Annotated in this window: 114 protein-coding genes and 3 tRNA genes (2 of these 117 running past the window's edge); 69 read left to right on the top strand and 48 right to left on the bottom strand. The window is 30.9% G+C overall.

Going from position 1 to position 115,343, the window contains the following annotated elements; all coding sequences use genetic code 11:
• A protein-coding gene (locus LCI24_RS08265) for a YdeI/OmpD-associated family protein (RefSeq protein ID WP_274639953.1) crosses the window boundary here: on the top strand, positions 1-333 show its 3' portion. It extends 261 nt beyond the left edge of the window; 333 of the gene's 594 nt are visible here — the last part of the coding sequence; the start codon falls outside the window, past its left edge; it ends in the stop codon at positions 331-333.
• Here the strand turns inward: LCI24_RS08265 and LCI24_RS08260 are convergent.
• The 5 genes from LCI24_RS08260 to porX are packed head-to-tail and all read right to left on the bottom strand — an operon-like array spanning position 330 to position 4,565.
• Entirely contained in the window at positions 330-701 is a 372-nt protein-coding gene (locus tag LCI24_RS08260; RefSeq protein WP_274639952.1) for a DUF4258 domain-containing protein, read from the bottom strand. The two genes, LCI24_RS08265 and LCI24_RS08260, sit on opposite strands and share 4 nt — an antisense overlap.
• 38 nt (positions 702-739) lie before the next feature.
• Entirely contained in the window at positions 740-1,936 is a 1,197-nt protein-coding gene (locus LCI24_RS08255) for an alanine dehydrogenase (RefSeq protein ID WP_274639951.1), read from the bottom strand.
• Between the two features lie 7 nt (positions 1,937-1,943).
• The gene (gene tsaE, locus LCI24_RS08250; RefSeq protein ID WP_274639950.1) at positions 1,944-2,357 is read right to left on the bottom strand and encodes a tRNA (adenosine(37)-N6)-threonylcarbamoyltransferase complex ATPase subunit type 1 TsaE; all 414 of its coding nucleotides are present in this window, start codon (positions 2,355-2,357) and stop codon (positions 1,944-1,946) included.
• Between the two features lie 41 nt (positions 2,358-2,398).
• A complete protein-coding gene (locus LCI24_RS08245; RefSeq protein WP_274639949.1) occupies positions 2,399-2,986 on the bottom strand; it encodes a DUF1287 domain-containing protein in 588 nt (195 codons plus the stop codon).
• A 31-nt stretch (positions 2,987-3,017) separates the two neighbouring features.
• Complete coding sequence (gene porX, locus LCI24_RS08240) at positions 3,018-4,565, bottom strand: T9SS response regulator signal transducer PorX (protein ID WP_274640043.1); 1,548 nt, start codon at positions 4,563-4,565, stop codon at positions 3,018-3,020.
• Between the two features lie 152 nt (positions 4,566-4,717).
• Between porX and LCI24_RS08235 the strand changes: the two genes are divergently transcribed.
• From LCI24_RS08235 to fabG, 9 genes are all read left to right on the top strand, one after another.
• Positions 4,718-5,950 (top strand): HD domain-containing protein, encoded by a 1,233-nt coding sequence (locus LCI24_RS08235; protein WP_274639948.1) that lies wholly within the window; start codon positions 4,718-4,720, stop codon positions 5,948-5,950.
• Between the two features lie 65 nt (positions 5,951-6,015).
• Positions 6,016-7,056, top strand: a complete 1,041-nt coding sequence (lpxD, locus tag LCI24_RS08230; RefSeq protein ID WP_274639947.1) for a UDP-3-O-(3-hydroxymyristoyl)glucosamine N-acyltransferase — start codon at positions 6,016-6,018, stop codon at positions 7,054-7,056.
• The gene (locus tag LCI24_RS08225; RefSeq protein WP_274639946.1) at positions 7,049-8,440 is read left to right on the top strand and encodes a bifunctional UDP-3-O-[3-hydroxymyristoyl] N-acetylglucosamine deacetylase/3-hydroxyacyl-ACP dehydratase; all 1,392 of its coding nucleotides are present in this window, start codon (positions 7,049-7,051) and stop codon (positions 8,438-8,440) included. The genes lpxD and LCI24_RS08225 overlap by 8 nt, the downstream gene beginning before the upstream one ends.
• A gap of 1 nt (position 8,441) precedes the next feature.
• Complete coding sequence (lpxA, locus tag LCI24_RS08220) at positions 8,442-9,227, top strand: acyl-ACP--UDP-N-acetylglucosamine O-acyltransferase (protein WP_274639945.1); 786 nt, start codon at positions 8,442-8,444, stop codon at positions 9,225-9,227.
• Positions 9,228-9,271: 44 nt separating this feature from the next.
• A complete protein-coding gene (gene efp / locus LCI24_RS08215) occupies positions 9,272-9,838 on the top strand; it encodes an elongation factor P (RefSeq protein WP_047788759.1) in 567 nt (188 codons plus the stop codon).
• A gap of 39 nt (positions 9,839-9,877) precedes the next feature.
• The gene (locus tag LCI24_RS08210; RefSeq protein ID WP_274639944.1) at positions 9,878-10,798 is read left to right on the top strand and encodes a UDP-3-O-(3-hydroxymyristoyl)glucosamine N-acyltransferase; all 921 of its coding nucleotides are present in this window, start codon (positions 9,878-9,880) and stop codon (positions 10,796-10,798) included.
• Positions 10,799-10,873: 75 nt separating this feature from the next.
• The gene (sucD, locus tag LCI24_RS08205; protein WP_099214339.1) at positions 10,874-11,746 is read left to right on the top strand and encodes a succinate--CoA ligase subunit alpha; all 873 of its coding nucleotides are present in this window, start codon (positions 10,874-10,876) and stop codon (positions 11,744-11,746) included.
• Between the two features lie 108 nt (positions 11,747-11,854).
• Entirely contained in the window at positions 11,855-14,824 is a 2,970-nt protein-coding gene (locus LCI24_RS08200; RefSeq protein ID WP_274639943.1) for a M16 family metallopeptidase, read from the top strand.
• A 94-nt stretch (positions 14,825-14,918) separates the two neighbouring features.
• Positions 14,919-15,665, top strand: coding sequence for a 3-oxoacyl-[acyl-carrier-protein] reductase (gene fabG, locus LCI24_RS08195; RefSeq protein WP_121146887.1), 747 nt, complete (start codon positions 14,919-14,921; stop codon positions 15,663-15,665).
• A 284-nt stretch (positions 15,666-15,949) separates the two neighbouring features.
• Here the strand turns inward: fabG and LCI24_RS08190 are convergent, their stop codons facing one another.
• From LCI24_RS08190 to LCI24_RS08175, 4 genes are all read right to left on the bottom strand, one after another.
• Positions 15,950-16,375, bottom strand: coding sequence for a helix-turn-helix domain-containing protein (locus tag LCI24_RS08190; protein ID WP_274639942.1), 426 nt, complete (start codon positions 16,373-16,375; stop codon positions 15,950-15,952).
• A 652-nt stretch (positions 16,376-17,027) separates the two neighbouring features.
• The gene (gene purL / locus LCI24_RS08185) at positions 17,028-20,696 is read right to left on the bottom strand and encodes a phosphoribosylformylglycinamidine synthase (RefSeq protein ID WP_274639941.1); all 3,669 of its coding nucleotides are present in this window, start codon (positions 20,694-20,696) and stop codon (positions 17,028-17,030) included.
• Positions 20,697-20,807: 111 nt separating this feature from the next.
• Entirely contained in the window at positions 20,808-22,259 is a 1,452-nt protein-coding gene (locus tag LCI24_RS08180; RefSeq protein ID WP_274639940.1) for a S41 family peptidase, read from the bottom strand.
• A 79-nt stretch (positions 22,260-22,338) separates the two neighbouring features.
• Positions 22,339-23,121, bottom strand: coding sequence for a carboxypeptidase-like regulatory domain-containing protein (locus tag LCI24_RS08175; protein ID WP_274639939.1), 783 nt, complete (start codon positions 23,119-23,121; stop codon positions 22,339-22,341).
• Positions 23,122-23,344: 223 nt separating this feature from the next.
• Here LCI24_RS08175 and LCI24_RS08170 point away from each other — a divergent pair, with 223 nt between their 5' ends.
• Positions 23,345-25,063: a thiol-activated cytolysin family protein gene (locus LCI24_RS08170; RefSeq protein ID WP_274639938.1), complete on the top strand. Its 1,719-nt coding sequence runs from the start codon at positions 23,345-23,347 to the stop codon at positions 25,061-25,063.
• An 88-nt stretch (positions 25,064-25,151) separates the two neighbouring features.
• Here LCI24_RS08170 and LCI24_RS08165 read toward each other — a convergent pair.
• Positions 25,152-25,234, bottom strand: a tRNA-Leu gene (locus tag LCI24_RS08165).
• Between the two features lie 38 nt (positions 25,235-25,272).
• Positions 25,273-25,345 (bottom strand) — tRNA-Lys (locus LCI24_RS08160).
• Positions 25,346-25,452: 107 nt separating this feature from the next.
• Between LCI24_RS08160 and LCI24_RS08155 the strand changes: the two genes are divergently transcribed.
• Positions 25,453-25,974 (top strand): shikimate kinase, encoded by a 522-nt coding sequence (locus LCI24_RS08155; RefSeq protein WP_274639937.1) that lies wholly within the window; start codon positions 25,453-25,455, stop codon positions 25,972-25,974.
• On the opposite strand, the gene LCI24_RS08150 is transcribed toward LCI24_RS08155, so the two are convergent.
• Positions 25,966-26,469 (bottom strand): phosphoribosyltransferase family protein, encoded by a 504-nt coding sequence (locus LCI24_RS08150; RefSeq protein WP_274639936.1) that lies wholly within the window; start codon positions 26,467-26,469, stop codon positions 25,966-25,968. The genes LCI24_RS08155 and LCI24_RS08150 overlap by 9 nt on opposite strands.
• 30 nt (positions 26,470-26,499) lie before the next feature.
• Positions 26,500-26,889, bottom strand: coding sequence for an RNA-binding S4 domain-containing protein (locus tag LCI24_RS08145; protein WP_274639935.1), 390 nt, complete (start codon positions 26,887-26,889; stop codon positions 26,500-26,502).
• A 79-nt stretch (positions 26,890-26,968) separates the two neighbouring features.
• Here LCI24_RS08145 and LCI24_RS08140 point away from each other — a divergent pair, with 79 nt between their 5' ends.
• Entirely contained in the window at positions 26,969-27,838 is an 870-nt protein-coding gene (locus LCI24_RS08140) for an FKBP-type peptidyl-prolyl cis-trans isomerase (protein ID WP_274639934.1), read from the top strand.
• Positions 27,839-27,907: 69 nt separating this feature from the next.
• Here LCI24_RS08140 and LCI24_RS08135 read toward each other — a convergent pair whose 3' ends face one another.
• The 5 genes from LCI24_RS08135 to smpB all read right to left on the bottom strand — a co-directional run bounded on the left by LCI24_RS08135 (position 27,908) and on the right by smpB (position 31,557).
• Positions 27,908-28,519: a porin family protein gene (locus LCI24_RS08135; RefSeq protein ID WP_274639933.1), complete on the bottom strand. Its 612-nt coding sequence runs from the start codon at positions 28,517-28,519 to the stop codon at positions 27,908-27,910.
• Between the two features lie 110 nt (positions 28,520-28,629).
• A complete protein-coding gene (locus LCI24_RS08130; protein ID WP_274639932.1) occupies positions 28,630-29,580 on the bottom strand; it encodes a transketolase family protein in 951 nt (316 codons plus the stop codon).
• Positions 29,581-29,634: 54 nt separating this feature from the next.
• A complete protein-coding gene (locus LCI24_RS08125) occupies positions 29,635-30,216 on the bottom strand; it encodes a Maf-like protein (protein ID WP_274639931.1) in 582 nt (193 codons plus the stop codon).
• Complete coding sequence (locus LCI24_RS08120; protein WP_274639930.1) at positions 30,203-31,099, bottom strand: UbiA prenyltransferase family protein; 897 nt, start codon at positions 31,097-31,099, stop codon at positions 30,203-30,205. Before LCI24_RS08120 ends, LCI24_RS08125 begins: the two co-directional genes overlap by 14 nt.
• Positions 31,099-31,557: an SsrA-binding protein SmpB gene (gene smpB, locus LCI24_RS08115; RefSeq protein ID WP_099214355.1), complete on the bottom strand. Its 459-nt coding sequence runs from the start codon at positions 31,555-31,557 to the stop codon at positions 31,099-31,101. Before smpB ends, LCI24_RS08120 begins: the two co-directional genes overlap by 1 nt.
• 121 nt (positions 31,558-31,678) lie before the next feature.
• Between smpB and LCI24_RS08110 the strand changes: the two genes are divergently transcribed.
• The gene (locus tag LCI24_RS08110) at positions 31,679-32,314 is read left to right on the top strand and encodes an OmpW/AlkL family protein (protein WP_274639929.1); all 636 of its coding nucleotides are present in this window, start codon (positions 31,679-31,681) and stop codon (positions 32,312-32,314) included.
• Positions 32,315-32,447: 133 nt separating this feature from the next.
• Entirely contained in the window at positions 32,448-33,176 is a 729-nt protein-coding gene (locus LCI24_RS08105) for a DUF6503 family protein (RefSeq protein WP_274639928.1), read from the top strand.
• 90 nt (positions 33,177-33,266) lie between these two features.
• On the opposite strand, the gene LCI24_RS08100 is transcribed toward LCI24_RS08105, so the two are convergent.
• Together LCI24_RS08100 and clpB are read right to left on the bottom strand one after the other, a co-directional pair.
• Positions 33,267-33,695 carry an Hsp20/alpha crystallin family protein gene (locus tag LCI24_RS08100; protein WP_274639927.1) on the bottom strand — a complete coding sequence of 143 codons (429 nt, stop codon included), beginning with the start codon at positions 33,693-33,695 and terminating at the stop codon, positions 33,267-33,269.
• A gap of 141 nt (positions 33,696-33,836) precedes the next feature.
• The gene (gene clpB / locus LCI24_RS08095) at positions 33,837-36,440 is read right to left on the bottom strand and encodes an ATP-dependent chaperone ClpB (RefSeq protein ID WP_274639926.1); all 2,604 of its coding nucleotides are present in this window, start codon (positions 36,438-36,440) and stop codon (positions 33,837-33,839) included.
• 84 nt (positions 36,441-36,524) lie between these two features.
• Here clpB and ytxJ point away from each other — a divergent pair, with 84 nt between their 5' ends.
• Together ytxJ and LCI24_RS08085 are read left to right on the top strand one after the other, a co-directional pair.
• On the top strand, positions 36,525-36,989 hold the full coding sequence (ytxJ, locus tag LCI24_RS08090; protein WP_313813506.1) for a bacillithiol system redox-active protein YtxJ: 465 nt from the start codon (positions 36,525-36,527) through the stop codon (positions 36,987-36,989).
• 70 nt (positions 36,990-37,059) lie between these two features.
• Positions 37,060-38,616: a DEAD/DEAH box helicase gene (locus tag LCI24_RS08085; protein ID WP_274639925.1), complete on the top strand. Its 1,557-nt coding sequence runs from the start codon at positions 37,060-37,062 to the stop codon at positions 38,614-38,616.
• 71 nt (positions 38,617-38,687) lie between these two features.
• Here LCI24_RS08085 and fahA read toward each other — a convergent pair whose 3' ends face one another.
• Positions 38,688-39,965 (bottom strand): fumarylacetoacetase, encoded by a 1,278-nt coding sequence (fahA, locus tag LCI24_RS08080; RefSeq protein WP_274639924.1) that lies wholly within the window; start codon positions 39,963-39,965, stop codon positions 38,688-38,690.
• 168 nt (positions 39,966-40,133) lie between these two features.
• Here fahA and glyA point away from each other — a divergent pair, with 168 nt between their 5' ends.
• Positions 40,134-41,408, top strand: coding sequence for a serine hydroxymethyltransferase (gene glyA / locus LCI24_RS08075; RefSeq protein ID WP_274639923.1), 1,275 nt, complete (start codon positions 40,134-40,136; stop codon positions 41,406-41,408).
• A 63-nt stretch (positions 41,409-41,471) separates the two neighbouring features.
• On the opposite strand, the gene LCI24_RS08070 is transcribed toward glyA, so the two are convergent.
• Positions 41,472-42,851, bottom strand: a complete 1,380-nt coding sequence (locus tag LCI24_RS08070; RefSeq protein WP_274639922.1) for a DNA recombination protein RmuC — start codon at positions 42,849-42,851, stop codon at positions 41,472-41,474.
• 105 nt (positions 42,852-42,956) lie between these two features.
• Here LCI24_RS08070 and LCI24_RS08065 point away from each other — a divergent pair, with 105 nt between their 5' ends.
• The 8 genes from LCI24_RS08065 (at position 42,957) to LCI24_RS08030 (ending at position 48,009) form a co-directional block, all read left to right on the top strand.
• The gene (locus LCI24_RS08065; protein ID WP_124588739.1) at positions 42,957-43,508 is read left to right on the top strand and encodes a 1-acyl-sn-glycerol-3-phosphate acyltransferase; all 552 of its coding nucleotides are present in this window, start codon (positions 42,957-42,959) and stop codon (positions 43,506-43,508) included.
• Between the two features lie 80 nt (positions 43,509-43,588).
• Complete coding sequence (locus tag LCI24_RS08060; protein WP_274639921.1) at positions 43,589-44,143, top strand: DUF4251 domain-containing protein; 555 nt, start codon at positions 43,589-43,591, stop codon at positions 44,141-44,143.
• Positions 44,144-44,190: 47 nt separating this feature from the next.
• On the top strand, positions 44,191-44,790 hold the full coding sequence (locus LCI24_RS08055; RefSeq protein ID WP_274639920.1) for a Crp/Fnr family transcriptional regulator: 600 nt from the start codon (positions 44,191-44,193) through the stop codon (positions 44,788-44,790).
• A 120-nt stretch (positions 44,791-44,910) separates the two neighbouring features.
• Entirely contained in the window at positions 44,911-45,252 is a 342-nt protein-coding gene (locus LCI24_RS08050; protein ID WP_274639919.1) for a hypothetical protein, read from the top strand.
• 23 nt (positions 45,253-45,275) lie between these two features.
• Positions 45,276-46,148, top strand: a complete 873-nt coding sequence (locus LCI24_RS08045) for a pirin family protein (protein WP_274639918.1) — start codon at positions 45,276-45,278, stop codon at positions 46,146-46,148.
• A gap of 70 nt (positions 46,149-46,218) precedes the next feature.
• Positions 46,219-47,106 (top strand): pirin family protein, encoded by an 888-nt coding sequence (locus LCI24_RS08040; RefSeq protein ID WP_274639917.1) that lies wholly within the window; start codon positions 46,219-46,221, stop codon positions 47,104-47,106.
• 26 nt (positions 47,107-47,132) lie between these two features.
• A complete protein-coding gene (locus LCI24_RS08035; protein WP_274639916.1) occupies positions 47,133-47,717 on the top strand; it encodes a TMEM175 family protein in 585 nt (194 codons plus the stop codon).
• A 109-nt stretch (positions 47,718-47,826) separates the two neighbouring features.
• Positions 47,827-48,009, top strand: coding sequence for a hypothetical protein (locus LCI24_RS08030; protein ID WP_274639915.1), 183 nt, complete (start codon positions 47,827-47,829; stop codon positions 48,007-48,009).
• Positions 48,010-48,065: 56 nt separating this feature from the next.
• On the opposite strand, the gene LCI24_RS08025 is transcribed toward LCI24_RS08030, so the two are convergent.
• The 5 genes from LCI24_RS08025 to LCI24_RS08005 all read right to left on the bottom strand — a co-directional run bounded on the left by LCI24_RS08025 (position 48,066) and on the right by LCI24_RS08005 (position 52,413).
• Entirely contained in the window at positions 48,066-48,983 is a 918-nt protein-coding gene (locus tag LCI24_RS08025; protein WP_274639914.1) for a polysaccharide deacetylase family protein, read from the bottom strand.
• Between the two features lie 86 nt (positions 48,984-49,069).
• Positions 49,070-50,407, bottom strand: coding sequence for a peptidoglycan DD-metalloendopeptidase family protein (locus tag LCI24_RS08020; protein ID WP_274639913.1), 1,338 nt, complete (start codon positions 50,405-50,407; stop codon positions 49,070-49,072).
• On the bottom strand, positions 50,400-50,783 hold the full coding sequence (locus LCI24_RS08015; protein WP_274639912.1) for a BlaI/MecI/CopY family transcriptional regulator: 384 nt from the start codon (positions 50,781-50,783) through the stop codon (positions 50,400-50,402). Before LCI24_RS08015 ends, LCI24_RS08020 begins: the two co-directional genes overlap by 8 nt.
• Positions 50,784-50,920: 137 nt before the next feature.
• Positions 50,921-51,622 carry a LytR/AlgR family response regulator transcription factor gene (locus LCI24_RS08010; RefSeq protein WP_274639911.1) on the bottom strand — a complete coding sequence of 234 codons (702 nt, stop codon included), beginning with the start codon at positions 51,620-51,622 and terminating at the stop codon, positions 50,921-50,923.
• Entirely contained in the window at positions 51,619-52,413 is a 795-nt protein-coding gene (locus LCI24_RS08005) for a sensor histidine kinase (protein WP_274639910.1), read from the bottom strand. The genes LCI24_RS08010 and LCI24_RS08005 overlap by 4 nt, the downstream gene beginning before the upstream one ends.
• A gap of 211 nt (positions 52,414-52,624) precedes the next feature.
• Between LCI24_RS08005 and LCI24_RS08000 the strand changes: the two genes are divergently transcribed.
• The 4 genes from LCI24_RS08000 to LCI24_RS07985 all read left to right on the top strand — a co-directional run bounded on the left by LCI24_RS08000 (position 52,625) and on the right by LCI24_RS07985 (position 60,717).
• On the top strand, positions 52,625-53,497 hold the full coding sequence (locus tag LCI24_RS08000) for an ABC transporter ATP-binding protein (RefSeq protein WP_274639909.1): 873 nt from the start codon (positions 52,625-52,627) through the stop codon (positions 53,495-53,497).
• A gap of 13 nt (positions 53,498-53,510) precedes the next feature.
• On the top strand, positions 53,511-56,798 hold the full coding sequence (locus LCI24_RS07995; RefSeq protein WP_274639908.1) for a M1 family aminopeptidase: 3,288 nt from the start codon (positions 53,511-53,513) through the stop codon (positions 56,796-56,798).
• Positions 56,799-57,055: 257 nt separating this feature from the next.
• The gene (locus tag LCI24_RS07990; protein WP_274639907.1) at positions 57,056-59,062 is read left to right on the top strand and encodes an ATP-dependent nuclease; all 2,007 of its coding nucleotides are present in this window, start codon (positions 57,056-57,058) and stop codon (positions 59,060-59,062) included.
• Positions 59,062-60,717: a UvrD-helicase domain-containing protein gene (locus tag LCI24_RS07985; RefSeq protein WP_274639906.1), complete on the top strand. Its 1,656-nt coding sequence runs from the start codon at positions 59,062-59,064 to the stop codon at positions 60,715-60,717. Before LCI24_RS07990 ends, LCI24_RS07985 begins: the two co-directional genes overlap by 1 nt.
• A gap of 68 nt (positions 60,718-60,785) precedes the next feature.
• Here the strand turns inward: LCI24_RS07985 and LCI24_RS07980 are convergent, their stop codons facing one another.
• Positions 60,786-61,529, bottom strand: a complete 744-nt coding sequence (locus LCI24_RS07980; RefSeq protein ID WP_274639905.1) for a slipin family protein — start codon at positions 61,527-61,529, stop codon at positions 60,786-60,788.
• 313 nt (positions 61,530-61,842) lie between these two features.
• On the opposite strand from LCI24_RS07980, the gene LCI24_RS07975 reads away from it, so the two are divergent.
• Complete coding sequence (locus tag LCI24_RS07975) at positions 61,843-61,998, top strand: hypothetical protein (protein ID WP_274639904.1); 156 nt, start codon at positions 61,843-61,845, stop codon at positions 61,996-61,998.
• A gap of 66 nt (positions 61,999-62,064) precedes the next feature.
• On the opposite strand, the gene LCI24_RS07970 is transcribed toward LCI24_RS07975, so the two are convergent.
• A complete protein-coding gene (locus tag LCI24_RS07970) occupies positions 62,065-63,078 on the bottom strand; it encodes a helix-turn-helix transcriptional regulator (RefSeq protein WP_274639903.1) in 1,014 nt (337 codons plus the stop codon).
• 150 nt (positions 63,079-63,228) lie between these two features.
• On the opposite strand from LCI24_RS07970, the gene LCI24_RS07965 reads away from it, so the two are divergent.
• From LCI24_RS07965 to LCI24_RS07935, 7 genes are all read left to right on the top strand, one after another.
• Positions 63,229-63,684: a phosphatase domain-containing protein gene (locus LCI24_RS07965; RefSeq protein ID WP_274639902.1), complete on the top strand. Its 456-nt coding sequence runs from the start codon at positions 63,229-63,231 to the stop codon at positions 63,682-63,684.
• Between the two features lie 145 nt (positions 63,685-63,829).
• Positions 63,830-64,126, top strand: coding sequence for a S26 family signal peptidase (locus tag LCI24_RS07960; protein ID WP_274639901.1), 297 nt, complete (start codon positions 63,830-63,832; stop codon positions 64,124-64,126).
• Between the two features lie 709 nt (positions 64,127-64,835).
• Positions 64,836-66,227, top strand: coding sequence for an RtcB family protein (locus LCI24_RS07955; protein ID WP_274639900.1), 1,392 nt, complete (start codon positions 64,836-64,838; stop codon positions 66,225-66,227).
• Positions 66,228-66,338: 111 nt separating this feature from the next.
• On the top strand, positions 66,339-67,031 hold the full coding sequence (prfH, locus tag LCI24_RS07950) for a peptide chain release factor H (protein WP_274639899.1): 693 nt from the start codon (positions 66,339-66,341) through the stop codon (positions 67,029-67,031).
• Between the two features lies 1 nt (position 67,032).
• Positions 67,033-67,548, top strand: coding sequence for a tetratricopeptide repeat protein (locus LCI24_RS07945; protein WP_274639898.1), 516 nt, complete (start codon positions 67,033-67,035; stop codon positions 67,546-67,548).
• A gap of 388 nt (positions 67,549-67,936) precedes the next feature.
• Positions 67,937-68,033 (top strand) — tRNA-Arg (locus tag LCI24_RS07940).
• A 318-nt stretch (positions 68,034-68,351) separates the two neighbouring features.
• Positions 68,352-69,449: a slipin family protein gene (locus LCI24_RS07935; RefSeq protein WP_274639897.1), complete on the top strand. Its 1,098-nt coding sequence runs from the start codon at positions 68,352-68,354 to the stop codon at positions 69,447-69,449.
• An 82-nt stretch (positions 69,450-69,531) separates the two neighbouring features.
• On the opposite strand, the gene LCI24_RS07930 is transcribed toward LCI24_RS07935, so the two are convergent.
• Together LCI24_RS07930 and LCI24_RS07925 are read right to left on the bottom strand one after the other, a co-directional pair.
• Positions 69,532-70,230 carry a LytR/AlgR family response regulator transcription factor gene (locus LCI24_RS07930; RefSeq protein WP_274639896.1) on the bottom strand — a complete coding sequence of 233 codons (699 nt, stop codon included), beginning with the start codon at positions 70,228-70,230 and terminating at the stop codon, positions 69,532-69,534.
• Positions 70,231-70,234: 4 nt separating this feature from the next.
• On the bottom strand, positions 70,235-71,917 hold the full coding sequence (locus LCI24_RS07925) for a histidine kinase (RefSeq protein ID WP_274639895.1): 1,683 nt from the start codon (positions 71,915-71,917) through the stop codon (positions 70,235-70,237).
• Between the two features lie 121 nt (positions 71,918-72,038).
• Between LCI24_RS07925 and LCI24_RS07920 the strand changes: the two genes are divergently transcribed.
• The 12 genes from LCI24_RS07920 (at position 72,039) to LCI24_RS07865 (ending at position 83,001) form a co-directional block, all read left to right on the top strand.
• A complete protein-coding gene (locus LCI24_RS07920; RefSeq protein ID WP_274639894.1) occupies positions 72,039-73,823 on the top strand; it encodes a DUF5050 domain-containing protein in 1,785 nt (594 codons plus the stop codon).
• Between the two features lie 18 nt (positions 73,824-73,841).
• The gene (locus LCI24_RS07915; RefSeq protein ID WP_274639893.1) at positions 73,842-74,117 is read left to right on the top strand and encodes a hypothetical protein; all 276 of its coding nucleotides are present in this window, start codon (positions 73,842-73,844) and stop codon (positions 74,115-74,117) included.
• Positions 74,118-74,222: 105 nt separating this feature from the next.
• Entirely contained in the window at positions 74,223-74,825 is a 603-nt protein-coding gene (locus LCI24_RS07910; RefSeq protein WP_274639892.1) for a TolB-like translocation protein, read from the top strand.
• 39 nt (positions 74,826-74,864) lie between these two features.
• Complete coding sequence (locus LCI24_RS07905) at positions 74,865-75,647, top strand: hypothetical protein (RefSeq protein ID WP_274639891.1); 783 nt, start codon at positions 74,865-74,867, stop codon at positions 75,645-75,647.
• A 391-nt stretch (positions 75,648-76,038) separates the two neighbouring features.
• Positions 76,039-77,673, top strand: coding sequence for a hypothetical protein (locus LCI24_RS07900; protein ID WP_274639890.1), 1,635 nt, complete (start codon positions 76,039-76,041; stop codon positions 77,671-77,673).
• Between the two features lie 153 nt (positions 77,674-77,826).
• The gene (locus tag LCI24_RS07895) at positions 77,827-78,033 is read left to right on the top strand and encodes a helix-turn-helix transcriptional regulator (RefSeq protein WP_274639889.1); all 207 of its coding nucleotides are present in this window, start codon (positions 77,827-77,829) and stop codon (positions 78,031-78,033) included.
• Positions 78,030-78,428 carry a hypothetical protein gene (locus LCI24_RS07890; protein ID WP_274639888.1) on the top strand — a complete coding sequence of 133 codons (399 nt, stop codon included), beginning with the start codon at positions 78,030-78,032 and terminating at the stop codon, positions 78,426-78,428. The genes LCI24_RS07895 and LCI24_RS07890 overlap by 4 nt, the downstream gene beginning before the upstream one ends.
• A 762-nt stretch (positions 78,429-79,190) precedes the next feature.
• Complete coding sequence (locus LCI24_RS07885) at positions 79,191-79,355, top strand: hypothetical protein (protein WP_274639887.1); 165 nt, start codon at positions 79,191-79,193, stop codon at positions 79,353-79,355.
• A gap of 167 nt (positions 79,356-79,522) precedes the next feature.
• On the top strand, positions 79,523-79,798 hold the full coding sequence (locus LCI24_RS07880) for a DUF6438 domain-containing protein (protein WP_274639886.1): 276 nt from the start codon (positions 79,523-79,525) through the stop codon (positions 79,796-79,798).
• A 267-nt stretch (positions 79,799-80,065) separates the two neighbouring features.
• Positions 80,066-81,268 carry a multidrug effflux MFS transporter gene (locus LCI24_RS07875; RefSeq protein ID WP_274639885.1) on the top strand — a complete coding sequence of 401 codons (1,203 nt, stop codon included), beginning with the start codon at positions 80,066-80,068 and terminating at the stop codon, positions 81,266-81,268.
• Positions 81,261-81,968 carry a pseudouridine synthase gene (locus LCI24_RS07870; RefSeq protein ID WP_313813478.1) on the top strand — a complete coding sequence of 236 codons (708 nt, stop codon included), beginning with the start codon at positions 81,261-81,263 and terminating at the stop codon, positions 81,966-81,968. Before LCI24_RS07875 ends, LCI24_RS07870 begins: the two co-directional genes overlap by 8 nt.
• Before the next feature lie 172 nt (positions 81,969-82,140).
• Positions 82,141-83,001, top strand: a complete 861-nt coding sequence (locus tag LCI24_RS07865; RefSeq protein WP_274639884.1) for a neutral zinc metallopeptidase — start codon at positions 82,141-82,143, stop codon at positions 82,999-83,001.
• 97 nt (positions 83,002-83,098) lie between these two features.
• Here LCI24_RS07865 and LCI24_RS07860 read toward each other — a convergent pair whose 3' ends face one another.
• The 13 genes from LCI24_RS07860 to LCI24_RS07800 all read right to left on the bottom strand — a co-directional run bounded on the left by LCI24_RS07860 (position 83,099) and on the right by LCI24_RS07800 (position 95,532).
• On the bottom strand, positions 83,099-83,578 hold the full coding sequence (locus LCI24_RS07860; RefSeq protein WP_099214393.1) for an Lrp/AsnC family transcriptional regulator: 480 nt from the start codon (positions 83,576-83,578) through the stop codon (positions 83,099-83,101).
• A gap of 82 nt (positions 83,579-83,660) precedes the next feature.
• On the bottom strand, positions 83,661-84,716 hold the full coding sequence (locus LCI24_RS07855) for a M14 family zinc carboxypeptidase (RefSeq protein ID WP_274639883.1): 1,056 nt from the start codon (positions 84,714-84,716) through the stop codon (positions 83,661-83,663).
• Between the two features lie 6 nt (positions 84,717-84,722).
• Positions 84,723-86,189 carry an aminotransferase class V-fold PLP-dependent enzyme gene (locus LCI24_RS07850; protein ID WP_274639882.1) on the bottom strand — a complete coding sequence of 489 codons (1,467 nt, stop codon included), beginning with the start codon at positions 86,187-86,189 and terminating at the stop codon, positions 84,723-84,725.
• A 102-nt stretch (positions 86,190-86,291) separates the two neighbouring features.
• Positions 86,292-87,110 carry a hypothetical protein gene (locus LCI24_RS07845; RefSeq protein WP_274639881.1) on the bottom strand — a complete coding sequence of 273 codons (819 nt, stop codon included), beginning with the start codon at positions 87,108-87,110 and terminating at the stop codon, positions 86,292-86,294.
• 31 nt (positions 87,111-87,141) lie between these two features.
• A complete protein-coding gene (gene glmM, locus LCI24_RS07840) occupies positions 87,142-88,536 on the bottom strand; it encodes a phosphoglucosamine mutase (protein ID WP_274639880.1) in 1,395 nt (464 codons plus the stop codon).
• A gap of 155 nt (positions 88,537-88,691) precedes the next feature.
• Complete coding sequence (gene rpsA / locus LCI24_RS07835; RefSeq protein WP_274639879.1) at positions 88,692-90,461, bottom strand: 30S ribosomal protein S1; 1,770 nt, start codon at positions 90,459-90,461, stop codon at positions 88,692-88,694.
• A gap of 320 nt (positions 90,462-90,781) precedes the next feature.
• Positions 90,782-91,246, bottom strand: a complete 465-nt coding sequence (locus LCI24_RS07830; protein ID WP_274639878.1) for an XRE family transcriptional regulator — start codon at positions 91,244-91,246, stop codon at positions 90,782-90,784.
• A 196-nt stretch (positions 91,247-91,442) separates the two neighbouring features.
• Positions 91,443-91,799: a hypothetical protein gene (locus LCI24_RS07825; RefSeq protein ID WP_274639877.1), complete on the bottom strand. Its 357-nt coding sequence runs from the start codon at positions 91,797-91,799 to the stop codon at positions 91,443-91,445.
• Positions 91,800-91,920: 121 nt separating this feature from the next.
• The gene (locus tag LCI24_RS07820) at positions 91,921-92,538 is read right to left on the bottom strand and encodes an IMPACT family protein (RefSeq protein ID WP_274639876.1); all 618 of its coding nucleotides are present in this window, start codon (positions 92,536-92,538) and stop codon (positions 91,921-91,923) included.
• Entirely contained in the window at positions 92,538-93,401 is an 864-nt protein-coding gene (locus tag LCI24_RS07815; RefSeq protein WP_274639875.1) for an EamA family transporter, read from the bottom strand. The genes LCI24_RS07820 and LCI24_RS07815 overlap by 1 nt, the downstream gene beginning before the upstream one ends.
• A complete protein-coding gene (locus LCI24_RS07810; RefSeq protein ID WP_274639874.1) occupies positions 93,398-94,009 on the bottom strand; it encodes an HAD-IA family hydrolase in 612 nt (203 codons plus the stop codon). Before LCI24_RS07810 ends, LCI24_RS07815 begins: the two co-directional genes overlap by 4 nt.
• A complete protein-coding gene (gene ribD, locus LCI24_RS07805; protein WP_274639873.1) occupies positions 94,002-95,063 on the bottom strand; it encodes a bifunctional diaminohydroxyphosphoribosylaminopyrimidine deaminase/5-amino-6-(5-phosphoribosylamino)uracil reductase RibD in 1,062 nt (353 codons plus the stop codon). The genes LCI24_RS07810 and ribD overlap by 8 nt, the downstream gene beginning before the upstream one ends.
• Positions 95,064-95,067: 4 nt before the next feature.
• Complete coding sequence (locus tag LCI24_RS07800) at positions 95,068-95,532, bottom strand: LEA type 2 family protein (RefSeq protein WP_274639872.1); 465 nt, start codon at positions 95,530-95,532, stop codon at positions 95,068-95,070.
• A gap of 52 nt (positions 95,533-95,584) precedes the next feature.
• Here LCI24_RS07800 and LCI24_RS07795 point away from each other — a divergent pair, with 52 nt between their 5' ends.
• Both LCI24_RS07795 and prmC read left to right on the top strand, forming a co-directional pair.
• The gene (locus tag LCI24_RS07795; RefSeq protein WP_274640040.1) at positions 95,585-96,076 is read left to right on the top strand and encodes a GNAT family N-acetyltransferase; all 492 of its coding nucleotides are present in this window, start codon (positions 95,585-95,587) and stop codon (positions 96,074-96,076) included.
• An 11-nt stretch (positions 96,077-96,087) separates the two neighbouring features.
• The gene (gene prmC / locus LCI24_RS07790; protein WP_274639871.1) at positions 96,088-96,936 is read left to right on the top strand and encodes a peptide chain release factor N(5)-glutamine methyltransferase; all 849 of its coding nucleotides are present in this window, start codon (positions 96,088-96,090) and stop codon (positions 96,934-96,936) included.
• A gap of 16 nt (positions 96,937-96,952) precedes the next feature.
• Here prmC and LCI24_RS07785 read toward each other — a convergent pair whose 3' ends face one another.
• Entirely contained in the window at positions 96,953-97,609 is a 657-nt protein-coding gene (locus LCI24_RS07785) for a PAS domain-containing protein (protein ID WP_274639870.1), read from the bottom strand.
• 490 nt (positions 97,610-98,099) lie between these two features.
• On the opposite strand from LCI24_RS07785, the gene LCI24_RS07780 reads away from it, so the two are divergent.
• From LCI24_RS07780 to LCI24_RS07755, 6 genes are all read left to right on the top strand, one after another.
• Positions 98,100-98,438 carry a roadblock/LC7 domain-containing protein gene (locus tag LCI24_RS07780; protein WP_099214406.1) on the top strand — a complete coding sequence of 113 codons (339 nt, stop codon included), beginning with the start codon at positions 98,100-98,102 and terminating at the stop codon, positions 98,436-98,438.
• Between the two features lie 32 nt (positions 98,439-98,470).
• Positions 98,471-98,845 (top strand): hypothetical protein, encoded by a 375-nt coding sequence (locus tag LCI24_RS07775; protein ID WP_274639869.1) that lies wholly within the window; start codon positions 98,471-98,473, stop codon positions 98,843-98,845.
• On the top strand, positions 98,832-99,086 hold the full coding sequence (locus LCI24_RS07770; RefSeq protein ID WP_274639868.1) for a hypothetical protein: 255 nt from the start codon (positions 98,832-98,834) through the stop codon (positions 99,084-99,086). Before LCI24_RS07775 ends, LCI24_RS07770 begins: the two co-directional genes overlap by 14 nt.
• 246 nt (positions 99,087-99,332) lie before the next feature.
• Positions 99,333-99,662, top strand: coding sequence for a hypothetical protein (locus LCI24_RS07765; protein ID WP_274639867.1), 330 nt, complete (start codon positions 99,333-99,335; stop codon positions 99,660-99,662).
• Between the two features lie 41 nt (positions 99,663-99,703).
• Entirely contained in the window at positions 99,704-100,078 is a 375-nt protein-coding gene (locus LCI24_RS07760) for a hypothetical protein (RefSeq protein ID WP_274639866.1), read from the top strand.
• A gap of 11 nt (positions 100,079-100,089) precedes the next feature.
• Positions 100,090-100,281 (top strand): hypothetical protein, encoded by a 192-nt coding sequence (locus tag LCI24_RS07755; RefSeq protein ID WP_099214411.1) that lies wholly within the window; start codon positions 100,090-100,092, stop codon positions 100,279-100,281.
• Here LCI24_RS07755 and pdxR read toward each other — a convergent pair.
• Positions 100,278-101,774: a MocR-like pyridoxine biosynthesis transcription factor PdxR gene (gene pdxR, locus LCI24_RS07750; protein WP_274639865.1), complete on the bottom strand. Its 1,497-nt coding sequence runs from the start codon at positions 101,772-101,774 to the stop codon at positions 100,278-100,280. The genes LCI24_RS07755 and pdxR overlap by 4 nt on opposite strands.
• A gap of 81 nt (positions 101,775-101,855) precedes the next feature.
• On the opposite strand from pdxR, the gene LCI24_RS07745 reads away from it, so the two are divergent.
• From LCI24_RS07745 to LCI24_RS07725, 5 genes are read left to right on the top strand one after another with little or no spacing between them, the layout of a single operon-like run.
• Positions 101,856-102,374, top strand: a complete 519-nt coding sequence (locus LCI24_RS07745) for a DinB family protein (protein WP_274639864.1) — start codon at positions 101,856-101,858, stop codon at positions 102,372-102,374.
• 36 nt (positions 102,375-102,410) lie between these two features.
• Positions 102,411-102,701: a DUF1272 domain-containing protein gene (locus tag LCI24_RS07740; RefSeq protein WP_274639863.1), complete on the top strand. Its 291-nt coding sequence runs from the start codon at positions 102,411-102,413 to the stop codon at positions 102,699-102,701.
• A 3-nt stretch (positions 102,702-102,704) separates the two neighbouring features.
• Complete coding sequence (locus LCI24_RS07735) at positions 102,705-103,364, top strand: pyridoxamine 5'-phosphate oxidase family protein (protein ID WP_274639862.1); 660 nt, start codon at positions 102,705-102,707, stop codon at positions 103,362-103,364.
• Between the two features lie 38 nt (positions 103,365-103,402).
• Positions 103,403-104,320 (top strand): ATP-grasp domain-containing protein, encoded by a 918-nt coding sequence (locus LCI24_RS07730; RefSeq protein WP_274639861.1) that lies wholly within the window; start codon positions 103,403-103,405, stop codon positions 104,318-104,320.
• Complete coding sequence (locus LCI24_RS07725; RefSeq protein ID WP_274639860.1) at positions 104,304-104,990, top strand: hypothetical protein; 687 nt, start codon at positions 104,304-104,306, stop codon at positions 104,988-104,990. The genes LCI24_RS07730 and LCI24_RS07725 overlap by 17 nt, the downstream gene beginning before the upstream one ends.
• Positions 104,991-105,065: 75 nt before the next feature.
• Here LCI24_RS07725 and LCI24_RS07720 read toward each other — a convergent pair whose 3' ends face one another.
• Complete coding sequence (locus LCI24_RS07720) at positions 105,066-105,929, bottom strand: outer membrane beta-barrel protein (RefSeq protein WP_274639859.1); 864 nt, start codon at positions 105,927-105,929, stop codon at positions 105,066-105,068.
• A 133-nt stretch (positions 105,930-106,062) separates the two neighbouring features.
• Here LCI24_RS07720 and LCI24_RS07715 point away from each other — a divergent pair, with 133 nt between their 5' ends.
• The 5 genes from LCI24_RS07715 to nhaA all read left to right on the top strand — a co-directional run bounded on the left by LCI24_RS07715 (position 106,063) and on the right by nhaA (position 111,917).
• Positions 106,063-107,244: a class I SAM-dependent methyltransferase gene (locus tag LCI24_RS07715; RefSeq protein WP_274639858.1), complete on the top strand. Its 1,182-nt coding sequence runs from the start codon at positions 106,063-106,065 to the stop codon at positions 107,242-107,244.
• A 150-nt stretch (positions 107,245-107,394) separates the two neighbouring features.
• Entirely contained in the window at positions 107,395-108,204 is an 810-nt protein-coding gene (fdhD, locus tag LCI24_RS07710; protein WP_274639857.1) for a formate dehydrogenase accessory sulfurtransferase FdhD, read from the top strand.
• Positions 108,205-108,299: 95 nt separating this feature from the next.
• Entirely contained in the window at positions 108,300-108,941 is a 642-nt protein-coding gene (locus tag LCI24_RS07705; protein ID WP_274639856.1) for a hypothetical protein, read from the top strand.
• Between the two features lie 55 nt (positions 108,942-108,996).
• A complete protein-coding gene (locus LCI24_RS07700) occupies positions 108,997-110,475 on the top strand; it encodes a hypothetical protein (protein WP_274639855.1) in 1,479 nt (492 codons plus the stop codon).
• Positions 110,476-110,588: 113 nt separating this feature from the next.
• Complete coding sequence (gene nhaA / locus LCI24_RS07695; RefSeq protein WP_274639854.1) at positions 110,589-111,917, top strand: Na+/H+ antiporter NhaA; 1,329 nt, start codon at positions 110,589-110,591, stop codon at positions 111,915-111,917.
• A gap of 9 nt (positions 111,918-111,926) precedes the next feature.
• Here nhaA and LCI24_RS07690 read toward each other — a convergent pair whose 3' ends face one another.
• A complete protein-coding gene (locus tag LCI24_RS07690; protein ID WP_274639853.1) occupies positions 111,927-114,461 on the bottom strand; it encodes a DUF559 domain-containing protein in 2,535 nt (844 codons plus the stop codon).
• 61 nt (positions 114,462-114,522) lie between these two features.
• Between LCI24_RS07690 and LCI24_RS07685 the strand changes: the two genes are divergently transcribed.
• Positions 114,523-115,343, top strand: the 5' portion of a protein-coding gene (locus LCI24_RS07685) for an RsmB/NOP family class I SAM-dependent RNA methyltransferase (protein WP_274639852.1). Its footprint extends 391 nt past the window's final position; only the first 821 of its 1,212 coding nucleotides appear in the window; it begins with the start codon at positions 114,523-114,525; its stop codon lies beyond the right edge, outside the window.

Below are 115,343 nucleotides of genomic sequence, written 5' to 3'. Positions count from 1 at the left end.
CGTCAATGGAGATTTAATCAATTGGATGAGATTAATATAGTATTGATAAAACAATATGTATTAGAGGCTATTAAAAACTCAGAAGAAGGAAAAGAGTTAAAACCTAAAAAGAATATCAAACCTATAGTTATTCCAGAAAAATTACAGTTAGAGCTAGATAGAAATGATAGACTAAAAGAAGCTTTCAGTCGACTTATTTTAAGTAAACAAAGGGAGTTTACCGATTATATATCCGAGGCTAAGAGAGAAGCTACGAAAGAAAAAAGACTTGAAAAAATAATTCCAATGATATTAAACGGAATAGGCTTGTATGATAAGTATAAAAACTGCTAGTTAATAGTAATTTTATCAATTGTAGCGGTTGAATCACAACGTATAACATACAAATCGATATGATTTAAACTATCTTTCCCAGTAATAAAATACTCCGCACAAGGTTTTAAACGAGGTTTGCTTTTTCCAAAATTTACATCTCCATGATTTAAAATAGTAGAAATAGTAGCAGTATCAATTTTAGAAGTTGCTAATATTTGCTGAGCATTATCAGAAAACAAACGCTTTTTAATTCTAATTGTTTTTAAAGTACGAGCGTCCATTCCATAGTCAAAAGAAACATCTTTACCTTTCCAAATAAAAAGAACAACTAAACTACCTAGGGCAATTCCTATTAAATAATAACCAACACGTTTTAACCACTGCATAATTTAAAAATTGAAGTGCAAAAGTAAGTAAAATAGAACTATAAAATCAATAAATTAATATCTCTGTAAGGAAGGTCAAACCAGTCTGCTACAGTTTTATTGGTTAAAATTCCATGATAAAAATACATTCCATTACGTAAACTTTTATCAAAACGAGCAGCATTTTCAAAACCTCCTTCTTCAGCAATTTCTAATAAATAAGGTGTAAATATATTACTGATAGATACAGAAGCGGTTCTAGAATACCTTGAAGGAATATTAGGAACACAATAATGAATTACTCCATGGTTAGCGAATGTAGGCTTACTATGTGTAGTAACTTGAGAGGTTTCAAAACAACCACCTCTATCAATACTTACATCAACAATAACAGCTCCATCTTTCATTTGTTCAATCATTTCTTCGGTAACAACTACAGGAGAGCGATCTTTTCCTCTAATAGCCCCAATAGCAACATCACATCGCATTAAAGCTTTTTGTAAGGTTTTAGGTTGGATAGTTGAAGTGTAAATAGGTGCTTGTACACACGACTGTAAGTTACGGAGCTTAGTTATTGAGTTATCAAAAACTTTTACTCGCGCTCCTAAACCTATGGCTGTTTTAGCAGCAAATTCTCCAACAGTTCCTGCTCCTAGAATTACTACATCAGTAGGAGGAACACCTCCTATATTACCTAGCAGTAAGCCATTTCCTCCATTAGAAGCTGTCATAAGCTCTGCAGCAATGTGCATAGAAGCGATTCCTGCAATTTCACTTAATGATTTTACAATAGGAAATACGCCATGCTCATCTTTAATATAGTCAAAAGCAATTGCTGTTACTCTTTTTTTAGCAAGTGCTTCAAAATATTTTTTGTCTTGTGTTTTTAATTGTAGAGCAGAAATTAAAACCGTTTGTGGGTTTAACATTTTAATTTCTTCTAAAGATGGTGGCTCTACCTTTAATACAATATTACAAGCAAAAGCTTCTTTAACATCGTACGATATCTTAGCTCCAGCATCTGAATATTCTTGATCACTGTAATTAGCTCCATCACCAGCACCAGTCTCAATCACAATCCTATGTCCGTGAGCGACTAATGCAGCAACTGCATCGGGAGACAAACTAATTCGTTTTTCTTCAAAATGAGTTTCTTTTGGTAAACCTATAAATAAATCTCCTTTTTGCTTTTTAATTTCAAGCATTTCGGTTTGTGGCATTAACTGCTCTTTGGTAAAAGGTGAAATAGAACCCATCTAAAATTTAGTTAGTTTTTAATTGAATGTTTCGTTGCCCGTTTTCTAGCAAACTAATTGATATTGAAACAGTATCTAAAGGTAGTAAATTTTTAACATTTTCAGGCCACTCAACTAAACACCAATTATTACTATATAAATAATCTTCAACACCCATGTCATACGCTTCTTCTTCTTTTTCAATACGGTAAAAATCAAAATGATATACTGTTTCGTTAGAGGAAGTCTTATACTCATTAACTAGTGAAAAAGTAGGAGAGTGGGCAATATCTTCTACACCCAAAACTTTACATATTTCTTTTATTAAAGTTGTTTTACCAACGCCCATTTCTCCATAAAAAAGTAGAATTTTATGTTGGGTAGTAGCTATGATTTCTTCAGCTACAGCTGTTAATTCGTTTAGTGAATAATCTCTGTTCATAAGTAGCAAAAATAAAGAAGTAGATGGTAAATTACTATAGTTTATTTGTTCTTATAGCTATAATGACCAATAATTTTAAAATTGAATAAACAATCTTCTAAAACTTGACCAGCTCCAATGTTATGTACTATCAAGTATTGTTGATTATTGGTTGGTGATTTTTTAGATGAAACTATCCCAATATGAGTTAACCCTCCTCCTAAACTCCAACAAACAATATCCCCAGGTAAATAATTATTAGGATTTATAGTAGTCTTCTTAATAGTTCCTTTTCTTTTAAAAAAGGTCATTAAATTAGGTACTCTTCTGTGGTCTATATTAGTGTCAGTATTTTTAAGTCCCCATATTTTAGGATACAATGAAAAGTTAGCTTTCATATCTTCATGAACTTCTTGCTGTAAATCTACTCCTAATTTACGATAGGCGCGAATAATAACATCAGTACAAACTCCTTTGTCTTTTGGAACATCTCCTTTAGGGTAAGGTATAGAGAAGTAACTAGGATCGTAAGTAACTTTATTTTTTGTCAGCTCTAAAGCAGCAGTAGAAAGTTTATTTTCTTGAGCTATTAAAGAGTAGGAGCAAGCAAAAAAAGATAAAAATAATAGAAACTGAAACTTAATTTTCATGTCAACACTAATTTTAAAAAAAGCTAAAAAGCTATTTTGGATTATAAACAGCACAAGGAATAATCATCTCTTCCAGTGAAATTCCTCCATGTTGATAAGTGTTTTTATAATACTTTACAAAATGATTATAATTGTTTGGGTAAGCAAAAAACAGATCTTCTTTTGTAAATATAAAAGGACTGTTAATAGCTACTGAGGGCAAGAAAATATCTTTTGGGTTTTTAACCGCGTATACATCTTTGTCTTCATAACTCAAACTTCTACCAGTTTTATATCGTAAGTTAGAACTAATGTTCTTATCACCAATAACTTTAGTAGGGTGCTTACAGTTTATAGTACCATGATCGGTTGTAATGATTAACTTTTGTCCTAATTTTTGAGCCTTTTGAATAATATCATAAAGAGGAGAGTTTTTGAACCAGCTTACAGTTAAAGATCGATAGGCTTTATCGTCACCAGCCAGCTCCTTGATAACTTCCATTTCAGTCTTAGCATGTGAAAGCATATCAACAAAGTTGTATACTACAGCTGTAAGGTCATTTTGTCGCGTTCCGTTATAATTATCAGCTAAATCTTTTCCACTTTTTAAAGAAACTATTTTGTAATATTCATGTGTAATATTCAGTCCTAAACGTTTGATTTGCTCTTCTAAAAAATCAGCTTCAAATAAGTTTTTACCACCTTCATCAATATCATTTTTCCAATAATTTGGATGTCTTTTTTCCATTTCAGAGGGCATTAAGCCAGAGAATATAGCATTACGAGCATATTGAGTAGCTGTAGGTAAAATACTGTAGTATGAATATTCCTCTTCCTTTTTAAAATAATTATTGATAAAAGGTTCTAAAACCCTGTATTGGTCATAACGAAGGTTGTCAATTACTACCCATAAAACACCTTGGTTTTTTGATAAGTTTGGTACTATGTAATCTTTAAAAAGTGTGTGCGAAAATGTAGGTTTATCATCTCCAGTTAACCAGTGTTGGTAATTCTTTTTAATGAATTTAAAAAATTGTGAGTTAGCTTCAGATTTTTGAGACTCTAAAATCTCTAACATTCCAGTGTCATTAATATTTTCTAATTCAAGCTCCCAATGAACTAGTTTTTTATATAGTTCAGCCCATTCCTCATAAGAATTTACCATAGCTAAATCCATAGAGATTTTTCTGAATTCTTGTTGGTAACTTGATGTAGTTTTTTCAGAAATTAAACGAGAGTGGTCTAAATTCTTTTTTAAACTCAATAATATTTGATTAGGATTCACTGGCTTAATTAAGTAGTCTGCAATCTTAGAACCAATAGCTTCCTCCATAAGATACTCTTCCTCACTTTTGGTAATCATAACCACAGGGAGGTTTGTGTTTTTTTGTTTGATATCAGAAAGTGTTTCCAAGCCTGTAATACCAGGCATGTTTTCATCTAAAAAAACAATATCAAAATTATTTTCACTAACCAAGTCAATAGCATCAGTACCATTGGTGCAGGTTGTAACTTTATAATCTTTTTTTTCTAAAAATAATATATGTGGTTTTAATAAATCTATTTCGTCATCTACCCAAAGAATATGTATGTTTCTCATCATAATTTTCAACTTGTTTTCTACCTAAATAACGGTTAAAAGTAGTTTTGTTGTGTTTATAAAAGCTAAAAATACGTTAATTAAACGCTGGTTAATTTGGTTTTGTAGATAAATTATGATTTTTTTGTTTAAAATTCAAGGATTTATACATTTTGAAGAAATCAAAAACCAACAAATTAAAGATAATTAATGATCCTATTTATGGATTTATCTCGATTCCAAACTCCCTAATTTTTGATATTATTGAGCATCCTTATTTTCAAAGGTTACGTAGAGTAACACAGATGGGGCTATCAAATTTAGTATATCCTGGAGCTAATCATACTCGTTTTCATCATGCAATAGGTTGTATGCATTTAATGCAAAAAGCTGTACATGTGTTACGAATGAAAAATGTTGAAATTTCAGAAGAAGAAGCGAATGCTTTGTATATAGCTATTTTATTACATGACATAGGTCATGGGGCATATTCACATGCATTAGAACATAGTATTGTAAATGAAATTACTCATGAAGAAATTTCATTAAAATTTATGAAAGCCTTGAATGATGAATTTGAAGGAAAGTTAAGTTTAGCCATTCAAGTATTCGAAGGGAAGCATCCACGTAAGTTTTTATACCAACTAATATCAAGTCAGTTAGATATTGACAGGTTAGACTATTTAAAAAGAGATAGTTTTTTTACTGGAGTAGCGGAAGGAAACATTTCATCAGATCGTTTAATAGCAATGATGAATGTAGTGGATAATGAATTAGTTATTGAACAAAAAGGAATTTATTCAGTAGAAAAATTTGTTATCGCGCGACGCCTAATGTATTGGCAAGTTTATTTACATAAAACTGGCTTAGTAGCAGAAAACCTTCTGGTTAGTATATTAAAAAGAGCAAAGGAGCTAGCTACAAAAGGAGTGGAGCTTCCTTCTAGCAGAGCTCTTAAGTATTTTTTATATAATCCGATAAATAAAGAGAATTTTTCAAATAAAACATTAGAAATATTCTCTGAGCTAGACGACTATGATGTTTTATCAGCAATAAAAGAATGGAAGAATCATGAGGATTTTATTTTGTCTACTCTAGCTACAAAAATCATTGATAGAAGTTTGTTAAAGATTGAAATTCAGGAAAAACCATTTACTGAGGAGTATATTGAAAAGAGGCGTAAAAAATTAAGAAAGCTTGTAGATTTAAGTGAAAAAGAACTTGAATATTTTGTTTTTTCAAATGAAATAAAGCACCAAGCATATAATACCAAAAAGCCAATTAAAATTTACACAAAAAAAGGTAAGCTTAAAGACATAGCAAAAGCTTCTGATCAGTTAAACCTTAAAGCATTAACAAAACCTGTAGTGAAGTATTACCTTTGTTATCCTAAGAAAATAAACTAGACGAATACTTAGAAACAAATTCTAATCGAGAGGTATTTGAACAAAAATAATTACTTTTGCAGATAATGAAATTTACAGCAAAACAAATAGCCGATATTTTAGAAGGAGAGATTGAAGGGAATCCGGAAGCTGAAGTATCTACACTTTCTAAGATAGAAGAAGGCAAAGAAGGTTCATTAACCTTTTTATCAAATCCAAAGTATAACTCGTATATATATACAACTCAAGCATCAGTAGCTATTGTAAATAAGAGTTTTGTTCCTGAGAGGGAAATTGAAACTACTTTAATTAAGGTTGAAGATGCTTATAAAGCATTTTCAAAACTTTTGGAGTTTTACAATGAAGTGAAAAATAATAAGAAAGGAAGAGAAAATCCTCATTTTATAGCTAATTCAGCTACTATTGGAGATAATGAGTATATAGGAGCTTATGCTTATGTTGGTGAAAATGTAGTTTTAGGCAATAATGTTAAAATTTATCCTAATTCTTATATAGGAGATAATGTAACAATTGGTGATAATACAGTTGTTTTTGCAGGAGTAAAAATATATTCTGAAACTGTAGTAGGTAAAAACTGTAAAATTCATTCAGGAACAGTAATTGGAGCAGACGGTTTTGGATTTGCACCAGATGAAAATGGTGAGTATAAAGCAATACCACAAATAGGAAACGTTATTATAGAAGATAACGTAGATGTGGGGTCTAATTCAACTATTGATAGAGCTACTCTTGGATCAACAATAATTCGAAAAGGAGTAAAACTAGACAACCAAATCCAAATAGCTCATAATGTTGAGATAGGTAAAAACACTGTAATAGCTTCTCAAACAGGGATTGCAGGATCTACTAAAATAGGAGAGAACTGTATGATTGGAGGTCAAGTAGGGATTGTTGGACATATAACCATTGGAAACAATGTAAAAATCCAAGCTCAATCAGGAATAGGAAAAAGTTTAAAAGATGAAGAGGTAGTACAAGGGTCTCCAGCATTTGGATATTCAGACTATAGTAAGTCTTACGTACACTTTAAAAACTTACCAAAATTAGCAACTACAATACATAAAATAGAAAAAGAGTTGAATGCTCAAAAAGTAAAAAATGAGTAAGAAACAAAAAACAATACAAAACGAAGTTACATTATCAGGTGTTGGATTACACACTGGTAATGAAGTTACAATGGTTTTTAAACCAGCTCCAGAAAATCATGGATTTGCTTTTAAGCGAGTGGATTTAGAAGGGGAGCCAGTAATAGAAGCAAAAGCTGATTATGTAACAAACACACAAAGAGGAACAAACCTTGAAAAAAATGGAGTTCAGATACAAACATCTGAACACGTTTTAGCTGCAGCAGTTGGATTAGATATTGATAACTTATTGATAGAAATTAATGCTTCTGAACCTCCAATTATGGATGGGTCTTCTAAGTTTTTTATTGAAGCTCTAGAAAAAGCAGGAATTGTTGAACAAGAAGCTGAGATAGAAGAGTATGTAGTAAAAGAAATTATTTCATACAAAGATGAAGTAACTGGAAGTGAAATTATTTTAATGCCTTCAGATGAGTACCAAGTAACTACTATGGTAGATTTTGGAACTAAAATATTAGGAACTCAAAATGCAACATTAAATACGATTTCAGACTTTAAAGAAGAAATTTCAGCAGCAAGAACATTTAGTTTCTTACATGAAATTGAAATGTTGTTAGAACATGACTTAATTAAAGGTGGAGACTTGAATAATGCTATTGTTTATGTCGACAAGGAATTGTCTGATGGCACAATGGAAAAGTTAAAAAAAGCCTTTAATAAAGATAATATTACTGTAAAGCCTAACGGAGTTTTAGATAACTTAACATTACATTGGGCTAATGAAGCTGCGCGTCATAAGTTGTTAGATGTTATTGGTGATTTGGCTTTAACAGGTATTAGAATCAAAGGAAAAGTAATAGCTAATAAGCCAGGACATTCTGTAAATACTACTTTTGCTAAGAAATTAGCTAAAATCATAAAAAAGGAAAAAAGAAATAATGTTCCTTCTTATGATTTAAACCAACCACCATTAATGGATATCCATAAAATAATGGATATTTTACCTCACAGACCTCCATTCTTATTAATTGACAGAATTATAGAGTTGTCTGATAAACATGTGGTAGGGATGAAGAATGTTACTATGAATGAAGATTTCTTTGTAGGACATTTCCCTGGAGCTCCAGTAATGCCTGGGGTTCTTCAAGTAGAGGCTATGGCACAGTGTGGTGGTGTTTTAGTATTAAATACAGTTCCAGACCCTGAAAACTACTTAACATATTTCATGAAAATGGATAATGTTAAGTTCAAACAGAAAGTATTACCAGGAGATACATTAATATTTAAAAGTGAATTAATCACACCTATAAGAAGAGGTATTGCTCATATGCAAGCTTATGCATACGCTAATGGAAAGCTAGTGTGTGAGGCAGAACTTATGGCACAAATTTCAAAAGTAAAATAATATGAATCAACCACTTGCGTACGTACACCCTCAAGCAAAAATAGCTAGAAATGTAGTTATTGAACCTTTTACCACCATTCATGCAAATGTAGAAATAGGTTCAGGAACATGGATAGGTTCCAATGTAACTATTATGGAAGGTGCGCGCATCGGTAAAAACTGTCGAATTTTTCCAGGTGCTGTTATTTCAGCTATTCCTCAAGATTTAAAATATAATGATGAGGATACGACCGTAGAAATAGGAGACAACGTTACTATAAGAGAGTGTGTAACCATTAACAGAGGAACTTCAGATAGAATGAAAACAGTTATTGGAGATAACTGTTTAATTATGGCGTATTGTCATATTGCGCACGATTGTAAAGTGGGAGATAACTGTATTTTTTCAAATAATTCAACTTTAGCAGGTCACGTAACAGTGGGTGATAATGTGGTACTTGCAGGCATGGTGGCAGTACATCAATTTGCTTCAGTAGGAAATCATGCTTTTGTAACAGGTGGGTCGTTAGTTCGTAAAGATGTTCCTCCTTATGTAAAAGCAGCAAGAGAGCCTTTGTCATATGTAGGAATTAACTCAGTAGGGTTGAGAAGAAGAGGTTTTACAACTGAAAAGATTAGAGAAATTCAGGACGTTTATCGTATTTTATTTCAGAAGAACTATAATAACTCTCAAGCGATTGATATTATAGAAGCTGAAATGGAAGCAACCTCAGAGAGAGATGAAATTATTCAATTTATAAAAGATTCGCATCGCGGAATCATGAAAGGATATTTTAAAGCAAATTAATTATTAAAATTGCACTTATAAGAGCAACTATAAAGATCAAATAAATGGCATCAACATCAGATATTAAAAAAGGATTATGTATAAAGTATAATCACGACATATTTAAAATCATTGAGTTTTTACATGTAAAACCAGGTAAAGGACCTGCTTTTGTTCGTACAAAACTTAAAAGTGTTACATCTGGAAAAGTGATAGATAATACTTTTTCTGCTGGGCATAAGATTGATGACGTTCGTGTAGAAACGCATAAATTTCAGTATTTATATCCTGAAGGAGATTTATACCACTTCATGAATACGGAAGATTATAACCAAATTACACTTCAAAAATCAGTATTAGATGCACCAGATTTAATGAAAGAAGGTGAAGTAGTTACTGTTTTAATAAATACAGAAGATGGTATGCCATTATCAGTAGAAATGCCATCACACGTAATTTTAGAAGTAACACATACTGAGCCAGGAGTAAAAGGAAATACAGCAACAAATGCTACTAAACCAGCAACTGTTGAAACTGGTGCTAGAATTAATGTACCTTTATTTATTAATGAAGGAGACAAAATAAAGATCGATACTGAAAAAGGCGCATATACGGAGCGTATTAAAGAATAAATTTAATATTCCCGCTTTAGCGGGAATTTCTTTTTAAAGATGAAATTTAAACAATCTCAAACTCTAGAGCAAATAGCAGGGTTATTAAATGTTGAATTTGTTGGAGAAAGTAATTTTCCTATAACAGGAATTAATGAAATTCATGTAGTAGAAAAGGGAGATATAGTTTTTGTAGATCATCCAAAATACTATGATAAAGCATTAAACTCAGCTGCTACTACAATACTAATAAACAAAAAAGTAGATTGTCCAGAAGGAAAATCATTATTAATTTCTAATGATCCATTTAGAGATTTTAATAAAATAACCAAACACTTTAACCCTTTTATAGCATCAAAAAGTAGTATTGCTGAATCTGCTATTATAGGAGAAAATACTATTATACAACCAAATGTTTTCATTGGAGAGAATGTAAGAATTGGTAAAAATTGTTTAATTCATGCTAATGTGTCAATTAACAATAATTGTATAATAGGAGATAATGTAACAATTCACGCAAATACCGTTTTAGGAGCAGATGCTTTCTATTATAAAAATAGACCAGAAGGCTTTGATAAATTAATATCTGGAGGTAGAGTAGTACTTGAAGATAATGTAGATTTAGGAGCTTCATGTACTATTGATAGAGGTGTAACTGGAGATACATTAATAGGAAAAGGAACTAAAATCGATAACCAAGTGCATATAGGTCACGATACTGTGATAGGTAAAAAATGTTTAATAGCTGCACAAACAGGTATTGCAGGGTGTACTGTCATTGAAGATGAAGTTACAATTTGGGGACAAGTAGGTATTATTAGTGGTTTAACAATTGAAAAGGGTACTGTTTTGATGGCACAGACAGGGGTCTCGAAATCTCTTAAAAAAGGAGTGTATTATGGAACTCCACAACGTGAGTATCGTCAAACACTAAGGGAAGTCATCTATTTAAAAAATGCAACAAATAAAGAAAAAAAGTAACCTAAAATTAATTGTGAAAACACAATTAAAAAGTTATTTTTGTCTGTCTTAAAAAAAATAATAAAAAGCAAACCAATGAGTGTTTTAGTAAATAAAGATTCAAAAATTATAGTTCAAGGTTTTACAGGAAGCGAAGGTACTTTCCACGCTGGCCAAATGATCGATTACGGAACAAACGTAGTTGGAGGTGTAACACCAGGTAAAGGAGGTCAAGAGCATTTAGGTAAACCAGTTTTTAATACAGTTGACGAAGCTGTGCAAAAAGCAGGAGCAGATACTTCAATTATTTTTGTGCCACCAGCATTTGCTGCTGACGCTATTATGGAAGCTGCTGAAGCTGGGATTAAAGTAATCATTTGTATTACTGAAGGAATTCCTACTGCTGATATGGTAAAAGTAAAAGCTTATATTGACCAATTAGATTGTACTTTAGTGGGGCCTAACTGTCCAGGTGTAATTACTCCTGAAGAGGCAAAAGTAGGAATTATGCCAGGGTTTATCTTTAAGAAAGGTAAAGTAGGTATTGTTTCTAAATCGGGAACTTTAACTTATGAAGCTGCTGATCAAGTTGTAAAACAAGGTTACGGAATTACTACAGCTATTGGTATTGGTGGAGATCCAATTATAGGAACTACTACAAAAGAAGCTGTTGAGTTATTAATGAATGATGACGAAACTGAAGCAATCGTAATGATTGGTGAAATTGGAGGTAACTTAGAAGCTGAAGCTGCTCGTTGGATTAAAGCTGATGGTAACCGTAAGCCTGTTGTTGGTTTTATCGCAGGGCAAACTGCACCAGCAGGTAGAACAATGGGGCATGCAGGTGCTATCGTCGGTGGTGCTGATGATACAGCTCAAGCAAAAATGAAAATTTTAGCGGAAAATGGAGTACACGTTGTAGAATCTCCTGCTAAAATTGGAGAAATGGTAGCTAAAGTTTTAGCATAAAGAAAAATATTTTAGCATTAACTGTTAAAATTACATATTATTTTATTGTAAAATCCATCGAATTTGTAAATTCGATGGATTTTTATTTTAATCAAAACTAAATTATTTATGAAAACAATTAAATTGCTATGTATTAGCATGTTGCTTATAACTCATATAAGTTGTAAGCAAACAACAACTTCGGAAAAAGAGGTAAAGACAGAACAACACAAAGATGTGAATGGTTTCAGTTATGAAACCGTAACCAACGACCCAGCAGGTTTACGCTTATATACATTAGAAAATGGACTTAAAGTGTATTTAAGTAAGAATACAGATGAACCTAAAATTCAAACATATATAGCGGTTAGAGCTGGTTCAAATTATGATCCAAAAGAATCAACAGGTTTGGCTCACTATCTAGAACACATGGTGTTTAAAGGAACTCATAAAATAGGGACAGTTGATTGGGGAAAAGAAAAAGAATACTTAACAAAGATTTCCGATTTATACGAACAACATAGAACAGAGGAAGATCCAGCTAAAAAATTATCTATTTATAAAGAAATAGATAAAGTTTCCTTAGAAGCATCTAACTATTCTGTAGCTAATGAATATGATAAAATGACTGCTTCATTAGGAGCTACTGGTACTAATGCTCACACGTGGTTTGAAGAGACTGTTTATAAAAACAAAATTCCTGCAAATGAGTTAAATAAATGGTTAGATTTAGAAGCAGAACGTTTTAGTACATTAGTACTTCGTTTATTTCACACGGAATTAGAGGCTGTTTTTGAAGAGTTTAATAGAGGACAAGATGATGATTGGGATAAGCGTTACTTAGCAATGTTAGAAGGATTATTTCCTAATCATCCTTACGGGCAACAAACTACTATTGGAACTGCAGAACATCTAAAAAATCCTTCAATGGTTGATATTCATAACTATTTTGATAAGTATTACGTACCAAATAATATGGCTGTAGTATTAGTTGGAGATCTAGACTTTGAAGCTACCATTAAAAAAGTGGATGAAACTTTTGGAAAATTTGAAAAGAAAGAATTAGCACACCCAATTTTACCAGAAGAAGAGTCAATTTCGCAACCAATTATTAAAGAAGTTTTTGGTCCAACTTCTGAATCAATTTCTATAGCTTATAGATCTAAAGGTGTAAATACTGAAGAAGAAAAGTTTGTTACACTTTGTGATATGATTATGGCTAATGGTAATGCTGGTTTATTAGATTTAAATTTAAATCAAAAGCAAGCAGTTCAAAGAGCTAGTTGTTCTCCGACATTTTTAAATGATTATGGTTACCATTCTTTTACAGGAAACCCTAAATCAGGTCAAACTTTGGATGAAGTTAAAGACTTAATATTAGAGCAAATTGAAAAATTAAAGAAAGGAGAGTTTGAAGATTGGATGATTGACGCTGTTGTAAATGATTTAAAATTAAGTCAAACTCGTCAATATGAAAATAATACAGCTTTAGCTAGCGCTTATTTTAATGCATTTATTCATCATGAAGATTGGTCTGATAAGGTGAAGTTTTTAGATGATTTAAAAAAGATTTCAAAGCAAGAATTAGTAGATTTTGCTAACAAATTTTATCAGAATAACTATGTTGTAACTTATAAACGTAAAGGAGAAGATAAAAATATTGTAAAAGTTCAAAATCCAGGAATTACTCCAGTAAACTTGAACAGGAATAAAAGTTCAGAGTTTTTAAAGGAGTTCAATAAAATTGAATCAGCTCCATTACAACCAAAGTTTATCGATTATAAAACAGCTATAAAAGAAACTAAAATGGTAAATGATATTAAAGTTTCTTATGTTTTAAACGAAAAGAATGACTTATTCGACTTGAACATCATTTTCGATATGGGTAAAGACAATGATAAAAAATTAAGTCTTGCTGCTGGATACCTAGAATATATAGGTACAGATAAATATTCTGCTGAAGAAATTAAAAAAGAGTTTTACAAGTTAGGAGTAGATTATTATGTAAGCGCTCAAGATGATAAAACTTACGTTGGTTTACGTGGATTGAAAGAAAATTTACCTAAAGGTTTAGAATTGTTAGAACATTTGTGGGAAAACGCTAAAGCAGATCAAGAAGCTTATGATAAGTATGTAGAAAAAATCTACAAAGGTCGTCAAGACGGAAAAACTCAAAAAGGTAATATTCTATGGAATGGTTTATATAGCTATGGAAAATATGGAGAAAACTCTCGTTTAAGAGATATTATGCAAATTGATGAGTTAAAAGCCATCAATCCAGAAGAGCTTGTAAACATTGTAAAAGGAATGAAAAATTATAAGCAACGCATTTTCTATTATGGTAAAGATATAGATGCTGTAGTTGTTGCGTTAAACAATCATCATAAAATTTTAGGAGAGTTAAAAGACTACCCCGCTGCAAAAGAATATGCTGAAACTGAAACTGGTGGAAATGTTTTTTATACTGATTATGATATGGTACAAACTGAAATGTTGTTTTTAGCTAAAGGAGAACCATTTAAACCAGAAAACTTAGCAGCTTCAACATTATTTAACACATACTTCGGAAGTGGGTTATCATCAATCGTTTTCCAAGAAATTAGAGAATCTAAATCGTTGGCTTATTCTGCATTTGCAGCTTATAGAAACGCCAGAAAAAAAGAAGATCCTAACTATGTAATGGCTTATGTTGGTACGCAAGCAAATAAGTTAGAACAAGCGGTAGATGCTATGATGGATTTAATGAATAACATGCCAGAAGCAGAAAAGCAATTTAATGCAGCTAAAGAAGCTACATTAAAGAAAATAGCCGCTCAAAGAATTACAAAGTCTAACGTCTTTTGGTCGTATGAAAGGTTAAAAAAGTTAGGAATTGATAATGATAATAGAGAGGAAATGTACAATACTATTAAAGGTATGACTATAGAAGATTTAAAAGCATTTTTTGATAAAAATGTAAAAGGAGAGTCTTACAACGTAATGGTGATTGGTAATAAAAAAGATTTAGATGTTAAGTCATTACAAAAATTAGGTAAAATAAAAGAACTAGATGTTGATTATTTATTTAATTATGTAAACGAAAAGAAGATGAAATCTTAATCTATTAAAGTTTATATCAATATAAAATCCTGCTAAAAAATAATCTTTAGCAGGATTTTCTTTTTATATTTGACCCTATTAAAACAACTAATAAATGAAACTTTTAGAAAATAAAACAGCAATTATTACAGGAGCTACCAGAGGAATTGGTAGAGGAATTGCATTAGAGTTTGCAAACCAAGGATGTAATGTTGCATTTACGTATAACTCTTCTGTTGAGGCAGCAACTGCTTTAGAAAATGAATTGAAAGAATTAGGAGTAAACGCTAAAGGATATCAATCTAATGCAGCAGAGTTTGATGCAGCTCAAGAGTTAGCAAAAAATGTTTTAGCAGAATTCGGAACTATTGATGTGTTGGTAAACAATGCAGGTATTACAAAAGATAATTTGTTAATGCGTATTTCTGAAGATGATTTTGATAAAGTAATTGAAGTAAATTTAAAATCGGTTTTCAATTTAACAAAAGCAGTAATTCGTCCAATGATGAAGCAACGTGCAGGATCAATTATTAATATGAGTTCTGTTGTTGGATTAAAAGGAAATGCTGGTCAAGCAAATTATGCAGCTTCAAAAGCAGGAATTTTAGGATTCTCTAAATCAGTAGCTTTAGAATTAGGTTCTCGTAATATTCGTAGTAATGTTGTTGCTCCAGGTTTTATTGAAACAGAGATGACTGCAAAATTAGATGAAAAAGTTGTTGAAGGTTGGAGAAACGAAATTCCTTTAAAAAGAGGAGGCACCCCACAAGATATTGCTAATGCTTGTGTTTTCTTAGCATCAGATATGAGTTCTTACATTACAGGACAAACCTTATCTGTTGATGGAGGAATGTTAACATAGAATTTATTTAAAAAAATAAAATCAAAAAAGCCTGTATTATTTTTATAATACAGGCTTCTTCTATTTTAAGGGGTTGATTTGCTTGTAAGGGGGCAAGCACGAGGGGTTGCCTTGGGGGACAATTTCTAAACTCAACTCAAAGGGGAAATAAGTCTTAGGGGAGTTTAGTTATTAATGATTTATAAAATCCAAACGGTTTGTAAGGGGAAACAAATACCGAGGGGTTATTTGAATTTTATAGCACATTAAATTCTTAGGGGATTGTTAGGGAATCATTTATACTATTATCTTTTTTTGTAATCTTCAAAGGTTCCATCGTCATATAAAACCAAAATGTTTTTAATTTCTCTAAAAGCGGCAGATTCTTTTTGTTTTGAAGGGTTCTCTGAGAATTGCGTATTTGATTTTTTTTCGGGTTCTTGGTCAAATACAGGATTTTCATTAAACAGAGAAGGAGCTTCACTTTTCTCTATTTTTATCTCTTTTTTGTGATTTTCTGTATTTTTTGGAAAATAGCCTTTACCATATACTAACCAATTAAGGTCAACTTCATCAAAAGCCGTTTCAACTTTTATAATAAAATCTAGACTCGGTTTATTTCTTCCTGATAATAGGTGAGAAATGCTAGACCTTGGTACATCAATTTTATCTGCAAAACTTGACGCCGATAAATTGTAATAATCTAATATCTGTTTTAGTCTTTCTATCATTTGTTTACTTATGTAAACATTAGGGGTTGTTTACAGTTGTAAATATAAACTGTTTTATAATTGTAAACAAGAAAAAGAGTGATTTTTTTAAGATTTACCATACATGTATTCATGTAAAACTTTAGCATAAAGCAAATAATCAACTGAAAAATAATAAGTTACGATAGGTTTATAAGAAAAAGTTATATTGCAAATAAAAAGACATGATTACAATTGTAATATGTAAAATACCAGTATTTCTGTTGTTTACCTATGTTAACACACTAAAAAACTAACAGTTAAAGCTTCATTTTACAGTTATTGATGCCTATTTAATAGGTTGTAAACAACAGAATAGAGCCAGAATATCAGGAATAATAGTTTCTTTTTAAAATAAACTTCAGAATCTTAAAAATCAGCATATAAAAATTATAAAGCTTATATAAATACTTTAAACTGCTGATATTTATAAGTACTGATAATCATAAAGAGGTAGCTATGTTTATATAGATGTAGAATACTTTACTTATAAATATAATTGTGGAAGATAATTACAATTGTAACGACTGTTTTGTAGTTAACAAATGTAAATTATCGATCTTTATGTTTACTTTTGTAAAAAAAAGAAGCACCCTATTTACAGAGTGCTTTTTGTAGTTGAGAATGTAGTATTCTACTTATTTTTTATCCATTTTCTTGCATTCACAAAAGCTTCTAACCAAGGAGAAACTTCATCTTGTCTGTCTTGTGGATAGTTAGCCCAGTTCCATTGGAAAGTAGAACGCTCAATATGTGGCATAGTTACTAAATGACGACCAGTCTTATCACATAGCATTGCTGTGTTATAATCTGATCCATTTGGATTATTAGGATATCCTTCATAACCATACTTCGCAACAATATTATAATTGTTTTCAGTTTCTGGTAAATTGAATTTTCCTTCTCCATGAGAAATCCAAACCCCTAATTCAGTTCCCGCTAAACTAGATAACATTACTGAATTATTTTCTTGAACTTTTACAGATGTAAACGAACTTTCGTGTTTTTTAGATTCATTGTGAAGCATTTTACCATGTTCATTATGTTCAGGATTAATAAGTTCTAATTCCATAAACAACTGACATCCGTTACAAATACCAACTGAAAGCGTATCTTCTCTTTTAAAGAAATTTTTCAAAGCAGTATTTGCTTTTTCATTATATAAGAATGCTCCAGCCCATCCTTTAGCAGAACCTAACACATCTGAATTAGAAAAACCTCCAACAGCACCAATGAATTGAATATCTTCTAAAGTTTCACGACCAGAAATTAAATCTGTCATGTGAACATCTTTCACATCAAAACCAGCCAAATACATAGCGTTTGCCATTTCACGTTCAGAGTTAGAACCTTTTTCACGAATAATTGCAGCTTTTGGTCTACTAGTTGTTACAGTACCAACTGTATCAGCTAATTCTCCTGTAAAATTAGTTGGGAATGTGTATTTTAATGGTTGGTTTTTATAATTATCAAAACGATCTTTAGCTAAACCGTTTGCTGTTTGTTTTTGATCTAATAAATAAGAAGTCTTATACCAAGTATCTCTTAGCTCAGCAACAGATAAAGCAAAAATATCAGTTCCGTTTTTAATATTTAATCTGTCAGATTCAGTTACTGAACCTATTTTGAAGAATTCAATATTATTATCTGCTAAAATTTGCTCTACAGAAGAATCTACTGATTGGAAAACAATTCCTGAGTTTTCAGCAAATAATAATTTAATACTGTCAGTTTCCTTTAAAGTAGATAAATCTAAATTAGCACCTACATTCACATCTGCAAAACACAATTCTAATAAAGTAGTAATTAATCCTCCAGATGCAACATCATGTCCTGCAACGATTTTTCCTTCTTTTATTAAACTCTGTAAAACATTAAATGCTGATTTAAAGAATTCATTATTAGCAATAGTAGGAGCAGAGTTACCTAATTTGTTTACTATTTGCGCAAACGAACTTCCTCCTAATTTAAATTCATCTTGTGATAAATTGATATAATAAATATCTCCTTTGTTTGGTTGTAAAACAGGTTCTACAACTTTATTGATATCGTTACAGTTAGCTGCAGCAGAAATAACTACAGTACCTGGAGAAATTACTTCTTCATTAGGGTATTTCTGTTTCATTGATAAAGAATCTTTTCCTGTAGGAACATTGATTCCTAAATCAATAGAAAACTCAGAAACAGCCTTTACCGCTTTGTATAAACGAGCATCTTCTCCTTCATTTTTACAAGGCCACATCCAGTTTGCTGATAATGAAACCGATTGTAATCCGTCTTTTAAAGGGGCCCATACAATATTAGTTAATGCTTCAGCAATTGAGTTTTTACTTCCTGCTTCTGGATCAATCAATCCTGAAATAGGAGAGTGTCCAATTGTAGTAGCAATACCTTCTTTACCTTTATAGTCTAACGCCATCACACCTACATTGTTCAATGGAATTTGTAAGGAACCAACACATTGTTGCTTAGCTACTTTTCCTCCAACACAACGGTCAACTTTATTTGTTAACCAATCTTTACAGGCAACAGCTTCTAATTGTAAAACTTGTTCTAAGTAGTTAGTGAAATTTTCTTTAGAATACTCAACTTCAGCGTAATTACGATCTACGGTATTATCAGTCATAATCGTTTTAGGAGAACTACCAAACATATCTTCTAAAGCTAAATCCATCGGTTTATTACCGTTGGTTTTAGATTCAAAAGTAAAACGGTGGTCACCAGTAACATCACCAACAGTGTACATTGGTGAACGTTCACGCTCAGCAATTTTGTTAAGAGTATCAATATGCTTTTCAGCAATCACTAATCCCATACGCTCTTGAGATTCATTACCAATAATCTCTTTATCAGATAGAGTAGGGTCACCTACTGGTAATTTATCTAAATCGATGTTTCCACCAGTATCTTCCACTAATTCAGATAAACAGTTTAAGTGTCCACCAGCTCCGTGATCGTGAATAGATACAATAAAGTTCTCATCACTTTCTACCATACCACGAACGGCATTGGCAGCACGTTTTTGCATCTCTGGGTTTGAACGCTGAACAGCGTTTAATTCTATTCCTGAAGAAAATTCTCCAGTATCAGCAGAAGAAACCGCAGCTCCTCCCATACCAATACGGTAGTTCTCACCTCCAAGAATAACTATTTTATCTCCTTCTTGTGGAGTATCTTTCAATGCTTGCTCTTTTTTACCATATCCAATACCACCCGCTTGCATGATTACTTTGTCGAAACCAAGTTTGCGAGCATCTTCTTCATGTTCAAAAGTTAAGACAGAACCACAGATTAATGGTTGACCGAATTTATTACCAAAATCAGAAGCTCCATTAGATGCTTTGATTAAGATATCCATTGGAGTTTGGTATAACCATTTACGTTCATCCATTCCTTTTTCCCAAGGACGATTCTCTTCTAAACGAGAATAAGAAGTCATATAAACAGCAGTTCCAGCCAATGGTAAAGATCCTTTTCCACCAGCTAATCTATCGCGAATTTCTCCACCTGACCCTGTAGCTGCACCATTAAAAGGTTCTACAGTAGTAGGGAAGTTGTGTGTTTCAGCTTTTAATGAAATAACAGATTCAAACTCTTTTGTTTCGTAAAAATCTGGTTTATCTGCACTCTTCGGAGCAAATTGTTCCACTTTTGGTCCTTTTACAAAAGCAACATTGTCCTTATAAGCAGATACAATATCGTTTGGATTTTGCTTTGATGTTTCTTTAATTAACTTGAATAAAGAAGTAGGCATTTCTTCTCCATCAATAACAAAAGTTCCATTGAAAATTTTATGACGACAGTGTTCTGAATTTACTTGAGAGAATCCAAATACTTCAGAATCTGTTAATTTTCTACCAATTTTAGCAGCTACTTCTTCTAGATAAGCTATTTCTTCATCACTTAAAGCCAACCCTTCTTGCTCATTATAAGCAGCAATGTCATCAATCTCTAGAATTGGTTCAGGTTGAATATTGATAGTAAAAGTTTCTTGGTTTAATCCACTAAACTTTTGAGAAATCATTGGGTCAAAATCAGAAAAATCGTCAGTAACTGCTTCGAATTCTTCAATTCTGATGATTCCAGAAATACCCATGTTTTGGGTAATTTCAACAGCATTTGTACTCCAAGGAGTAATCATAGCTGCTCTAGGCCCAACAAAAAAGGCGTCAAGAGACGCCGCGTTTATTTTCGGTTGGTTGCCAAATAACCAAGTTAACTTCGAAATTGTTTCAGATGTTAATTCTTCTGTTGTTTGAACAGCAAATATTTTACTGTTTACGTTTCCAAAGAAATGAATCATTATGTTATAGTTGTGTTTGTGTGTTGTTTTAAAGGCGTAAATTTAATTCTTTTGGATGAAATAGAAGCATAAAAAAAGCAGCAAAATTTTGCTGCTTTTTCTTACATTATATTACTTGTTAAAATAATGACTATCAACATACATTTCTTGTTCGAACTTATTGGTTGATATATTTGTTTTAATATGTTCAAAACTTTTTATTTCGTACAATGACTTAGCAGAAACCCCTCTTATATCATCTAAAGCTGTTTTTAAGACTATTTCATTTTCGTCTCCAAAAGGTAAAATATTATCCCAGTACTTCCATTCTTCAATTAAAATATTAGGTTCAAATCCATCGCCATAATCGTTTTGCCCAAGTTTATTGTATATTTGAAAAACAATAGGTTGCATAGCCATTTTATGAGTTGAGTTGGCTGCGTTTACATTAGTATAATCACTAGTAGGTGAGTCATATAATGTTATTGACCCTTCATTTTTACCTACTGTTTTAGTTCCTATTAACTTAACTTCAATAAAAGGACGTAATCCATTTATAATCATTTCACTTGCTGATGCAGTACTGCCAGAAGTTAAAACATATAATTTGTTTATACCTGATAACCTATTTATAGCTTCTTCACTAGTCTTTTTTCCATCAGTTCCATAAACATTTAAAGTATTATTAAAATAATAAGGCTCATTGTATTGAGCGTGTTTCTTGTTAAATTTCAATTCAGCAAATTTATCTTTACCTGCTTCTTCATGTATCATACTAGCTAAATAAGCAGATGTTTCCACAGATCCTCCTCCATTAATTCTTAAGTCCAGTACGAGTTCTTGAATGCCTGCAGACTTTAATTCAGCAAAAGCGGCATTTAATTCATCATTATATGATGACCTAAAACCGTTGTAAAGTAAGTAACCAACCTTTTTACCATTAATATTATCAAAAACTTTAGTCAAATGTACTGGGTTATCAGATACGACAGCTTGTGTTATAGTTTTCTTTTCTTTTAGAATTGTACCATCTTTTTCTGTAAAAGAAAATTCAGAGGTTTCTTGGTAATATCCGTTAAGTACGGTTTTATAATTACTAACGGTCATTACAGTCCCATTAATAGCATTGATTATATCTCCTCTTTTAAATCCTGCCAAATCTGCAGGAGAACCTTTTGATACATGTTCTATATATATCACAACATAATCAGTAGTACCAACTTTAACAAGACTAGGTCTAAAACCAAAAGTTTTTGAAGTTCCTTGAAATTGTTGTTGTTGTGCAACATAGTCTTCTATAAACCATGAAAAATCATCATCAGCATGTTTTAAACTTTCAAATAAAGAACTAGGAGTACTATGGGAGTTTAAGTAAGTGTAATAATCATTAATGTTATCATCTTTACTATCTGATAAATTAGGAACTTCCTCTTGCCAATTATACCACGAATTCATTGCTTTCCATACAAAGTTGTTTACTTTGTTGTTTAGTGTGACATTTTCTGCAGGTTCAGCTATTTCATCATCCTTGCTACAATTTAAAAAAAGCGTAAAAGCAAAAGATAGTAATATAATTTTTCTCATTATTTAATGTAATTATTTGTTAATCTATAAACAATATAACAGATAAAATATGAGTTACCCTACTTTTTTAACATAAAAATCAATTTTTATCAGGTATTCTATTCCTCTCTATTTTTCCTTTTTTTGTTGTTTTATAATTTTCATAACAGTTCAAGACAGCTTCTATTAATTGCAAGTCACTAGCTTTTTTTATAAAATATTCAGAGTAGTTGCAATCAGACAGTAGTTTATTTAATTCAGCCCTATCCATTTCTAGGTATTCCATCATAACCTCGCGATCAAACTTACCTGCTAGCATTTTTCGTAAATCATCTTCCTTTTTAAGTTTTTTAAGTTTTTTTAGCTGTTTAGGCTTTTTACCAAAGAGGTTATATACTAAGTCAACTGGGTTTAATAACTTAGCAATAGGAGAGGAGATTTTTTGAGGTCTTCCAACTTCATAAGTTTGAGGAAGTCCATTAATATGTATTCTTGTAAAACGGTCTTTTGGAACTTGTTTAATATCTACTTCTAGTACTCCGATAAGTTCAGTAGATTTAATAACTACTTCCTTTACTTCTTCTGGTTTTTCTTCTAAAGAGATTACAACTTCATTCCCTTTTAAAAGATCATTTGTAATTTTTAGTTTTATTGAGGAGTACCCTAAATAAGAAACCAATACAGTATCATTTGCTTGTGCAACAAGGTCAAAAAGGCCTTTTTCATTTGTTATAGTACCTACAACACTGTTAAGGTTTAAGATATGAGCCGCACTCAAAGGCTTTTTAGACTCGGAGTCTATTATTTGTCCTTTTAGTTTGTCTTGTGCTTGAATAGATATACTAAATACTATTGCTACTAAGAATAATAATTGTTTTTGCATAAAGCGAAAATAAGAATAATAGGCTTTGTACTCGTTAATAATTTGTGAAATTAATTATTGTTTTGTTGTGTGTGTTTTTTTAATGATAATTAATAAATAAAAACATAAATAAGTAGAGATAATTTAAAAAAATAAATAAAAAAGTAGGGGAAACGTATTTGAGATTGTTTAATTACTCCTCGAGGTCTTAATTAGTACAATATTAAATTTAAAAAATAAATAAATGAAAAATCTAAAAATACTTGGATTAACCCTCTTTTCAATTATTTCATGTCAAAACGACGATCTATTACATAATTCTGAAATAAATTCTAGTAAAGAGCAAGTAGCTCAATTTATAACACCGGATACACCAGATGGTATTCATAATTTAAATATTAATGAACTATATGATAACACTTTTTCCAGAGCTAAAGGAGTAGCTGTAGAAGAGAATTGTGTAGATAAAGAAGTGTCATTTACTCAAACAGATTCAGATTTCTTTATTTTGGATGCAAATAGTTCTTTACTATGGCCTGGTAATTTGGTAGCTGCGAGATCTATACAAGAAGGAGCCCCAGTGTCTATACCTATTTTTGGAGAAGATAGGAATCCTTTAGAGGTAAGAGTAAATGTGTTGTCAGGAACATCTGCTTCTACATCAAGAACAATTGAAGAACCAACACCAGGAAAAGTTCAAGATAATTTAAACTCTATTTTAAATGCTTACTATAAGAGTGAAGCTAATTTTCCTGCTAGTTTTGATATTAGTATTCAAAGAATTCATGATGAAAAACAATTTCAATTATCTTTAAATGCAGGATATTCTGGACCTAGTGTAAATGTGTCAGGTAGTTTTGGGTTAGACTTCTCTACCCAGAAAACTAGATATGCAGTTACTTTGAAACAACGTTTTTTTACAGCTTCAGTATCTCCTAAAGAAGGAATTATAGGAAAGAATGGTTGGTTAAATAATAATGTTTCCCCAGAGAGGTTAAAACCTTATGTTACTGATTATTTAGAGGTAAGTGAAGATCAACAAAACCCATCTTCGTATATAGAATCAGTAACTTATGGTAAACTGTATACGTTAATTTATGAATCTAGTAGTAGTGCTAAAGAAGTTGAAGCAGCTCTGAATTTTGCTTATAAATCAGTAGGAACAGAAGTGAATGCAGAATTAGAAGCTAGGTATAAATCAATTTTTAGTGAATCTACTGTTAAAGTTAAGCAATTGGGAGGAAATGCTACTTCTGGAATAGCATCATCTTTAGCAGCTATGGCTAATAATTTAGATAGGGTTGTTGATTTTCTGAAAGAAGGAGCGGAGGTATCAGTTGATAATCCAGGGTATCCGATTTCTTATAAAGTAAATTACACTTACGATAACAGACCTTTTAAAGTAAGTTCAAATTTAGAGTATATTATCAAAGAATGTGATTTAGTATATTATGATAAAATAAGAGTAGACCCAACTAATGTAGCTCTATATGGAAGTGATCATGGAACTAGTGGAGCTGAGCTTTTCGGTAGATTTTATGTAGAAAAGTATGACCAAGAACTAGGATCTTGGTATTTAACAGGAAAGAAAATTTATTGGGGGTACGGAATTGAAGAGCATGTAGGTTTAGACTATTATAGATTTGGCGAAAAAAGAAGTGTAGCTGATGGAAAAGTAATTGACTTTATGGTAAAGGCTAAAGCAGGTGAACGTTTTAGAATAGTTTCTGTAATAGGAGAATGTGATTCTGGATGTTATGTTTATAGAGATGGAGCAAAGGCTTATAATGAGTATGAGTATAATCTTAGTTCAAAAAAATGGGAAGATTATACAAGACACAATCCGTATGTAGATAATTATACAGTAGGAGATGGTTTTCATAATCAAACATGGAATGGAGTAAGGACTATAGTTCAAGATGATACTTGTTATTTAGACTATAACACATATATATTAAATTAAATAACTTAAACACAAGGAGGTTTTTTTTAGTCTCCTTGTCTTATATAAATAAAAAAAGCACAATACAAAAATGTATTGTGCTTTTTTGTGCACGTAACAGGAGTCGAACCTGCACTTCCGTTGGAAACAAGCCCCTCAAGCCTGCGCGTCTACCAATTCCGCCATACGTGCATAAACTAAAAAAGTTAAGCGGAATGCTTAACTTTTTGTGACCGGGCTGGGGCTCGAACCCAGGACCCTCTCCTTAAAAGGGAGATGCTCTACCAACTGAGCTACCCGGTCATTGCTTCTTTGTGAAAGCGGTTGCAAATATACAACTGTTCTTTAAATCAAAAAAGCTTTTTTGTAATATTTTTTACTCATATTTGTAACTGCTTAATTACTAGTTTATGAAAATTGTATTATTAGGATATATGGCGAGTGGAAAATCGACAATTGGACGAAATTTAGCCGAAAAAATGGAAATTCCGTTTGTTGATTTAGATGAGTATATCGAAAAAAAAGAAGAAAAAACAGTTTCTGAGATTTTTGAACAGAAAGGAGAGATTTATTTTAGAAAGCAAGAACATATATATTTAAAAGAGCTTTTGGAGCAAGAAAAGAGCTTTATATTGTCTTTAGGAGGAGGTACACCTTGTTATGCAGGAAATATGGATGTGTTATTAAGTTTTAACGACGTGAGGTCGGTGTATTTAAAGACGAGTATAAATACTATTGTAGACAGGCTAACAAAGGAAAAAAGTAAACGTCCATTAGTTGCTCGCTTAAATAATAAAGAAGAGTTGGCAGAATTCGTTGCAAAACACTTATTTGAACGAAGCTATTTTTATAATCAAGCTAAATATAAGATAGCCGTAGATGATAAAAGTATTGACGAAATTATGGATAGTTTACAATCAATTTTAAGTTAAATAAGCAATTGTTTCATTAGCTTTGAATTCAACAACTACATGTTCCTTAATAGATGTAGATAAAGATAGACCTTTAAAGTCAGCCTTAACAGGATATTTTTTGTGGTTTCTATTTACTAACACAGCAGTCTTAAATCGTTTTAAAGGGACTTCTAAAAAATGCTTAACACCATATATAAGGGTGGTACCTGAGTTTAAAACATCATCGACTAAAACTAATGCTTTATTTTGGTACTCTTTACTACTTATAGAGGTAGTGATTGGACTGATTGGTTTTTTCTTATCAATAAAAACTTTACATAATGTTACTTTTATAGGAGAAACCTGACTTAAAACAGTTGAAATTTTTTCTGCTAAAAAATATCCATTATCAGCAATACCAGCAATAATAATTTCCGTTTCGTTACTATTACTTTCATAGATTTGAAAGGCTATTCGACGAATTTTTTGTTCAACCTGAGTATTGTTTAAGATGATATTATTTACTTCAGTCATTCTATTAGCTAATTTTAACTTAATTTGGAATTACAAATTAACATCATTTTTATTAGAATCGTCATAATAATCGTCAATATCACGACGATCTTTTTTTGTAGGACGTCCAGTTCCTTTTTTACGATAATAGTCCTTAGCGTATTTTAATAACTCAGTTTTTTCAAACTCTTCTTTAGGGGTTAAATCTTTTCTGTATAAATCAACCAATTTAGCCCCAACGCGGTTAGGAGGGATGTCTATAACTTTAATTTTGTAATTTATTTGGTTTTTACGGATGGTAATTTCTTCATTACCAAATATTTCTTTTGAAGGTTTAAGGTTAGTACCCTCTATTTTAACATGCCCTTTTTTACAAGCATCTGTGGCAATACTACGGGTTTTAAATAAGCGAATACACCACAAATATTTGTCAATTCTCATATAAAAAGTTAATTTTTATCGTTTCGTTTTTTACAAAGGTATAAAAATGGTAAATTGCGCGTTAAAATTTCAGAATTAAATGATAAAATTTAAACATTTACTTTGTACTGCCATTGTAGGTACTCTTTTATACGCTTGTGGAAGTGATAGCAATTCACCCGTTGATAATTTTGACCATGAGGCACAAGCTATAATTGATAATGACTCTTTGGTTACATTTTTGAAGAATAACTATTATAATGAGGTTTTAGATTCAGTTAAACCTATTACCAATAATGAAACATCATTATTTGATGATGATAAGTTGGTGACTAAAGAAGTAACTGAAAATGATATTAATTATAAACTTTATTATTATGTAAATAGAGTAGGTACTCCAGATGAGGACAAAGGGTTTCCAACGGTAATGGACTCTGTTTATGCTAAATATAGGGGACAAAGAATCGTTAGAAAAGACAGTTTAAGTCCAGATTTTGATAAAAACACTGCATGGTTTTCTTTAAACAATGTTATTAGAGGTTGGACTTATAGTTTTATTCATTTTAAAGGAGGAAACAATGTAACAAATGATGGACCTATTAATTATGAGAATGGAGGAAAAGGAATTTTGTTTATACCTTCTGGATTAGCTTATGCAAATAGAGGAACAACTACTATAGCCCCAAATTCTTTATTGATGTTTTATATCGAGTTGTGGGATTTGGTTCCAGATACTGATGAGGATCAAGATGGGGTAGCTTCCATCAACGAAGATCCAGATGGAGATGGAAATCCCAGAAATGATGATACAGACGGAGACGGTGTGCCTAATTATTTAGATACTGATGATGATGGTGACGGTGTTTTATCAAAAGATGAGGACAAAAATGGAGACGGAAATCCAGCAAACGATTTTAGTGACCCAAATAAACCTAATGTACCTGATTATTTAAATAGAGACATTTTTTAGATATAAAAAGTTATAAAAAAAACCGAAGTTTTAACTTCGGTTTTTTTTTGTATTTAACTTTAAAATGTTTTAGAATCTATATGATAAACCAACAATAATTTGATTTACACGAGTATCAAAATTTACGTTTCCAACATTAGAGTCTACAAATTCGGCTTCAGTATCTGACAAAGCTCTTTCCCAACGTACATCTAATCCTAATTTACCAAGCTCAACACCAACACCTAATTGTAATCCAACAGAAAAACCATCAGAATCTACTTGTTTAAGATCTTCAATATTAAAATCAGAATCTAAAATATACTGAAAAGAAGGTCCAGCAAAAACATGTCCTACCTTTAAAAAGTTGAATCCTAATAAAACAGGAATATCTATTTTTTGAATTTCATAGGTGGTAGTTTTGGCAGTAAAACCAGAAGGCTCATAAGAAACTTCGTTGCTTAATTGCGTATATACCAATTCAGGTCTAATATATAAACCTGTAGCAGGTAATTTTATACGTAACCAACCACCGGCATGAAAACCTGTTTTACTTTTAGCTCCATTAAAGACGTCGTCTTTTACATCAGAAAAAGAATCAGAGTTGTAGTTGATACCACCTTTTATACCTCCTTGGATTTGGCTTTGCACTAATTGAGAGCCTCCTATTAGAAGGCATAAAATAAAAATTGCTTTTTTCATTGTTATTAATTTACACTGTTAAATTGGGTTAAATATTTACTTTTTTATAAAAAAAATACATCACTTTAAACTTAAAAAGTGATGTATTTATTGTTTGAGTGCTTATATTCTTATTTTCTAGAAATAACTTTTTCAACTGCTTTTACTATGGCTTCATCATTTAAGCCATATTTTTTCATTAGTTCATCTGGAGTAGCAGATTCTCCAAAACTATCATTTACAGCAACAAATTCTTGTGGAGTAGGTACATTAGTAGCTAAACAGCGAGCAACACTTTCTCCTAAGCCTCCATATTTATTATGTTCTTCAGCAGTAACTATACATCCTGTTTTGGCAACAGATTTTAAAATAGCTTCTTCATCTAATGGCTTGATTGTATGAATATTTATTACTTCTGCAGAAATACCTTTGGCTTCTAATTGCTCAGCAGCTTGTAAGGCTTCCCAAACTAAATGACCAGTAGCAACAATAGTAACATCGTTACCTTCGGTAAGTTGAATAGCTTTTCCTATTTCAAAAGGTTGTTCGGTCATAAATACCGGTACTTTTGGACGCCCAAAACGTAAATATACAGGACCTTCATGTTCTGCTATTGCTAAAGTTGCAGCTTTAGTTTGGCTATAATCACAAGTGTTTATTACAGTCATTCCTGGCAACATTTTCATTAATCCAATATCTTCTAAAATTTGGTGTGTTGCTCCGTCTTCACCTAAAGTTAATCCAGCGTGAGAAGCACAAATTTTTACGTTTTTATCAGAATAAGCAACTGATTGACGAATTTGGTCATAAACTCTACCAGTAGAAAAGTTAGCGAATGTACCAGTAAAAGGAATTTTTCCTCCAATTGTTAATCCAGCTGCAATTCCTATCATGTTTGCTTCAGCAATTCCTACTTGATAAAAACGTTCTGGATGATTTTCAGCAAACTCATTCATTTTCAATGAACCTGTTAAATCTGCACATAAGGCTACAACATTAGGATTTTTTTGTCCTAATTCAGTTAAACCATCACCAAACCCAGAACGGGTATCTTTTTTTTCAGTATAAGTATATTTTTTCATCAGTTTGTGTTGTGTAAATACGCGTCAAAAATAATCTTTTATATAGATGTAAAGCTACAATTTTGATAATTCTTTGTAAAGTTTATGAATAGGAAATCCCATAACGTTAAAATAGCTTCCTTTAATTTTAGTAATTCCTATTTTACCAATCCATTCTTGAATACCATAAGCTCCAGCTTTATCAAAAGGTTTATAAGTGTTTATGTAGTAGTTAATTTCTTCGTCCGATAGTTCCCTAAAATTAACAATAGTGGTATCATTCACCGTTTTTTGAAATGATTTACCAGTAATACATATAGAAGTGATAACTTCATGTTTGTTATTAGATATCTCTTTAAGCATTTGAAATGCTTCATCATAATTTTTAGGTTTTCCTAAAGCTCTTTTGTTTATCCATACTATAGTGTCAGACGTTATTAACAACTCGTTTTCTTTTAACTCTTTTTTGAAAGGAGTAGCTTTCAAATCAGCTAAAAAATCAGTTATTTCTGAATGTTTTAGCTCTTTAGGATAGATTTCTTCAACTTCCTTTGTTTTAATAGAAAAAGGAATGTCTAAACTTTTTATTAATTCTTGTCTTCTAGGTGAATTTGAAGCAAGAATAATGGAGTATTTTGATAGTTTAGTTGATAACATATTTTATATAATAACCTATGGTAGGAACACTTAAGAGGGCTAAAAGGAAATTAACGTAACTAATTTTATGCAAAGCCTTATAGTCCTTAGCTTCAGAAGCTAGCATTAATCGGTAAATAAAGTATAGCTCAGGAATTGTTCCTAGTAACATAATTGTTGAGAAAATGAACTTGTTTTTAATAAAAGAAATTGCTATTGAAAATACAAATAAGCAACCTATTATAGAGAGCATTAAAGCAATGTTTTTTGCCCTTTTTCGTCCTAATAAAACAGGAAGGGTATTTTGTTTGTTTAAATTATCTTGATTTACGTTAATAATATCAATAATTATTTCAACAACGATATTACTCAAAAAAGAGATGGTTACATAAGCAATAGTTATTAGTTGAAGGTCGTAAAACAACTCCCATTGCTCTATCGATAAATTAAGAGGAAAATCAAACCACCAAAGAGTAAGTAGTGCAAAAGGTTTTAGAAAAGACGTAACAATGTTGCTAAAAAAAGTTTTTTGAGTGTTGTTTTTAGAGTAAAGGTATACAATAATAGGGCAGGCTATAAATATAAGTCCATACCAAGCTTTGTTTACTTTTATAGATAAATATAACCCTACAATAATGCCTATTAGCATTAAGTAAATGGATAGATTTTTTACTTTTTGTAAAGGGAGTCTAGTTTTTTTTTGTGTGTTTCTAAAGAAAAAACTGGTCAAGTAACCAGAAGCTAGTAAAAAAGCACTAGAGATAGATAACAAACCTAAATCAAGGAAAGAAAGAGTTGTTTTAAAACCATAACCATGTAAAAAAGAAAACTTAAATAAGAATAGGATAAAAATAAAGTATATAATTTTTTTCCATTGTATGATATTTAAAAAAGTATCATTCATTAATTATAAGCCTTTTTAATTCGGGCTAAATCACGCTTATTATCACGATCTTTAATACTTTGTCTTTTATCATGAGTTTTCTTTCCTTTTGCAAGAGCAATATCTAGTTTTGCCCAACCATTTTCATTAATAAATAAACGTAATGGAACAATTGTACTACCTTTAGCTTCAACTTCTTTTTCTAGTTTTTTCAATTCACGTTTATTTAACAATAAACGACGCTCACTTTTAGGTTTGTGATTATAATGGTTTCCAAAAGCATATTCTTCAATATACATGTTTACCACAAAAAGCTCTCCTTTGTCATTAAATTCACAAAAGCTTTCCGTAATTCGAGCCTTACTTTGTCTTATAGATTTAATTTCAGTACCAGTGAGTTGAATTCCTGCTGTGTATTTATCTATTATCTCGTATTCGAAACGAGCTTTTTTATTCTGTATGTTGATCTTTTTTTGCATAAATAGAACACAAATATAACTATAATTTTAAGTTGTTAAATAAAATTATTAAGCTATGATTTAAGTCATGTTTTATGGAGTGAGCGGAATGTAATTTTGCTTAAAATTTAAACTTATAATCATGAAAAAAATAATATTAAGTATTGTATTAGGAACATTATTTTTTAGTAATGTAAATGCTCAGGAAACTACTAAGACAAATGATTTTAAAAAATGGCAAGCGCGCTTTAGATGGGTAAGTGTTTTACCTAACGAATCAGCAACAATTGGTACTATTGGAGGAGATGTTGAAATAGGTAAAAGTTTTATCCCTGAACTTGACTTTACGTACTATTTTACTGAAAATATAGCAGTTGAATTAATTTTAGGTACAGCAAACCATGATGTAAAAGCAGTAAATACAGCTTTAGGAAACGTTAATTTAGGAGATGTATGGTTGTTACCTCCAACACTAACATTACAATATCATTTTAATATAAGTGATTTTAAGCCTTATGTAGGAGCGGGTGTTAATTATACTATTTTTTACAATGCTGATCCAGGAGCTGTAGTAGATGTAGATTATGAAAATGGTTTTGGGTATGCACTACAATTAGGTTTTGACTATGATTTAGATGATACTTGGTTTTTAAACGTAGATGCTAAGTATATAGGATTAAGTACAGATGTTTCTGTTAATGCAGGTGTAGCAACAGTACCAGCAGAAGTAGATATTAACCCTTTACTTATTGGTTTTGGCGTAGGCATGAGGTTTTAACCGATAAATTATAATCCCCTTTTTTAGAGCTACAATTACGTAGCTCTATTTTTTTGTGTAAAACTTAACAATTAAAATTAATGAATACGTGTAAATTTGTTAGCTAATAAACGACGAACACAAACAAAATTATATGCGACATTTATACATTTTTCTATTATTATTAATAGTTTCGTGTAAACCAAAATTTACCGCCCAAGAAGTAATTGATAAGTCAATAGAGCACTCTAAGTTGAATGAAATAGAGAACGCTACTATATCTTTTAATTTTAGAAAAAACCACTACGAAGCGACTAGAGATAAAGGAACATTTAAACTAGTTAGAGTTATAAAAAATGATTCTGTAACAATAAAGGATATATTGTCAAATGATGCTTTTGAACGATTTGTGAACGATAGTTTAATAGAATTATCTAAAAAAGATGAAAATCGTTATAGTAACTCCGTAAATTCAGTTCATTATTTTTCAGTATTACCCATTGGGTTAAATGATAAGGCTGTTCAAAAAAAGTTACTTGAAGATGTTACTATTAAAGGAAAACAATATTATAAGGTTAGAGTTACTTTTACTGAAGAGGGGGGGGGAGAAGATTTTGATGATGTATTTATTTATTGGTTTGCTAAAGATAACTTTCAATTAAATTACTTAGCGTACAAATACCATACAAATGGAGGAGGAGTACGTTTTAGAGATGTAAAAGAAGAAAAAATAGTGAAAGGAATTCGTTTTGTTGACTATAATAATTACAAGCCTACAGATAAAGATATTGATTTTTTTACTATTGATAAATTATACGAAGAAGGTAAATTGAAGAAATTATCTGAAATCGTTTTAGAAGATATACAAGTAGATACTTTTTAAAATTTTTAGTAACTAAAAGCTATAGAAAACCGAGTGACTTTTTAAGAACACTCGGTTTTTTAAATTAAAAAAAGATATTACAAAATTAACTTATTCAACTGTAATTAGTTTCGCAGGTTTAGGTTTTGCGGCTTCTAATTTTGGAATATTAATTTTTAGCTCGCCATTTTTATAGGTAGCTTTAATCTTTTCACTATCAACAATACCTTTAGGTAGTGTAAAGCTTCTTTTAAACGACATATAACTATATTCTTTTCGTGTATAGTTGTCGTTCGTGTCTTCTTTATTCTCTTTTCTTTCTGATGAAATAGTTAGAATATCATTTTCAAGGTTTACTTGAAAATCTTCCTTATTCATACCAGGAGCAGCTACATCAACTGTAAACTCATTTTCATTTTCTTTAATGTTTACAGCTGGTAATGTAGTATTTGTATCCGAGAAATTTGAAGTAGACCAGTCTCTAAAAAAATCATTAAAGACATTTGGTAATGCTGGAAAATCAGTGCTCTTTAATAACATAACTTTACATTTTTTAGTTAAACATTAATTTTAATAATTATAACTCAAAAAAAATACCAATTAAAAAAAGTGACATTTTTTCATTATTTAAAACGAAAAAAATGTCACTTTTTGAATTGATTTATAGATATTTATATAGAATTATTTTTCTACTAAATCAGATTGATTTCTAAAGACTAATTTATCATCAAAAGCATCTAGTAAAATAATACTATCTGTAGTTATTCTTCCTGATAATATTTCTTTAGATAATTGATTTAAAACCTCTTTTTGAATTACACGTTTTACAGGACGTGCACCAAATTCTGGTTGATATCCTTTTACGGCTAAGTAAGCAATAGCTTCATCAGTAGCATCAAATGTTATATTTTGTTGTGCAATCATCTTTTTAACACTATTCAATTGTAGTTTTACAATTTCTTTAATGTTACCTTCAGATAATGGAGTGAACATAATGATATCATCAATCCTATTCAGAAATTCAGGTCTTACGGATTGTTTTAACAACCCTAAAACTTCTGTTTTTGCTAAGTCCATAGTTGTATGGATGTCTCCCTTCATATTATCAAATTTCTCTTGAATAATATGGCTTCCCATATTAGAGGTCATAATAATGATAGTGTTTTTAAAATCAGCAACACGCCCTTTATTGTCAGTCAATCTACCTTCATCTAGTACTTGTAATAAGATGTTAAAGGTGTCTGGGTGCGCTTTTTCAATCTCATCTAACAATACAACCGAATACGGCTTTCTTCTAACAGCTTCAGTTAATTGTCCACCTTCATCATAACCAACATATCCAGGAGGTGCACCAACTAATCTACTTACTGAATGACGTTCTTGATATTCACTCATGTCAATACGAGTCATAGCATTTTCATCATCAAATAAATATTGAGCAAGTGCTTTTGCTAACTCTGTTTTACCAACTCCTGTTGTACCTAGGAATAAAAAAGAGCCGATAGGTTTATTAGGATTCTGTAAACCAGATCTAGAACGGCGTACAGCATCAGAAACGGCTTCGATGGCTTCTTCTTGACCAACTACTCGTTTGTGTAACTCATCTTCTAAAAGTAATAACTTTTCACGTTCAGACTGTAACATTTTAGTTACGGGAACCCCCGTCCATTTAGCTACAACTTCAGCAATGTCATCATAGGTAACTTCTTCTTTAATTAAAGAGTTTTCTTGTTGATTAGCTAAAACTTCTTGTTGTTTATCAAGCTCTTCTTGTGCGTCTTTAATCTTACCATAACGCAATTCAGCTACCTTACCATAATCACCATTACGCTCAGCTTTTTCAGCTTCAAGTTTATAGTTTTCAATATCAGTCTTTAAGTTCTGAATGGTATCTACAACACTTTTTTCTGATTGCCATTTTGCATTAATCTCATTACGTTCTTCTTTTAAATTAGCTAAATCGGCATTTAAAGATTTTAGTTTAGTTTCATCATTTTCACGTTTAATTGCCTCTATTTCGATTTCTAACTGCATTATTTTACGATCTAGCACATCTAACTCCTCTGGTTTAGAATTAATTTCCATACGTAATTTAGAAGCTGCTTCGTCCATTAAATCAATCGCTTTATCTGGTAAAAAACGATTTGTAATATAGCGTTGAGATAATTCTACAGCACCAATAATGGCCTCATCTTTAACACGAACCTTATGATGTGCTTCATATTTATCTTTAATACCACGTAAAATAGAAATAGCACTCTCAGTATCAGGTTCATCTACCATTACTTTCTGAAAACGACGCTCTAAAGCCTTATCTTTTTCAAAATATTTTTGATACTCGTCCAAAGTTGTAGCTCCAATAGCTCTCAATTCTCCACGAGCTAAAGCAGGTTTTAAAATATTAGCAGCATCCATTGCACCTTGACCACCACCTGCACCAACTAAAGTGTGGATTTCGTCAATAAATAACACGATGTCTCCTTCAGACTTTGTAACTTCTTTTACTACAGATTTTAAACGCTCTTCAAATTCACCTTTATACTTAGCTCCAGCAATTAACGCTCCCATATCTAAGGAGAAAATTTGTTTTTCTTTTAGATTTTCAGGAACATCACCTCTAATAATTCTATGTGCTAACCCTTCTGCTATTGCAGTTTTACCTGTACCAGGTTCACCAACCAGAATTGGGTTGTTTTTAGTTCTACGCGATAAAATTTGTAGTAATCGTCTAATTTCTTCATCACGACCAATTACAGGATCTAATTTTCCATCTTGTGCTAACTGGTTTAAGTTTTTAGCATATTTATTTAAAGAGTTGTATGTCTCTTCGGCACTTTGTGATGTTACACGATTTCCTTTACGTAACTCCTCAATGGCTGCTTTTAAACTTTTTTCAGTAACACCTTGGTCTTTTAATACTTGTGCTATTTGACTTTTAGATTTAAAAATAGCTAAGATTAAATGTTCAATAGATACATATTCATCGTTCATTTTTTTAGCGATGATAGATGCTTCATTTAATGTTTTATTAGCTTCACGAGAAAGCATTAAATCAGCACCAGTAACTTTAGAAAAACTTTCTAATTGCTTATCTAATACTTGCTGTATAACATCGACATTTATATTAAGTTTCTTTAAAATGAAAGGAAGTACATTTTCATCGACTAAAAATAAAGCTTTGAAAATGTGCTCATTTTCTATAAGGTTGTTACCATAACTTTGCGCTAATTGTTGCGCTTGCTGTATGGTTTCTTGTGATTTTATTGTATAATTGTTAAAATTCATATCGTTTTATTTTTTTCTCTGTAAAAGTCAAAATCAGTACCAATTGATTTTTAAAATAAAAAAGAGACATTTTGTCTTTAAAAAATGGGTTTTTATGACTTTTTGACTGATGTAGTGGTAGTTAAGAATAATTATGTTAATAAAAATAAGAATTTTATGGGAGTATTAAACACTCTTTTTGGAAGAAAAGATAAAAATAAAGAGGGAGAAGAAGCGTTTATCAATTGGATTCCTTTAACCTCCTTAGATCAAATAAAGGAGATAAAAGAACGATCTAAAAATGAACCTGTAGCTATTTTTAAACATTCAACAAGATGTGGCATAAGTAGCATGGTTATTAAACGTTTTGTAAACAGTTTTGATGAGGATTTAAAAGATTTTAAAGTGTATTATCTAGACTTACTTAGTTATAGGGAAATTTCTAATGAAATAGGGTACACTTTTCAGGTTTTACATCAATCACCTCAGTTGTTGGTAGTTAAAAATGAAGAAGTAATTTCACATGCTTCTCATTATGATATTGCTCGTATTGATTTGAAGAAATTTTAAAAAAGATGCCATTTTTAATGGGATTTCCTTAAATACCTCGTATTTTTGCATATTTCAAAATTATAGAGATTTGAGTAACGAAACAGCAACTTCACAACCAAAGAAAGGAAAAAATCTATACGATTATCAAAAAGAAGCATTGCACAAAATTTTCAAAAGTTTTGAGAATGCCCCCGAAAATTACCATTTACTTTATCAACTACCTACAGGAGGAGGAAAAACAGTTATTTTCTCTGAAATTACACGTCAATACTTAAAACATTATCAAAAGAAAGTATTGATAATGACGCACCGAATAGAATTGTGTAAGCAAACAGCAAAAATGCTTAAAGAGTTTGGTGTAGTAAACAAAATTATAGACAGTAAAGCAAGTTTAGATGACCAAGATGAGTTTGATTGCTTTGTAGCTATGGTAGAGACTTTAAACAATCGTTTGAATGACGATATGTTAGATATTTCGGATGTTGGTTTAGTAATTATTGATGAGGCACACTATAACTCATTTACTAAGCTATTCAAGTTTTTTGATAAGTCTTTTATATTAGGTGTAACAGCCACTCCTTTAAGTTCAAATATAAAACTTCCTATGAAGGATAATTATGATGAGCTTATAGACGGAGAAAGTATTGGTGCTTTAATTCAGAATGAATACTTAGCAAAAGCTAACATCTATTCTTATAATGTAGGGTTAACTTCATTAGAAGTAGGGGCTAATGGTGATTATACCGTAAAATCATCTGAAGATTTATATACGAATACAGATATGCTTTCTAAGCTTTTACAAGCTTATGAAGAACGAGCAAAAGGAACAAAAACCTTGATTTTTAACAATGGTATAAATACATCACTGCATGTGTATGATACTTTTAAAAGAGCAGGTTATCCAATTGCACATTTAGATAATACGAATACAAAGAAAGAACGTGATTTTATCCTAAAGTGGTTCCACAAAACTCCTAATGCAATTATTACTTCGGTAAGTATCTTAACAACAGGATTTGATGAACCATCAGTACAGTCAATTATTTTAAATAGAGCAACAAAATCGTTAACATTATACTACCAAATGATTGGTCGAGGTTCTCGTATTTTACCAGGGAAATCAGAGTTTAATGTAATTGATTTAGGTAATAACTTCCATCGTTTTGGACCTTGGGGAGCAGATTTAGATTGGCAAAAAATGTTTAGAGCACCAAATTTCTATTTAGATAACTTATTATCTGATGAAGAAATAGAAAGTGACTTTAGATATGAGCTACCTGCAGATGTAAAAGCAGAGTTTGCAAATTCTGAAGATTTATACTTTGATGTTAAAAAAGTATACAGAGATACCATACAAGGAGGAGAGTCTTCAAAACGAGTGTTAGAAAAATCAATAGAACATCATGCAAAAATGTGTGTTGAAAATAGTGAAGATGTTTTTGATGCGTTAATCTTAGCTAAAAAGTTAGGAGGCGATATAGATGATAGAATTTTTAGATACTCTAAATGTATTTCAAAAAGCACACATAATTTTATCGACTGGTTGCAAGATGACTATCGTAAAAAGCTAAATAGTTATTTACGCAGTAATTTTGATGAAGTGTATGAGGAAATTTATGGATATCCACCACCAGAAGAAGAATAAAAAAATAAAAGAAAATAAAAATCCAGTTCGAAAGAACTGGATTTTTTTATAATTATACTTAGGTTAAAGTATTATTTGGCTGGTAATACTTTACCAGAACATTCACCAAAACCAATACGTATTTTTTCATTTTTACAGTAACCGCGCATAATAACTGTATCGTTATCATTTATAAATTTACGCTCGCTTCCGTCGTTCATTTTTATTGGATTTTGACCTCTCCAAGTTAACTCTAACATAGATCCAAAGCTATCTTGAGTTGGTCCAGAAATAGTACCACTTCCCATCATATCTCCAGCATTTACAGGACATCCGTTAACAGTATGGTGTGTTAATTGTTGTACCATTGTCCAGTACATATACTTAAAATTAGAATTACATACAACTGTTTCTTCCTTACCTTCTGGTTGAATAGCCATTTGTAAGTTAATGTCATAACTGTCTTTTCCTTCTTTCTTTAAATAAGGTAAAGGCTCATAAACTTGCTCTGGGTTATCTACTCTAAAAGGCTCTAAGGCATCTAAAGTAACAATCCAAGGAGAAATAGTTGAAGCAAAACTTTTTCCTAAGAAAGGGCCTAAAGGAACATATTCCCAAGCTTGGATATCACGAGCAGACCAGTCATTAAATAATACTAATCCGAAGATATATTCTTCTGCTTCTTCAATAGGGATTCTTTCTCCTAAATCATTTGCTACTGTAGTAATAAATGCCATTTCTAATTCAAAATCTAATAATTTTGAAGGTCCGAAATTAGGTTTAGTTTCACCTTCACTTGGACGTTGTTGTCCTATAGGGCGACGGATAGGAGTTCCTGATGGTACAATTGAAGAACTTCTTCCATGGTAACCAATAGGAATTTGTAACCAGTTTGGTAATAAAGCATTTTCAGGATCTCTAAATAAGCTTCCTACATTGGTAGCATGTTCCTTACTTGCATAAAAATCGGTATAATCTCCTACAGAAACAGGAAGTTGCATTTCAACTTCGTCCATTCTAAAGATTATCTTGTCTTTGTGTTCAGCGTTATCTCGTAGCTTACTATTTTTTACATCAAAAATATCCGCAATTCTATTACGAACTAAACGCCAAGTTTTACGTCCATCAGCAATAAAATCATTTAAGGTATCTTGTAAGAAGATATCGTCTGTTAACGGAATTCCATCAAAATATCCTAATTGGTGTAAGGCACCTAAATCAATTGCATAGTCACCAATTCTTGTACCAATCGTTATAATATCATCTTTTGTAAGAAAAACCCCAAAAGGTATATTTTGAATAGGAAAATCTGAGTCTTCAGCTACAGTTAACCAAGATTTTCTATTCGGGTTATTAGCAGTTATTTCCATTTATCGTTTTGTTATATTTTTCATCAAACCTACATATTTTTTTCAATTTACCCCAAAAAGATGAGTAAAAAAAATGCTAAAGTATTTTTGTAGATACTTCTTGTAAAATCCATATAATTTGAATAATAAAATTAGTACTTTTGGCTACTTTATGTAACAACACACAACATGCAAAAAGATCATCAAATATTTGATTTAATTCAAGAAGAAAAAGAACGTCAACTAAACGGTTTAGAGTTGATTGCTTCTGAAAATTTTGTAAGCGACCAAGTAATGGAAGCTCAAGGATCAGTTTTAACAAATAAATATGCTGAAGGATACCCAGGTAAACGTTATTATGGTGGGTGTGAAGTAGTAGATATCGTTGAGCAAATTGCGATTGATAGAGCTAAAGAATTATTTGGAGCTGAGTATGTAAACGTACAACCACACTCTGGAAGTCAGGCAAACACAGCTGTTTTTGCAGCATGTTTACAACCAGGTGACACTATTTTAGGATTCGATTTATCTCATGGAGGTCACTTAACACACGGTTCGCCAGTAAACTTTTCAGGAAAATTATATAATCCAGTATTTTATGGTGTAGATAAAGAAACTGGATATATAGATTATAATCACTTAGAGCAACAAGCTAAGGAGCATAAACCTAAATTAATTATTGCAGGTGCTTCAGCGTATTCTCGTGATATGGACTTTAAGAAGTTTAGAGAGATTGCAGATAGTGTTGGTGCTATTTTAATGGCTGATATTTCTCATCCAGCAGGATTAATAGCAAAGGGAATTTTATCTGATCCGTTACCACACTGTCATATTGTTACTACAACAACCCACAAAACATTACGTGGACCTCGTGGAGGAATGATTATGATTGGGAAAGATTTTGAAAATCCATTCGGATTAAAATTAAAATCAGGAAAATTAAAGAAAATGTCTACGTTGATTAACTCTGCGGTTTTCCCAGGAAATCAAGGTGGACCATTAGAGCATGTTATAGCTGCAAAAGCAGTTGCTTTTGGAGAAGCATTAACAGATGAGTTCTTAGAATATCAAATTCAAGTTAAAGAAAATGCACAAGCAATGGCGAAAGCATTTGTGGGGAAAGGATATGAAATTATTTCTGGAGGTACAGATAACCATTGTATGTTAATTGATTTACGTAACAAAAAGATTACAGGTAAAGCTGCTGAAGATGCTTTAGGAAAAGCAGAAATTACAGTAAACAAAAACATGGTTCCTTTTGATACTGAATCACCATTTGTTACTTCTGGTATCCGTGTAGGTACTGCTGCAGTTACTACTCGTGGCTTAAAAGAAGAAGATATGGAAGTTATCGTTGATTTAGTTGATGAAGCATTAATGAATGCTGAGAACGAAGAAGTATTAGAGGCAGTAGGAGAGAAGGTATATGACTTGATGCATAATAGACGTTTGTTTATTATGTAGAAGAAGTCTCTTCTAATAGTATAAATAAAAAGGTCGTTCTAAAACATTTTAGAGCGACCTTTTTTATTCGTCATTATCTTGAGCTCGCTCAAGAATTTTTTCAGGTAGCGCTTTTTTAGCTTTAGCTCCCATTTTCTTTAATTTTTCTACACTCGTAATTAAGTTTCCACGACCTTCAACTAATTTATTCATGGCAGCAGCATAATCGGCTTTAGTTCCATCTATTTTTTTACCAATATTAACCAAGTCAGCCAATAATCCGTTAAACTTATCATACAAAGCACCTGCTTGTCGTGCAATCTCTAAAGCATTGCGTTGTTGCTTTTCGTTATTCCACATGGTATCAATAGTACGTAATGTAGCTAATAAAGTAGTAGGGGTAACGATAACGATATTTCTTTCAAAAGCTTTATTATAAAGGGTGTTGTCTTCGTTTAAAGCTACTGCAAAAGCAGGTTCAATAGGTACAAATAACAATACAAAATCAGGAGATTCTATCTTATAAATATCTTCATATTTTTTTTCTGAAAGCTGCTCAACATGTCGCTTTAATGAGTTTACATGCTCTTTTGCAAAACGCTCTTTTATAATATCGTCTTCACTATTTACATATTGTTCATAAGCAGTTAAAGATACTTTTGAATCGACTACCATTTTTTTGTTGTCAGGTAGGTGAATTACTACATCGGGCATGATACGTTTACCTTCATCATTGGTAAAAGATTGTTGAACAAAGTATTCTCTGTCTTTTTCTAAACCAGATTTTTCTAAAACACGTTCTAAGACTAGTTCTCCCCAGTTTCCTTGGGTTTTACTATCACCTTTTAAAGCTTTGGTTAGGTTTAATGTTTCCTTACTCATTTGAGCATTTAATTCTTTTAATCCTAATAATTGCTCCTTTAAAGCAGAATGCATTGAAATGCTTTCTTTTTGAGTATCTTCAACCTTCTTTTCAAAAGTTTGAATTTTTTCCTGTAGCGGATTTAAAATATCCTTTATGTTTTTCTTATTTTGCTCAGTAAACTTGTTCGATTTTTCATCCAGAATTTTGTTTGCTAAATTTTCAAACTCTTTGGTAAACTTATCTTGTAGTTTTTCTACTTCTTCTTTATTTTCTTGAAGTTTTAACTGAACGTTTTTTAATTCTTCATTCTTTCTAGCTAATTCAAGAGCAGTAAACTCTTTTTCACGACGCAACTCACTATTCTCTTTAGTTTTTTCGTCTAACCTATTTAAAAAGTCTTCCTTTTGTTGAGAAAATGACTCTTCCTTTTCTTTTTTCTGAATTTCAAAATTAGCTTGATGGTTTTGTAGGGTTACAATCTCTTTTTCTAAATCAGAAGTTTGTTGTTTAAACTTTAGTTTAGAGAGTAAGTTTCCAATAACAAACCCAATTAGCAAGGTACTAATAGCAATTAAAATAAGTAAAAGAGTGGTATTCATTAGAATAAATAAAAGTTAATTAAGTGAACAAATATAGGACAAGATAGGTTAAAATTATTTGATTTTTGTAGGGAAAACCGTATCATTGACCTTTATACCTAGTAAATGATATCTAAATTTATATTTCACAAAGTTTTAGGCTGGAAGGTAGTTGGAGATTTTCCAAGAGACTTAAAAAAATATGTTGTTATTGGAGCTCCACATACGAGCTGGAAAGACTTTCCGATTGCTATTTTAGCAAGAAATACCATTGGTGTGAGAGTCAACTTTATAGGTAAAGCATCGTTATTCAAACCTCCTTTTGGGTTTATTTTTAGAGCTTTAGGGGGTGCTCCTGTTGATAGAAGCAAAAGCACGAATAAGGTTGATGCTATTGTGGCTGTTTTTAATCAGCACGAAGAATTCCGTTTGGCATTGTCTCCAGAAGGAACTCGTGCTAAAGTAACCTCATGGAAAACAGGATTTTATTATATTGCTAAAGGAGCTAATATTCCTGTGGTTATGTTTGCTTTCGATTTTGAGAACAAGCAAATTATTATAGCGCCTCCTTATTACTTAACAGATGATATGAACGCTGATATGAATCATTTTTATGATTTTTATAGAGATATCAAAGGAGCAAAGCCAGAGCTCTTCTCAGTACCTGATAAAGAGTAAAACAAACGTTAAATACTCTTATTTACTTGAAAATTTTACGATATTTAAGTATCTTGTAGAAGGTTTAAAAACAGTAAGATATGAAAAGGTTTGTTTTTTTAATTAGTATGACTTTTATACTGCTTAGTTGTGCTTCTTCCAAAAATGCAACTCAAGCAGAAATAGATAACTTAAACGCTCTTATAGAAAGTAAAACTTTTGAAATAGAAGCAGAATGGGCAGAACCCATGGTTACAAATGCAATGGCACAAATAGCTAATGCAGGTTTGTTACCTATAGGAAGTAACGCAGGAAACATTAACTTAGTAGGGAATAGTAATTTTTTCAGAATGAAAAAAGATACTGTTGCAGCCTATTTACCATATTTTGGTGAGCGACAAGCAGGTGGTTCTTATGGAGGTACAGATATTGGTATTGAGTTTGAAGGAGTTCCTAAAGATTTAGTTGTGTCTGAGGATAAAGAGAATAGCTACAAAATAAGTTTTAAGATAAAAGATAAAAATACAACAACTGAAAACTACAATGTTATAGTTAGAGTATATCCTAGTTTATCGAGTACCATTTATGTAAATAGTACGCAGAAAAATTCAATTAGATATAGAGGTAAGGTATTTAAAACTTCAGAAGAAAAGTAAAATATTGTATATAATACTGTATTTTTAGTAGCTCATTACAATAATGTATGGAGCTACCTAACTTTAAAAAGTATCTTATTGAAAAAGGAGGATTATCAAAAGATGATTACCTTCAAATACAACCGTTTATTTCTCTTAAAAACGTTTCTAAAAGTGATTTTTTATTAAAAGAAGGAGATGTGTGTTCTCATTTCTTTTTTGTAGAAAAAGGTTTGTTACGTTTATATGCCTTAAATGAAGAAGGGAAAGAAAATATTTTACAGTTTGCTACTGAAAATTGGATTGTGAGTGATAGAGGAAGTGTTTATTTTCAACAACCATCGACATATTATATTGACGCTGTAGAAGATACACTAGTGATAATGTTAGACGAGGACTTTATTAATAAAGTATCAAAAATAAATACTGATTTTAGAAGAAAAAATGAGCATTTGTTACAAAAACATATACGTCAATTATACAAACGTATTAGTCAACTACTAGGAGCATCAGCAAAAAGACGTTATTTAGATTTTGTAAACATGTATCCAGATATTATGTTACGAGTTCCTCAATGGATGATTGCTTCTTACTTAGGGATTACCCCTGAAAGCCTTAGTCGCGTTCGCAAAGCACTAGCTGAGGAAAACTTCAAACCAAATAATTGAGGTACGAGTTATAATTGTTGATTTACGGTTGTTAGATAATCGTAATTCGTTCTTACCATAGGTCAATGCATACCTTTTTTTGTTGCCGTAATTTTACAGTGAAATAAAAAAGGATTTATTATGAGACATTTAAATGCATTAGTTGTAACCCAAAATACAACAATGGCCAAAATTTTGAATTGGCAAGTTTCAACTGTTACAAATGTCGAAACAGCCATTGAAAAATTACATCAACAAGCATACAAGGTTTTGGCTGTTTCAAAAGATACTAATGAAATAGATAAAAATAAACTACAAAAGATTATAACTGTGTTATTTCCTAGTGCAATTTTAGTTGAGTTTAGCAATGAGTCTACACTTTCTGAAAGTGTTAAGAATGGATATTGGTCTAAAAACAAACCTCAATTACAACGTAGTTATTTAGACAATTCATTTGATATTGAATTAGCCAGTAGTTTATAGTAATTAAAAGAAAGGAATTTAAAATGAAAACAAGAAGTATAGAAAAAATAGTAAAACCAGGAACTCCACATTTTGTAGGTGATGGATTTAGAGTTCATAATTTTATACCAGGAACTTCAACAATGCAACGAATGGATCCGTTTATTATGTTGGATTATAATTCTAAATATAATTTTCCTCCAACAGATAAACCAAAAGGCGTAGGAGTTCATCCACATAGAGGTTTTGAAACTGTAACAATAGCTTATAAAGGGCGTGTTGAACATGGAGATAGTGCTGGAGGTGGAGGAATTATTGGTGAAGGTGATGTACAGTGGATGACGGCAGCTTCAGGAGTTTTGCACAAAGAATTTCACGAAACTGAATGGAGTAAAAAAGGAGGAGAGTTTCAAATGGTACAATTATGGGTAAACCTTCCTGCTAAAGATAAAATGAGTCCGCCAAAATATCAAGCAATAGCTAATACAGAAATGGCTAAAATACCATTAGCAGATGGAGGAGGAGAAGTAGAGGTAATTGCAGGAGAATATAAAGGAAACAAAGGGCCTGCATCTACATTTTCGCCAGTTAATATGTTTAATGTAAAGTTGAAGAAAGGAGTAAAAACACAGTTAACCTTTCCTAAAAACTATACTACTGCTATTTTATCAGTTGAAGGTAGTGTTAAAGTGAATGAATCAAATAATGTTTTAGAAGATCACTTTGCATTATTTAAAAATGATGGAGATACATTTACTTTAGAAGCCTTAGAAGATGCGGTAATTTTAGTATTAAGCGGAGAGCCTTTAAACGAACCTATTGCAGCACATGGACCTTTTGTAATGAATACTCAAGAGGAGCTTGTGAAGGCTTTTCAGGACTTTAATACAGGAAAATTTGGGTATTTAGAAGATTAACAATAACTTTAAAAGGCAACTCTTTGGTTTAGAGTTGCTTTTTTTGATTAAATCCTTAATAGGTATAAAAATGTCTAACACAAAACTAATAATTGAAGAGCGAGCAGCAAATATTGGAAATTTTCTAGTAGGACGCTTGTTACCTTTTAGACAAAAACGAATGGTAGGCCCTTTTATCTTTATCGATCATATAGGGCCCGTGTATATGAATGATAAAGAAAATTTAGATGTAGCTATGCATCCACATATAGGCTTATCAACACTCACTTTTTTGTTTGAAGGTGCCATAGTACACCGTGATAGTATAGGTACTGAAATAGAAATAACTCCAGGAGCTGTGAATTGGATGACAGCAGGAAAAGGAGTAGTACATACTGAAAGAACTCCCGAACGGTTAAGGAATTCAACCAAAAAGCTTCATGGATTACAAATATGGGTGGCTTTACCTTTAAGTGAAGAGCAATGTGAACCTTCTTTTGCACACGTTTCTGCGGATGAGATTCCTAGTTGGGAAGACGATGGAGTACAGTTTAAGCTCATTGCAGGAAAAGCCTTTGGTAAACAATCGCCTGTTCCAGTATATAGTCCATTATTTTTTATTGAAATTAAGTCGATTAAAACACAAACAATCACTATTGGAGATCATTTGTTTGGTGAGAGTGCTTTGTATATTCTAGAAGGAAGTATTACTAGTGATGGACATACTTATGGAGAAAAGCAGTTATTAGTAGCAAAAGATAGTACTTTATGCGCCTTTGAAATAGCTGCCAATTCTACCGTGTATATTTTTGGAGGAAACCCTTTTCCTGAAGAACGTTTTATCGAGTGGAACTTCGTAGCTTCTAATAAAGAATTGATAGAAAAAGCGAAAGAAAATTGGAAGGGTAATAAATTTCCTTCTGTACCAAACGAGACAGAGCGAATCTCCTTACCAGAACAGCGACGTTTTGGAGGGTAATGAATAATGTAATTAATAACAATTATATGAAAACAGGTAGATTAGAAGCATTTAGCGATGGTGTTTTAGCCATTGTAATTACCATTATGGTATTAGAAATGAAAGCTCCAGAAGATACTACATTTAAAGGACTATTATCTGTAGCTCCCGTATTTATAAGTTACTTACTAAGTTTCATTTATTTAGGAATATATTGGAATAACCATCATCATTTAATGCAGGTAACGCAAAAAGTAAATGGTACAATTTTATGGGCAAACTTACACTTACTCTTTTGGTTGTCTTTAATTCCATTTACTACTAGTTGGGTAGGAGAGCATGGTAATTATAATGAAGCCTTACCTGTAGCTATATACGGATTTGTTTTGTTCATGAGTGCAATAGCTTATTTTATACTGGAAAGAGTTTTAATTAAATACCATGATGATAACTATGCATTATCTAAACTATGTGCTAATGGATTCAAAGAGTATGCTTCTTTAATTTTATACCTTTTAGCTATACCATTAGCTTATTCATATACATGGATTGCTATACTGTTTTATGTAGTAGTAGCATTTTTTTGGTTAATTCCTGAAAGAAGGTTAGAAAGTTTTGTTGAGGATAATTAAAAGTAAGGTTTTTCCATACTAAAATTATGGTTTTTTAACTGGGAAGCTTTTTTTTAAAAGTTAATTTAGGAACGTGAAATAAATATTTATAACCCCAAAAAACTTTATAATGAAAAAAGTGATTTTAAACGTAGAAGGATCTCAAGAGTTAACAAAAACAACATTAAAAAATATTAAAGGAGGAGGACCTTTTCCTTTCCCTAAAGAATGTGGAGGAGATGGCTCTTATATCTACCAAGATGGAGTAAAAGTATGTTGTTATCAACCTACAACTATGGATTATATTTGTTAATACTTTTTTTAAGAAGTATTTAAAACTGCTTAAGGAACCCCTTAAGCAGTTTTTTATTATAAGCCTAACTTATTCATTTTTTCTTTTTCATACCTACTATCTTCGGCAGGGTAGCGTAAAATGGCCTCATATTTTTTAGAATCCTTAGCTAAAGCATAAATTAAACTTTCGCCAGCATAGTTAGGAGTTTGATTGTAGATAGGATCGGTATAAGCTTCTTTGGTAGAAACGATAGTCCAACCTTTTTCTTTAAATAACTGTATTAAATCATCTATAAATAATGCAGCAGCAAGGTTATGGTGCAGTAATACGTTATGCTTAATATGTCGCCCGGTAAGTTCAAAAGAGATTTTTTCATAAAACTGAGCACGATTCCAGATATGTTCCAAGTAAAATTTTCTAAACTTATTGATGTCAAAAGAAGAATCTGTACGTAGTTTTTTAATCAAACGACTATCTATATACCAATCAGAAGCATCAATAGTTACATATCCATTTTTATAGTTTTGCTCTTTTAAAAAGTTACGAAAAGATTCAATTTTTTCTTTCGAGTTTCCTTCTTTAAGGTATGGAAACCTAAAGTATTTTTGATAATTAGAATACTGTTTAATGAGGCTGTCATTTTTCAGTAATTCATTTTTAAACTGCTCAAAAGTTACCTTAGAACTGTTGTAATTAGGGTGTGTATAGGTATGATTTGCAATACTGTGTCCGTCATTATTCCAAGACTCTAATAAATGTTTCCCTCGTTTACTATCTTTACCTTTTCCTGTAACAAACAAAGTAGCTTTTACATTGTTATCTCGTAACTTTTTAAGTAACATAGCATTCCATTTTTCAAAAGAATATCCAGGTCTGTCACCTAAAGTACCATCATCAAAAGTAAAACTGATAGATTGTGCATATATAGAACTATATAATACAGAACAAAATGTAATCAATAGGAGGTTAAGTAGGAATATGTTTTTTTTCATGTTTTAATCTTTCTTAGTAATGTTATTAAACAGAATTCTCCCACAAATTTTATGGGAGAACTGCTTTTTGTTTTAATAAAAGATAATTATTCTTTAAAGAAATTTATAGGATTTACTTGTGCTTCTTTATAGTGTACTTCATAATGTAAGTGCGATCCTAATGATGCACCAGTGTTACCTACATACCCTATAACATCTCCTTTTTTAACCGATTGATTTTCTGTAACATTAAACTTTTGTAAGTGTGCATACCATGTTTGGTACCCATCACTATGTTCAATTACAATTAAATTTCCCCATTTGTTTTGGTCAGCAGCTTTGGCAACAACACCATCAGCAGTAGCAATAACAGGTGTTCCTATAGGTGCTTTAATATCAATACCTTTGTGCATCATTTTTTTACCTTTTTTTAACGGATTTCTTCGCTTTCCGTAGGAGCTACTGATGTCATTTTTACTTTTTCCTTGCACAGGAAAAAGAGTAGGAGGGTCAAGAACAAACTCCTTAGCTAACTGGGGAGTTGTACTTGGTAAGAGTTTTTCAGTTGTGTTTGGCTTGGTAAACGCCAAACAAAGACTTGCAGCACCCATAATGAATACTGAGTAGGTGAGTTTGTACACCTTAGCCGTAGGCTTCTTTGTGATCATATCTATTCGCTTTTTGATTACTGATTGATTAAAATAACTATACAAGTTATTAGCATGTGCTGTTTCTTTTTCAATGTTTTGTAAAAGAGCCTGTAGGTAATTGGATGTTTTAATTGGTCCGTTTAATACCCAGCTATCTGCTTGATATTCGTGTATCGCTTTTAACGATTTTCGATAAGTATATACTAACGGATTGAACCAAAATAAGACAATATAGGCTTCAGCAAATAACACATCTATAGAGTGTTTTAGCTGCACATGTGCTTTTTCGTGTGCTATTATCAGTGTACTTTCTGTAGGATTCAAATGTTTAGAAATGAATATCCAATTAAAAAATGAAAAAGTACTGGCATGATTGGTTTGTATGAGTTGATAATTGTTTTCAAACGTAACTTCTGATCGCTTCTTTAGTTGAAATAATAACCAAAGGGAATGTAACAGTCGCAAGAATACTAACAAGCTTCCTAATATATACAAACCAAAAAGGATGGTTTTAAAATTATAGGTTTGTGTACTTGTTTTTTCAATAGTATCAACTAATACCGTTTCGCCGTTTGTAACAAATTCGCTGAACTGTGGAATTTGAATTATGGTTGAAGAGGTTTCAAAAGTTAACAAATAAGATAAAGGAGTTAATAAAGCTACTACAGGTATTAAAAGCAATATAAATCGGTTTACTTTATGAAATGTTACTCGACTACCTACAATGATATAAAGTAGGTACAGGCAAGAAAATACCAGACTGCTTTGAATGAGATAAATTAAAAAACTAGTCATTTTTTTCTTTTAACGTTTCTATTTTATCTTCAATAAGATTCTTAATTTCTTCTAATTCAGTTAGGTTAAAGTCTTCATTTTCTGTAAAAAACAAAGCAAACTTACTTTTAGAACCGCTAAAAAAACTTCCAATCACATTTTTAAAATGTTTTTTAAAATATTGTTCTTTAGTAATGGTAGGAGCGTACTGTCGTACTTTACCAAAGGTTTCAAAATTTAGAAAACCCTTTTTTACCAAAACACGTACTACGGTTGATATAGTTGTATAGGCAGGTTTAGGTTCTGGGTATTGTTCTACAATATCTTTTAAGAAAGCTTTGTTAAGCTTCCATACATATTGCATTACTTGTTCTTCGGCTTTTGTAAGTTCATTCATACAGCAAATATAGAACTATTTTGTAACTATAACTATAATTATAGTAATGAAACTATTTTTATAGTCGTTAAAGTTTTGTTAAGTGATTATAAGACTAGTAAACTAAGAGGATGGGTGAAATATAAAAGTAGTAAAGTTTAGTTCAATAATTTATCGATATTCATTTTATACATTTTTCCAATAGGTATACTATGATCTCCTATCAGAATTCTATTACCCTCTATACTACTAATATGCCTTTTGGTTACTGCAAATGATTTATGCACTTGTAAAAAATCATTCTCTGTAAGTAATAGTAATACATCGGATATTTTTTCTCTTACAGTAACAGTAGTATCAGTGGTCACTATTTTTGTGTAGTTTCCAGCAGCTTCTATAAACTGAATTGTATGAAGTGTAACTTGAATGTATTTTTTATTGCTACGAAGAAAAATACTGTTGGTATTCTCAGTATTATTTTTAGAAACGTTTTGTACTTGAGTTTTTTGAGAAGTACCAATAACTTTATTTACAGCTTTTAAAAAGCGTTCAAAACCAAAGGGTTTAAGTAAATAATCAACTATGTTAAGCTCATAACCTTCAAGGGCAAACTCTTTATACGCTGTAGTAACAATTACTTTAGGAGGAGAAGCTAAGGTCTTTAAAAACTCAAATCCTTTAAGTTTAGGCATGTTTAAATCAAGAAAAATTAAATCTACCTGATGTTTATTTAAATACTCTAAAGCTTCAATAGCATCATAGCAATGCTTTTGAAGTTCCATTGTTGGTAATAAATCGCAATAACCCTTAATAATATCGTGAGCAATATGCTCATCGTCTACAATTATATATTTAATCATAAGTTCTTAATATTTAGGTTAGCGTAATAGACGTCTCCAGTTTTAGAAGTAGTTAAAGTATGATTTTTAGGATATACTAACTCTAATCTTCGTTTTAAGTTTTGTAAACCAATACCTTCATCTTGATTTTCTTCCGAAGCATCAAAATTATTCTCAATTTCAAAATGTATAGCATTTTGGTGAGCCTTTAAAGTTAAATGTACGTAGGCGTTATTTCTTAAATTTTCGACACCATGCTTAAAAGCATTTTCCAAAAGAATAATAAAAAGTAAAGGCATTACTTTATAATCGTTATCTGTTATATCAATCTTGAATTGTATATCAATAGCTTTATGATAACGCATTTTATGAAGTTCGATGTAATTTTGTAGATAGGTTACTTCTTCAGAAAGTAAAACGGTGTCTTTTTCACCATCATAAACACTATAACGCATCATATCAGAAAGCTTTAAAATAAGCTCTTGCGCTTTTTTAGCATCTTTACCTACCAGACCATAAAGGTTGTTAAGTGTATTAAAAAAGAAATGAGGATTTACCTGACTTTTTAGATGCATTAATTCAGTTTTTGTTTTTTCATTTTTCAATCGAATAATCGATTTTATTTGCTTAAACAACCAATAAAAGAAAGTAGAAAATGCCACTAAAAAATAGAGAGTTATAAACTCTACAAAGCCTTCTAGCTTGCCAAAAGTATCATTAAAAGCGACAATAATTATACCTATTAAAACAAGAGATATTCTATAAATACGCTTAAAAACAGTCTTCTTTCTATCCGTAATATTAAAATTCATAAGTCAATATTAGTCAAATAAAATACGCCTCACAAATTAGTTGACAAACATCTCTTTTGTAGGGATAAGCGTATGGTTAACTGTGATAAAATACTTTTATAGCCTTAAGGTACTGTTTGTATCACACAATACTGTTGGTTTATCACATAACTTTTAATAGTAGAAAGGGTAAGGCTAGGTTTGTTCAATATCAATTAAACACTCAAAAAAAATGAACAGTTTAACCATTAATAATTTAAGTAAAACCTATGCAAATGGTGTAAAAGCACTGCAAAATGTGTCGTTAGAAATACCTAAAGGAATGTTTGGTTTATTAGGTCCTAACGGAGCAGGAAAATCAACCTTAATGCGAACTATTGCCACTTTACAAGATGCTGATGAAGGTTCTGTAATGCTTGATGACCTAAATGTAGCGAATGATAAGAATTCCGTGAGAAAAGTACTCGGATATTTACCACAACAGTTTGGTGTATACCCAAAAGTATCTGCTGAAGCTTTATTAAATCATTTGGCAGTATTAAAAGGAATTACCAATAAAAAGGAACGAGATGAACTGGTAAAAGCATTATTACATAAAACAAATTTGTATGAAGCTAGAAAACGAAATTTATATGGTTACTCAGGAGGAATGAAGCAACGTTTTGGTATTGCCCAGGCATTACTAAATAGCCCTAAATTACTTATTGTTGATGAACCTACTGCGGGATTAGATCCTGCCGAACGCAATAGGTTTTACAACTTATTAAGTGAAGTTGGTGAAAACACCATTGTCATTCTATCAACACATATTGTAGAGGATGTTAAAGAACTATGCACTAATATGGCCATCATCAATCAAGGGCAAGTAGTATTAAAAGGAAGTCCTTTAAAACTTATAGAAAACTTAGAAGGCAAAGTATATCAAAAAACAATTAAAAAACAAGAATTAGAGCAGTATAAACAAGAGTATAGGGTTATTAATGAAAAGTTATTCCTAGGAAAACCAATCATAAATATTTTGAGCGAATCTGACCCCAAAAATGGGTTTACCTCTGTATCTGCCGGATTAGAAGATGTGTATTTCTCACAAATAAATAATTATTAATACAGGTAAAATTATGTGGTACGAAATATTCAAATTTGAACTAAAATATAGAGCTAAACGTCCTGAAACGTATGTATTTTTTGTGTTTCTCTTTTTGTTTTCAATCGTAGGTGTCGATTTTGTTTTTCAAGGAGTAGAAATAGGGATGATGAAAAAAAACAGTCCATTAATCATAGCGAAAACCATGGGAGCCATTACAGGGATTTTTATGATTATGGTATCTATGATTATGGGAGTTCCCATACTTCGCGATTATCAGTACAATATAGAAGCATTGCTGTTTACAAATCCCATTAAAAAACGCGATTATTTAGTAGGACGATTTTTAGGTTCTTTTACGGTATTGCTAATCATCTTTAGTGGAATACTATTTGGAATGATGGTGGGTGAGTATATGCCTTGGCATAAAGATATGCTACCCTTTAACGCTACTAGTTATATACAATCGTTTATAATCATTGTTTTACCCATACTATTCTTCGGAGCTTGTCTATTTTTTGTATCAGGAATGTTGAGTAGAAAATTGTTAGTTGTTTATACACAAGGTATCATATTATTTGTGGTCTTTTTACTAACTAAAGCGATAACAAATGAGTTTTTACAAGCAATTTTAGATCCTTTTTCTTTAACTACCTTAACACAGGTAGCTAAGGATTTATCAGCTGTAGAAAGTAGTGTGCTTGAGATACCATTTAGCGGAGTGTTATTTTACAATAAGTTGTTTTGGAGCTTATTAGGAATAGTTGTCTTACTTGTTGGTTATCGTAAATTTTCGTTTAGTTTATTAACTAAAACACCAAAACGAAAAAGAGTAGAGTTAGAGAAAAAGTCAAAGAATTTTACAAAAACAAATTATCCAATTCCTAGCATAAATATCAATTATAGTTTTAAAACACAGTGCTTACAGTTACTAAAGCTTTCTCAATTTTATGTCAAATCACTATTAAAGGAAACATCATTTTGGGCAATTGCTATTTGTGGAATTATCATTATTCTTATTAACTCTGTGAATTTAGGAACTGTTTACGATGTAGATAGTTATCCAGCAACCTATTTTATAGTAGAAGAATTACAAGAAATGTCGATGTATTTCTTTATCATCATTCTTATATTTTATTCAGGAGAACTTATTTGGAAAGAACGTACAGTCAAACTGAGTTTGATATACGATGCTACCTCTATTTCCGATACAATTGCTTTAACCAGTAAGTTTATTGCTCTTATAGCTATTTACATAGTATTGATGTTGAGTTTGATTGCTACAGGAATTCTATTTCAGGTAGCTAATGGCTACTATCAATTTGAGTTTGATGTATATTTTTTCGGATTCTTTGTAGAAATATTACCTTTCTTGATACTATATACTTTTGTAGCCTTTTTCTTCCAAGCAATTAGTAATAACAAATTTGTTGGTATTTTTTTAGTGCTCCTTTTTTTCATTGCAAATATTGCTTCAGAATATTTAGGGTTTCAGCATAGTTTATACAAGTTTGGAGGTAAAACACTAGGAACCTATTCTGAAATGAATGGTTATGGTCATTTTTTACAACCTTATTTGTGGATTAAAGCCTATTGGTTAGTGTTTGGGGTTATATTGTTAATCATTAGTGCGTTATTAATAACAAGAGGTATTGAAACTCGTCTTATAAAACGCTTAAAATCTTTAAAATACCGAATAACAAAGCCTCTAGCAAAGTATTTAATTGTAGCAAGTATATTCTTTGTGTGTGTTGGAGGTTATATATTTTACAATACCAATATTCTTAATGATTATTGGACAAATACTGAAGAAACAGCCTTTAGAGTTAACTACGAAAAAACATTAAAACCTTTTGAATACCTTCCACAACCAAAAATTACAGCGGTAAACCTAAAAGTAGAACTGTATCCTAAAACAAGAGGTTATGAAGTTGAAGGTTATTATATGCTGAAAAACACGTTTGATAAACCTATCAATGAAATTCATATTCAAAAACTAATCGCATCTCATGTACAGTTAGATTCTCTAAGCTTTGAAGACGTTAAGACAGAAAAGAAAGAGTACAATCCATTTGAATATACCGTTTACACCTTATCTAAAGAGCTATCACCTAACGATTCTATAAAGATGAGCTTCAAACAAACCTATAAACCAAAAGGATTTACCGATGAAAACATAAAAACTCATATTGTACAGAACGGAACGTTTTTTAATAATGAGGAATTTCCCACAATCGGTTACAATAGAAAATATGAGCTTCGAGATACAGACGAACGAGCAAAATTTCAGCTAAAACCAAGACTGAATAAGGTTAGGAGGGAAGACACTCATGAGCTTGTAAATGCACGTTCAGGGAGTGATTCTGACGGAATATATTTCGAAATGATTATAGGTACAGCTTCAGATCAAACTGCGGTGGTTCCAGGGAATTTAATTAAACAATGGAAACAAGAGAATCACAACTATTTTTACTATAAAATGAATCAACCGATGATTAATTTTTATAGTGTTGTTTCCGCGAGATATGCTACTTTAAAGGATAAGTGGATTTCTAAAGACAAAACAGTCGATTTGGAAATTTACTATCACAAAAAACACGATTATAATCTAGATAGAATGATACATTCTATGAAAAAATCGCTTGATTATTTTAGTACTCATTTCAGTCCGTATCAGTATAAGCAATTACGTATTATGGAGTTTCCTAGGTATGCAGAATTTGCACAATCTTTTCCAGGTACGATTCCGTTTTCTGAAGCAATTGGTTTTGTGTTGGATATTGACGACAAAAAAGATGTAGACATGGCTTTTTATGTAACAGCGCATGAAGTAGCGCATCAATGGTGGGGAATGCAAGTAGAAGCAGCCAATGTACAAGGAAAGCATATGATTTTAGAAACCTTAGCACAATATGCAGCCTTAATGGTTTTAAAAAATAATTATCCGAAGGAAAAAGTAACACAGTTTTTAGCATATCAAAAAGAAACCTATGATAGAGAGCGAAAGAAAACTAAAATGCCAGAACCTTCTTTAGCATTGGTAGGAAATCAAGACTATGTGTATTACAACAAAGGTGCTTTAGCAATGTACATACTGCAAGATAAGATTGGAGAGGATAAGGTGAATTTGGCGTTACAACGATTTATTGAAGATTGGAATACCTACAACGGAAAAATAAAAACAACGACGAACAGATATGCTACAACTAAGGATTTATTACACTACTTAAAAGAAGTAACTCCTAGCTCGTTACAGTACCTTCTTCATGATTTATTTGAAACCGTAGATAGCAAAGAAATTGTTTTAAATAAAAAGAACTGATAACTAAAAACAATAGTTTTTGTTGACTTTTTTTAAACATGTTCCATTAAAGTTTTAGAAATTTTAGTGGAACATTTTTTTGCGATAAAGTTGGTTAGCAGTAAAAGTCGTACATAATTCATTGATAACTATGGAAATCCGTAATACAATCCTTGTAAAGTTTTATTATATTTAAACTCTCCTTAATTAATTGCTTAAACGATATTTCTAAATACTTCTTCATACAACACTTGAAGGAAAATTATATACCATAAAGAATGAAAATAAAAAATGTAGAGATAAAAAATTTTAGATTACTTGAAGATATTAAAATTTCACTTGATGATAAAATATCTTTAATTGTTGGAAGGAATAATAGTGGTAAAACTTCTGTTATAGAGGTTTTTAACAATTTCTTTAACTATGAGAATTCTACATTTATTTTTGAAGATTTTTCAATTAGTTCACATATAAAATTTAATGAGGCAATTAAGAAATACAATGAATATCTAATCTTAGATGAGGGTGAAGAAAAAGATAAATTAGAAAAGTTATATAAGAATTTATTACCTTCTATTGAATTAGGAATTTATATTGTTTATGATGAAAAAGATGATGGTAAATTAGGTTCATTATCTGAATTCATAATGGATTTAGATGAAGAAAGAAAGGATGCCTATATAAAATGTCTCTTTAGTATAAATGAAAAAGAAGCTTTTATAGAACAATTTATAAAGAATAGTGCAGATTTTAATAATGATTTTTTAGAGTATGTAAAGCAAAATATAAAGAATTATTATACTATCAAATTTTATTCAATAGACAAAGATGATATAGATAATTACAGAGAAATTGAACGGAAATCCCTTATAGAAAATGTGTTTATAACTCAATTTATATATGCCCAAAGAAACCTTGATGACCAAACTAAAGATAAAAATAAGAGATTATCAAAAGGGTTTGAAAATTATTATAGATTAAATAAAGAGCAGTTTAAAGAAGATGTTAAAACTATTGAAGGTTTATTAAATAAATTTTCAAATGAATTAGATAAAAACTATAAAAAGCTGTTTAAAGGAGTCTTTAAAGACTTAGAGAAGTTTGGAATTGAAGACGGAGTAACACTTCAAAAACTAATTATAAAATCATTATTTAATGCTGAAAGTATTCTAAAAGGTAATACTCAATTATTTTATAATCAAGATGCAAGTATTTTGCCAGAATCATATAATGGCTTAGGTTATAGTAATTTGATATATATGATTCTTCAATTTATAAGTTTTTATGAAGCTTATGATAAAAGAGAACCTAGACCCAATTTTCAATTGATTTTTATTGAAGAACCAGAAGCACATCTTCACCCTCAAATGCAACAAGTTTTTATAAAAAATATAAATGATTTTATTAAAGAAAAACATGACTGGAATGTGCAAGTTATTATAACAACCCACTCTTCTCATGTAGTAGAAAAAGGTTCATTCGAAGGGATAAGGTATTTTGACAACACTTCTAATGGGTTGAAAATTAAAAATTTATCTGATTTTAAAAATGAAATAAAAGATGAAAAACCAGAAACTATTAAGTTTTTAAAACAGTATTTAGTTTTGAAAAATTGTGATATGTTTTTTGCAGATAAGGTAATTATGGTAGAAGGTACAGTTGAAAGATTATTGTTATCTGAAATCATAAGCGAAAAGTTTAAAAAATTAAATTCACAATATCTTTCAGTAATTGAAGTAGGTGGAGCTTATGCACATAGATTTAAAGAATTTTTGGAGTTCTTAAATATAAAAACGTTAATAATAACAGACATTGATTCTATTAATAGTAAAAAGAAAAAAGGTAAAAAGGCATGTAAAGTAAATGAAGGAGATAAAACGAGTAATGCTATTCTAAAGAAATGGCTTCCAAAAAAAGAGCTGCTTGATGAATTGATAAGTTTGAAAGAAGAACATAAATATACTAATAATAAAAGAATAAGAGTCACATATCAAATACCTGAAAAAGGTAATAAAAAGGAAGAGTGTGGTAGAAGTTTTGAAGATGCTTTTATACTTGCAAATGCTAAAGAATTAACTAATGCTTCTGGAGAAATAATAGGCAAAAGATTTAAAGGCAAGAGTAAAGAAGAAATTTATAAAAATGCATACGAGATTGCTAAAAAAATATCTAAAAATAAAACAGACTTTGCTTTTGATATAATGATGATGGAAAACTGGAATGTTCCCAAATATATTAACCAAGGGCTTACATGGTTAGAAAAAGATGAAATTTTAGCAAAATAATGGAAGTATTAGGACAAATCAAACAATTATTAGATAATAAAAAAAGCTTTCTATTAGAAGCTGGTGCTGGTTCTGGTAAGACAAGAACATTGATAGAAAGCATAAAGTATCTAATTGACACACAGTCAAAATCTTTATTTGAAACAAACAAGGGCATAGCTTGCATAACCTACACAAATGTAGCAGTAGATGAGATTAATGAGCGAATTGATAATCATCCTTTAGTTTTAGCATCAACAATCCATGAATTTTTATGGCATGTTATCAAAAGTTATCAAAAAGAGTTAAAAATAGAGGTTTTGAAGTATAATGATGAAGAAAGCAGAAATCCAATTGACGACCTCAAAAATTTATTAAAAACAAAGACTATTGAATATAGTCAATACGGTAGAAAATTTGAAGAAGGAAGAATCACACATGAAGATGTTATAAAATTCTCATCTAGAATATTTAATAAATATCCAAAGATAGGAAAAATAGTAACAAATAAATTCCCTTATATATTCATTGATGAGTATCAAGATACTGAAGAAAAAACGGTAAAATTATTAGTTGATGATTTATTAACTAAGAATATAGGAAACATTACTTTAGGATTTTTTGGAGATTCAATGCAAAAAATTTATAACCAAGGAATAGGTAAAATTGAAGACAAAAAAATAATAAATGTTACAAAGAAAGATAATTATAGGTGTTCTCAAAAAGTAATTGATTTGCTAAATGCTATTAGACCAGAATTAATTCAAAATGCTGCTGGTAATAACAAAAAAGGAAGTGTTTCCTTTCTAAGTTGTAATAACGACCTAAATAACCCTAAAAATTATGAAAAAACAATTAGTTTTTTAAAAAATAAGGGGTGGGAATTTGAAAGAGGTAAAGATGGTGTTTTAAAAACTAAAATATTGATGCTAACCCATCGTGGAATAGCTAATAAGTTAGAATATGAAAGTCTTTTATCTACATACCAAATATTAGGGAGATGGGGAAGAGATAGACTTTTAAATAAAGAAGATATTTTTGCAAGTTTTATTTTGAATAAAATAGAAAAGCTAATAGAGTTTTTTGAAAATAAAAAATATGGAGAGTTTATTAAACTTCTCGGTATTTCAGGTTACAAAATTAATAAACATGATGACAAAAAAATCATAAATGATTTAGTTAAAAATTTAATTGAGTTGAGAAAAAATAAATCAATTGAAGAAGTTTTTAATTTCGTCTTTGATAATAATTTATTAGTTAAACCAATTAAAATGATAGAGTTTATAGATAAATTAGAGGATGAAGGAAATGAAGTTAAAAAGAATTTTTATGAATCTTTAATGAAATTGAAATATAATGAGTTTATTCCATTCTATAATTACATAGAAGAATTAACTCCTTTTTCAACAAAGCATAGTGTTAAAGGTACCGAATTTGAAAATGTACTTGTTGTAATTGATGATAGTTCATGGAATCAGTATAAATTTAATGATGTATTTTCAAATAGTACAGTAAATAAAAACAGATTTAACCGAAGTAAAAATCTATTATATGTTTGTTGTTCAAGAGCGAAAGATAATTTAGTTATTTTATCACTTTCTAATATGGATGGTACAGCTATGACAACCATAAAGAAGTGGTTTAATGGAAATATATCTTATATTGAAACTATATGATGACTAGTACCTATTTAAATATCAAGACGGGTGGGTATAGGCGTTTATTTTATTAGTTATTAAGAATTCTATTTAGACTTCTTTTTTTGATTGGGCATCATTTCTTCTGGGAACGGGAATAGTATTGTAGAGTTTTTCTCCGCTGCTATATTAGATAATGTTTGATATAAACGTAGTTTAATAGCCGAAGGTGATTGATCTATAAGTTTACCCGCTTCCAAAAGTTTAGAAGCAGCCTGTTCTTCAGCCAACGCAAGAATAATACGTGCCCTTCTAGAGCGTTCTGCTTCAGCTTGGTTAGCCATCATACGACGCATGTTTTCAGGTAGTTGTATATCTTTTATTTTAACATCGTTTATTTCAATTCCCCATTCTTTAGTTTCCAACTCTACAATCTCCTTAATATTTTTTCCCATCTCTTCTCGTTTAGAAAGTATGGTGTCTAATTCAACTTTACCGCAAACATCTCTAAGTGCAGCTTGTGCTAATTGGGTAATGGCAAATTTGTATTCTTCCACCTCTAAAACAGCACGTTCTGGATCGTTAATCTTAAAAAAGACAACACCATCAATACTACAGGGTACATTATCTTCGGTCATTACTTCCTGTGAATCTATATTAAAAGTAATCACACGAATATCAACAATCTGAATGGTTTCAATAAATGGAATAATCCATCTAAAACCAGGATTTAAGGTTTTAATGTATTTACCAAACCTAAATTTAATAGCTCGTTTATACTCAAAAATTATACGGATTCCGGCAAGTAAAAATATAGCTAAAATGCCGAAAAGGATTGTAAATCTATTCATGGCTATAGTATTATAAATGTTACGATGTGCTTAAAGAAAAAGTCAATAAAACAAAGAGGGCAGAGTTATTACTTTATTATTTCAAATTACACTAACTTAATAAGTGCAATAACATGATCCTTATAAATTTACGAATTTTTAAGAGTAAATAAAAGCACAACAACTTTTATGTTTTGTAAATCAACATATTAACTAAGTAGTATTATAAGCTCTATAAATGAAGAATTATGGTTTTACCGTAACTTTATTATGGTTTTTAACTCTTCTTATTATTTGTAGTTATTTAAATTTGAAGAACTTAAAACTTTATATGATGTTAAAAAAGATTACAAATTTAGGTACTTCCCTAAACAAAACAGAACAAAAAGCTATTAACGGAGGTGGTGGAATAAGAGAATGTGAGTTCAGTGCGGATCCTAGTACCGATTGGTGCTGTCATTTACCAGATGGTTGTCCTTCTGATAATTAACAATACAAAATAATATAAGCGGATTAAAAGTCCGCTTTTTTGTTGTGTTAAAGAATAAAGCTACAGTTATGCTTGCTTTTTAATAACGTATCTGTTTAGAGAGTCTTCAAGTTTCTGAATCATTCTTTTTCTAAGTTTTTCAGGTTTCAAAACTTCTATGCTATTACCAAAGCCCAAAATTAAACGTTCCAATTCATAATTAGGAATTACTAAAATATTAAAGATAGCCCCGTCATCTGTATATTTTATTAACCTTTGAGATTTATGAAAAGGCTTCGTGAGTACATAAGGAGTATTTAATTTATCTACCCAAAAAGCAATACGTTGTGGTCTAGTGTTTGAAACTGTTACACCAACAACATCTTTATAATAAACATCACCATTAATAGCTTTATCTATGTATGTTGTGTTTTCAACTTCCTCTACAGAATTTATACGATCTAAAGCTAAAGTTGTTTCTTTACCTTTTACGAGTGCCAATAAAAACCATCTATTATTAAATTCCTTTAATAATTGTGGATGCAAAGTTATTGTACTAGCTTTTTCTGCTTTAAAAGACTGATAATTTATCTTTAATACTTTTTTTTCCTGTATAGCATTGTATAAAGGGTCTATAAAAGACAAGCCTTTTAGCTGTTCGTTTTTATCTAAATGAATAATAGCCCTATTGTTTTTTTGAGAAGAGTATACTGAATCTTCTAAACGTTGTAGCACTCCATCCATTTCTTTGAATAAAGAAAAGTCTTTGAACTGGCGTAATACTTGAATAGCATCATTCATCACTTTCACATCGTTTTCAGTCACAGGAATATTCATAATAGAATACCCTTCTTCAGCATAACGGTAATATTTACGTTGATAGACTTCAATCGGAGCATTATATCCTAATTTATCACTACGCATCAATTGAATATCTAACTGTACGGTTCTTTTACCCACATAAATATCTTTTCCTTCGTATTCGTACAAAGCATCAGAACAAGCATCAATTAAATCATTCAAAGTCCAAGTACGCATTGTGTTTCGAAGGCATTGATCAATTGTTTTGTATCGAATTAGGGCGTTTTTATTAGAAGCCATTTTATAATTTTTTAGTAAAAATGATAAATTCTTTTTTGGCACGCAAAAAGATTGCGCAATACTGCTAAATATTTGCAGTGTGATTAAGAAAAAGAGGTCGTTTAAGTGGGGAAATTGCTATGAACATAAAAATATTTAAAACGCAGAAAAATGAAAAAACTAAAAAATGAATATAGAAATCAAGATGAAGCTTTACCAAAAGCTATTATTTGTGATTTAGACGGAACTTTATCTTTGATAAATAACAGAAGTCCTTTTGATGGAAGTAGGTGTGAACAAGATTTACCTAATGTACCTATTGTTAATTTAGTAAAGAATTACCAACAATTAGGATATAAAATACTTCTTTTATCAGGTAGAGAAGCTAAATATCAACCAGAAACAGAGTCTTGGTTAAAAAAGCATGAAATAGTTTATGATGCACTATGGATGCGTAAATCAAGAGATAATAGGAAAGATGCGATTATTAAAGAAGAGGTATTTAAAAGAAAAATAGAGCATAAGTATTTTATTGAGTTTATTTTAGATGATAGAAATCAGGTGGTTGATTTATGGAGAAAAGAATTAAAACTACCTTGCCTACAAGTGTTTTATGGTGATTTTTAAAAAGATATATTATAATTTAAAATCAATCTAATAGGTAAAATCAACTAAAAATATCATATTTGCAGCAGTTCATTGAAATGGCTTAGAAATTTTATGAGATATGTAAGGCAATAGTGTTTTACATAATTTATAAAATACAATACTAATGAATTGGAAAATTCAAAAATTAAATAATGGAGAAACCATTATTTCAAAAGAGCCAGGTAATTCTATGTTACCTATTTTAAAATCTAAACAACCTGTAAAACTAAAACCAATAAACTGGGAAAATTGTAAGGTTGGCGATATTGTGTATTGCAAAGTTCGTGGAAACTGTTTTACGCACCTAGTAAAAGGAAAAAACAATAAAAGAGGTTTGTTAATAGGAAATAATCATGGAAGAATAAACGGATGGACTAAGAATGTATATGGAATAGTAGTAGAAATATTACCAATGCCATAGGCATTTTAAAAAAGAAAAAAAGAGAATGAAGGTTCTCACATATTTTATAAATTAATCAAACGAAATTTTAACCTATGCTAATGCAATTCATACACATATCGGACGCTCAAAAGCGATTTTTATGGAGTTATCAATAAGGTTATGGTAGTATAAAATCACTAAAAGCGTCCAAATTATAAAATTTGGACGCTTTTTTTATATAAAATTTCAAGTCTTTGAAATCAACATGTAAAATGCTACATAGCTTACAACCAAGAGATTACTAATCTGAAGAAATTCGGACAGGATACTCATATGTCTAAATCAGTATAAGATCTTGATTTTCAGTAAAATAAAATCATTTTAAACTTGTGTAATTCAAAAAAGGCTCACATCTTTGCACCAGTAATTTTTATACTGAGAGCAATTGAAGTGTAAACATACTAAAACAACAAAATAATAATTTTTAAAAACGAAGTAAACATGTTCAAATATCAATTAAACATAAGTACAGTAAAAGAACCAGGTTCTTTTGTACACATGCTTCGCGATTTTCTTCATACATAGAGATAACAAGAATTTATATATGAAAAATCCGAAGCCTCAATAACGTTTCGGATTTTTTTATGCTACACATTTCCGTATAGTTTTCAATTTCCGAAGCTAAGAGAAAAATATTAATACAAAGCACTAATTAGAAAATTGGTGCCCAACCTTATAATGTCTCAACATGGGAAATAAACTAAAAGGAAAAGATCTAATCAAATTAGGCTTTCCAAAAAACAATAGTATAAATATTGCCTTAGGGCAAATTAACCGATATAGAAAAAAAGAAAAAAAAGAACGCATTTTAGAAGAAGCGAAACAAGTACTGCTTTATCCAGAAAAATATCAAGGAAATGCTATTTGGGGTAAAGTTGCTGAAGGTTTAACCAAGCCTGTTGAAATTAAAATGCATCAGTTAAGAAATACAAGAGCACCGTTTTCTATTTATGGAGAAAATGAAATTGATGAACAAGCTAAGTTTCAGTTATACGATGCTTTAAAATTACCTATAGCAGTACAAGGAGCTTTAATGCCAGATGCACATTCAGGGTACGGATTACCTATAGGTGGCGTGCTTGCTACAGAAAATGCAGTAATTCCGTATGGTGTAGGAGTAGATATTGGCTGTAGAATGGCATTGAGTATTTTTCCGATGAAAGTTTCTTTTTTAAAAGGTAAGCAACATCAATTAGAAAATATATTGAAAGAACATACCAAGTTTGGAATGTATGAAACACATGATAAAAAGCAAGATCATGAAATTTTTGAACGTAGTGAATTTCAAGATATCCCTTTACTAAAACGGTTAAAAGTAAAAGCATATAATCAATTAGGAACTTCAGGAGGTGGAAATCACTTTGTAGAGTTCGGAAAGGTAACTATAACAGATGAACACAATGAATTTAACGTGCCTATAGGAGAATATATGGGATTGTTAACGCATAGTGGATCACGTGGATTGGGAGCAAACATTGCAAAACACTATACCTATTTAGCGAGTAAACAATGTCCGTTACCTAAAAACGTACAACATTTAGCATGGTTAGATTTAAATACGCACGATGGACAAGAATATTGGTTAGCTATGAATTTAGCGGGTGATTATGCAAAAGCATGCCATGATAACATTCATAAACGAATAGCAAAATTATTAGGTGTAAAACCATTAACTATGATTGAAAACCATCACAATTTTGCGTGGAAAGAACAAGTAAACGGAATTGAGCGTATTGTACATAGAAAAGGAGCAACACCCGCTAATAAAGGAGCATTAGGTATAATTCCGGGATCTATGACTGCACCAGGATACATTGTTAGAGGTCTAGGAAACCAAGAGAGTTTACAATCGGCATCACACGGAGCAGGAAGAAAACATTCAAGAAGAAAGTGTAAAGAGAAATTTACCAAAAGTGATATTAAGCATCAATTAAAAATGAACGAAGTTACGCTCATTGGAGGTGGAGTAGATGAAGCTCCTATGGCGTATAAAAATATCAAAAAAGTAATGGCAAATCAGCAAGAATTAGTAGAAGTATTAGGAACCTTTACTCCGAAAATTGTACGAATGGATAAGTAAAACAACAATTGTCATTACGATGAAGGATACAGAATGAAATAATGAAGTAATCTGCCTATTGATTAACAGATTACTTCGTTTTACTCGTAATGATATGAATAGAAAATTAAAATGGACATAAAAATAATACAATTTACAGCAGGTCGTGGACCTTCCGAATGCTGCTGGGTAGTAGCAAAAGTGCTAAAAGCATTTATAAAAGCTGTAGTAGAACATAAGATAACGTATGACATTCTTCATAAAGAAAGTGGGATAGAGAATGGAACCATACAATCAGTAAGTGTTCAATTAAAAGGAAATAACCTGTCTTTATTTTTAAAAGATTGGTTGGGAACTATTCAATGGATAGGAAAATCAACCTTTAGAAAATACCATAAACGTAAAAATTGGTTTATTGGTTGTTTTGAATTGGAATATAATAATGAGTTAACCATACAAGAAAAAGACATCGAGTTTCAGGCAATTAGAAGCTCTGGACCTGGTGGACAACATGTAAATAAAGTAAGTTCTGCTGTACGAGCAAAACATAGCACAACAGGAATTCAAGTATTGGTTTCGGAAAGTCGTTCACAGCATCAAAATAAAAAAATAGCTGTACAACGTTTAAAAACCTTGATAGCAAATCATAATATAAATCAATTACAAAACACCATAAAACAAGAGTGGGAAAACCATTTAGACTTAGAAAGAGGAAATCCAGTAAAAGTATTTGTAGGAACTGATTTTAAAGTAAAAAACAACAAAAAAAGATTAAAAACAACACGTAATCAATTAAAAAGCGATTTGCGTAAACAATTATATTAAGATGAAAACATTAGCAAACAATTACATATTTAAAGCATTAGATGCTTTTCCTTATGAATTAGAAGAAGCAATGGAGGCATTGACATATGCTTTGGCGTATGAAGAAAAAAATGTAGTAGCGTTGTGCTTAATGGGACGCATTTATGCAGAGCACTTAGGTGATTTTGAAAAAGCAAAACCGTATTATACAGAGGCTTTAGCAGAAAACATGTATTCTTTTAACGTATATCCGCATTATATTAATGTGTTATTATGGAATGAAGACTATGAAGAAGCTGAACGATTCATCGATTTTGGATTAACCGTAAAAGGTTCCGATAAAGCAATTTTATATGTAGGAAAAGCCCAATTATATGAACAGAAAGAAGCGTATAAAAAATCATTACAAATTTTAAAACTTGCTAAGAAACATACGTATAATGGTGATTATATGCGAACTGTAAGAGAACATATAGAACGTGTAAAGGATAAGCTTCCAAAGAAAAAGAAGAAAAAAAGTAAGAAAAAGCAAGAATAATTTTTAGTACGCAAAAACATTGCGCAATACTGTGTAATATTTGCAGTGTAATTATGAAAAAGATATTTGCTGTGAGATAAAAATTGCTATGAAAAGCCTCATTATAAAAAGAGTATAATGAGGTAACCATAAAAGTTCATTTGCATATTATAGATAAAAATATCAAGCAAGTCTTGTTGCGTGTTTCTGTATAGCACCATTGTATACATTCTTACAGTATTTGTATTAGAATTGTATATGCAACTAGTCTTGAAGGTTTTGATTGTTTACCAAAAAATAATCTCATTCTATGTGTTGCGGGTTCGAGTCCCGTCATAATTGAAAGGTTATGTAGTTCAACTAGGTAGAACAATAGATATTTAAAATTCGTGGGTTCGAATCCCACTATCCGAAAGGATATGGCGGAGTGGTCAAACGCACTGGATTTCGGTTCCAGTAATTATGGTAAGCCTAACGGCATGTCGGTTCGAGTCCGACCTCTCGACTTGAGTAAGAGTCATCAGGAAGCTCATCACCTTGTAAAACTGATGAACCAAAAGTGTTGAATGTTTAATGAGTTTTTAAATAAACACTTATAAACGTACTTTGAAATAATAACCATTACATAAACAATGCATTGAACTTTAGTATGTCAGTTATAGTATTAATTAGTATAACCCATATAGTAAACAACAATACAAAAGCTATGAAATCTTATTATTTCCGTGGGCTTATAAGCATTAATATTCAATACTTTTTACAAAAACAAACAAATTTCTCCATGGTGAGAAAACAACGTATAAACAATTAAAAACAAAAAGATTATGAAAAGAATAACAATTAATCAAGGAAAAGTAGGATTAGTATTTAAAAAAGGAGATTATATAAAAGTAATCAAAGGAGGTACACATTGGTTAGGGTTTAATCAAACAGTGGCAGTATATGATTTAACAAAAGATTTTTATACATCAGTAGCTTTAGAAGTATTGTTACAAGACACAACTTTAGCAGAAATGTTAGAAGTTGTTGAAGTACAAGACAACGAGTTAGTTTTTATGTACGAAAACAACAACTTTAAGAGAGTTTTAAATGCTGGAAGACACGTTTTCTGGAAAGGATTTATTACTAGAACCTTTCAAAAAATAGATATAAGCAAGATTGAGATTACTGAAAAAGTAGATACATCTTTATTCAATAATTATGAAGTGAGCAAATATGTTAGAACTTTTGAAGTTGCTGCCTACGAAAAAGCTGTATTGTTAGTGAATGATACCTATCAAAAAGCATTGGTAGGAGGGACGTATAGATTTTGGAAAAATGAAACAACTATTAAAATAGCGAAAGTAGATACCAGACAATTGCAATTAGAAGTTGCAGGTCAGGAATTGTTAACCAAAGACAAAGCAAATGTTAGAGTTAACTTTTATACGCAATATAAAGTAACTGATATTGAAAAAGCATTGTTAGCTAATAAAGACTATGAAAAGCAATTGTATGTAAACATGCAATTGGTATTGAGAAAATATGTAGGACACTACACATTAGATGAATTATTAGCCAATAAAGAAGATGTTTCTACAGCAGTTTTTGAAGAAACAAAGGAGAGTGCTGAAAAATTAGGTGTAATAATTCAAGGTTGCGGAATTAGAGATGTTATTTTACCAGGAGAAATGAAAGAAATCATGAATCAGGTATTGGTAGCACAAAAGAAAGCCCAAGCAAATATTATTACCAGAAGAGAAGAAACAGCATCTACAAGAAGCTTATTAAATACTGCTAAATTAATGGAAGACAACGAAATGTTGTTTAAATTAAAAGAAATGGAGTATGTGGAGAAAATAGCCGATAAAATTGGAGAAATTACAGTTACTGGAAACGGAAATGTAATTAAACAGTTGAGGGAAATATTTGTAAATAAATAAGTCATTAGTTTCTAATGGCTTATTTATTATAAAGAATTTATTAGTTTTTGTGAGAGTCAATCATCCTTTCTGAGCAAAATATTTAAAACCACTTTGCTTTAATGGTCTTATATTTAGTTCTTCCGATGGGAATACGTGTTCCGTTTTTCAACTCAGCTATATATTTACTTCCAGATTCTACAATAATACCTTTTATTTCAGATACCTTAACTAAGTATGATTTATGAACACGTTCAAAGGAAGATGATAGCAGTTGTTCTAGCTTTTCGAGTGATTTATCATGTAGCTTTTTTTTACCATTTTTTAAAAAGAGTTCTGTATAAACACCAGCTCCTTTAATATAAAGTACATCTTCAGTTGATATAAGCTGCACTTTGTTTCGTTTTTTTACCGCTAAAAACTTTATCGTATTTGTTGTTGCTTTTTCTTTTGTATTAATCCGATTTAAAGCTTGTTCTAACCGATCTCTATTAAAGGGTTTGGGTACAAAATCTAAAACTCCATATTCAAAAGCAGTAATTGCCTGATCTTTATAGGCAGAAATAATAATTGTATGAAATGATTCAGAAACTACAGTAGTAAGAAGATCAAAGCCACTGTCACCGTTAAGGTTTAAATCTAGAAGAACAAGATCCAACGAATTATTTTCAATAAATCGTAATGAATCATGAAGTGTGTTAGTACATTTTAACGAGTGCAAAGTATCACCAAAAATATCACGAGTCATTCGTTCGATTCTTTTGGCAATTCGTGATTCATCTTCAACAATTAAAATGTTCATTTTCTTAAGAATATATTTTTATAGTATTTTTCCAACCATGATTTACAGGTTCTGAAGTAAATTCCCATTGTTCTTGATAACTCTCAGTAAGTCGGGCTTTAATATATTTAATCCCAGTACCTTCTTTTTTAGTATTCACTTCTCGTTTCACAGGAGTAGCAAAGGTTAAAAATGTATAGCATTTATAATCACTTTTCGATTCAAAAATAAGTTTAAACTGAATACTGTTATTTTCTAGAGGCAAGCTATGTGTAATACCATTCTCCAATAATGTATGAAAAACCCCAGGCGGTATTTTTTGCTCAATATCAATACCTTCCTCTTGCCAAGTATAGTTTATCTCCTTTCGATATTCCATAATCTCAAGATGTGAACGACAAAGTGCTATTTCTTGGTTGATAGGAATTAATTTCTTGTTTTCTATCTGATTAAAAATATCAAATTCATTAGCTAAAGCTTCTATAAATAAAACACCTTTTTTAGGACTTTCTTCTATCCAATCTATCAATGAGGTCAGTGTATTCATTAGAAAATGAGGCTGAATATTTTTTTTCAACAATTCAAGTCGTAGACGTGTAGATTGCACCAAAGAGTTTTCATAAGCCAATCGTTGTTCTTTGATTCTGAGAGAAAGTAAATAAAACATCCCTAGAAGAATAAGGCTGAAACCTGCAAAAAGACTTTTATTAAAAGGAGCGATAAAAGCTATGGGAAGTGATAATAGAAAGGTTAACATTACGAGACGCGCACCTTTCATCTTTTTATAAACTCCAAACATTACTATTCCAAATGAAAAGAACCACATACTAAAAATCATGTTATTGGCTGTCAATTCGTAGACATACCTTGATAGGAAAAAGAATAATAGAATAAGAGTATAAATGGTCAGCAGTAATTTTCGTCTTGGGAAAGGAAACTGCATAGAAAAGTAGAGTGGAATTAAAAAAGAAATACTAAGCATAAGAAAGCTTATAATCCGTAAACGTGTAACATGCATACTGTAATGGATAGGTACATAAGCTTTCATAAACTCTGCTAATATCAAAGTAAAAAAGAGGAAGCAACTAATACTAAAAATTAGTGTTGCATATTCCTTTTTATCGCCCAAAAAAAGAAATAGAAAATATATTGATGCGATAAGAAATGCTCCTGCAAAAATGTACATATAAGAAGTTTCAACGAGTAGATCAGTTAATAAGTCATCATAATAATCAATATTCATTTCCCATATGCCCGCATGATTCTTAAAATAATGAAGGCTTACGCGAATAGCTAATAGATGCTCTCCCTGTTGTGTTAGATGTGAAGGAATGCTATGAGTAGTCCACAAATTTCCTTCAGGCCCTAAAACTGCTTCTTGTCCTGGATTCCCATTTTTACCAATCAAAACTCCATCCCAAAAAACTTCATACTCTCCATATACATGCAATTGAATACCATATGGATGTAATAATTCAGGAGCTTTTAAAATATCGATAGGAGTTCTAAGCCAGAAAACTCGATCATCTTCTATTAAAGGATTTCCTGTCTTCCAATCTTCATCATTCCAATTTTTTGTAGCCCATTCTTGTTGATCTCCTACTTTAAATACTGTTTTATGTTTTTTGAAAACAGGTTTTTGAGTGCAAGAGTTCGCTAAAAACAACAAGCATATTAAAAGTAAATTATACCAAGATCTAAAGTTCATTTATATTGAATTACAGACGCAAGATAATCATTATAAGATGTCTTCTTAGAGCTGTTTATTAAACTATAGAGCAGTTCATATAATTTAGATACCATAAGTGAGAGAAAAAAGTATTCTTTGTATGAAACAAAGCCATTTTGATAGTTATAAAAAACATTTGAAGCTAAATATACTTAACGAACAACGTATGAAAACTAAAAATTTAAAATTAGTAAAAGCCTTAACTTTTTTGACTTTATTACTAGGAAGTATTGTTTATTGTCAAGAAAGTAAAACTTCATTATATACAATTGCTTACGGATCAAAAGGGATTTGCTTAAGTAATGTTGAGGGAACCTCAAAAGTTAGACTTACTAACGGTAATCACGGTTATCCGGCTTGGTCTCCAGATGGAAAACACATAGCTTGGTATGCATACCATGATGGAAAAAAAACGTGGTCTATTCACACTATAAATAGTGATGGAACCAATAGCAAGAGGTTAACACATGAAAAAAACAAATGGGATAATATGCCAACATGGTCACCAGACGGAACAAAAATTGCTTTTGCCAGAGAATATAAAGATTCGGCTAAAGTTTGGCATCCAGAAATATGGATTATGAATTCGGATGGTAGCGAACAAACTCAAATAAAATCACTAAGTGGTGGAGGTCCTTGTTTTATGTCTGATGGCAGACTCCTTTTTCACTCGGAATTTAAAGATAAAGAAAGTGAGATAAGTATCACTGATATTGAAGGTAAAAACATTATTCATTTAACAGATGATGAAGCAGAAGACTGGGATCCAAAGATTTCACCAGATGGCAAAAAAATAGCTTATTCATCTAAAAAAGATGGAAACCATGAAATTTATGTGATGAGTATAGATGGTTCTAATCAAAAACGATTGACAAATAACGATGTTGATGATAATGGTCCAACTTGGTCCCCTGATGGTTCCCAATTAGTTTTTCATTCAAATAGAGGAGAGCATGCTACTCTTTACATTATAAATATCGATGGTTCTTCAGAGAGAAAAATTATAAACAAAGGCTCGCAACCAGCCTGGTTTACTACATCCACACAAGAAAATATTTCTAATTTTCCTCCTATTAAGGATCGTTATTTTGGAGAAAAGTCACCTGGGTTAATTCCTAAACTGTTTGCTCCAAACCTTCTTTCTCCTGATGGACTTTTTGAAGGAGGCGGTTTTTCACCAGATATGAAGGAGTATTATTTTACTAGAAAAAATGGGAAGTATAAAAAACGCACATTTTTTGTTATTCGATATGAAAATAATAAATGGGGAAGAGAATCTGAGACGAATATAAAATGGCCGGGGTTCTCTAAGGATGGTACTATAATGTACGTAGAAAAGAAATATAGGGAACGAACCAGCACGGGTTGGTCAGAATTCAAAAGCCAAGGAGAATTCTTGGAGAATCAGGCACATGGTCTCTCAAGATCATCTAAAGGAACCTGTTATTTTGGTTTTTATGCAAAGGAAGACAAGGGAAATGGATCTATCCGTTTTTCAAGGATTATAGATGGTAAACATGAAAAGCCAGTAAAAATGGGCACTGAGATTAATACTGGAAAAGATATTGCTCATCCACACATAGCTACCGATGAATCCTATCTGATTTGGGATGTAGTGCGAGAAGACGGTTTTGGACAAGCGGATATCTACATCAGTTTTCGAGATAAAGATGGCCACTGGTTACCTGCAAAGAATATGGGGGCACAAATAAATACAGAACATCAAGAAAGTTCCCCAAGTGTGACACCCGATGGGAAATACTTCTTCTTTACAAGGGGTGATTGGGAGATTAAAGAAGACGGAAGTACTAATTATGTGGGAAAAAAGTATTGGATTGATGCGAAGGTCATTGAAAATCTTAGACCTAAGAAAAAAACTGAATAAGAAATGAAAATGAAGAAATTGCTAATACTAATAGGTGTTATATCGCTAAACATGGCATTTGCTCAAGAAAAACTTGATATAATTTCCAATTCTCAAACTATCGAGGGGCAATATCTTGGTCAAAAACCACCAGGCTCAGTTCCAGAAGTTTTCGCTTCTGGAATTACTTCAATTGACAGCCTTATAGAAGGTTCAATTATTTTTAATAAGGAAATGAACGAATTGTTCTTCCAACGTAGACAACGAGAGGGAAGCCACAATATTTATACAATGAAATTAATCAAAGGTAAATGATCAACACCCAAACAAGCATTTTTCTCCACTAACAATAAATATTTAGACTTGCATCCTCGATTTAGTCCGAATGGAGATCGACTCTATTTTGGAAGTACAAGACCGTTGAATGATTCAATTAAATCATCAGGATTTCATCAATGGTATATAGAAAAAAATGAAGAGGGTTGGGGACAGCCTAAGCTTTTATTAGAAAAACTCTTTAAAGACGAGTGGATTATGTGCGTAAACTCTACAGAAAGCGGCAATTTGTATTTCAACTCTAAAGAGAAAGAAGAAAAACTAGAGGATGAGGGAATTTATTATTCGGTGAATCAAGGAGATAAGCATTCAGTATTAAAAAAAATTAGCAACAAAATAAATGCTCCAGGTAAATGGATAGCTCATCCTTACATAGCACCAGATGAAAGTTATATTATTTATGATGCTGAAAGAACAACTAAATATGAAAATGGTGATTTATATATTAGTTTTAACATAAATGGCATCTGGACAAAGTCTTATAGTTTAGGTTCAAAAATAAATACGGAAAAGAGTGAAACTGGAGCAACTGTTTCTCCTGATGGAAAATATTTGTTTTTTTCTAGAGGAGAAATAAAAACGAGAGAAGATGGTAGTACTTATTGGCTATTAGATAGCTATTGGGTAGACTTTATTAAGCTTAAAAAGAAATTATGGAAGAAAATATACTTAATAACTAAGTATTAGTCTAATTAATTACAATCAAAAGTTAAAACAATGAATAAAATGTATTTTATTAAAATGTTGGTATTTATACTGTTTTTTTATGCTTGTAATACAAAAAAACAAACTTCAAAAGATAGTAATTCACCAACTATAGAAAGTTCTTACCTAGGTCAAAAACCACCAGGTTTAACACCTAGGCCTTTTGCTCCTGGCATTGTTACGACAGATGGGTGGGAAGTTAGCGGAGTCTTCACACCAGACCTAAAAGAATTTTATTTTATTAGAGAAGGAGAGGAGGGGCAAGAGCAAGAATTTGTTGTGATTCAATATAAAAATAACCAATGGAAAGATTCTGTTATATCACCTAGGGTTGGTACACCATTTATTTCACCAGATGGTAGAACTATGCATTTGGGCGGACGTTATAAAGAACGCACTAAAGATGGTAAATGGTCTGCCGTAAAAAGCCTTAGTTTTCCTTTTAAAGACTTGCCAATTATGCGTTTGACAGCTTCTTCTAAAGGAACTTATTTTTTTGATGAGTTCAAAGAAGATTTTACAGGAGATATTAGATATTCACGATTTGTGGATGGAACCCATGAAGAACCAAAGTTACTTAACAGCAAAATTAATAGCGGAAAAAGTTTTCACCCATTCATTGCACCAGATGAATCGTATCTAATATTTGATAGTAAAAGAGAAGGAGGCTATGGCGATTCTGATATTTATATATGCTTCAAACAACAAGATGGTTCATGGGGCAAGCCTATTAATATGGGAAATAAGATTAATACAGATGCTATTGATTCCTTAGTCTTTTGTAGGCAAAAACTACTTGCGTAGTCAATTATTTCTTCAATAAGTTCTGATTTCCGCTAAAATGCCTATGTAGCGTTCTTCTACTTAAATTAATGGACTCTGCAATTATGTTAAATACACAGTATTCGCCATTTTACTCATATAATATATTTGTACTATAATGTTCTGCGTTATGTAACTTTGCTTTGGTGAAAAGCGAAGTTCTTTAACCCAATTTTATTGGATTTTTTTCTTCTCCAAAAGCTTCTTTAAAAATGTAATGGAATACTCTTTTTGCAGCTAGGGTAGAGGCGTGGAGGCAAAATGTGTATGGAGTGGGATATTTCATACTAATCTTCAAATAATTACTGAACTCCGTAAGTCTCACTTATTAACAATTCTTATCTTTATAAATTAACAGATTTATAAAAACAATATGCCTGAAATAGATATAATTAGTGAATTAAAAAGACTTTTTGATTTAGCAAAACGAGTAGATGAATTTGAATTTATAAATATCCTGATTGGTTATAATGGAATGGGAGACCAGAGGTTTCTATCACATTTATATGAAAGTGAGAGGTTAATAAATGAAGTTGAAAATCTTATGGATAAAGCAACTGATAAACATACAAAAACTCGTTTAGGACTTTTATTATACGGACATATATTTGAAATGGATGAACTCTATAATGTTCTTGGTAATTTATTAAGGGTAGCTACTGCTCAAGGTCTAAGATATATACCTGATTTATATAATAGGTTTGACCAAGATGATATAACACCAACAGAGAAACTAAAACGTTTATTAGAGCACGGAGTTCAGTGCCGATTTGAAGATTTTATAATACAATTGCAATCATTATATTATAATAGAATACGTAATGCTTTCGCACATTCATCATATTCTCTCATTGATGACGAGTTTATTATAATTAAAGGTAAAGAAGTTGAAATTGAAGGAACTCTTAAAAGGACAGTCAGTCTAGATGATTTTTTACTTCCAACAATAAAAGATTCATTGTCCTTCATTAATGAGTTTTTCTCTTTACTTAAGGAGCATAAAATGTCTTATAAATCTAATAAGGTAATCCAGGGTAGCTTATCAAATATTGAACCTATAATGATTTTAGGTAATCCTGAAGATGGGTTAATTGGTTTTGAAAGTTTTTCGGGAAGCTCTATAAAAATAAAAAATGTTTATGGTACCGACCGATTTATTGAAGCAATGAATATTCGCTTAACAAATACAAGTGACGCAAATAAAGTTTTACTCGATGAAATAGAATCTTATAACGAAAAAAAGAAACCATCTGGGGCAAACTTTGAAGATTTAAAGAATAGGGTTCTCGCTACAGGAGAAAAACAACTTATAAGAAACTTATCAGTTGTAGTATATAACTATGCCAATGACACCTTTAAGGCTGGAGAAGCTAAACCTTTAGCTCAAAAAGAATATATAATGAAAGCGGCATTATCTTATTATGATATGGCAATTTCTTTAGATTCAACTTACGGAAGACCTTATCTTAATAAAGCATTATCAAAATTAAAATTAGCCAATTTCAATGGAACAATAAATAATGAACTAAGAAGACAATTGTTAGAAGAAATAAAAGAGGCTTTAAAATATGAACCTACAATGTTTGAAGTTTTTAGTAATTCTGGTATGTTACAAATGGAAATTGCATTTGAAGAAAAAGAAACGGATAAAAAGGAAATTGAGCTTTATAACGCTATAGAGAATTTTAAAAAAGGAATTGAACTTTATCCCAATGATGATATTGTTTACGAAAGGTTAGCTACTTCTCATTGGGAGTTAGCGAATATAAGTGATAGTAATAACAAAGAAAATTTTGAAAAATCTATTGAGAATATTGAACTAGCTATACAAAAAAATGACAAATTATCCCATAACCTACTACTTGCTTCTATTCTAGGAGAATATGGAGATTTTGATGAAGAAAACTTAGAAACTCATTATGCTAGAGCTATAGAAATCTTAAAAAAGTTAGAAGATAAATATGGTATTAATGAAGAAATAAAATATCGTTTAGGTAATTTTAATTAAAAATTACATTTATATAATTTTAACTTACATAAAGATAATTCAAACTTATAAATTAAATTTTAAAAATACAAGTTTAGATTACTAAAATTTGATTTAAACTTATGTTTTAATAAGTATGTATTATATATTTAAGGTAGAATACATCAAATAATTATGGCAACAGAAAGAATAAATAGAATCAAAGAAGTATTAGTAATTCAAGGAAAATCGCAAGTTTGGCTTGCGGAAGAATTGGGAAAAAGTACGACTTCTGTCACAGCTTTTTGCAATAATAAATCACAACCGCATCTAAAAGATTTAAAAAGAATAGCAGAAATCCTAGATGTAGATATAAGAGAGCTATTAGTTTCAACAAAATGAGTGCCTTAGATTTTCTAAAATCAGAATTAAAAAGTCATAATCTAGAGCTAACAGCCAAAACAGATGGGACGGAAGGGGTCGATTTTTTAATAGGAAATAACCAAATATACTTACAACCACTAGATTTAGGTACTGTAAAGCAAAGTATTAAAATCACAAAGCAAAATTTAGGAGAACCAAACCATAACTTGTTTATCGCTTTAGTTTTAATCATAGAAAAACAACCAAGAGTTGTATATCTCATTCCATCAAAGGAATTACAAGATTCTAACAACAATTTCTTTGTAAATAACGAAGTGAGTTTAATGCCCAGTTTATCTAACTGGGAAATTAAAATAATTAAAGAGCTTGAAAAATACGCCTTAAATAATATGAGTAACAAACTAAAAGTTTAGTTTTATAATATTATGTAAAATAGAAAGTGCGTTTTTCACCCAGATGAAGCGGTGGCAAAACGGCCTCAGAAAACTTTGGCTAAAACAATAGGTGAAATGAGCGGCGATATTTTAGAGAGCTGGCAATGCATATTCTTAATAATAACAGGTTTAAAGCGAGTTCAAAGCAATCTTAAAACGTTCTAATGTTTTCTAAAATATAGCGATTGAGCCGTACATTGTTTCCAAAGGTTTGTGCAGCCTTGATTTTTTGTTTCTTTTTGTATCAAGACAAAAAGATATGCAAACTCTAAAAATGTTTAATTATAGTTCTATAGTGAACAAGTGTATAGAAATTTTAGAGCGTGGATTTGAGCCAGGGAAAATTTTATACTCTTGTGACAAGTTTACGAGAATGTCGTAGAAAAAAATTTTCAGGATGTTTCTTATTTAGTACTAAACCCAAGAGCCGAATGTTTAATGACCCTAGTACTACAGTTTATTGTGCGTTCAAGACTATCTGGGATATTTTACATAATATGGAATTATAGCTACATAGCAGTAAATATCATATTAGTAGAACTGTTTGTTTTAATTATGAATCATCCACTGGATAATCCATAATTAAAAGTGTACTATAATTAATATTATGTTAAATAGTATGTTTTCAGTTTCAAAAAAAAATAAAATCCAGGCGAAGATATTGCTGAAGTTTTTGCCACATTTACTACACTAAAAGATAAACCTGAAGGTAAAACTATAGCAGAGAAAAAAATACTGTTAATGTATAACAGAAAAGAATTAGTAAACTTTAGAAATCACATACGAAAGAACTTAGCTCTTAGAAAAAAAGGAGATGCTGTAGCCTTTGCCTTACCACAACCTGGAGCATGGAAACAAGCCAACTCTTTTGGAAATCCACATAAAACAAAATGTAGAAGACATTAAGTTTAATAACTCAGCATTCTTAAAACATGATCTTTTTAAGAGTGCTGTTTTTTAAAAGAAATTATGAAATATATTTTTTTACTACTAATAGCTATAACATTAGTAAAATGTTCAAGTTCAAAGAATATTAAAAAAGAAGAAGCTTTTTTATACTATGGAAAAACTCAATGCTTATTTTTGATATGTATGTATTTAAAGATGGAACCGTTTTATACGAAGGAATTAAAAATGTTCCTAAGTTAGGAGTACATGAATTCTCTATAAAATCAGGAGATGTTCAGGAAATAAAAAAAGAACTAGAAAAAATTGATTTTACAAAAAAGGAAAAATTAACAAGAGATTTTCCTAATACAGTCCTTAAGTTTAAAGGAAAAAAGCTCGCTATTCAGAAAAATGACAAAGTGAAAAAATTAATGTTTTTACTTGAAAGAATAAAAATTTAAAATTTTTTAACAAAAAAAGTAGGGTTATTTTAATTATAGCTGTTTTATAAACTGTAAGATGTATATAGTATACGACGCTGTTATAGAATAAAAGGCCCCTTCACTTTTTACAATTTTTTTGTTTCACTACAATTTTATTCTTGACAGCGTCTTTTTATTAGACTTATAAAAGTTATGATATTGTTTGTTTAAGGCTGTTAAAAAAACAGCCTTTTTTTTAACTTTTACTCCCACTTCAAAACAAAATAAAGGCAGTATTTTTGCCTAATGCAAAAAAATAATCAATCAAAGTTAGAATTCATTGCTTTAATGGCTTCCTTAATGTCATTAGTAGCCTTGTCAATAGATGCATTACTCCCAGCTTTAGAACAAATAGGTATTAGTATTCGTGTTCAACAAGGGTCACACGATAGTCAATTATTAATTACCATGATTTTTTTAGGACTAGGTTTTGGTCAATTAATTTCTGGTCCAATTTCAGACAGTTTAGGAAGAAAACCTATTATTTATGGAGGATTTATACTTTTTGTTATAGCCAGTTTTATTTGTGTTAGCGCTAATAGTATAGAAATGATGGTTGTAGGTAGAATTTTACAAGGAATAGGCCTTTCTGCACCTAGAACAATAAGTATAGCCATGGTTCGTGATAGTTTTAGTGGAAATTACATGGCAAAAATCATGTCCTTTATTGTAGTAATTTTCATTTTAGTTCCAGTTGTAGCACCAGCTATAGGTAAATTAATGTTAGATGCTTATGGGTGGAAATCTATATTTTATAGTCAGTTAATTTTTGGTGTTGTAGTAATGTTTTGGTTGTGGAAACGTCAACCAGAAACCCTAAAAGAAGAAAACAGAATTAAATTTGCATTTCGCTTATTTTTAGATGGTTCTAAAGAGTTTATAAAATACAAACAAGCTGTTATTTTTACATTAATATCTGGTTTTATTACAGGATCATTTATGGTGTATTTAAGTGCTTCACAACAAATTTTTCAAGAACAATATTTATTAGTAGACGAATTTCCATACATCTTTGCTGGTTTAGCTATTTCTGTTGGTTTTGCGACCTTTTTAAATGGTTCATTTGTTATGAGATTTGGAATGCATAAGTTGGTATCATTCTTTTTAATTATCTTTTCAATCGTTCCTATTATTTACATAACGTTATTTTATCAAAAAGAAAACCCAAGTATTTTAATACTACTAGTATTCTTTGCTTTACAGTTTTTCTCAATAGGGTTTTTATTTGGTAATCTTCGTGCGTTGGCAATGCAGCCTGTAGGGCATATTGCTGGTATTGGAGCTGCAATTAACGGGTTTGTATCTACTATTATGGCAGTACCAATTGCTACATTTATAGGAAAGTATGTTGAAACCACTACCCTTCCACTTTTTATGGGATTTTTTGTATGTGGAGCATTATCTTTACTTCTTTTAAATTTTACCAAATTAAAACCAGTTAATGAGTAGTATTATGGAGTTAGATGTTATTTATGAAGATGAATATATATTGTGTGTTTCAAAACCTAACAATGTAGTTGTACATCATGCACATCATTCTAGAAATGTTGCAGATGAAGACTCATTATTGCAAATGATTCAGCAGCAATTCAATCAAAAAATGTATCCTATTCATCGACTTGATAGAAAAACATCTGGAATTATATTACTAGCTAAAGAAACTGGATTTGTAGCCAAATTTCAAGATCTGTTTACCAAAAACGAAATACAGAAAACGTATTATGGAGTTGTTAGAGGTCATGCTCCTGAAACCAAAGTTATTGATTCTCCTGTTAAAGGAAGAGATGCTAATGTATACAAAGATGCAGAAACTCATTTATTTACTGTAAAAACTGTAACGGTAGATATTCCTGTTAAGCCTTATAATACTTCTAGATATAGTCTGGTTAAGCTACAACCTAAAACGGGAAGATTACATCAGTTACGAATTCATATGAATAAAATTAGTCACCCTTTAATTGGTGATCCTAAGTATGGGGATAAAAATCATAATACAATGTTTATTGACAACTTTGATTGTGAGAATCTTTTTTTACATGCTCATTCTTTAGATTTTATTCATCCTTATTCAAATGAAAAACTGTCTATAAAAGCAGACTACCCTAAAGATTGGTACATAGTTTTTGAAAAGTTTAATTGGACTTTATAAAACACACATACCTCTACTCTACTTATTTTCAGTCTGTTATTTTTTAATCTTGACATTAAGACTTCATGAATTTTATTTTCTTTAAATAAAAAGCAATAATTTAATCATTTTGACGCTTAGTTTATTGATTGTTTAATTAATTAACTTTTTATATGATATAAATCAAAGAAAAATGAAAAATTTAAAACCCTTCATATTAGCAGCTACAGCAGCCGTATTAATGGTAAGTTGTAGTGATAACGACACTAATCCTGTTGATAATCAAAATGCTAAATTATTAGACGCCCATTCTCATGAAGTATGTAGTTACATTGATGGTAACTGGGGTCAAAATGCTTACATTGGTTCAACCATTGTAAATCAATCTGAAACAAATTTCTTAAATAACCAAAATGTTAAAATAGCTGATGTATTTAGCATTAGTACTATTCCTTTATACTTTGCTAAAGGTTCTGGAACAGCAAACGCTATTTCTTACGGTAGTGGTTATATTATTTATGGTGAAGAGCTTTATAACATGGCTTTAAGTCAAGGAGGAAGAATTTCTTGCGCTATGGTTCAAGCTCATGAGGTAGGGCACCAATTACAATACCAAAACAACTTACCTTCAAGAAGTGAAAGTACTGCTAGAGCTACTGAATTAGAGGCTGATGGTTTTGCTGGTTACTACATAAAAAAGCCAAATGGATACAATGCTACTTGGACACAAGCTGCTCCAGCGTATAACTTCGCTGCATCTATTGGTGATTATAATACAACTAGCCCTGGACACCACGGAACTCCAGCTCAACGTCGTTCTGCTTTCCGTTTAGGATACTTATTGGGAGATTATAACTTAACTGTAAGCAGTTTTGATTATAACTTCTTTTACTACTATGATAACTATGTATTACCAGGTGCTTTACGTCAAGATTTAAAGAAACCAGACGATATTGATGAAGGATTACATAACTTTATCTTATCTAAAATGGAAGAGTTAAGAAAAATTAACTCGGGAGAGATTTCTAAGGAAGAATTTGAAAATTTAAAATAAACTAACAAAAAACTAATATTTTAAAAAGTTATTAGTTGAGCAATTAAAAAAGGGTAGCAAAATTTTGCTACCCTTTTAACTTTTATAAAAATTATTTTTAAATATCTTTAAAAATAGCGTGCATTAAACGTTTTTTATCATTGATGCTTTCTTCAAGCGCAATCATTGTTTCCGTTCTGTTTACACCATGTACATCATCTATTCTATAGATAATATCTTTTGCATCATTGGTGTTTTTAGCACGTACTTTACAGAAAATATTGTATTTTCCTGCAGTTACATATGCAACAGTTACGTTTGGAATTAAACGTAGGTTATCAAGCACATGTTGTGTCATAGATGTTTTCTCTAAAAAAATTCCAACGTGAGCAATAAAAGAATACCCCATTTTCTCATAATTCAAGGTTAAAGTAGACCCTTGAATAATTCCTTCGTCTTCCATTTTCTTTACACGTACATGTATAGTACCAGCAGATACTAATAACTTTTTTGCAATGTCTGTAAAAGGTGTACGAGCATTTTCAATTAAAATGTCTAAAATTTGATGATCAATCTCATCTAGTATGAACTTCTTCATTTTTTTGTTTTCTTCAAGTAATATTGCTAAAATATAGTTTTTTTTTAAAAAAAATAAGTTTTATTTAAAGAAAGTAGAATTTTTAACTGTTTTTTATGAATTCTTTATGAGCTGAATACATAGATAAGTTACCTTCTTTCTCTTTTTTTAAAACGAGTGCAAATTTATCATTTTCTATACTTTCTACATACTGATAAGCAACATCTTTTTCATTATTTTTTGATCGATAAATCACATCGTAGAAGTTCTTGATATTGTTAGGAATAGCTAAATATTTTTCAAACTCTTTAAAGTTTTCTGCTAACGAAATATGATATATTCCCTGTAATAGCGCGTAAAAATTGAATTTTCTAACCTCTTCCCTGTCATAATCATTCGGAAAATGTCCAGCTTCAATTAATATTGTATTGTGTCCTAACTTTTGAAAATTATCTCCTGTAGCTGTTGGATAAAATTCATCTGTATAACGACCAATATGATTAGGTATAATTTCTTGTAACAATTCATTCATGGCTACAATTACATTCATAGTTTCTTTTCTTCCTTCTGTAATTGTTCTTTTTTCTTCTTCTGAAGGTGCTAAAAAAGAAATTGTTGCGGGGTTTTTAGTTCCTTCAACACCAAAAATGGTTCTTTGATCATGTAAATTGAAGCAAAATTGAGGGTTTACTTCTTCTAAAACACGACGTAAAAGTTTACTTTCTTTGGCCTCTAACTCAACAGCATCTCTGTTTAAGTCTACATTGTTAGCGTTAACACGTGTGTATGCTTGTGCTCCATCAGGATTTAACATTGGAACAATAGTAATACTACAATTGTCTAAAATAGATTTTGTTATTTCGTGGGTAGAAAAATGTTGAATAAACTTTAAAAAATCAAATACAGCTTTAGTTCCTGTACTTTCATTTCCATGCATTTGACTCCAAATAAGAATTCTTTTTTTACCTTTTCCTAGCTTTAATTGGTAAATGGCTCTCCCCTCTTCTGATTCACCTATAATTTTTGTTTGAATTTTAGAGTTTTGTAAGCCTAAATATAAAGGCTCTATATCTGTTAATGTTATCCATCTTCCAGATATGGAGTCTTCTTTAATTTTTGAATAATTTTCTTCTAAAAAAGAGCTATTTAAATGTGTCATATCATATTATAACGAAAACCAATCTGCTACCAATTGTTTTTCAACAGGTTCTACAGTTTTGTGTACATAATCGTTTTTAGCAGTATCATATTTGTAATCTTTTGACCATTCTTCTATATTATCTGCTAATGTTTGTAATGATTCACAAATAAACTGTACTTCTTCATTTGTTATTGTTGGGTGCACTGATAAACGTACCCAACCTGGTTTTTCTGTATTACAACCTTCTAATATTTGTCCTTTAATTTCGTTAGATCTTATTTGATCTACATTTAATAGGAAATGACCATAGGTTCCAGCGCATGAACAGCCTCCTCTTGTTTGAATACCAAAACGATCATTTAATAACTTTACAACTAAGTTGAAGTGATATTTTTCAAAATAAAAAGAAAAAATACTCAAACGATCTTTATGATCAGGGGCTAATATTTTAACTCCTTCTAAGTTTTCTAAACAATTAAAGATAACTGGGTTAATTTCATCTTCACGCTCCTTTATTTTGTCTGTTCCCATTTGGTCTTTTACCTTAATGCATAAAGCTATTTTAATAGTTTGCAAAAAAGCTGGTGTACCACCATCTTCACGCGTTTCTACATCATCAAAATAATCATGTTGCCCCCAAGGATTTGTATAGCTAACTGTACCTCCTCCTGGATTATCAGGAACCATATTCTTGTACAGTTTTTTATTAAAAATCAGTACTCCAGAGCTTCCTGGACCTCCTAAAAATTTATGTGGAGAAAAGAAAATTGCGTCTAAATACTCATCTTCATTTTCTGGGTGCATATCAATATCAACATACGGTGCTGAACAAGCAAAATCAACAAAACATAAGCCACCGTAACTATGAATTAAAGAAGCAACTTTATGATAATCTGTTTTTATTCCTGTTACATTAGATCCTGCTACTATTGAAGCTATTTTTATTGGTCTATCTAAGTATTTTTTTATGGTTTCTTCAAACTTATCTAAGCATACTAAACCTTCATTATTACAAGGAACAACTTCTACATCTGCTATAGTTTCAATCCAAGAAGTTTGGTTTGAGTGATGCTCCATATGACTTACAAAAACGATAGGTCGTTTTTCATCTGGAACTTGTGTGTTTTCCTTTAAATTTTCATTTATTTTTAATCCTAAAATACGCTGAAACTTATTAACAACTCCCGTCATACCAGATCCTTCCGTAATTAAAACATCATTAGAAGATGCGTTTACGTGACGTTTGATGATATTTCGTGCTTCATGATACGCTAAAGTCATAGCTGCCCCTGAAGTTGAAGTTTCTGTATGAGTATTAGCTACGAATGGTCCAAATTTATTTAAAAGTTGTTCTTCTATAGGTCGATATAACCTTCCACTTGCAGTCCAATCTGTATAAATCATTTTCTTTTCACCATAAGGTGTTTGAAAAGTCTGATCTATACCTACAATATTTTTTCTAAACTTATCAAAATACTGTTCTAAATCCATAATTGAAATCTCTAGTTGTTTGTTATGTTGCGTAAAATTAGCAGTATACTACTAGTTAGCCTAAAATAGTTATAATATTAACGTATTTATAACACTTTGTTATTAAAGCCTAAATTTACCTCCTATTAAAATGGTATTTTCAAAAAAGTAAAAACTTTGTGATGCTGTATCTACAGGACTTTTAGTTGTTCTAACATCTGGCATATAAATATAACCTCCTTTTAAATCTGCTTGTACAAAAAAGTGCTTTAAGAATGTAATATTTAATCCTCCGGCAACAGAAGCTCCATATCCTGATAAATGGAAATCGTCATGACGTTCCATTCCTAATAAGGTTGTATTAGTTCTTGGATACAAAATTCCCATTCCTACCCCTTCTGTTAAATTGATTTGTAAGTTTTCTAAGTTTAAACCAAACCAGTGACTCACATCATCAAAACGTTTTACTTCAACATTTACATAGTTTAAACCGTCAGTATGCTCAAAACGTAAAAAATCTGCAGCTAAATTGATTGTTTCATTATTATATGTTCCGTCATATTTAGCATTTCCTATATTGATGTTTCCGTTAATTTTAACATCTTGATCGGCTATCATTACATATTTCATGTGATCTACCCCGATAGAAACGGTGTAGTTTTCTTTAAAGAAATATCCTATTCTATAATTTGTTTGTGGAATAGTTACTCTTCCTGGATTAAAGTAGTCATTAAAAGAAAACTTTGTTTGTCGATCTTGAGCTTTTACATTTTGTAATGTAAAATCATAATTTGCTCCTTTAAAACGAATGTCTGAATTAGAATAACTAGCCCAGTTCCATCCCCAATAAACAAAGAATTTTCCTTTGTTGGTTACTTTTTTCTTTTGAACGATTTCTTCGTTTTTCTCCTGTGCTATTATTGATGCTGAAACTATCAGCATTAATAAACTTACTATTTTTAATTTCAAAGAACTATTGTATTATTTGTTGTATTTCAGTGATAAATCTTTTGGCCAAAGCATCTGCATTTTCTTGACTTGTGCTTTCTGTGTAAATTCTAATGATTGGTTCAGTATTAGATTTGCGTAAATGAATCCATTCTTCAGCAAAATCAATTTTCACGCCATCAATTGTATTTACATCTTCATTTTTATAGTTGTTAGCCATAGTTTCTAAAATCTTGTCAACATCAATTTGTGGTGTTAACTGGATTTTATTTTTACTCATAAAATAACTAGGATATGAATCTCTTAATTCTTTACAAGACATTTTTTTATGTGCTAAATGTGATAAAAATAAAGCAACTCCTACTAATGAATCACGTCCATAGTGAGATTCTGGATAAATAATTCCTCCGTTACCTTCTCCTCCAATTACCGTGTTGGTATCTTTCATCATTTGAACAACGTTCACCTCACCTACTGCACTTGCTGTATAAGTTCCTCCATGCTTTTCAGTAACATCACGTAAGGCTCTTGAAGATGATAGATTAGAGACAGTGTTACCTCCTCCTAATTGACCTAAAACATAATCTGCACAAGCTACTAAAGTGTATTCTTCTCCAAACATAGAACCGTCTTCGGATATTAGCGCTAAACGATCTACATCAGGGTCAACTACAATACCTAAATCCGCATTTTCTTTTACTACTAATTCAGAAATATCGGTTAAGTGTTCTTTTAATGGTTCTGGATTGTGTGGAAAGTGTCCGTTAGGTTCACAATATAATTCAACACATTTTACACCTAACTCTTCAAGTAAAGCTGGAATAGCAATTCCTCCTGTAGAGTTAACACCATCAACTACTACTTTAAAGTTAGCTTTTTTAATGGCTTCTACATCTACTAAACGAAGTTTTAAAACTTCTTTAATATGTTTCTTTATATAATCTTTCTTTTTCTTGTATATGCCTAAATCGTCAACTTCAGCAAACTCAATAGTAGCATCATTTTCAGCAATCTTTAAAATTTCAGCTCCGTCTTCACCATTTAAAAATTCTCCTTTTTCATTTAAAAGTTTAAGTGCATTCCATTGCTTAGGGTTATGAGAGGCTGTTAAAATAATACCTCCATCCGCTTTTTCCAATGGAACAGCTACTTCAACAGTTGGTGTAGTTGACAAACCTAAATCGATTACATCAATTCCTAAACCAACCAGCGTATTTGCTACTAAGTTACTTATCATTTTACCCGAAATACGAGCATCTCTACCTACAACAATTGTTATATTTTCTTTCTCTGAATTTTTATTTTTTATGAATGTACCATAAGCCGCTGCGAATTTTACAGCGTCAATTGGAGTTAAATTATCACCTGTATTTCCGCCTATGGTACCTCTAATACCTGATATAGATTTAATAAGTGTCATATTCATTTTTTATTGATGAGCAAATATAAAGCTATTTAAGAAAGTATCCTTTAAAAAGGGAAAGCTTTAACTGTAACATTTGTTACATAAGAAGCTAAAAAAAACCGCTAAGCTTTACAGCTTAACGGTTTATAAATTTTAAGAAGTTGTTAGGATTATTTTCCTTCCATTTTCTTCTTTAATTCAGCTAATCCACCGATATCTCCTAAAGTAGTTTTTTCTACTTCTTGAGCCTTAGCAGCAGCAGCTTTAATGTTCTTTTGTTCTTCTTCTCTAAAGATAGAAGTATGAGAAACAACAATTCTACGGTACTCTTTACTAAACTCAGTTACTTGGAACTTAGTTTCGTCACCTTTAGCTAATTTACCTCCGTCTTCTTTTTCTAAGAAACGAGTTGGAGCGAAAGCTTCAACACCATCAGCAAATACTACAGTTGCACCTTTATCATTTTTCTCTTTAATAGTACCTTCGTGGATAGATCCGATTGTATAAGTAGATTCATGAGCATCCCAAGGGTTATCTTGAGTTTGCTTGTGACCTAAGTTTAATTTACGGTTCTCTACGTCTAATTCTAATACTTGAACTTCTAATTGATCACCAACAGTTACAAAATCTGATGGGTGCTTAATTTTCTTAGTCCAAGATAAATCAGAGATATATACTAATCCGTCAATACCTTCTTCTAACTCTACGAATACACCAAAGTTAGTGTAGTTACGTACAGTACCAGTGTGTTTAGAACCTACTGGGTATTTAGTAGTAATATCAGTCCATGGATCTGGGTGTAATTGCTTCATACCTAAAGACATTTTACGCTCTTCGCGGTCTAATGTTAAGATTTGAGCTTCTACTTCATCACCAACTTTTACGAAATCTTGTGCAGAACGTAAGTGAGTTGACCATGACATTTCAGATACGTGGATTAATCCTTCTACTCCTTCTTCAACCTCTACAAATGCACCATAATCAGCTAAAACAACTACTTTACCTTTTACTTTATCACCAACTTTTAAATCAGCATTTAAAGCTTCCCATGGGTGAGCAGATAATTGTTTTAATCCTAATTGAATTCTTGACTTGTTATCATCAAAGTCTAAGATTACAACGTTTAATTTTTGATCTAATTCAACAACTTCGTTCGGGTGGTTGATACGAGACCAAGATAAATCAGTAATGTGAATTAATCCGTCAACACCTCCTAAGTCAACAAATACACCATAAGAAGTAATGTTTTTAACAACACCTTCTAATACTTGTCCTTTTTCTAATTGACCGATAATTTCACGTTTTTGATCTTCTAAATCAGCTTCGATTAACGCTTTGTGAGATACTACTACGTTCTTAAATTCGTGGTTGATTTTCACAACTTTGAATTCCATAGTTTTTTCTACATATTGATCGTAGTCACGGATAGGCTTAACATCAATTTGAGAACCTGGTAAGAATGCTTCAATACCAAATACATCAACGATCATACCTCCACGAGTTCTACACTTAACAAAACCGTTAACGATTTCACCAGTTTCGTGTGCGTTGTTAACACGATCCCAAGCTTTGATTACACGTGCTTTTTTGTGAGATAATACTAATTGACCTGAAGAGTCTTCTCTTTTGTCAACTAATACTTCTACTTTGTCTCCAACAGCTAAATTTGGGTTGTAACGGAATTCGTTTAACGAAATTACACCTTCAGACTTAGAGTTAATGTCGATAATAGCATCACGATCAGTAATACGTACTACTTCACCTTCGATAACATCGCGCTCGTTTACGAACCCTACAGTACCTTCTAAGGCTTTTTCAAATTCTTTTAATTTAGACTCATCAACTTCATCAATACCTTCTTCGTATTTGTGCCAGTTAAAGGTTGCTAAAAATTCTGCTGGATTTACAGCTTCTGCTGTTTTTTTTGTTTCTTCAGACATGTCTGAAATAAATATTTGTATCTTTTTGTTAACCAGATTTTTAACGATATTAACGCCAAGAGAAATTAAACTTAATAAATGTTATTTTCTACCCTTTTTAAATCTGTACTCGTAAAAAGGCGTGCAAATTTACGAATAATTCTTGAAGTAACCTAAAATATTTTGGTTTTCAGGATGTTATAAAGAGGTTTAATTACAACGATATGTACAGTATACTTCTTCCTGAACCTTCTTAGATACTTATTTATTGTAGTAATTGTAAAACGAAGCAAACTAATCGGCTAACCATCATTACTTATGCTTCATTATTTAGGTAACTTTTACTTTTTTTTATTTTCAAATTTCTTTTTAATCTTTTTCCTTCTCCACTCATCTCCAAAAAACTCAAAATTATTAAGAGAATAGATGACAATTATTACAAGCCACCCCAGCAAAACCCATAAAGTAATTCCCCAGAAAAAAGCATCATTAAATGCAAGTATTATTGGTATAAAAATACTGAATAAAGCTATGGCTAAAAGTTTATAAAAACCTTGTAACTTTAGAATATAAGCTTCTTCTTTTCTAATCTGATCTAATGCTTCTTTCTTGTTTGAACTTTCAATATTTGTTTCAAAAACAGCTGCTAAAGATTTTAACGATTCTAACCCCGCATTTTCTCCACTTTCTATTCTTTGAATAGTTCGGATACTTAACCCACTCATTTCCGCTAATTGTTCTTGAGACCAATGACGAGCTACTCTCATTTTTTTAATATCTCTTAAATTCATTGTGTTTGAATTCATTACTAATGATTTTTTTTAGACAAAAGTAAGGTTCAAAAATATATTAGTGTTGACAGTAACCAGAAAGGAATACGACAAGAACATGACAGTAAAAAGACACACTATATGTTTTTTAAAGAATTGATTTTAAACACCTTATAAAAAACACTACAACTGACAGCTGCACTTTTGTTCTTTTTACTGAATATTGAATATATTAATAGTCATCCTCTTCCTCATCTACATCGGGTTTTAATAAAAATTTTAGTACAACTTTTTCATCCAACTTCATAAAATCGTTGTAAAGTATGTCAATTACTTCACTTTTTGATTTTTTAGCTTTTAATAAATCATAAGCTTTAGTAGGTGAATCTTTAATAACATCTTTTACAAGCTCCTTCCCCATTTCTATAATTTCAGATTTAGAAAAGCCATTATCTATAAAAGGTTTCACATTGGCTACAACACTAATTGCTGCTCCCTTACAAATATTTTCTTTTGTTACTTCAGCTTGTGCTTGCGAAAAAAGTTGAAAAGAAATGAATAGGCATACAATGAAGGTTAGGTTTTTCATTTTCATGTTTTTTTAATAATTAATACAGGGCTAAAATAAACTATTTCAATTTATTAAAAATAATTTTATTAAGTCTTAGCCATAAATTAATGATATATACTGAAAACCTTTCATCTAAAAGCTACTCTACCTCCTTAATCTCCACTTTAAACAGGTTGTCAAAAACTTCAAAAACGCTTTCGACTTCTTTTTTACGTACGGAAATGGTGTATTCGCAGTCTAATTCTAATTTTTGATTGATAATATCCAGGTTTCGTTCTTTAACAATACGTTGCACTTTATTCATCATATCGTATCCAAACTTTAACTTGTAATGAATATCTATGGTTTTCTCAACAATTTCAGAAGCTTCTAAAGCAAGTTGAGCGGAAGTCCGATAAGCATTAATCAATCCTCCTACTCCAAGTTTAGTCCCACCAAAATAACGTACCGAAACAATTAAAACATTGGTTACATCAAAAGATTGTATTTGTCCATAAATTGGCTGACCAGCTGAGTTACTTGGTTCACCATCATCATTAGCACGAAAGCGGATTTTCTCAGTTCCTAATTGCCATGCATAGCAATGATGACGTGCTGTATGATGTTGTTTTCGAAGTTCTTCTAATCGTTCTTTAATATCCTCTTCAGAAAAAACAGGAAAAGCATACCCGAAAAACTTACTGTTTCGGTCTTTGAATAAGGTTTCTTCAGAAGGTTTTGTAATCGTTTTGTAAGTGTCTTTTATCTCTTCATTCATTACGCCGAAACTACTAATAAAATACTAATTATGGCAAGCCCAATACCAATCCAATTCTTTTTGATCAATTTTTCTTTAAAAAATGTAAGAGCAAATACCGTGGTTAGAATCACTATAGATACATTATTTATGGTAAAAACTGTAGAACTTTCAAGTCCTTTTGTTTGTAAAGCTTTTAACAGAAATTCCATGGAATAATAATTAGGAACTCCTAAAGCAATACCTCCAAGTACTGTTTTCCATTCAAAGCCCCCTTTTTTACTTAGTAATTGAGCGACCAGGAAGAAAAAACCAAAAAACAAAGCGCATCCAAAAATCGTTGATAAAAACATTGGTACGGCTTCTTTAGGAACATACGTAGTTTCCGTATATTTTAATAATGTATCAATACTTCCAGAACCTAAAAAAAGTAACAATGGAAACAACAAATTCTTAAACTTAACAGGAGAAGTATCGCTTTTTGCTGAAGATAAATATACTGCTATTAATGCTAAAATTATTCCTACAACTTTAACTAAGCCTATATTCTCATTATATAAAAAGATTCCTATTACTACAGGGATTACTACCGACATTTTCCCTGCTACTGAAGCTACTGAGAGTCCGTTTTTTTGAGCAGTAATTCCCATTATATTAAATACAGCTATAAATAAAAAACCTAAAACAAAAGCCCCTAAAAACCAAGGTTGACCTGGTATTTCAGTGACCGGTATAGAAACCTCGGTATGAACAAAACCAAAAGATAACGCTACAGCATAGTTTAAAACAATTGCTTGCAATGTATTTACCTTACAAACATCAAAAAGTTTAAAAATAACAAACAGTAAACTTGAAATAAGAATGCTAAAAATTAAGTAAATCACACTGTAAACTCTTTTCGTTTTAGTAAATCAACTACATCTTCTGTTTTGGGACAATTATTCCATACCTGAATACCTAATTGTTCTGCTGTATCAGTATTCTCTTTGGTATCATCTATAAAAAAGGTTTCAGAAGCTTGTAACCCGTTTTCTTGAAGCACAAACTCAAAAATGTTTGTATTTGGTTTTCTAAAATTGACTTCATGCGATAAATAAAACTGTTCAAAACAATCTTTAAACTCATTATATAACTCCTCGCCCCAATCATTTTGAATCCAAGAAATATGTAAATCGTTGGTGTTACTTAGTAAAAATAACCTGTACTGATTTCTAGCCGCTAATTCTTTTATAAAACTCAGTCGATGCTTGGGGAAATCTAATAAAATAGCATTCCAAGAACGAACCAAATCTTCTTTTGAAATATTAAATTTATCATGAAAAAATGATACAAATTCATCAGTAGAAATCAATCCCATTTCATATTGATAATATTGTTGCATCATATCTTCTGAGATTTCTGTAACTCCTAATTTTGCAAGTTCTTTATATGTTGCTTCTTTGTCTAAATTGATGAATACATCACCAAAATCAAAAATGATGTTTTTAATCATTTCTATATATTCTTAAAATATCGTTATCTATTTTTTCTTCGGAAGAAAGTTTAGCATTGAAAACAGGACGCTCTACTCCTTCTTTTATACTTATGTCACCAGTAAAAATCCTAGCTTCATCCCACAAATTTTCATTAATAAATGTTTGTAGTGTTTGTGCTCCACCTTCAATAATTATCGATTGTATTTGGTGTTTATGTAATACCTCACAAATTTGTTCTGCTATTCGAGAAGAAAAATCGATTTTTTCGTAAATGAGTACATGAGATTTCTCACCATCGTTTGAAATAACATCTGTCTTCTTCTCTACTTCTGTAATAACTATTGTTTGAATATTTCCATCAAAGACAGTTGCTTCTGTAGGTATTCTTAAGCTTTTATCAATAACAATCCTTATTGGGTTATTTCCAGACCAACTTCTAACAGTTAATGAAGGATTATCAGCAATCACCGTATTTGTTCCTACAAGAATAGCATGCTCTTCACTTCTCCATTTATGTACTAATTGTTGAGAGTATTGATTAGAGATCCATACAGGTTTTTGTTCTTCTTTTGTTAATGGAGCTATAAAACCATCTTTAGTTTCAGCCCACTTTAAAATAATATAGGGTCTCTTTTTGTTTTGAACAGTAAAAAAGCGCTTATGATGCTCTTTACAAGCCTCTTCACAAACACCTACAATCACATTTCTGCCAGCTTTTTTAAGTCGTTCTATACCTTTCCCTCCCACCAAGTTGTTAGTATCTAGGCAACCTATTACGATATTAGGTATCTCTTTCTCTATAATTAAATCTGCACAGGGTGGGGTTTTTCCATGATGCGAACATGGTTCTAACGTAACATATATAGTTGCTTCTTTTAATAAATCTTGGTTCTGAACTGAGTTAATAGCATTCACCTCTGCATGTGGCCCACCATAAGGTGATGTAAAACCTTCACCTATTATTTTATTTTCATACACAATTACTGCTCCAACAGAAGGATTAGGCCTTGTAGTTCCTATTCCCTTTTTTGCTAACTCTAAACAACGTTGTATATATTTTTCGTGATTCACAGCGTTAAAATTTAATTTTAATATCTTCTACTTTATCAATTGGGTATACATGTGAAAATCCTAAAACTTTATATTTTAAATCTCCTTTAAAATGCACTTTCAATCGCTGATTTATTAACGAGTTTAATATTCCACCTAAAATTCCGTTTTTATTATTTTCAAATACTCTTTTTGAAGGAATTACAACCTTTAACGGAATATAAAATTCTTTACGAGCAGGAACTTTAAATTCTTCAGAAGAAACTTGTGCTACTTCTACTTGATCAATTAATACTCTTATTTTATCAGTAGCTATTTTACCACCTATATCGTTTGGGTTTTCAAAATAAGCATTAGCACCAACTCTTATAGTATCAGTAGAAGCTGATAAGAGTTTTATATCATCAACTTTTAAAAAAATTGGTTTTTGTTTTACCGAGCAACTAATTATTAGTAATAAAAAAGGTAAAAAATAAATGAATTTCTTCATGAAAACTCGTGTTTTTTTGGGTACTTTGCTCTTGCAAAAGTACTATATTCCTATGACTCCATCTGATTTTATTATTAGAGAAATAAAACCACAAGATAATGCCGAAATGGCTAAGGTTATTCGTGAAGTATTAATTGAACTTGATGCTCCCAAAGTAGGCACTGCTTATGAAGATAAAGCTACCGATGAAATGTATGAAACTTACCAAAAAGATAGAGCAGGATATTTTGTTGTAGAACATAATGGTGTTGTTGTAGGAGGAGCTGGTTTTGCTCAATTAGATAATTTTGAAGGAAATATTTGCGAGCTACAAAAAATGTACTTTTTACCTGTGGTCAGAGGAAAAGGTATTGGTAGTAAATTAATAAACTTTTGTTTAAACAAAGCCAAAGAACAAGGTTTTAAACAATGTTATTTAGAAACCTTACCATATATGAAAGCCGCTACAACCTTGTATAGGAAAAATGGCTTTATTGATTTAAAAGAACCATTAGGCAACACAGGGCATTACTCTTGTAATGTATGGATGCTAAAAGATTTGTAAAAAATATCATAATGCAACTAAAACAATACAAATCGTATTTTTCTGAGCAATTAAAATCCGTTTATCCTCAAACAGAAATTGATACTTTTTTCTTTTTTTTAATAGACGAGTATTTAGAGCTCAAACGTATAGATCTCACATTACGACCTGATTTTGAAATTTCTTCTGATAAGAGAATATTATTGGAAGAAGCCCTAGTTCGATTAAAAAAAGAAGAACCTATCCAATATATATTGACTAAAACAGAGTTTTATGGACTTTCTTTTAAAGTGAATCAAAACACGCTAATTCCACGCCCTGAAACAGAAGAGCTTATTGAGTGGATTATTAATGAGGTAGATAAAAACCAAGAATCTTTATCTATTTTGGATGTTGGAACAGGAACAGGCTGTATTCCTATAAGTTTGAAAAAGCATTTACCTAAAGCAACTGTAAATGCTATTGATGTTTCTGAAGAAGCATTAAAAATAGCCAAACAAAATGCTATCTTAAATAAAGTTGAAATATCCTTTATACATCAAGACATTTTAAAAACTGAAAAATTAAGTGCTAAGTTTGATATTATTATTTCTAATCCACCTTATGTACGTGAATTAGAGAAAGTAGAAATAAAGAATAATGTATTAAAAAATGAACCACATTTAGCTTTGTTTGTTGAAGATAACAATCCATTAATTTTCTATAAAAAAATAGCCGATTTAGCTAAGAATAGCTTAACTAAAACCGGACTACTTTTTTTTGAGATTAACCAGTATCTTGGTATAGAAACTGTTGAAATGTTAAAAAACAAAGGATTTACACATATTGAACTTCGAAAAGATTTATTTGGTAATGACCGAATGATTAAAGCTTCTTTGTAACCTCTGTTTCCTCTAGTTATTCTATACCAAAGAACCTTTTAAAAAATGAACCTTTTTTCTTTCCTTCTTCAGTTCCAGGAGCTGTAACACCAATATTATCTGTTATTAACTTTTCAATATAAACATCGTAATTAGTATTTTTAGAATCTAAAAAGCCTTTTAAAAACTTTTCCGAAGCTTCTATCCCATTTAAGTCTTCTATTTCGCGTAGTCTTTTATATAGGGGGATAATTTCTTGTACAGCATTTTTAGGAGCTGGTTTTCTTAAAGCTTTATAATTTGTAACTTCACCTTTGTCATTTTCTTTAACAACAAAATCTGTCATTACCCAGTAGTACCTACCAGTTTTAGCCATATTTTTAACAAAAGCTATAATATTCTCTTTATTTTGAATACGCTCCCACATTAACTTAAAAATTACTCTAGGCATATCTGGATGTCTAACTATGTTATGTCCAGATCCTACTAATTCATATTCTTCATAACCGGATGACTCTACAAAATCCTCGTTACAATACTCTATAACACCTCTTGTATCTGTTATACTAAGAAGAACTGAGTTTTCATCGAGATTTATTTCTCTATCTACCGGGGTTGGGGATACTAACTTTGGTTTTCTTTTTTGATTTTCATTAGAGTGGTTCTCCCACTTTTTCTCTAAGTTGTTTGTCATATATTTAATTTGATTTGTATTTATAAGGCATCAATCGTTATTCTTCCTTAATTTTAATACTATACAGATCGGGGGATCAGAAAAAATTATATGACTATGAAAAAGTAATCCAGCAATTTTACAGGTTAACCTTAACACAGCTTGACACAAACATAGAAATCTTCTTTTTTTGAAAATATGATAAATATCATGCTTTAAAAGATGTTATTACCTTATTAGGTTAACTGTTTTTTATTAAAAAGTTAAGAAATATCTTCTTATACTTAAAACCTGTTTTTTTCCAAAAAAACTAATATAATGTCTAAATATTCAGTTAAATTGAGAGTAGAAAACCTTTATTTCTAATTAAATTATCTTCAAAACATAAGCTTTAAAACAGAAATTAATTCATTTATTTAACAAATAACATATATTTTATTAATAAAAATAATATTCAAAGTTTTTTTTCAATAATAAAAAAGTTTATATTAGCTGTAAAAGTTATTTAAAATTGGATTTACAAAAATTACTATTAGAAACTAAAACAAGAGCAATTTATTTAATTGACGAAGAAGGTAAAATTATTGACTTTTACCCTCACGATAACGACTTGGTCGAAATAAAAGACAAAATTGCTGCATTCGATGCTGTTATCTTTAATATGTCCAGTAGTTTTTTTAACCTTTTCTTTAAGACAGAATTAAATGAAATGATTTTAAAATCTGACAAAGAAGCACTTCTGCTTTTTAAGTATAAAGAGTATGTACTTTGCTTTTTAGCCGACAAAAACACTAACATCGGTCTTTTAAACTTAATGTTTAAAAAAGAGACTAATACTATTAACATTTAATTATTACTTAACCTAAAAACCCCCCGGAATTTATGGAAAAAATCCTAAACGACTTAGTTCAAAATGTAAAAGAAAATATACCTGGGTATATTGCAATTAGTGTAGCTGAAATAGCTTCAGGTGAATCTTTAGCTTCTGATTCTGCCGACTCAAATTTTGACCCTGCTTTAGCTTGCGCTTATAATGTAGAAATTATAAATGCCAAGCGAAAAGCTATAGACATCTTAGGTCTAAAAGAAAACATTAATGATATTCATTTTAAACTTGATAATCATATTCATGTTGTAGATATGTCTCCAAGTGGAGAGTACTTTATTTATCTTGCTGTTGATTCTAATAGAGCTAACTTAGCTCTCACAAGAACAATGCTAAAAAAATATAAAACTGAATTAAATGAAGTCTTATAAAGCTATTGATATCAAAAAAATAAGTATCGATAGTGAGTTTCAAAAATATATAAGCTTTTTTCAAAATGAATATAAAACTAAAGTTTTATTAAGTGAATCAGCTATCGATTATAACGGAGCTCCTGACATAAACAATGTTAATGACTTAAAAAATGCTGTTTATGATTTCTTTTTTGAACCTAGATTCGAGAATGTTCTAGATTTAATTAAATTCAAAAAACAAAAACCACAAGACGATTAACCGAGAGAAGACTAGATATCAATCTAGTCTTTTTTTGTTGGTTAAAAATCCCCATGATATATCTTTACGAATCAACTTTTAATCAGCTATTTTTTACGTACGTAAAATTGTTAAAATATTCATAAAGCAGCACTTGTGAAAAAAAATACAAAAATAAGGTAGTATTTTTGTGACCCTTTCTAAAAAAGTAGTGTCTTACTAGAAGGAGGGAAAACAAAATAATATTATTTAAAGTTTTTAAACTTAATGGGGGAAGTAAGCTTACGAGCATTAATAGAAGAATCTGAAGCTGACAAAGGGCTTGTTTTTAATTCTGAAGGACAAGTAATTGATTCTTACAATATCACTAAAGAAAACAACATTGCAGCAATGGCAAACGTCATTGTAACAATGGCTCATGAATTTTTTCAAGATGCCTTAGAATCCGAAAAGCTTGATCAGTTAGTTCTAACTTCAAATGAAGAAGTAGTAGTTATTAACAAGTTTGATAATAATCATATAGTTTGTTTATTAGCTGATGACGTTTCAAAAGCGGCTATGATTAAATTAACCCTTAAAAAAGTTACCCTTCAATAAATACAGAGTCTTTTTTTATTAATTATTATAACTATTTTACAATGAAAGAAATCATCAATGATTTTATCGAAAACTTAAAAAGTAATGTTCCTGGGTTTATTGCTGTTTCAATAACAGATGTTGGATCTGGAGAAGCTTACGATTCTTTTACAGTGAATCCTGATTTTGACCCTAATTTAGCTTCTGCTTACAACTTAGGAGTCGTAAAAGCTAAATTAAAAGCGATTGACGCATTAGGATTAAATGAAGAGATTCAAGATATTACTATTACTTTATCTAGCCAAGTACACATTATTAATATTGCACCTAGCGGTACTTATTTTGTTTACTTAGCTGTAGACTCTAAAGAAGCTAATTTAGGTATTACTAAAGCTTTATTAAACAAATACAAAGTAGACTTAAATAACGCTTTATAAAAAATATAACTGTGAAAAATACAAATCATTTATCTATAGATAAACCTTTAAAAAAACACCTCAATCAAACACTAAAAGAGTTTCGTAAATATAGATTTTCTGAAGGTGAGTTGAAATCAGAAGAAAAGAAGAGTAAAGATTTTTTCGGGTTCTTATTTAAAGAATACGACAGTATGAATGATTTAGTAAAAGATATGTTTTAAAAGTGCTTAATAGGCACTTTTTTTATGCCGTTAAATGTTTGTTTTAATCTTTCAATTAATAGTTTAATCTCGTTATCATTATAACTAGCAAAACCAATTCGTATAGCGTTGTGCTTTTTATTTGCTAAACCATATCGCTGCCACTCTCCTATTTCGAGTTGATACTTTCTTGCCTCTTTTGCCACTTCATTCCAAGAATATTGTTTGTTTAACTGAACCCAAATAGCCATTCCTCCTTTAGGTACTTCAAACTGAAAATAACCATCTAATTCTTTCTTTAACAACCTACAGAATAAGTCTCGACGCTGTAAGTATATCCTCATTAATTTACGTATGTGCCTATCTAAATCTCCAGATTTAATAAACTCAGCAAAAGTTAGCTCAAGAAGGGCATCTCCTTGCCTATCAATATACCCTCTTAACTTAGCAGCTTCATTTACAAAATCTTCAGAGGCTACTAAGTATCCAATTCTAAAAACTGGAGCTACAGTTTTACAAACAGAGCCTATGTAAATAACATTTCCTGAAGTATCGTGACTTGCCAAAGGTAAAATTGGAGCATGATTATAATTAAAATCATAATCATAGTCATCTTCAATAATAGCAAAATTGTATTTTTGAGCTAGATTTAATAAATGAATTCTCCTTTCAGCAGATAAAGTAACAGTAGTAGGATGATGATGATGAGAAGTAACATAAACAGCCTTTATAGGTTGTTCTTTACATATTCTCTCTATTTGTTCAACTACAATACCGTTTTCATCTACAGAAATTCTTTTTATTTGCGCCTTTTGATGTTGAAAAGTTATATCTGCTGAAGAATAATTAGTTTCTCCAACAATTATAACATCATTTTCCTTTAAGAGTAATTGTGTAGACAACCACATTCCCATTTGACTACCACGAGTAATTAAAATATTATCCTTGGTTATTTTTAAGCCGCGAGAACTATTTAAATACATAGCCAACACCTCTCTTAATTTTATATTCCCATGTGTTGAATTATAATCTAAAAAAGTATAAATACTCTTTTTGGAAGCTATTTTCCTATATATTCGAGCAATTTCTTCTGTTGGAGTAAGTCTTGTGTCTGACGTACCATCATTTATATATAAAACTTCTTCTCTTTTTTCCGCTTTCTTTTCTAATAAGTGATTGTTTTGGTAAAAATTGAATCCTGAATTTTCATTTTTAGTTGTTTTAATAGTGTCTGCTAATGCTACTTTTTGAACAAGAGGTAAACTATTATTTACAAAAGTCCCTTTTTTAGGAATACTTTCAACCCAGCCCTGTAATAATAATTCCTCATAGCAAGCAACAACTGTTTTTCTATGTACTTGTAATAAATCAGCTAAAGTTCTTGAGCCCACTAACTTTGTTCCTGGTGATAGTTTTCCCTCACGGATTAATAATATAAATTGATTTGCTAACTGTAAGTATAAAGGCTCTTTAAGACTTTTATTAAGCTTTAACGAAGTTTTATAAGGAAACATCTGGACTACTATTTATTTAAAAACTGGATTAATATAATAGACCATAAATATACTACATTTGAAAAGTAAATAATATAAATAATGAAAAAACAAGAACTGCAACCAACTGAATTTAACGATTTTTATGCAAGGTATTTAGCTAAAGTACCAGATAACACAAGCTTAAAAGAAGGTTTTGAAAGCGACAAAGAAACTATTGTAAAGTTTTTCTCTTCAATTTCTAAAGACAAGCTAGAATATCGTTATCAACCAGAAAAATGGAGTATAAAAGAAGTGTTACAACACATAATTGATACAGAACGTGTTTTTATGTATCGTATACTACGAATTTCTAGAAAAGATATGACTCCAATTGAAGGTTTTGATCAAGATATCTATATTAAACCTTCAGGAGCTGACAGTAAAACAATAGAAGGTTTATTAGAAGAGTTTAAAACAACCCGCTCATATTCAATCAACTTATTAAACAGTATTTCGAACGAGAACCTATGCAACATTGGAGTAGCAAACAACTCTCCAGCTTCAGCAAGAGCTTGTGCTTTTATTTTATTGGGTCATAGTGTTTGGCATATGGATATTATTAAAGAACGTTACTTATAACCTTAACAAGAAAAATCTAAATAAAACGACTTAAAAATGTTAGAAATTAGACCTAATTGTGAACACTGCGGTAAAGATTTACCAAATACTTCTACTGAAGCTATGATATGTAGTTTTGAATGCACTTATTGTAAAGAATGTGCTTTGGTAGTTTTTGAAAATGTATGCCCCAGATGCTCTGGAAATTTTGTTCCCAGACCAATTAGACCTCAAAAGTTTATTGAAAAACACCCAGCATCTTTGAAAAAAGTTTATAGTCCAAAGGATATAGACAAAGCAAGAGAAAAACGTTTGAGATTTAAAGATGTTTTACCCGAAAATAGATAGAACATGAAAGAATATCAAAAATCAAAAATCAATAGAGTAAAAAGAGGTCAAAATAGAGCCGTTTATGATATTGAAAAAATCAATACTATTTTAGATGCAGGTTTTATTGGTTTTGTAAGTTACGTGTATGAAGGAAAAGCAATTTCCTTACCTATGGCTTACGGAAGAAAAGAAGATAAAATTTATCTACATAGTTCACAGGCAAACAGAATGTTATTATCGCTTTTAGAAGCTGGGGAAATGAGTATGACAGTAATGCATTTAGACGCATTAGTTCTCGCTCGCTCAGGATTGCACCATTCAGTAAACTATAGATCAGCTACATTATTTGGTTCAGTAAAAAAAATAGAAAATACTAAAGAAAAAGAAGCCGCTTTATATTCTTTTATGGAGCATATGATGAAAGGTCGTTGGGATGGAATTAGACCTATGAAGCCTGAAGAACTAGATAGAACATTGGTGGTAGAAATGACTATTGAAACTGCTTCAGCAAAAGTAAGAGATGTTGGAGTAAATGATGAACCTGAAGATGAAAATCTACCTATTTGGGCAGGATTGGTACCTTTAAAGCAGATAGCCCTCCCTCCTATTTCTGATGAAAACTTAAAAGAAGATATACAAATACCAAATCACGTAATAGAGTATTATAACATGCATAAATAAGCATTTTATAACTTTAAAAATAACGTTACATTGCATATATGAAAAAATACGATGTTATTATTCTTACAGATAAAAGGTATATAAAACCTCAAAAACTTGATAACTATATTCAAAATGTATTAAACGAAGACAACTATGTAAAAATAGCTCTTGAAAATCAAGGGCTAAAGGTAGCTCGTCTTTCTTGGGATGATACAGAATTTGACTGGTCTACAACAAAATATATTTTATTTAGAACTACTTGGGATTATTTTGATCGATTTACTGAATTTTCAAAATGGTTAAATACAGTAAGTAAACAAACAACACTATTAAATTCAGAAAAAATTATTCGTTGGAATATAGACAAACACTACCTAAAAGACCTACAACAAAAAGGAATACATATTTGTAAATCCTATTTCATTGAAAAAGGAACTAAATCTACGTTAAAAGAACTTTCACAAAAGTATAATTTAAAAGATTTTGTTTTAAAACCTTGTATTTCTGGTGCTGCGAGACATACCTATAAGGTCAATCTTGAAAAGATAAACGAATATGAAGAGGTTTTCTCTTCATTAATTACAGAAGAAGCTATGATTATTCAACCTTTTCAATATAACATAATTGAAAAAGGAGAAATCTCGTTAATGGTTATGAATGGTAAGTTTACGCATGCTGTTTTAAAAATAGCCAAACCAGGAGACTTTAGAGTACAAGACGATTTTGGAGGTTCAGTGCACAATTACACACCTACCGATGAAGAAATTTTGTTTGCTGAAAACGCCGTAAAAGCCTGCATAGAAACTCCTATTTATGCACGAGTAGATGTTTTTACTGATAATAATGGTAAATTAGCTATCGCAGAACTAGAATTAATAGAACCAGAACTTTGGTTTAGAAATCACCCTGCCGCAGCAGAAGAGTTAGCTAAAGGAATAAAACAATTAATAAATAAAAATGAAGAAGTTATTTAAAATACTAGGAGGATTTTTACTTATTGGAGCTATAGTATTAGCCGTTTTTTATTTTAAAAACAACGAAAGTCTTCCTACAGGTAAACAAGGTCCAAAAGCGGATGCTTTAGCAACAAAAATGCTTAAAGCGTTAAATTATGAAGCTTATAAAACTACTCGTTTTATAGAGTGGAGTTTTAGAGGAAAGCATTTTTATAAGTGGGATAAACAAGAAAATATAGTAGAAGTATCTTGGGACTCTAATAAAGTAAACTTATATACAAAAAGCCCAGAAAAAAGTATTGTTTTAGTTGATGGAAAAGAAGTTGAGAACAAAGAAATACTTCAAAAAGCCATAGACTATTTTAATAATGATAGCTTTTGGCTAGTAGCCCCATATAAAGTTTTTGAAAACGGTATTGAACGTAGAATTGTAGAATATGAAGGTAAAGAAGCTTTATTAGTTACTTATACTACAGGAGGATCAACCCCTGGAGACTCTTATTTATGGATTTTAGATGAAAAAGGTAGACCTACTAGCTATAAAATGTGGGTTTCTATAATTCCTACTGGCGGAATGGAAGCTACTTGGAATGATTGGATTACAACAGAATCTGGTGCAGTATTACCAACAAAGCACGAAATGTCAGTCGGTACACTAAACATAGGAAATGTAAAAGCTTACAATTAGTTTCACTTCCTACATAAACAATAAAAAAGAGCAGCAAAATTACTGCTCTTTTATTTTTTATATAACTCGAAAATATTATTTACCGAAAGTATAAGTAATACCAAAGTTAATTCCGAAAGAAGAATATGGTACTTTTTGAGATAACTGCTTAGAAGTATCTGTGTTTCCTAAAGGTAACTCATCAACATACTCTATATTATCATGAAATAATGCAGCTGCAGAATTCCCTCCTGCTGTTAAAACACCTCTTACCTGATCGATATTTAATGTTGCTCCATTTTCTCTAATAGAAGCTGAAAACTCAGACATTTTAGAAGTATCTCTAGTAACACTAATTCCCATATACTCAAATTCACCAAAAATAGCTACATTTTTAGATAAATCATGCTTATAACCAATTGCCGCAATAGCACCTAAAGGAAAACGTCCTTTAAAATCATGAACAAAATCAACATCTAAAGTTGTTTCTACTGGCACACCTGGTAAAGTTCCTGCAGGTAATTTAATTCCGTGCATTTTTCCAACAGCTTCAGTTCTACCCCCTATTTTTGTTAAAAAACCTACTCTACCATAGATGTTATTAGTAAACTTATAAATTAAAGAAGCAGATGCACCGTAAGCTCTACCTCTTGAGTAAATATCAATTTCAGGTTGACCTGCTAGATTAACTTTGTTTATAGTTTGATCTGCTCCGTGTAAATAACCAAAAGAAGCTTCAACCCCAAAGGTGTCATTAAAAAAATACCCTCCTCTTAACTGAGTATGTAATCCTTCTCCATAACTACCATAAGTGTTTTCTACTCCTGCAGTTGTTGTTTCAGTTCCAAAACGTACTCCTGCACTAGAAATTGAATAACCTCCTGCTGCAGAAACATAAAATTGAGCACTTGCGCTCGCTGTTGCTAAAATCATAGCAAGCATTAAAAAACTTTTTTTCATAATAAATTATTTGTTAACTTTAAATTGATAATAAGTAAACAAACGTAGTAAAAATCTAGGATTAACAAGACTTTATTACTGTTAAATTATTAGTATTATTGCGGTTAAAAGCTCAATTAAAATTACTTCTTTTTTGAATAAAAACATTTTACATCCTGAGGTTCAGAGTTATATTAATAATAACTTAAAAGTAAGCATAGAACAATTTATTTTTAAAGGAAGCCCCTTTAAAGATGTTTCTGTACAAGAATTAGCCAATCAAGTTATAGCAAAACAAAAATCAGAGAAGAAATTACCTACTTGGTTTCAAACAAAAAACATTTATTATCCACCTAAACTAAGTATTGAACAAACTTCTTCTGAAATAACAGCTGAATACAAATCAAAATTAGTTAATGGTGATTCAATAATTGATATAACAGGAGGATTTGGTGTTGACTGTTATGCTTTTTCTAAACGATTTAAAAAGGTTGTGCATTGTGAGATAAATGAAGAGCTTTCAGAGATCGTTTCATACAATTATCAGCAATTAGAAGTTTCAAATATTAGAACTGTTGCCACAGACGGATTAGAGTACTTAAAAAATACTTCTGAAAAATTTGATTGTATTTATATTGACCCTTCTCGAAGAAATGATACGAAAGGAAAAGTTTTCTTACTAAGTGATTGCTTACCTAATGTACCTGAACATTTAGATTTTTTGTTTGAAAAGTCGAACACAATTCTTGTTAAGAACTCTCCTGTTTTAGATATTTCATCAACCATAAATGAGTTAAAATTTGTAAAAGAAATTCATGTGGTTGCAGTAAATAACGAGGTAAAAGAACTACTTTTTCTATTAACAAAAGAATATAAACAGTTAATTAAATTAAGTACAGTTAATTTACTGAAAAACAGTGCTCAGAGATTTAATTTTAATCTAGGAGATGGTTTTAAATCTGAATACTCAACACCACTTAAATACCTTTACGAGCCTAACTCAGCTATTTTAAAGTCTGGTGGATTTAATCAGATAGCAAACCAACAAAAAGTAAACAAACTACATCAACATTCTCACCTGTATACCTCAGAGAAATTAGTAAAAGATTTTCCTGGAAGAATCTTTGAAATCAACAATGTATTTACCTATAACAAAAAAAAGATTAAAAAACAGATTACAGACACTAAAGCAAATATTACTACACGTAATTTTCCAAAAACAGTAGCGCAGCTTAGAAAAGAAACAAAATTAAAAGATGGAGGAAATACTTATCTGTTTTTCACTACAAACATAAACGACGAATTAATAGTTATTGACTGCAGAAAAATTGATTAGTCTTTATACTATTACTTATAATTTATCGTTTACCTAATTGATAGAAGCCCCTATCGAAAAGTATGTTTTATTGTTTAGGGGTAATAAAACATACTAAAAGCCTTGATATAAGTCAAGGCTTTTCTTTTTTTACATACATTTGTTTTTATCATGAAACAAACACAAAGCTACCAATCAATTAAACTTTCTGATAAATCGATAGAGAAGTTTGATGATACCCTTGTTACAGAAGCTCCATTACAAATAAACATCAATAAAGAACCATATACAGTAGTTATGAGAACTCCTGGCAATGATATAGAGCTGGTAAGAGGTTTATTATACGCTGAAGATATTTATAAAAAGCAAGGTGATGTAAAAGTAGAAATAATTAAAAATGAAAAAGACTTTTCTACAGTATTAAACGTAAATATTCCTGAAGAAAAGTTAGGAAAAGGTTATTTAAATAAACGTACTCTTTTATCTGTTTCTTCTTGTGGAATCTGCGGAAAAAAAGAATTAAAAGATATAAAAACAGAAGGTAACACTCTAAAAAACAGTAGTAAAACAAATGTTAAAGAATTAATAGAGGTAACAAATCGTATTCACTTGAAAATGAATAGTAAACAGTTTTTATTTAAAACTACAGGAGGTAGCCATGCTTGTGCTGTTTTTAACAAAAATGAAGAGTTACTAACTATTAAAGAAGATATTGGTCGTCATAATGCTGTAGACAAATGTATTGGTGATTTAATCAATCAAAATATATTAAAAAATGCCAATTATATGTTAGTTAGCGGAAGAGTTTCTTACGAAATAGTTTCTAAAGCTTTCTTAGCCAAAATACCAATTATAATTGCAGTTTCAGCATGTTCTTCTTTAGCTGTAGACTTTGCTAAAGAATTTGGAATTTTCCTTATCGGTTTTAGCAGAGGTAATAAAATGACCATTTATTCTACTCCACATGATTTACAGAAATAATCAACCAAAAGCCCTATTATTTTCTTTAAAACTTACGTATTAAAAAAGATTTGTATTTTAGTGCTTTCAATAACTATTAATTAATCCACAAACTTATGCCTTTTATAGAAGAAGAGAAGTTTAAGTTAATGCAAGAAGACTTAGACAATGCTAAATTAAAAAGAGAAGAAGCAGAAAGCGAATTAAGTAGCACACAAGAAGAATTAGCTACACTAAAAAAGAGCTCAAAAACCCTGCCTATTTTCTTAGGGCTTCTATTAGGCCTTGCTTTAGGAGCTGCATATTATTTTTATGCAAATGGTGGTAGTAGTGCTATTAATAATATAGATGTAGAAGCTGTAAAAAAGAAAGAAGCTTTTAGAGTGTTAGACAGTATAAACAGAGCTCAAGCAAGAGCTGCTAGAAATTCCGATGAATCTGATAACGATATTTCATCTAGTTCTAATTCTGATATAAATACAGAAACAATGGCTGATGAAGTAGCACAAAACACAAATGGGCAAACAATTTATTCAGTACAAATTGGAGTACTTTCAGAAAACAAATATCCATTATTATCTTCAGAAGTTATTCCTTCAACGGTTACAACTGATGATGGTTACTTTAAATACTCTTTAGGTTTGTATACTACTTTAGGGGAAGCTAAAGACTTACAAAAAGAATTAATAAAAATTGGATTTAGTGACGCATTTGTAGCTTCATACATAAACGGAAAACGCCAGAAAATACATAATTAAATAAAATTTAATGCTTAACATTATTTTTAAGAGAGCACTCATAGTAAGTTTACTTATGAGTGTTCATTTTTTTTACGGACAAATAAGTAATGTCCCTGAAAGGAAAACACAATTTGGATTTGGTCAAATTGATTTCCTATCGATTAAAATGCCTGAAGGAGAACAAAATATGGACTACACAGGGCTCCACTACAATCTAAAATTAAATGATTGGAGTTACGCAGGAGTTGGTTTATATGGAGCTGTAGGAGGTATTAGAGGAGGTTTTTTTACTTTGGGGGTAAACGCAGGAATTCAACAAAAAATAACTGATAAACTTTTTATAGATGCAGGAATTCACTTTGGTGGCGGTGGTGGTGCATCAGCTCCTGATGGCGGTGGTGCTTTTATACTCCCCCACATTAATTTAGGATATGATTTCAAACATTTTTCTGCCACTGCAGGATATAGTTATGTTGATTTTTTTGACGGGGGCACTATTAATAGTAGCCAATTCAATGTAGCTGTACAAATTCCTTTATCTTTTGAGACCGCAGGATTTAAAGATAGAGAAAGTACTTTTTCTATTGAAGAGCTAAAAAATACCTCTTGGAATACCTTAAGTAACAGAATTTCACTATTAGTTCATTTAAATAATGCTAAAGTAACCAAAGGTTCTTATGAAGGAAATACAATACGTTTAGCAGGTTTTGAATTAAATTCTTATCTTACAGATGATTTTTTCTTTTTCGTTAAAGCAGATGGTGCTTATCACGGAATTAAGGCAGGTTACATGGATGTTTTCCTTGGTGGAGGGTATCATTTGTCAATGAATAAGAATCGTACAAATATTTTAGCTAAATTTGGAGTAGGCGCTGGTGGCGGTGGCGGAGTAGATACTAAAGGAGGTTTTTTAATCTATCCAGACCTCTCTTTAGAGCAAAAATTATTTGATAATGTGTATGCATCAATCAATAAGGGATACTTGATGAGTCCAGATTCTCACTTTGTGTCTTCAACTTTTGGTCTAGGATTAAAGTATTACATGGATAGAGATGGTATTTTACCAGATGAAAAAGAATTTTCAGAAGGAAAGTTCAAAGGGTTTGACGCAGTTATTAAACAAGATTTATACTTAGATGCTGCAAGAGATGGTGGTTTTGATCAAGATATGCATCAAATATCACTGCAATTAAATTTTTTCTTAAATAAATATTTATATGCGGCAGGTCAAACTTCTTTTGCTAACTTTGGTAATGCAGGAGCTTATGCAGAAGGGATTGTTGGTTTAGGAGTTCAAACAAATGAATTCTTTAACGGAAAAACCTCTCTTTTCGCACAAGTTTTAGGAGGTGCAGCTGGTGGTGGTGGTATTAGTACAGGACAAGGATTAATTGTTAAACCTAGTGTTGGAGTTAATCAAAAACTTACTAATAACTTAAATTTAAGATTAGGAGCGGGTTATGTAAAAGCTAGAGGAGGAAATTTAAGTAGTACTCAAATAAATTTGGGTATTTCGTATCGTTTTTCCTTCTTAAGTGTTAAAAAGTTTTAAAAATTTAACTTTTCGTTAAAGTTTGATGAATTATCTTCGCTTTCTGAAACAAAAAAATTAATATCCTTGCTTTTTTTCAAGTTAAAAAAGCAAGTTACAATCTATATACAAACATGAATAAAAAGAGTATAGCATCTCCATTTAAAAAATTTTTAAAAACTGAAAGTGCTAGTGGTATTTTATTGTTGGCAGCTACTTTATTGGCCCTCATTTGGGCAAATTCTCCTTTTAGAGACAGTTACAGTGCTTTATGGGACTATAAAATAGGTTTTAAGTCTGAACACCTTGAATTATACAAACCTTTAATACTTTGGATTAACGATGGGTTAATGGCTGTATTTTTCTTTTTAATTGGGTTAGAAATTAAGAGAGAATTCTTAATAGGTGAATTAAACTCTACTAAAAAGCTAGCGTTTCCTCTTTTTGGAGCACTAGGTGGAATGTTATTTCCTGTTTTATTTTTTATTCTTTTAAATGAAGATCCGGAAACAGCACATGGTTGGGGGGTTCCAATGGCTACTGATATTGCCTTTTCTTTAGCTGTTTTAAACACTTTAGGTAAAAGAATACCACTAAGTTTAAAAGTCTTTTTAACTGCTTTTGCTATTGTTGATGATATAGGAGCTGTTTTAGTAATCGCTTTATTTTATAGTACTAGTATTGATATTACATTGATATCTATCGCTATAGGTTTATTAGCTTTTCTTTATTTTATTGCTCATAAAGGTTTTTATTCTCACTACGTAACTTTTATGTTTGGTGCGGTTATTTGGGTTTTATTTTTAAAAGCAGGAATACACCCAACGGTTGCAGGTATATTAATGGCTTTTGCTGTACCAATTAGACAAAAAGCACATACCCCTGAGTTTTTAGCTAATTTGTCTCAGATAATGGATAATATTAAAAATGCGAAGGTTTCACCTAAACCAATATTGTCAAAAGAGCAAATTAATGAAATAGATAACTTAGATCATTGGATAGAAGATTACCAATCTCCTCTTCAGCTTTTAGAACATAAACTACACGATATAGTAGCATATGCAATTATTCCTATTTTTGCTTTAGCTAATGCAGGAGTTTTAATAATAGATAGTAATACGCATTTAGACTCTTCCTTAATAATACACATAGCTTTATGTTTAGTTCTAGGGAATAGTATTGGAATCACCACAGTTATTACCACAGTTAAAAAGCTTAAAATAATTGAAGTTCCAAAAGAAATAAATGGTCAGCACATTGTTGGTGTATCATTTTTAGCAGGAATCGGGTTCACTATGGCAATATTCATTGCTAGTTTAGCTTTTGCTAAGAGCCCTGAATTCTTAGGATCCGCTAAAATTGGTGTACTTTTAGGTTCTCTTATTTCTGCAATAATAGGATATATAATACTTAGGCTTAATAAAAGCGACAACGAAGAAGAAGAATTAAGTACTACTAGCTAGTACTTAATTCTAACTTATATTACTCCAAATTCCACTTGTTTTTCTAAGCTTTTCATAAGCTTTCAGCAAGCTGGAATTTTTTATTTCTGATAAATTCGGATCTTCTTGAAGTAAGTTTATAGCAGCTTTACGGGCTACGTGTAATATTGGACTATCTTTAACAACATCTGCTATTTTAAGGTTTAAAACACCACTTTGTTGTGTTCCCATAATATTTCCAGGACCACGAAGTTTTAAATCTACTTCAGCAATTTTAAATCCATCTGTAGTTTCTACCATTGTTTGTAAACGAGTTTTTCCGTCAGAAGATAATTTATAACTCGATAATAAAATACAATAGCTCTGTTCTGCACCACGCCCTACTCTACCCCGTAATTGGTGTAATTGACTTAAACCGAAACGTTCAGCACTTTCAATTACCATTACAGAAGCATTAGGGACGTTTACCCCTACTTCAATTACAGTCGTTGCTACCATAATTTGAGTATCCCCTTTGGCAAATCGCTCCATTTCATAATCCTTATCAGCAGGTTTCATTTGTCCATGAACAATACTTATTTGATATTTAGGAGAAGGAAACTCACGAGAAATACTCTCATAACCATCCATTAAATCTTTGTAATCCATCGCTTCAGACTCTTGAATTAATGGATATACCACATATGCTTGTCTTCCTTTAGCTATTTCATCTTTCAAAAACTTAAAAACCCCTAAACGATTACTATCATAACGATGTACAGTTTTTATTTCTTTACGTCCAGGAGGCAGTTCATCAATTACAGAAATATCTAAATCACCATAAACGGACATTGCCAATGTTCTTGGTATAGGTGTTGCAGTCATTACTAAAATATGTGGAGGAATAACAGCCCCTCCAACCTCCCCTGAGGGGAGGCTTTTTAAAGTTTCTTTTATGTTTTCTAGAACATTATCAATGTTGCCAATAACTTCTTCGTTGGTAAATCTAATTACCTTATATCCAAAATCAGTTAAAATTTCTGTACGCAAATTGTCTGCCTCTTCTTGTTCAGGAGTTTCATGATATTTCCCATCTACTTCAACGATGAGTTTTTTCTCTAAACAAACAAAATCAACTATAAATTCATCAATAATATGTTGTCTTCTAAACTTATAGTTTAATTGTTTTGTTTTTAAACTTTCCCATAAAACTCGCTCAGCAGGTGTTGTCTGTTTTTTACGTTGTTCTTGTAGTTCTTTTAAAAGTTTATATGTTGAAGGTCGAGCTGTCATATATTTTTTACGAACTTCTTCTCCCTTCCCTTTGGGAAGGGCTGGGGTTGGGCTTCCTTTTTCCCATAACTTTTTTCTCTGTGCAACTCCAAAACGATGTTGCTCATCAATAATAGCAATACCCAGTTTTTTAAATTGTACTTTATCTTCTAAAATAGCATGTGTTCCTATCAGGATATGTAGCGAACCATCTTCTAAACTTTCATGAATCTCTCTACGCTTTTTTGTTTTGGTAGACCCTGTTAATAATTCAACTTTAATATCGGTTTTCTCTAATAACTCTATTATCCCATTATAATGTTGTGTTGCAAGAATTTCGGTAGGAGCCATAATTGTAGCTTGATAACCATTATCAATGGCTAATAACATAGTCAATAATGCTACAATCGTTTTTCCAGAACCTACATCCCCCTGCAATAATCGATTCATGTGTGCTCCAGAGCCAACATCTTTACGAATCTCTTTCAATACTCGTTTTTGAGCCCCTGTTAAGTCAAAGGGTAAGTGATTGTTATAAAAATTGGTAAACTCCTCTCCTACCTGTTCAAAAACGAATCCTTTTAGTTTTGATTTTCGGATGAGTTTTTTCTGTAATAATTGTAATTGAATAAAAAATAACTCTTCAAACTTTAATCGATATTGAGCCTTTGCTAGTAGTTCTTGATTCTTAGGAAAGTGAATATTTAAAAGTGATTCTTTTTTACCTAAAAATTGATGTTCTTCGATAAAATGAGCCGGAAAAGTTTCTTCAATATCATTATAAGCTTGCTGAAACAAGTTTTGAATCATCGTACGCATGACCTTGTTACTTATTCCTTTAGTGCTTAATTTTTCAGTAGAAGGATATACTGGTTGCATAGCCATTTGTAGCTTGCTTTTGTATTCTTTTACTGTTTCCATTTCTGGATGTGGCATATTAGGAGTACCATTATACCAATTTAGTTTTCCATAAATAACATATGGAACATTTACTTTTAAACTATCTTTAATCCATTTAGCCCCTTTAAACCAAACTAATTCCATGGTACCCGTAGAATCTGAGAAAGTAGCTACTAACCTACTACCTCTTTTTTGTTTTACCGTTTTTACACCTGTAATCTTTCCTACTATTTGTACTTCAGCGGAGTTTTGTTGCAACTGATTAATCGTATAAAACTGTGTTTTATCGATATATCTAAACGGAAAAAGGTGCAATAAATCGTTACAAGTTTTAATACCTAACTCGGTAAATAACAACTCTGCTCTGGCAACACTAATTCCTTTTATATAAGTTACGGGGTTATTTAAATTCATTGAGAACGAAAATACAAAAAGCCATTAAAATCAACTATCTTTGCACTCTTAAATTCATCAAATGAGATTACATAGAAACTTAGTTTTCGCGGTTATTGATAGCTTACGCGATATTTTTAATGAAGATGTATATGCAGATAAAGCTGTTGAAAAAGCTTTAAAGAGAGATAAACGTTGGGGAGCACGTGATAGAAAATTTGTTGCTGAAACTATTTATGATGTGGTTCGTTGGAAACGATTATATGCAGAAATAGCAAATGTAAAAGCACCTTATTCTCGTCCTGATTTATGGCGATTATTTGCTGTTTGGTGTGTGTTAAAAGGAATTCAATTACCAGATTGGAACCAGATAGAACCTACTCCTACAAGAAGAATTAAAGGTAGGTTTGATGAGTTATTAAAGACAAGAAAATTTAGAGAATCTATTCCTGATTGGATTGATGAAGTTGGAGTTCAAGAGTTAGGAGAAGAAGTTTGGACGAAAGAAATAGCTGCTTTAAATAAGCAGGCAGAGGTTATTTTACGTACAAACACCTTAAATACAACCAAATCTCACTTACAAAAACAATTAGCTTCTGAAGGAATTGATACAGAGTTTATCAAAGGATATGATGATGCTTTAAAATTAGTAGAAAGAGCGAATGTTTTTAAAACAGAAGCCTTTAAAAAAGGTTTTTTTGAAGTTCAAGATGCATCTTCACAATTAGTAGCTGCTTACTTAGATGTTGAACCAGGTATGAAAGTGGTAGATACATGTGCTGGTGCTGGTGGTAAAACGTTACACTTAGCTTCTTTAATGAAAAACAAAGGGCAAATCATAGCAATGGATATTTACGAAAGTAAATTGAAAAAACTAAAAGTTCGTGCTCGTAGAAACGGAGT

Source organism: Tenacibaculum larymnensis, assembly GCF_028829235.1.
GTDB classification, from domain to species: domain Bacteria; phylum Bacteroidota; class Bacteroidia; order Flavobacteriales; family Flavobacteriaceae; genus Polaribacter; species Polaribacter larymnensis.
The sequence above is the reverse complement of the archived record's forward strand: the minus strand, read 5'-3'. Positions and strand labels throughout refer to the sequence as shown.

What these genes read in the sequence shown, in the direction of transcription:
- LCI24_RS08260 (WP_274639952.1), bottom strand. Translation starts at nt 701, where the DNA reads ATGCAGTGGTTAAAACGTGTTGGTTATTATTTAATAGGAATTGCCCTA.
- LCI24_RS08255 (WP_274639951.1), bottom strand. Translation starts at nt 1,936, where the DNA reads ATGGGTTCTATTTCACCTTTTACCAAAGAGCAGTTAATGCCACAAACC.
- tsaE (WP_274639950.1), bottom strand. Translation starts at nt 2,357, where the DNA reads ATGAACAGAGATTATTCACTAAACGAATTAACAGCTGTAGCTGAAGAA.
- LCI24_RS08245 (WP_274639949.1), bottom strand. Translation starts at nt 2,986, where the DNA reads ATGAAAATTAAGTTTCAGTTTCTATTATTTTTATCTTTTTTTGCTTGC.
- porX (WP_274640043.1), bottom strand. Translation starts at nt 4,565, where the DNA reads ATGAGAAACATACATATTCTTTGGGTAGATGACGAAATAGATTTATTA.
- lpxD (WP_274639947.1), top strand. Translation starts at nt 6,016, where the DNA reads ATGAAATTTACAGCAAAACAAATAGCCGATATTTTAGAAGGAGAGATT.
- LCI24_RS08225 (WP_274639946.1), top strand. Translation starts at nt 7,049, where the DNA reads ATGAGTAAGAAACAAAAAACAATACAAAACGAAGTTACATTATCAGGT.
- lpxA (WP_274639945.1), top strand. Translation starts at nt 8,442, where the DNA reads ATGAATCAACCACTTGCGTACGTACACCCTCAAGCAAAAATAGCTAGA.
- efp (WP_047788759.1), top strand. Translation starts at nt 9,272, where the DNA reads ATGGCATCAACATCAGATATTAAAAAAGGATTATGTATAAAGTATAAT.
- LCI24_RS08210 (WP_274639944.1), top strand. Translation starts at nt 9,878, where the DNA reads ATGAAATTTAAACAATCTCAAACTCTAGAGCAAATAGCAGGGTTATTA.
- sucD (WP_099214339.1), top strand. Translation starts at nt 10,874, where the DNA reads ATGAGTGTTTTAGTAAATAAAGATTCAAAAATTATAGTTCAAGGTTTT.
- LCI24_RS08200 (WP_274639943.1), top strand. Translation starts at nt 11,855, where the DNA reads ATGAAAACAATTAAATTGCTATGTATTAGCATGTTGCTTATAACTCAT.
- fabG (WP_121146887.1), top strand. Translation starts at nt 14,919, where the DNA reads ATGAAACTTTTAGAAAATAAAACAGCAATTATTACAGGAGCTACCAGA.
- LCI24_RS08190 (WP_274639942.1), bottom strand. Translation starts at nt 16,375, where the DNA reads ATGATAGAAAGACTAAAACAGATATTAGATTATTACAATTTATCGGCG.
- purL (WP_274639941.1), bottom strand. Translation starts at nt 20,696, where the DNA reads ATGATTCATTTCTTTGGAAACGTAAACAGTAAAATATTTGCTGTTCAA.
- LCI24_RS08180 (WP_274639940.1), bottom strand. Translation starts at nt 22,259, where the DNA reads ATGAGAAAAATTATATTACTATCTTTTGCTTTTACGCTTTTTTTAAAT.
- LCI24_RS08175 (WP_274639939.1), bottom strand. Translation starts at nt 23,121, where the DNA reads ATGCAAAAACAATTATTATTCTTAGTAGCAATAGTATTTAGTATATCT.
- LCI24_RS08170 (WP_274639938.1), top strand. Translation starts at nt 23,345, where the DNA reads ATGAAAAATCTAAAAATACTTGGATTAACCCTCTTTTCAATTATTTCA.
- LCI24_RS08155 (WP_274639937.1), top strand. Translation starts at nt 25,453, where the DNA reads ATGAAAATTGTATTATTAGGATATATGGCGAGTGGAAAATCGACAATT.
- LCI24_RS08150 (WP_274639936.1), bottom strand. Translation starts at nt 26,469, where the DNA reads ATGACTGAAGTAAATAATATCATCTTAAACAATACTCAGGTTGAACAA.
- LCI24_RS08145 (WP_274639935.1), bottom strand. Translation starts at nt 26,889, where the DNA reads ATGAGAATTGACAAATATTTGTGGTGTATTCGCTTATTTAAAACCCGT.
- LCI24_RS08140 (WP_274639934.1), top strand. Translation starts at nt 26,969, where the DNA reads ATGATAAAATTTAAACATTTACTTTGTACTGCCATTGTAGGTACTCTT.
- LCI24_RS08135 (WP_274639933.1), bottom strand. Translation starts at nt 28,519, where the DNA reads ATGAAAAAAGCAATTTTTATTTTATGCCTTCTAATAGGAGGCTCTCAA.
- LCI24_RS08130 (WP_274639932.1), bottom strand. Translation starts at nt 29,580, where the DNA reads ATGAAAAAATATACTTATACTGAAAAAAAAGATACCCGTTCTGGGTTT.
- LCI24_RS08125 (WP_274639931.1), bottom strand. Translation starts at nt 30,216, where the DNA reads ATGTTATCAACTAAACTATCAAAATACTCCATTATTCTTGCTTCAAAT.
- LCI24_RS08120 (WP_274639930.1), bottom strand. Translation starts at nt 31,099, where the DNA reads ATGAATGATACTTTTTTAAATATCATACAATGGAAAAAAATTATATAC.
- smpB (WP_099214355.1), bottom strand. Translation starts at nt 31,557, where the DNA reads ATGCAAAAAAAGATCAACATACAGAATAAAAAAGCTCGTTTCGAATAC.
- LCI24_RS08110 (WP_274639929.1), top strand. Translation starts at nt 31,679, where the DNA reads ATGAAAAAAATAATATTAAGTATTGTATTAGGAACATTATTTTTTAGT.
- LCI24_RS08105 (WP_274639928.1), top strand. Translation starts at nt 32,448, where the DNA reads ATGCGACATTTATACATTTTTCTATTATTATTAATAGTTTCGTGTAAA.
- LCI24_RS08100 (WP_274639927.1), bottom strand. Translation starts at nt 33,695, where the DNA reads ATGTTATTAAAGAGCACTGATTTTCCAGCATTACCAAATGTCTTTAAT.
- clpB (WP_274639926.1), bottom strand. Translation starts at nt 36,440, where the DNA reads ATGAATTTTAACAATTATACAATAAAATCACAAGAAACCATACAGCAA.
- ytxJ (WP_313813506.1), top strand. Translation starts at nt 36,525, where the DNA reads ATGGGTTTTTATGACTTTTTGACTGATGTAGTGGTAGTTAAGAATAAT.
- fahA (WP_274639924.1), bottom strand. Translation starts at nt 39,965, where the DNA reads ATGGAAATAACTGCTAATAACCCGAATAGAAAATCTTGGTTAACTGTA.
- glyA (WP_274639923.1), top strand. Translation starts at nt 40,134, where the DNA reads ATGCAAAAAGATCATCAAATATTTGATTTAATTCAAGAAGAAAAAGAA.
- LCI24_RS08070 (WP_274639922.1), bottom strand. Translation starts at nt 42,851, where the DNA reads ATGAATACCACTCTTTTACTTATTTTAATTGCTATTAGTACCTTGCTA.
- LCI24_RS08065 (WP_124588739.1), top strand. Translation starts at nt 42,957, where the DNA reads ATGATATCTAAATTTATATTTCACAAAGTTTTAGGCTGGAAGGTAGTT.
- LCI24_RS08060 (WP_274639921.1), top strand. Translation starts at nt 43,589, where the DNA reads ATGAAAAGGTTTGTTTTTTTAATTAGTATGACTTTTATACTGCTTAGT.
- LCI24_RS08055 (WP_274639920.1), top strand. Translation starts at nt 44,191, where the DNA reads ATGGAGCTACCTAACTTTAAAAAGTATCTTATTGAAAAAGGAGGATTA.
- LCI24_RS08050 (WP_274639919.1), top strand. Translation starts at nt 44,911, where the DNA reads ATGAGACATTTAAATGCATTAGTTGTAACCCAAAATACAACAATGGCC.
- LCI24_RS08045 (WP_274639918.1), top strand. Translation starts at nt 45,276, where the DNA reads ATGAAAACAAGAAGTATAGAAAAAATAGTAAAACCAGGAACTCCACAT.
- LCI24_RS08040 (WP_274639917.1), top strand. Translation starts at nt 46,219, where the DNA reads ATGTCTAACACAAAACTAATAATTGAAGAGCGAGCAGCAAATATTGGA.
- LCI24_RS08035 (WP_274639916.1), top strand. Translation starts at nt 47,133, where the DNA reads ATGAAAACAGGTAGATTAGAAGCATTTAGCGATGGTGTTTTAGCCATT.
- LCI24_RS08030 (WP_274639915.1), top strand. Translation starts at nt 47,827, where the DNA reads ATGAAAAAAGTGATTTTAAACGTAGAAGGATCTCAAGAGTTAACAAAA.
- LCI24_RS08025 (WP_274639914.1), bottom strand. Translation starts at nt 48,983, where the DNA reads ATGAAAAAAAACATATTCCTACTTAACCTCCTATTGATTACATTTTGT.
- LCI24_RS08020 (WP_274639913.1), bottom strand. Translation starts at nt 50,407, where the DNA reads ATGACTAGTTTTTTAATTTATCTCATTCAAAGCAGTCTGGTATTTTCT.
- LCI24_RS08015 (WP_274639912.1), bottom strand. Translation starts at nt 50,783, where the DNA reads ATGAATGAACTTACAAAAGCCGAAGAACAAGTAATGCAATATGTATGG.
- LCI24_RS08010 (WP_274639911.1), bottom strand. Translation starts at nt 51,622, where the DNA reads ATGATTAAATATATAATTGTAGACGATGAGCATATTGCTCACGATATT.
- LCI24_RS08005 (WP_274639910.1), bottom strand. Translation starts at nt 52,413, where the DNA reads ATGAATTTTAATATTACGGATAGAAAGAAGACTGTTTTTAAGCGTATT.
- LCI24_RS08000 (WP_274639909.1), top strand. Translation starts at nt 52,625, where the DNA reads ATGAACAGTTTAACCATTAATAATTTAAGTAAAACCTATGCAAATGGT.
- LCI24_RS07995 (WP_274639908.1), top strand. Translation starts at nt 53,511, where the DNA reads ATGTGGTACGAAATATTCAAATTTGAACTAAAATATAGAGCTAAACGT.
- LCI24_RS07990 (WP_274639907.1), top strand. Translation starts at nt 57,056, where the DNA reads ATGAAAATAAAAAATGTAGAGATAAAAAATTTTAGATTACTTGAAGAT.
- LCI24_RS07985 (WP_274639906.1), top strand. Translation starts at nt 59,062, where the DNA reads ATGGAAGTATTAGGACAAATCAAACAATTATTAGATAATAAAAAAAGC.
- LCI24_RS07980 (WP_274639905.1), bottom strand. Translation starts at nt 61,529, where the DNA reads ATGAATAGATTTACAATCCTTTTCGGCATTTTAGCTATATTTTTACTT.
- LCI24_RS07975 (WP_274639904.1), top strand. Translation starts at nt 61,843, where the DNA reads ATGTTAAAAAAGATTACAAATTTAGGTACTTCCCTAAACAAAACAGAA.
- LCI24_RS07970 (WP_274639903.1), bottom strand. Translation starts at nt 63,078, where the DNA reads ATGGCTTCTAATAAAAACGCCCTAATTCGATACAAAACAATTGATCAA.
- LCI24_RS07965 (WP_274639902.1), top strand. Translation starts at nt 63,229, where the DNA reads ATGAAAAAACTAAAAAATGAATATAGAAATCAAGATGAAGCTTTACCA.
- LCI24_RS07960 (WP_274639901.1), top strand. Translation starts at nt 63,830, where the DNA reads ATGAATTGGAAAATTCAAAAATTAAATAATGGAGAAACCATTATTTCA.
- LCI24_RS07955 (WP_274639900.1), top strand. Translation starts at nt 64,836, where the DNA reads ATGGGAAATAAACTAAAAGGAAAAGATCTAATCAAATTAGGCTTTCCA.
- prfH (WP_274639899.1), top strand. Translation starts at nt 66,339, where the DNA reads ATGGACATAAAAATAATACAATTTACAGCAGGTCGTGGACCTTCCGAA.
- LCI24_RS07945 (WP_274639898.1), top strand. Translation starts at nt 67,033, where the DNA reads ATGAAAACATTAGCAAACAATTACATATTTAAAGCATTAGATGCTTTT.
- LCI24_RS07935 (WP_274639897.1), top strand. Translation starts at nt 68,352, where the DNA reads ATGAAAAGAATAACAATTAATCAAGGAAAAGTAGGATTAGTATTTAAA.
- LCI24_RS07930 (WP_274639896.1), bottom strand. Translation starts at nt 70,230, where the DNA reads ATGAACATTTTAATTGTTGAAGATGAATCACGAATTGCCAAAAGAATC.
- LCI24_RS07925 (WP_274639895.1), bottom strand. Translation starts at nt 71,917, where the DNA reads ATGAACTTTAGATCTTGGTATAATTTACTTTTAATATGCTTGTTGTTT.
- LCI24_RS07920 (WP_274639894.1), top strand. Translation starts at nt 72,039, where the DNA reads ATGAAACAAAGCCATTTTGATAGTTATAAAAAACATTTGAAGCTAAAT.
- LCI24_RS07905 (WP_274639891.1), top strand. Translation starts at nt 74,865, where the DNA reads ATGTATTTTATTAAAATGTTGGTATTTATACTGTTTTTTTATGCTTGT.
- LCI24_RS07900 (WP_274639890.1), top strand. Translation starts at nt 76,039, where the DNA reads ATGCCTGAAATAGATATAATTAGTGAATTAAAAAGACTTTTTGATTTA.
- LCI24_RS07895 (WP_274639889.1), top strand. Translation starts at nt 77,827, where the DNA reads ATGGCAACAGAAAGAATAAATAGAATCAAAGAAGTATTAGTAATTCAA.
- LCI24_RS07890 (WP_274639888.1), top strand. Translation starts at nt 78,030, where the DNA reads ATGAGTGCCTTAGATTTTCTAAAATCAGAATTAAAAAGTCATAATCTA.
- LCI24_RS07885 (WP_274639887.1), top strand. Translation starts at nt 79,191, where the DNA reads ATGTATAACAGAAAAGAATTAGTAAACTTTAGAAATCACATACGAAAG.
- LCI24_RS07880 (WP_274639886.1), top strand. Translation starts at nt 79,523, where the DNA reads ATGCTTATTTTTGATATGTATGTATTTAAAGATGGAACCGTTTTATAC.
- LCI24_RS07875 (WP_274639885.1), top strand. Translation starts at nt 80,066, where the DNA reads ATGCAAAAAAATAATCAATCAAAGTTAGAATTCATTGCTTTAATGGCT.
- LCI24_RS07870 (WP_313813478.1), top strand. Translation starts at nt 81,261, where the DNA reads ATGAGTAGTATTATGGAGTTAGATGTTATTTATGAAGATGAATATATA.
- LCI24_RS07865 (WP_274639884.1), top strand. Translation starts at nt 82,141, where the DNA reads ATGAAAAATTTAAAACCCTTCATATTAGCAGCTACAGCAGCCGTATTA.
- LCI24_RS07860 (WP_099214393.1), bottom strand. Translation starts at nt 83,578, where the DNA reads ATGAAGAAGTTCATACTAGATGAGATTGATCATCAAATTTTAGACATT.
- LCI24_RS07855 (WP_274639883.1), bottom strand. Translation starts at nt 84,716, where the DNA reads ATGACACATTTAAATAGCTCTTTTTTAGAAGAAAATTATTCAAAAATT.
- LCI24_RS07850 (WP_274639882.1), bottom strand. Translation starts at nt 86,189, where the DNA reads ATGGATTTAGAACAGTATTTTGATAAGTTTAGAAAAAATATTGTAGGT.
- LCI24_RS07845 (WP_274639881.1), bottom strand. Translation starts at nt 87,110, where the DNA reads ATGCTGATAGTTTCAGCATCAATAATAGCACAGGAGAAAAACGAAGAA.
- glmM (WP_274639880.1), bottom strand. Translation starts at nt 88,536, where the DNA reads ATGACACTTATTAAATCTATATCAGGTATTAGAGGTACCATAGGCGGA.
- rpsA (WP_274639879.1), bottom strand. Translation starts at nt 90,461, where the DNA reads ATGTCTGAAGAAACAAAAAAAACAGCAGAAGCTGTAAATCCAGCAGAA.
- LCI24_RS07830 (WP_274639878.1), bottom strand. Translation starts at nt 91,246, where the DNA reads ATGAATTCAAACACAATGAATTTAAGAGATATTAAAAAAATGAGAGTA.
- LCI24_RS07825 (WP_274639877.1), bottom strand. Translation starts at nt 91,799, where the DNA reads ATGAAAAACCTAACCTTCATTGTATGCCTATTCATTTCTTTTCAACTT.
- LCI24_RS07820 (WP_274639876.1), bottom strand. Translation starts at nt 92,538, where the DNA reads ATGAATGAAGAGATAAAAGACACTTACAAAACGATTACAAAACCTTCT.
- LCI24_RS07810 (WP_274639874.1), bottom strand. Translation starts at nt 94,009, where the DNA reads ATGATTAAAAACATCATTTTTGATTTTGGTGATGTATTCATCAATTTA.
- LCI24_RS07800 (WP_274639872.1), bottom strand. Translation starts at nt 95,532, where the DNA reads ATGAAGAAATTCATTTATTTTTTACCTTTTTTATTACTAATAATTAGT.
- LCI24_RS07795 (WP_274640040.1), top strand. Translation starts at nt 95,585, where the DNA reads ATGACTCCATCTGATTTTATTATTAGAGAAATAAAACCACAAGATAAT.
- prmC (WP_274639871.1), top strand. Translation starts at nt 96,088, where the DNA reads ATGCAACTAAAACAATACAAATCGTATTTTTCTGAGCAATTAAAATCC.
- LCI24_RS07785 (WP_274639870.1), bottom strand. Translation starts at nt 97,609, where the DNA reads ATGACAAACAACTTAGAGAAAAAGTGGGAGAACCACTCTAATGAAAAT.
- LCI24_RS07775 (WP_274639869.1), top strand. Translation starts at nt 98,471, where the DNA reads ATGGAAAAAATCCTAAACGACTTAGTTCAAAATGTAAAAGAAAATATA.
- LCI24_RS07770 (WP_274639868.1), top strand. Translation starts at nt 98,832, where the DNA reads ATGAAGTCTTATAAAGCTATTGATATCAAAAAAATAAGTATCGATAGT.
- LCI24_RS07765 (WP_274639867.1), top strand. Translation starts at nt 99,333, where the DNA reads ATGGGGGAAGTAAGCTTACGAGCATTAATAGAAGAATCTGAAGCTGAC.
- LCI24_RS07760 (WP_274639866.1), top strand. Translation starts at nt 99,704, where the DNA reads ATGAAAGAAATCATCAATGATTTTATCGAAAACTTAAAAAGTAATGTT.
- pdxR (WP_274639865.1), bottom strand. Translation starts at nt 101,774, where the DNA reads ATGTTTCCTTATAAAACTTCGTTAAAGCTTAATAAAAGTCTTAAAGAG.
- LCI24_RS07745 (WP_274639864.1), top strand. Translation starts at nt 101,856, where the DNA reads ATGAAAAAACAAGAACTGCAACCAACTGAATTTAACGATTTTTATGCA.
- LCI24_RS07740 (WP_274639863.1), top strand. Translation starts at nt 102,411, where the DNA reads ATGTTAGAAATTAGACCTAATTGTGAACACTGCGGTAAAGATTTACCA.
- LCI24_RS07735 (WP_274639862.1), top strand. Translation starts at nt 102,705, where the DNA reads ATGAAAGAATATCAAAAATCAAAAATCAATAGAGTAAAAAGAGGTCAA.
- LCI24_RS07730 (WP_274639861.1), top strand. Translation starts at nt 103,403, where the DNA reads ATGAAAAAATACGATGTTATTATTCTTACAGATAAAAGGTATATAAAA.
- LCI24_RS07725 (WP_274639860.1), top strand. Translation starts at nt 104,304, where the DNA reads ATGAAGAAGTTATTTAAAATACTAGGAGGATTTTTACTTATTGGAGCT.
- LCI24_RS07720 (WP_274639859.1), bottom strand. Translation starts at nt 105,929, where the DNA reads ATGAAAAAAAGTTTTTTAATGCTTGCTATGATTTTAGCAACAGCGAGC.
- fdhD (WP_274639857.1), top strand. Translation starts at nt 107,395, where the DNA reads ATGAAACAAACACAAAGCTACCAATCAATTAAACTTTCTGATAAATCG.
- LCI24_RS07705 (WP_274639856.1), top strand. Translation starts at nt 108,300, where the DNA reads ATGCCTTTTATAGAAGAAGAGAAGTTTAAGTTAATGCAAGAAGACTTA.
- LCI24_RS07700 (WP_274639855.1), top strand. Translation starts at nt 108,997, where the DNA reads ATGAGTGTTCATTTTTTTTACGGACAAATAAGTAATGTCCCTGAAAGG.
- nhaA (WP_274639854.1), top strand. Translation starts at nt 110,589, where the DNA reads ATGAATAAAAAGAGTATAGCATCTCCATTTAAAAAATTTTTAAAAACT.
- LCI24_RS07690 (WP_274639853.1), bottom strand. Translation starts at nt 114,461, where the DNA reads ATGAATTTAAATAACCCCGTAACTTATATAAAAGGAATTAGTGTTGCC.